We start from the raw sequence: 95,606 nt of genomic DNA, 5'->3' as shown, positions 1-95,606 counted from the left end.
GCGGATGAACCCCTACACCTCGATGTGGACCGGTGTGACACCGGGGGACGGCCCCCAGAACGTGCACGTGGTGCTCCTGGACAACGGCCGCACCGCGGTGCTCGACGACCCCGCCGGGCGCTCGGCGCTGCACTGCATCCGCTGCTCGGCGTGCCTGAACGTCTGCCCGGTCTACGAGCAGGCCGGCGGTCACGCCTACGGCTCCACCTACCCGGGGCCCATCGGGGCGATCCTCTCCCCGCAGCTGACCGGCATCACCTCCGAGCAGAACGCCTCCCTGCCCTACGCCTCCTCGCTGTGCGGGGCCTGCTACGACGTGTGCCCGGTGAAGATCAACATCCCCGAGATCCTCGTGCACCTGCGCGACGAGGACGTGCGCACCCAGCACGGCGAACGCTCCGACGACGGCGCCGCCGCGGCACCGGCCCGGACCCGGCGCCTGCCGCAGGCCCCGTCCGAGATGGACCTCATGATGAAGGGGGCGTCCTTCATGATGTCCTCCGGCAAGCGCATGGCGCTCGCCGAGAAGGCCCTCCCGCTGGGCCGGGCCGTGGCGGGCAAGGACCGGGCGATCAGCTGGCTGCCCGGCACGGCCGGCGGCTGGACCGACGAGCGGGACATCCCCGCCCCGCCGAAGGAGTCCTTCCGCAACTGGTGGGCCAAGCACGCCGACGAGACGCAGCAGCGGGTGGCCGCCGACGGCGGCCCCGTCACCGACGGTGCGGACGCCGCAGCCGGTGCTGCCGACACCACGGGCGCCGCCGCCACGGCGGGCGCCGCCAGCGGCCAGCAGGACGGATCCGCGGACGACACCCAGCACGATGGGGGAGAGCGATGACCGACGCCAGGACCGAGATCCTCAACCGGATCCGCGGGGCGCTGCACGACACGCCCGCGCCCGCAGCGGCGGAGCGCACCTACCGCCGCGCCTCGGACCGGCCGCACGAGGAGGTCGTCGAGATGCTCGAGGACCGGCTGGTCGACTACAAGGCCTCGGTGCACCACGAGACCCCCGCCACCCTGCCGGGACGGATCGCCGAGCTGCTGGGCGCCTCCGCCCGCTACGTGGTGCCCGAGGGCCTGGACCGCGCCTGGCTGCCCGAAGAATCGGGCATGCGGCGGGTCATCGTGGATCCCAACGACGCCCGGGCGGCCTCCGCGCTCGGGGTGCGGGAGCTCAACGCCGTGGACGCCGTGGTGACGTCCTCGACCGTCTCCTGCGCCGAGACCGGCACCATCTTCCTCACCGGCCGTCCCGAGGAGGGCCGGAGGGCGATCAGCCTGGTCCCCGACCACCACATCTGCGTGGTGCCGCTGCACTCGGTGGTCGAGCTGATCCCCGAGGCCCTCGCCCTGGTGGAGCCCACGGCCCCGGTCACCATGATCTCCGGGCCGTCCGCGACCTCGGACATCGAGCTGGAGCGGGTGGAGGGCGTGCACGGGCCCCGGACGCTGGACGTGATCCTGCTCGGCTGAGCTCCCGCCCGCACCGCACGAGGGTCCTCCACCGAGCGGCTGCGGCTCCGTACAGTGGACGTCGTCGGACGTCACGAGCGGCCGGTCCGGGCTCTCCCGCGGGAGGACCCGGACCGGCCGCGGCACGGGAGGGGCAGCGGTGAGACGGGTTCTGGGACGTCCTGTCGACGAGCAGACGCGGTGCGTGCACTACCGCACGCCGCTGGACGTGATCGCGATCAAGTTCTGGTGCTGCCGGGCGTACTACCCTTGTCATCTGTGCCACGAGGAGACCGCCGGCCATCCGGCGGCGCAGTGGCCGGTCGAGGAGCAGGACGCCGAGGCCGTGCTCTGCGGGGTCTGCGGCCACGAGCTCTCCGTGCGGGAGTACCTGGCGGTGGACGGCTGTCCGCGGTGCGCGGCACGGTTCAACCCGGGCTGCGCCCTGCATGCCGATCTGTACTTCGAGCCGGCACCCCGGGACTGAGACGTCCCGGGACCCAGGCGTCCCGGGTGGCGGCTGCGCTTCCGGGACGCACCGGGGCGCGGCAGCGGCCGCCCGCCGCTGACCAGGACGAGGAGAGGACGGCTTCCACGGTGTCGATCAAGCATCCGCTGCGGGACCGGTCCCGCCGGGCGGAGCACTCCGTCCCGCCGGGGCCGCCGGGGCCCGGATCCTCGGAGATCCGGCTGACGGGGGTGACGGTCACCCGGGAGGGCCAGGACGTCCTGCGCGACATCGACCTGAGCCTGGACGAACAGCGCATCGCGGTGATCGGGCTCAACGGGTCGGGCAAGTCCACCCTGGTGCGCCTGCTCAACGGCCTGCTGCTGCCCACCCGGGGCACCGTGCAGGTCGGCGGGCTGTCCACCGCGACCGACGCCAAGCGCATCCGGCGCCAGGTGGGCTTCGTGTTCCAGAACCCGGATAACCAGATCGTGATGCCGCTGGTGGCCGAGGACCTCGCCTTCGGGGCGAAGAACCTGGGCCTGCGCGGGGCCGAGCTCTCCGCCCGGGTGGACGGGGTGCTTCAGCGGCTGGGCATTCCCCACCTGGCCGAGCGGGAGTCCTACGCCCTGTCCGGGGGCGAGAAGCAGCTGGTGGCCCTGGCCTCGGTGCTGGTGATGGAGCCGTCCACGATCGTCTTCGACGAGCCGACCACCATGCTCGACCGGCGCAACCGGCGCCGGCTGCAGGCCACGATCGACGAGCTCGACCAGCGGGCCGTCGTGGTGACCCACGACCTGGAGCTGATCGGCGGCTACGACCGGGTGCTGGTGGTGCACGAGGGCCGGATCGCCTTCGACGGCGCCCCCGGGCCGGCCGTCGAGTTCTACTGCGGGATCAGCGACTGATGGGCGCGGCCCGGCAGCAGGACGCCCGGACCGGTGCCGACCGGCACCACGGCGCCCGGCCCCACGGTGCCGGTGGGTTCCACCGTGCCGGGCCCACCGGTGTGCTGGCCCGGATCCCGGCGGGACCCAAGTTCGTGTTCCTGTTCGCGGCCAGTCTCGGCATCTACGCCGTGACGCACCTGGGCGTCCAGCTCGCCGTCTTCGGCCTGGCCGTGGCCGCCGCCGGGGCGACCCGCACCCCGGTCACCCGTCTGGCGCGGCTGCTGGCCGGGCTGCTGCTCATCGTGGGGATCGTCTTCCTCACGTTGGGGTTCACCACGACCTGGGAGGCGGCGGCGGTGGCGTCCCTGCGGCTGCTGAGCCTGTGCCTGTTCGCCTGGGCGGTGAGCCTGTCCACCACGTTCGCCCAGATGCTGGCCCTGTTCGAGCGGCTGCTGGCCCCGACCCGGCACCTGAGGCTGAACCCGGCCCAGATGAGCCTGGCCCTGTCGATGACGATCCGGTTCATCCCGCAGATCCGCACCCAGTACCTCGAGGTCCGCGAGGCCCAGTTCGCCCGCGGGCTGCACAACAGCCCGGTGGCCGTGCTGGTGCCCCTGCTGGTGCGGACCCTGGAGTCGGCCCAGGAGATCGCCTCCGCCCTCGACGCCCGCTGCTACGACTCCGCACCCCCACCACGGGCCGCGCCCCGGACCACCACCGACTGACCCCTGGCCCCCCCGACCGTTCCAGACGTCTCCGCCCCGCCTGCTCGAGCCCCGCCGCTCGTCCCCGATCGAAGGACCCCATGACCGCCATGACCTCCCGGACCGCCGACAGCTCCCAGACCACCCAGAACACCGTCCTGGTGGCCGTGTTCGCCGCCCTCATCGCCGCCCTGGGCCTGGTGCCCCCGATCACGGTCGGCATCATCCCGGTGCCCATCACGCTGCAGACCCTCGGGGTGATGCTCGCCGGTGCGCTGCTCGGGCCGGTGCGCGGGATGCTCTCCGTCGTCGTCCTGCACGCCCTGGTGCTGGCCGGGCTGCCGCTGCTGGCCGGGGGCCGGGGCGGGCTCGGGGTGTTCCTCGGCCCGACCGGCGGTTACCTGGTCGGCTGGATCCCCGCGGCCCTGGTCATCGGGGCGCTGGTGCAGTACTGGGCGATCCGGCGCACCGGGCGCGCGGCCCGCTTCGCCGCGGTGATGCTGAGCGTGGTCGTGGGCGGCATCGCGGTGATCTACGCCTTCGGCATTCCGTGGACGGCCGTGGTCACCGGGCTGCCGCTGTCCACCTCCGCGCTGGGCGCTCTCGTGTTCATTCCCGGGGACCTGCTGAAGGCGGTCGTGGCGACCCTGGCCGCGATCAACGTCCACCGCAGCTACCGCCGGCTCCTGGGCGGGACGCCCACCGCCCGCTGATCACGGGGAAGCGCCACTCGCCGGCAACCGTCATGCACGACTCACGGCCGCACCCGCAGCGTGCGACCACCACCGAGGACGAGGACATGCCCTTTCTGGACCGCCTGAACCGCTGGGCCGAGGAGCGCCCGCAGGAGCTCGCCGTCGCCTGCGGGAACGACCGGCTGAGCTGGGGCGATCTGCGGGCCGAGGCCGCCGCCCTGGCCGCCTCGGGCGAGCCGACGGGGATCCTGCGGCAGGGCAACGGCACGGACTTCGCCGTCCGGTGGGCCGCCGGGGTGGCTGAGGAACGGGTGTGCGCCGTCCTGGACCCGTCCTGGCCGGAGGACCTGGCCGCGCAGGTGCGGGAGCGCTGCGCGGCGCGCCTCCCCGCCGATCCGGCCCCGGCGGAACTGCGCGACGGCGACCCCGCCTCGGCCTTCCTGATCGGCCTCACCTCGGGCACCACGGCCCTGCCGAAGGGCTTCCAGCGCAGCCGCGCCTCCTGGCGGCGCTCGTTCGAGGCCTCCGCCGCGCACTTCGGTCTGGGGCCCGAGGACCGGGTGCTGGTCCCGGGACCGCTGGCATCGAGCATGAACCTCTACGCCCTCTCCGAGTGCCTCTACGCCGGGGCAGGCTTCGTGACCCTGCCGGGCTTCGACGTCGCCGCCGCCCACGCCGCGATCACCGCGCACGGCGTCACCCGCCTGGTGCTCGTGCCCACCGTGCTGCGCGTCCTCGCCGAGCGCGGCCTGGCGGGCGGTGCCGACGCGAGCGGTGTCACGGCGATCGTGTGCGCCGGGCAGAAGCTGGACCCCACCACGTTCGCGGCGGCCCGGCGCTGGGCCCCGCAGGCCACGATCTGGGAGTACTGCGGTGCCGCCGAGCTCGGCTTCGTCGCCGCGCGCTGTCACCGCCCGGGCGAGCCCGCCGAGATGCCGGCCGAGGACCCCGGCACCGCGGTGGGGGCGGCGTTCCCCGGCGTGGACGTGGCTGTTCTGGACGAGTCCGGTCACTCCGTGCCGGAGGGGCAGGCCGGCACGATCTGCGTGCGCTCGGACCTGGTCTGCGACGGCTACCGCTGGGGCGAGGGCGGCCAGGGCTTCGGCCGGCTCGGCAGCCTGCACACGGTGCGGGACCAGGGCTTCCTCCGCAACGGGCAGCTGCACGTGCTGGGGCGGGCGGCGGAGATGATCAACACCGGCGGGCTCAACGTCTATCCGCACGAGGTCGAGGCGGCCCTGGCCCTGGTGCCCGGAGTGGCCGACGTCGTCGTCGCCGGCCTTCCCGACGACGCCCGCGGCCAGCGGATCGTGGCCGGGATCCTCCCGGCCCCCGCCGGGCCGGACCGGCGGCGGATCCGGGCCGGCCTGGCGGGGAGGCTGGCCCCGGCCAAGCACCCGCAGCAGTACTGGGAGCTCCGGGAGCTGCCGGTGACCGCGAACGGCAAGCTCAGCCGCGCGGTGTTCCGCGACTGGATCCTCGAAGGAGACGCCCGTGTCCGACCGCTCGGCTGAGGCCCCCGTGCTGGTGCTGGGCCGGCGCACGCCCCTGGCGCGCGCCGGGACCCTGCTCGAGGGCGTGCCCGTCCACCGGCTCCTGGCACCCGTGTTCCGATCCTTGCTGGAGGACGCCGGGCTGGACCCCGCCCGCGTCGCGGACGTGGTGGTGGGCAACGCCGTGGGCGCCGGCGGCAATCTCGCTCGACTGGCCGCCCTGGAGGCCGGGCTGCCGGTCTCGGTGCCGGGCCTGACCGTGGACCGACAGTGCGGGTCGGGGCTGGACGCGGTGGTGCTGGCCTGTCGGCTCGCCCAGGCCGGGGCCGGCCGGGTCTTCCTCGCCGGCGGGGCGGAGAGCATCAGCACCGCACCGCTGCGCGGACGACGACGCGAAGACGGAGAGGTCGAGTTCTACCGCCGCGCCCAGTTCGCCCCGGAGCACCTGGGCGATCCCGACATGGGCGAGGCCGCCGAGACGGTCGCCCACGAGCACGGGATCGGCCGGGAACGCCAGGACGGTTATGCCTTGCGCAGCCACCGGCGAGCGCTGGCCGCCGCGGAGGCGGGGGCCTTCGCAGACGAGCTGGTGCCGGTCACCGGACCTCGTGGTGAGGTGCGGTTCGACAACGGCCCGCGCCGGGCGCTGAACGCGAAGCTGCTGGCACGCTTCCCGGCCGTGTTCGCAGCCGGCGGGACGGTCACGGCCGGCAACTCCTGCGGGGACGCGGACGGCGCGGCCGCCGTGCTCGTCACCGACCCGGCCACGGCCCGCGCTCTGGGCCGGCGGGACGGGCTCGCCTTCCGCGGTGCGGTCACGGTCGGGGTGGACCCGGCGCGGCTGGGCATCGGCGCCGCCGTGGCCGCCCGGCAGCTGCTGGCGGAGCAGGGCGTGGCGGTGGAGGAGCTGGCGGCGGCCGAGTTCAACGAGGCCTTCGCCGGACAGGTGCTGGCCTGCACGGACCTGCTCGGCCTCGACGAGGACGTGCTCAACGCCCAGGGCGGCGCCCTGGCCCTGGGCCACGCCTACGGCGCCTCCGGGGCGGTGTCCGTGGTGCGCCTGCTGTCCCGGTCACGGGCCCTGCCCACCGGGAGCCTGCTGCTGGCGATGATCAGCTCCGCCGGCGGGATCGGCACGGCGGCCCTGTTCGAGAAGGTCGCGCTCTGACCGGAGCGGGTGCGCCGCGGACGACAGGCCGTGCCCCGGCCGAGGACTGTCCCTCCGGCGGGGACGGTGGCCGGCCCCGGGCGAGAGGCCCTGCTGACCGTGTGCCGCTCAGCGCGAGCGCTGCGCCGCCGCGAGCTCCGCGTCGTCCAGGGCGGGGTAGGACGGGCCGTGCTCGCCGAGTACGGTCACGCCGCGCCGCACGTTGTAGTACACGTCCCGCAGCGTCCAGCTGCGCAGGGCCGTGCGCTCGCGCCGCGGGACGGACTGCCGGCCCACGGTGGCGAACACGAAGAGCAGCGCCAGGAGGTAGAGTCCGCCGACCATGAGGAGCTCCTTCTCGCGACCATCGTCGCGTAAGGGTCTAAACTGTTGATGACACTCACGCTAGCCGTGGAAGGGATAAGTAGTCAAGTGCATTTTGCCTATGACACTGAAGACGTGCTCGAGTCCGACGTGGCGCTGATGAACACCGCGCCGGGGGCCTCCCGCTCCGGGGAGGACGAGCTGGTGACCACCGCGCAGCTGCGGGCCCTCCTCGAGCAGCACGGCTGGTCGGGGCGCTTCGACCGTGACGAGCACGAGCTGGCCGAGGTGCGCGAGGTCCGGGGCGAGCTGCGGCGGGTCTGGGCCCTGGACCGGGACGCCATGGTGGACGCGGTCAACGCCGTGCTCGACACCACCGAGCTCGCCCCGCACCTGGCCCGGCACGACGGGAAGGACTGGCACCTGCACGCCTCACCCTCGGACGCTCCCCTGGCCGCCCGCCTGCGCCTGGAGACGGCGTTCGCCCTCGTGGACGTGATCCGCGCCGACGAGACGGACCGGCTGCGCGAGTGCGGGGCCGAGGACTGCGGCGGGGTGCTCCTGGACCTCTCCCGCAACCGCTCCAAGCGCTTCTGCAGCCAGCGCTGCGCGAACCGCACCAACATGACCGCCTACCGTCGGCGGCAGGCCTCCGACACGGACACGGACGACCGCCCGGACTCCGGCGCCGGGGCGTGAACCGGCCCGGCTGACCGGCCGGCGCGGCGGGCGGAGCGTCGTCGTCGTTCGTCACGGACCGCGCCGCCGGACGCTCATCTCCATGATTTTCTATCGAACGCTTCCTAAGCTGAGCGAGTGAAGGAATCCTCGCTCGTCGCCGTCGTGTTCGTCGCCGCCCTCGCCCTGGGCGGCGGCACCCTCGCGGCCCAGATCACCTCCCAGTCCGACGAGGAGGTCCAGGCGGCGCCGCTGCCCTCGTGCACCGTCCTCGACCGGTCCGAGCTGGTTCCCGGGACCGGCGCCCTCTACGGCGTGAACCTCGACTGGGAGGACAAGCCGCTGGCCGACTACGCCGACCGGCTCGGCCACCGGCCCGCCGTGTCCGTGTCCTTCACGGGGTTCCCCTACGACGAGCGCGGGCACGACCACCTGCGGATGGCTGCCGACCAGGTCCGGGCCCACGGCCGGATGCTGCTGCTGACCCTCGAGCCCGAGGACGGGCTCGCCGAGGTCACCGACGACGCCGTGCGGCAGCTGACCACCGACCTCGCGGCGATCAACGACTCCGGGGTGCCGGTGGTCGTGCGCTTCGCCCACGAGATGAACGGCTCCTGGTACGCCTGGGGCCACCAGCCGACCGCCTACGTGGAGGCCTATCGGCGGGTGGCGGACGCGGTGCACGAACAGGCCCCCGGCTCGGCGATGATGTGGGCCCCGAACTACGGGGGCGGCTACCCGTTCGCCGGTGGGCAGCACGAGGCCGAGCCCGGCAGCGCCGACTTCGCGGCCCTCGACACCGACGGGGACGGCGCGCTGACCATGGCCGACGACCCGTACGCCCCCTACTACCCGGGGGACGACGCCGTGGACTGGGTGGGCATGTCCCTGTACCACTGGGGCGACCAGCACCCCTGGGGCGAGAACGAGCTGCCCGAGCCCGGCAAGTTCGCCGCCCAGCTCACCGGCGCCTACGCCGGCGCCGGCGGCGACGACCGCGCCGTCCCCGACTTCTACGCCGAGTACGGGCAGCGGCGCGGCAAGCCCGTGGGCATCCCGGAGACCGCCGCCCTGTACAACCCCGCCGCCGGCGGCGCCGACGAGCTGGCGATCAAGCAGGCGTGGTGGGGCCAGGTCTTCGACGAGTCGATGCCGGAGGACTTCCCGCAGCTGAAAATGATCAGCTGGTTCGAGTGGGACAAGCACGAGGTCGAGATCGACGGGCCGGTGGACTGGACGACCACCAACACCGCCGCCGTCCGGGACGCCTTCACCGCGGATCTGCCCGACTGGCTGCACTGGGGCCCCGAGGAGAGCTGCACCCCGGCCGGTTCCTGACCCGCCTGCGGTCGGGGACGCGGCAGGAGCACACTGGGTCCATGAGGATGATGCTGCTGACCGCGGGCACCCGCGGCGACGTGGAGCCGTTCGCCGCCCTCGCCCGCTTCGCCGCCGACCACGGCCACGAGGTCCGCCTGGGCCTCCCCGACTCCTCCGGCGTGGACCTGTCCGGGCTGGACACCGTCAGCCTGGAGGTGGACTTCCACCGGCTGGTCCAGGAGCACGGGATCTCGCCGTGGACGGCCGTGCGGCACTTCCGCACCGAGGTGGGCCCCGGGATGCGCCGGATGCTGGCCGCCGCCGTGCGGGAGACGCTCGCCTTCGCGCCGGACGTGGTGGTCCACCATCCCAAGGTGCTCACGGCGCCCGCGGTGGCGCAGGCCCTCGGCGTCCCGCACGTGGTGGTGGAGGCCGTTCCCGTGCTCACCCCCACCCGGCAGTTCCCGGCGCCCGGCGTGGTGAACCGGGACCTCGGCCGGTTCAACCGCGCCACCTACGCGGTGGCCCGCGGTGCCGAGCGGATGTTCCGCCGGGACATCGACCAGGCCTGCGCCCCGCTGCCCGGCGGCCGGCCGAGCACCGTTCCCGCCCCGGCGGCGACCCTGCTGCCCATCAGCCCGCAGCTGCTGCCGCGCCCGGCCGACTGGCCGGCCTCCGTGCACCTCACCGGGTCCTGGCACACCGACGGCCCGGTGCCGGAGCTCGAGCCCGCCGTGCGCGAGTTCCTCCGGGGCGGGGCCTACCTCGTGGCGACCTTCGGTTCCATGGCCTCCGGGGACGCGCTGGCCCGGGGGAGGGCGGTGGTGGAGAGCGCCCGCGCCCAGGGTCTGCGGACGCTGCTGCTCACCGGGTGGGGCGGTCTCGCGCTGCCGGACGACCTCCGGGGCGACGTGCTCGCCGTCCCGTCCCTGCCGCTCGACGCGGTGCTGCCCGGTGCGGAACTGGCCGTCCACCACGGCGGGGCCGGGACCGTCCACACCGTGGCCCGCGCCGGCGTCCCGCACGTGGTGGTGCCGTTCCTGGCCGACCAGCCGTTCTGGGGGCGGCAGCTCCACAGCATCGGCCTGGCCGCCGCGCCCATCCCGCAGAAGAAGCTGACGGCCGAGCGGCTCACCGCGGCGATCGGCGGCGCCCTGGGGTGCCGTCCCGCCGCCGAGCGGGTGGGTCTCGACGTGCGGAAGGAGCGCGGACTGGAGGCCGCGCTGTCCGTGCTCACCTCCTGCTGAGCCTCGGAAGCCGCCCACCCGGTGTAGTTTGCTTTTGAGAATGCACAGCTGCCCGGCACCGAGCCCGGTGCACCGAGGGGCGAGGACACGCATGGACGCCGACGAGCGGGCAGAACGCACCGCAGCAGTGGAGCGGTTGCGAGCCATGGCCCGCACCCAGGCGCGGGACGGAGCGGAGGGGGCTCAGGAGCTGGAGCATGCCCTCGCTTTCCTCGGGGAGCTCGACCTCCGGACGCTGCGGGAGATCGAACGGGAGCTCGCCCGCCCCGACAGCATCATCACCAGGCCGGACACGGGAGCCCACGGGGGTCTTGCGACTTTCCTGGGCGCCCGGTACGGTGCGGCGTTCCCCGCGTCCCGATACCACCCGAGCACACCGGTCCCGCAGATCCGGGCCCGCCTGCTGGACACCCTGGTGTTCCGGGAGATCCGGACAGCCCACGGCAGCACGATGTTCGACCGTTCCGTGCGCGGGGTCCAGGGCGCTCTGGGCCTGTCCCCGCGCGACAGTCTCGCGGAGACGGGCTTCCCCGAGTACGGAGCGGCGGCCGTGTTCCTGCTGCTCGACGTCGCGGCGTCCTTCGCGACCGTGCAGCTCAGCAAGACGTCCGCCCACATCACCGCGTCCATGGGCTATTCGGGAATGGATGCCTACGCGGACGCCCTCGACGCCTGCCACTTCATGACCGCGGCCTTCGCCAAGCACCTCCTGCGGTCCCCACCGGATCCCGACAAGCTGGTGACCATGGCGGCGCGCGGGCGGCTGGACGGCTACGGCATCTCGCCCACGGATCTCGACGGCGACCGGCTGCGCACCGAACTCTCGAAGCTCCGGGACCGACTGCCTGAGCTGAGCAGTCCGTACTCCTCCTGGGGACCCGCCGGGGACGCCGTCCGCCGTCAACCCCCGGACACCGCCGGACGGGAGGACGACGTGCGGCAGTCCTTCAGCGTCTCCCGGCGCCCGGGCCGGCCCCGGACTGCCGGCGAGGCCGAGCAGCACCACCTGTCCCGCAAGGACTGGTCCTGGTGGGTGCGCGAGCACCGGGCTCAGCTGGCACCGGTGCTGGCGATTGCCGCGATCGCGATCTTCTGGTGGTCGGCGCGGGCGGCCGCACTCGAGCTCTCGGGCAGGCTCATCGTGCTCGCAGGCCTGATGGGGGCCATCGCCGGCGCCGCACTGGCCGCTCTCCTCGGCTCCCGGGCGCAGGCCTTCTTTCGGGCGGCCGAGGGGCTCAGCGAGTACACGGTGCTGCAGGGTCGGCGCGACGCGCAGTTCCTGCGCGCCTTGCGGACGCTGCGCCCGGACCTCTTCATCGGTGCCCGCCACGCCGGCTTTCCCCGGCTCGTCACCGTGGTGGTCGAGCGCAACGGCGTGCTGTTCCTGGGCCGTGGCGCGCGTCCTTCTGTGGTCGCGGCGTTCCACTGGTTGCACGTCCCTCGGGTCACGGCCCCCGAGGTCCCACCCGGGACACCCCGCCGGCGAGCGCACCGAGTGGCCTTCGAGGTCCGCAAGGACGGGGCCGAGGTGGCGCTCAGTCTTCCGCTCGAGCGGGCGAAAGTGGCCTGGACGCAGCGCAGCTACCTCGAGAACAAACCGCTGGAGGCGGTGCTCTCGCTCCTGCAGGGCCTGCGGCACACCTGGGCGCTGCCCTCGATCGGCACACGCAGCAGCGGCGAGGACGTGGACACCTCCGCGCGCCTGCGCCTGCTGAGCGGCGCCGACGAGCTGGCCGGCACCCGTTGGGAACAGGAGGCCCTCGACTGGGAGTTCGGCCCCCGTCCGCCGCTGGAGCTCGCGGGTGCCCCCGCGGCACGCCGGAAACAGGTCGTGCTGGCAGCGGTCATCGTGCTCATGGCGCTCGGGTGCGTCCTCGTCCCGCCGGTGCTGTCATGGCTCGTCAACTGATTCGGGCAGTTCCTCCAGTAACTCCAGTTCCTGGAAAAACTGCTGCAGACGCTCAATCGCGCTGAGTCGTCAATCCCGAATTCTTGCGCACGGGAAATCCAGACGATTTCGGTCCACGAGCCTTTCACCCTGTGGGCCGCGCATTCTGAAAATGCTGACTGACGTGCTCAAACACTGAAAAGGTCATCTACTCGGTTAGTCTCTGTCCCGTACAGGGACCCCGAATGGGGGACAACTATTCATCCGGGTGTCAGTCGAAGCGCCCACAAGCCGGAGGAACACGCGCGTGGAGCCCATGTTCGGATCAGCGCCTCTTGTCTTGGTGTTGGCCGCCGGTCTCGTCGGTGCGGTCGCGGGATGGTTCTTGCCCCGTGTCGTCCTGCGGTACAGCCCTGTCACGGACGAGCCCACCTCTGCGCCGTCCCGTCCACTGCTGGCTGTCGCCACGGCGGCACTCTTCGTCATGGTGGCCTCGTTCTTCGGGCTCAGCTGGGAAGTTCCGGCCTATCTCTTCTTCGCGGCGGTCGCGGTGGTCCTCACTGTGATCGATCTGCGCCACCACCTCCTGCCCAATGCCGTGGTGCTGCCGGCACTGAGCATCGGGTTCGTGCTGCTCGCGCTCGCCGCCACAGGGGAAAGCGCCTGGGGCGCACTGCTGCGCGCCGTGCTGGGCGCTCTCGCGCTGTTCGTCCTCTACCTCGTGCTGGCACTCATCTCGCCGGCCGGACTCGGCATGGGCGACGTGAAGCTCGCCGCCGTGCTGGGGCTGTTCCTCGGCTTCCAGGGGTGGGGGGCCCTGTTCGTCGGGGCAGTCCTGGCTTCCGTGGTCGGCATGGTGGTGGGCCTCGCCGTGCTGGCGTCCCGCCGTGGCGGTCTGCGCAGCGACGTCCCGTTCGGCCCGTCGATGCTCGCCGGCGCCCTGGTGGCGGTCGTGTGGGGAGAGTCGCTGGCGCGGGAGTACCTGCTGCCGGGTTTGTACTGACGCCGTTCGGGGGACAAGTGTGCCATGGCGGCAGTAGATGCAGATCGATGCACTTTGCCACTAGGCATTACGTCTGTTTTTGACGTCCCCCAAAGTGTATGCATCCGAATGCTTGTGTCTTTGCTGGAGCAAAGTCTAATCTTCTTACAGGTCAGTAGCCCGGTACGGGGAGCCTCTCGCAGGCAGTGTCGGAAACAGCTGAAGACCCACTCCACCCTTTCTCCGCTTTGCTAAGGAGCTTTCTCATGCTGTCTCTTTTCATCACCATCCAGGCCTTCTTCACCGACACCTTCGAGCGTATCGAGCGCAACGAGAAGGGCGCCACCGCCGTGGAGTACGGCCTGCTCATCGGTCTCGTTGCCATCGCCATCGTTGTCGCGCTCGTTGCTCTCGGGCCGGCGATGGAAGAGCTCGTCAAGGACATCGCCGCCAAGCTCAACATCACCGTGTAGTCACAACGGCATCTATTGCGCCGCGGCGGCCCTCGTCCGGGCCGCCGCGGCGTTCGACTTCCAGACCTTGGGGGAGGGGCGATGAAAGAACAGAAATCGGAACGGGGCGCCGTTGCTATTGAGTTTGCACTGGTTTTGCCACTGTTACTGACGATCATCTTCGCCATCATCGAGCTCGGCCACGCCTACAACGTCCAGATCAGCGTGACGCACGCTGCCCGTGAAGCAGCACGCACCATGGCGGTCGAACAAGTCTGGTCGGACGCAGTCACGGCCGCTCGGGACTCCTCGCCATCCCTGGACCCCGCCGACCTGTCCTTGACCCCAATTCCTGCCGCATGCTCCCCCGACGCCACCATCGAGGTCAGGGCCCAGTACCCGTTGCCGGGTCTCACCGGACTTATGCCATCTGGCATCACGGTCACCGGAAAGGCGGCCATGCAATGCGGCGGGTGATGGACCGTCTGTGTCACGAGGCCAATGGTGGAATTTCCGTGATGGTAGCCCTCCTGCTCGTGATCCTGCTCGGTACCGCCGCCATCGCGGTCGATGCAGGCGCCATGTATGCCGAGCGGGCGGAACTGCAGAATGGAGCTGACGCCGCGGCTCTGGCCATAGCACAGGAGTGCGCCAAGCCTGTCGGTTGCGTGGATGCTGCGGGGATTGCCGCCCTGTATGCCAATGAGAACGCCAAGGACGGCGCGAGCAATGTCGCAGACCTGACCTTTCCCACTGCCAATGCGGTTCGTGTTCAGTTGTCCAGTCGGGATGCGGATTCAGGTGCAGGATCTCTCGCACTTTCCTTCGCGCCCATCCTTGGCATCGACGACACCACTGTGGGTGCCCGCGCTGGAGCCAGGTGGGGCGTGCCGCTTTCCGGACCGGCTACTCTGCCGATTGCCATTTCTCCGTGCGAATTCACCGAGGACGGCCAGTGGCATTTGCTCCGTATGAAAGAACCAGGCAGCACCAGCGCGTGTGCTGGACCAGCTGGCCAGAACGTGCCCGGAGGCTTTGGATGGATCGGCAACGGCAACGACAGCACTTGCACTGAGTTCGTGACAGCAGGAAATACCATTGCCAGCGACCCCGGGGGCAACGTTGCCGGCGGATGTGAACAAGTACTCGAAGACCTGAAGACCAACCCGAACAAGATCATGCTGCTTCCGGTGTACGACCAGGTGACCGGGACGGGTTCTGGAGCAACCTACCGGATCCGGGCCTGGGCGGCTTTTGAGGTGGGGGGCTGGCACCTCAGCCCGAGTGTCAAGTACAACAACACGACCGGGACCACCACCGGGGGGCTGACCTGCACGCCGAGCTGCACTGGCATCATCGGTCGATTCCTCACTTACACCACCCTGGAAGACGGGTTCCAGGCCGGAGGCTCCAGCGAATACGGCGCCTCCTTCGCCTCCCTGACCGAGTAGAAAGTTCACCCCGTGAAAGTACGTGTTATCGCCGCCGTCATGGCTGCACTCCTTGCCGTGGTCGGTGCCGTTCTCGTCTCCGGCTATGTCCGTGCCGCCGACGCACGTGCACTTGAAGGCACGGAAACCAAGGAAGTTTTCGTGGTCGAGACCGGGGTTCGAGCTGAGATGCCCGTCGAGGAGCTGACCGAGCACCTGCGCCGGCAGACCCTGCCCGTCTCCGCGCTGGCCGAGGATGCCGTGACAGATCTCGCCGAGTTCGAGGGCCGGGTCACAGCCGTCGAGCTCCGGCCCGGTGAGCAGTTGCTGGGCAGTCGGCTCGTCACCCTCAACTCACTTCAGGAGCCGGGCCGTGTGGCGGTGCCTAAGGAACTCCAGGAGGTCACCATCCAGGTGAGCGCCGATCGAGTGGTCGGTGGGCAAATCAAGGCCGGCGACTTCGTGGGTGTGTTCGCCTCCTTCGACCAAGGACCCGGGGACAAGCCCGCCACGGAGCTGGTGTTCCACCGGGTTCTGGTCACCAGCATCCAGGGCGCGCCGGTCGCTGCCGCTGAGGCGAGCGGTGAGGAAGAAGTTGCCCCGGGCGCGCCTCCCGTCCCCGAGGGAGCAATGCTCGTCACGCTCGCGCAGGACGCGGCTGACGCCGAGAAGACCGTGTTCGCGGCGGAGTTCGGCAGGATCTGGCTGTCGAACCAGCCCGTGGACGCCAAGTGGAACGACGACGGAGCCAGCATGGAGGACTTCTTCAAATGAGCAGATTCCTACTCGTCACCTCGGACGTGACCTTCGAGCAGCGCGTGCAGACGGCCATCGCCGGCCGGGTTCCCGGTTCGGTGCAGACGGTCTACAACGCGCAGGTACCGGACACTCCGGACGAGCTCTTGCGCAAGGTGGTCGGCGAGCTGCCGTCGGTCCTCCTGCTGGGGCCCGGGGTCGACCCGGGATCCGCTCTCCGTCTGGCGTCCGTGTTCGACGTGCAGCACCCTGAGATCAGCCTCGTCCTCGTCGCGGACGCGGATCCCACGCTCGCGCTGGCGGCCATGCGATCCGGAGTGCGCGACATCCTCGAACCTCAGGCGGAGGCCGACGTCATCCGGGTCCTGCTCGAGCGCGCCTGCCACAGTGCTGACAGCCGGCGGCGTGGTCTGATCCCCGACCCGTCTCTGGACGCCGCACCGTCCCGCCTCGGTGGCCGGGTGATCGCGGTGACCTCGCCCAAGGGCGGTGTCGGTAAGACCACGGTGGCCACCAATCTGGCCGTCGGTCTCGGGAAGCTCGCGCCCATGTCGACGGTCCTCGTGGACCTGGACGTGCAGTTCGGCGACGTCGCCGCGGTGCTCAACCTCACGCCCGAGCACACGCTCACCGATGCGGTGACTGGTGCTGCCGCGCAGGACACCATGGTGCTCAAGGCCTTCCTCAGCGTTCACCCCACCTCGATATACGCCCTGTGCACGCCTGACTCGCCGGCCGAGGCGGATCTCATCAACGCGAATCAGATCGGGCACATGCTGGACCAGCTGGCCAGCGAGTTTCAGTTCGTCGTCGTCGACACAGCGCCGGGCCTGGGCGAGCACACCCTCGCAGCGCTGGAGTCGGCGACCGACGTGGTGTTCCTTTCCGGCATGGACGTCCCCGGAGTCCGCGGTCTTCGCAAGGAGATCGATGTCCTCACCGAACTGCAGATGCTGCCCGGCTCCCGGCACATCGTGGTCAACATGGCGGACCGCGCAAGCGGTCTCAGCGTGCAGGACATCGAGGCCACCGTCCGGACGCCGGTGGACGTGGTGGTGCCGCGGTCGAAGGCCGTGACCTACTCCACCAACAAGGGCGAGCCGATCCTGCAAGAGGCCTCCCGGGACAAGGCCGCGAAGGCTCTCAGCCAGCTCGTGGCCCGCTTCGACCCTGCTCACTCCAAGGCACCCCGCAAGGCCCTGCACCGACGGGCGGTGCTCCAGTGAAGCTCTCGCAACGACTCGATGCCGCTCGTGGAGTGACGCCTCCGCCAGTTGCCGAGCCCGCCTCGGAAGCCAGGGCGGCACTGGAGGAGGCCGAGGACTTCGCGTCGACCTTCGTCGTGGAGGCGCCATCCGTCCCGGTCTTGGTGACCCCGGCGTCCGACGCTCTCGGCGCGCTCAAGGACCGGGTGGCCGAGGCGCTGTTCGAGCGCATCGGCAGCCGGCTCAACGACTCGGGACTGACCGAGGCTTCCCTGCAGGTCTACGCCCGCGAAGAGCTGACCCAGATCGTCGACGCCGAGCAGGTGCCGCTCACCGTCGAGGAGCGGCAGCGCCTGGTCCGCGAAATCAGTGACGATGTGCTCGGCTTCGGCCCGTTGCAGCGTTTCCTGGACGACGAATCCGTTACGGAGATCATGGTTAACGGTCCGGACCACATCTTTATCGAGCAGGGCGGTCGGGTCGGTCTCAGCAACGCGCAGTTCAAGTCAGAGGAGCACCTGCGCCAAGTCATCGAGAAGATCGTCTCGAAGGTGGGCCGGCGCATCGACGAGTCCTCACCCCTCGTGGACGCCCGACTCGAGGACGGTTCCCGCGTCAACGCCGTCATTCCACCTCTGGCGGTTAACGGGTCCTCGCTCACCATCCGCAAGTTCGCCGCCGACCCGCTCAAGGTCGCCGACCTCGTCCGTTTCGGCTCGATGTCACCGGAGATGGCGGAGCTGCTCAACGCCTGTGTCAAGGCGCACCTCAACATCCTCATCTCCGGCGGCACGGGTACGGGCAAGACGACCCTCCTCAATGTCATGTCCTCGTTCATTCCGCACGACGAGCGGATCATCACCATCGAGGACGCCGTCGAGCTGCAGCTGCAGCAGGAGCACGTGGTGCGTCTGGAGAGTCGTCCGGCGAACATCGAGGGCAAGGGCGAGATCACCATCCGCGACCTCGTCAAGAACTCGCTCCGCATGCGCCCGGACCGCATCGTCGTCGGCGAGTGCCGCGGTGGCGAGGCGCTCGACATGCTCCAGGCCATGAACACCGGTCACGACGGATCGCTGTCCACCGTCCACGCGAACTCGCCTCGGGACGTCATCGCCCGCCTGGAGACCCTCGTGCTCATGGCGGGCATGGACCTTCCCCTGCGGGCCGTCCGGGAACAGATCGCCTCGGCCATCGACGTCGTCGTCCAGCTGACGCGACTTCGCGACGGCACCCGCCGCGTTACCCACATCACCGAGGTGCAGGGTATGGAAGGCGAGATTGTGACCCTCCAGGACGCCTTTGTCTTCGACTACAGCGCGGGTGTGGACGCCAACGGGCGGTTCTTGGGCAAGGCCATCCCCACCGGGGTGCGTCCCCGGTTCGTGGACCGTTTCGAGGACCTCGGCATCCACGTCTCGCCCAGGGTCTTCGAGATGCCTGAGACAACGACACCAGGGCGGGCGCGCTGATGGTGGTCGTCCTCGGGGCCCTTCTGTGTCTGATGGCCTTCCTGCTGCTGCTGTTCATCACGTTCAGCTCCTCCACGCCCCGGCTCCCCATGGACCGGCGACGGCCGCCGCGCCTCGACGAGGCTCCGCCGTCCGTGCTCAGCCGCGTCACCGGGATCACCACCAGCGCGATTGCCGACACGCTGAACCGCCACGGTTGGACCCGGTCCATCACCGACGCCTTGGACAGGGCCGGACTACGCCTCTCCCCGGCCGACTTCCTCGTGCTGGTGGGTGCTGCGGGGCTGGTCTCCGCCATTCTCGGCTTCTTGGTCGGCGGACCGCTGCTCGGCCTGTTGCTGCTGATACTGGCGCCGCTTGGTGGGAGGGTGTTCCTGGGACTGGCCGTCGGCAAGCGCCGACGAGCCTTCGCCGACCAGCTCGATGACACCCTGCAGCTGTTGGCAGGCAGCCTGCGGGCCGGCCACAGTCTCCTGCGCGCCGTCGACGCCGTCTCACGGGAGGCCCAAGCGCCGACCAGCGAGGAATTGGCCCGTGTGGTCAACCAGACCCGTCTTGGTCGCGACCTCAACACGGCCCTTGACGAAACGGCGGAGCGGATGGCCAATGAGGACTTCAGCTGGGTCTCGCAGGCCATCGGCATCCACCGGGAGGTGGGCGGTGACCTCGCCGAAGTCCTCGACCAGGTCGGTCACACCATCCGGGAACGCAACCAGATCCGCCGCCAGGTCAAGTCCTTGAGCGCGGAGGGCAAGCTGTCCGCCTACATTCTGATGGCCTTGCCGTTTTTGGTTCCCGGAGCAATGAGCCTTTTGAATCCGTCCTTTTTCACACCGATGTTTCAGAACCCTATCGGATGGGGTTTGTTGGCCCTCGCCACCGTCATGCTCGTCATCGGTGGGCTATGGATGCGCAAAATCGTCAGCTTCAAGTTCTAGTCACTTTATTTCCCTCACAGTTCCAGGAGTGATCCCGTGGCCCCGACTCTCATGTACGCCGTTGTGGCCCTCGGCGCAGCATTGGCGCTGGCCCTATGGGCGGTGTTCAGCACCGCCGGTGCGTCTGCGCGTCAGGTGCGGGACAATTTGTCCCGTGGTTTCAGTGCCGAGATTGCCGCTGTCGGCGGATCTACCCGACCCACATTGGGCACTCTCCACCGTCTGACGACGCCTAAGGGCGTGGCCCGGCTCGATCGGCTGCACGCACTCGCTGGCCGCCCTGCTGCATGGCCCCTCTCACGGTTGCTCGCCGCCAAGCCGCTCCTGGCAGGGGTCGGTCTACTTCTTGGAGTGCTGCTGCTGGCTGGCAACGCCAGCGGTAGAATGCTCGCTCTCGTCATCGTGGTCACTGCCGTGGCCTACTTCGTGCCCGATCTTCTCCTCTACAGTCGCGGTATCGAACGCCAGCGGGCAATCGGTCTGGAGTTGCCCGACACGCTGGACCAGATGCTGATCGCGGTGGAGGCCGGGCTCGGCTTCGAGTCCGCGATGTCCCGGGCAGGGGAGAACGGTAAGGGGCCGTTGGCCGAGGAACTCCAGCGCACGCTGGGGGACATGCGGGTCGGTGTGCCCCGAAAGGACGCCTACCTCGCGATGGAGGAGCGGACCAACGTGCCGGATCTGCGCAACTTCACGCGAGCCGTGGTCCAGGCGGACGCCTACGGAATCTCCATCAGTTCGGTACTCCGAACGCAGGCGGCGGAGATGCGCATGAAGCGCAGGCAACGAGCCGAGGAGCAGGCCATGAAGATTCCAGTCAAAATTGTGGTGCCGCTCATGCTGCTCATCCTGCCCGTGCTGTTGCTCATGATCATGGGCCCCGTGGTGCTCAACGCGATGGAGCAGTTCTAGCACCGGCACATGGACGCGACCCGTGCGTCGTCGTCGCGACATGCGAAAGGCCCCGGACCGACTGGTCCGGGGCCTTTCGCTGGTGGTCGGGATGACAGGATTTGAACCTGCGACCTCGTCGTCCCGAACGACGCGCGCTACCAAGCTGCGCCACATCCCGTGAAGCATCCGGACTCAGCAGAAAAGATCTCAGCCGGAAACAACTGCTCCATCATAGCCATCTGGCCGCGCGGGTGGGAAATCGGGGTTCTGCGACGGTGTCGGCTCCGGGTGCTGTCCCCCAACTAGTGGACAAAAGTTATTGACCGGTCGGTAACCCATTTGTGAGCATGTGCAAATCCGAGTCATTCCTCGATGACTGTGAACCGCGTCACGGCCGGGCTACCTCCCGGCCGCCGCTCACCTGGAGGTTCCATGCCCGTCCGCAAGCCCAGCCACTGGATCACCGCGGCCGCCCTGGCCGGCGCCCTGACCCTCACGGCGACCAGTGCCGTCGCGGCCCCCACCCGCGACACCAGCAACAACAACACCACCCACAAGATCACCCAGGCCGTCTCCCAGCAGAAGCTCACGGAGCACCTGAACGCCTTCCAGTCGATCGCGGAGGCCAACGACGGCAACCGCGCCTCCGGCACCTCCGGCTACCAGGCCAGCGTCGACTACGTGGTCGAGAGGCTGCGCGCCGCCGGCTACACCCCGGAGGTCCAGGCGTTCGACTTCCCGTTCTTCCAGGAGCGCACCCCCGCCACGGTCGCCGCGGACGGCACGCATCTCGCCGCCGAGGACGTCGCGGTGATGACCTACTCCGGCACGGGCACCGTCACCGGCGCGGTGCAGGCGGTCGACACCACAGGGGCCCGGGTGGGCAGCACGAGCGGCTGCGAGGCGAGCGACTTCGCCGGCTTCGAAGCGGGCGACATTGCTCTGCTCCAGCGCGGCACCTGCTCCTTCGCGGTCAAGGCCGCGAACGCGGAGGCGGCCGGTGCGAGCGCCGTGCTGATCTTCAACACGGGCCTGCCGAACGCCGAGGACGCCGTCGCCGGCACCCTGGGCTCCCCGGAGGCCACGTCCCTGCCGGTGGTCGGCCTCAGCTACCAGGCGGGCGTGGACTTGCTGGACGCAGCCGAGGTCACGGTCGCCACGGACACCGTCTCGGCGACCCGCACCACCTACAACGTCCTCGCCGAGACCGGCTCGGGCGACCCCGAGAACACCGTGGTGGTCGGCGCGCACCTGGACGGCGTGCTCGAGGGCGCGGGCATCAGCGACAACGGCACCGGGTCGGCCGGCATCTTGGCCATCGCGGAGGCGATGGCCAAGACGAAGACCGAGAACACCGTGCGCTTCGCCTGGTGGGGCGCGGAGGAGCTGGGTCTGCTGGGCGCCGAGCACTACGTGACCGATCTGCGGGAGAACGACCCCGAGGCGTTCGAGGACATCGCGATGTACCTGAACTTCGACATGATCGGCTCCCCGAACTACGGGCGCTTCGTCTACGACGGGGACGCCTCCACCTTCGACCCCGGCGACACGAACGTCCCCGAGGGCTCCGCGGCGATCGAGGCGGCGTTCCACGAGCACTTCGCCTCGGTGGGGCTGGCCTCCGGGGACACCGAGTTCAGCGGCCGCAGCGACTACGGGCCGTTCATCGAGGCCGACATCCCCTCCGGCGGCCTCTTCACGGGCGCCGAGGGCGTGAAGACCGAGGAGCAGGCCGAGCTGTTCGGCGGCCAGGCCGGTGTCGCCTACGACTCCTGCTACCACTCCGCGTGCGACGACATCTCGAACGTGAACCTCCAGGGCATGGAGGAGATGTCCGACGCCGCCGCGGCGGTCGTCCTGCGCTACGCGATGTCCACCCACGACGTCAACGGCGAGGGCAAGCCCTACCGGCAGAAGGGCAAGGGCGCCGTCGGCCATCCCAAGGGCGACGACCGCGGCCACGGCCCGCACTCCGAGCACGGTCGCGGCCACGGGCACGGCCACGACAAGGCGGCCGCCTGACGGTCCCGAGGCCCAGCGAACGGCCCCGCCCCCGGCGCAAACTGCCGGGGGCGGGGCCGTTCGCTGCGCCACAATCCGCCCAACCGTTGTGCCGCTGACGAGCAGTTGAGATTCTGGGCACAGGGCTCCACCAGCACGATGGAGCCGACCCCACGGTCGAGCCCCCGATCGGCCCCTGCCCCGGGAGATCCCATGCGCCACCGCACCCACCACCACCGGACCGTGGCCGCCGCCACCCCGACCGCGACGGGGTGGTCCCGATGACCGCGGCGGGCGTGCCCGTCGGGAAGGTGCTGGAGCACCTCGAGGTGTTCCAGGCCATCGCCAACGCGAACAACGCCAACCGCGCCTCGGGCACGTCCGGCTACCGGGGCAGCGTGGACTACGTGGTCGGCCGGCTGCGGGCCGCCGGCTACGCCCCGCAGGTCCAGGAGTTCACCTTCCCCTTCTTCCAGGAGACCGCCCCGGCCACGGTCAGCGCGGGCGGACGGCAGCTTCCCCCGACCGACGTGGCGGTGATGACCTACTCCGGCTCCGGGACCGTGACGGCGTCGGTGCAGGCCGTGGGGACGACTGGCGGGAAAGCCGCGAGCACCAGCGGGTGCGAGGCCGGGGACTTCGCCGACTTCGTGCCGGGGAACATCGCGCTGCTCCAGCGGGGCACGTGCGCCTTCGGGGTGAAGGCCGCCAACGCCCAGGCCGCCGGGGCCTCCGCGGTGCTGATCTTCAACACGGGACTGGATGGCGCGGAGGACGCGGTCGCCGGCACCCTGGGCGATCCCGGCGGGGTGAGCGTCCCCGTGGTCGGCCTGAGCTACGCGGCCGGCGTGGCCCTGCTGGGCGGGGGCGAGGTGACGGTCAGCACGCAGACCGTCTCCGAGAGCCGGGAGACGTTCAACGTCCTCGCCGAGACGGGCTCCGGCGACGGGGAGCGCACGGTCATGGTCGGGGCCCACCTGGACAGCGTCCCGGAGGGCCCCGGGATCAACGACAACGCGTCCGGCTCCGCGGGCATCCTGGCCATCGCCGAGGCGCTCGCGGGCACGGAGACCGCCAACCCGGTGCGCTTCGCCTGGTGGGGCGCGGAGGAGTTCGGCCTGCTCGGGTCCCGCCACTACGTCACGGACCTGAAGACCAACGACGCCGGGACGCTCGGGAACATCGCGCTGTACCTGAACTTCGACATGATCGGCTCCCCGAACCACGGTCGCTTCGTCTACGACGGCGACGCCTCGGCCTTCGGCCCGGAGGACGGCTCGGTGCCCGCCCCGGCGGGCTCGGCCGCGATCGAGGCGGCCTTCCACGAGCACTTCGGCTCCGTGGGCCTGGCCTCGGGCGAGACGGAGTTCAGCGGCCGCAGCGACTACGGGCCGTTCATCGCCGAGGGCGTCCCCTCCGGCGGTCTGTTCACGGGGGCGGAGGGGATCAAGACCGTGGAGCAGGCGGCGCTGTTCGGCGGCCGGGCCGGCATCGGCTACGACTTCTGCTACCACGCGTCCTGCGACGACCTCAGCAACGTCGACCTCCGGACGCTGGAGGAGATGACCGGCGCGGCCTCCGCCGTCGTCCTGCGCTTCGCGAACTCCACCGAGGACCTCGAGACGGAGGGCCGGCGGCTGCTCGGCATCGTGGCGCCCGTTCCCCCCGCCGCTGTCGACCAGGGCCGCGGCCCCAGCAACGCCGCCGCGCAGAGGCAGACCGAGTGAGGCGGCCGCACTGAGACGGATGCGGTTCCCGGCGCCACAATCCGTCCGGTCATTGTGCCCCTGACCTGGAGCTGAGATCCTGTGCGCAGGACTCCACCCGTCCGATGGGGCCCATGACGGACACGGTCGAGCCCCCGATCGGCCTCAGGCCCCGGGAGGCCCCATGCCGCACCCCACACCCCGCCGATGGACCGTGGCCGCGGCCCTGGCCGGCACCCTCGCGTTCACCGTGCCGAGCGCCGTCACGGCGGCTCCGGGGGAGGCCGGCGACGCCGGAGCGCTCGCCCCGACCGCCGCGGCCGTGCCCGTGCAGCAGGTGCTGGACCACCTCGAGGTGTTCCAGGCCGTCGCCCACGCCAACGGCGGCAACCGGGCCTCGGGCACCCCGGGCTACCGGGGCAGCGCGGATTACGTGGTCGGCCGGCTGCGCGCCGCCGGCTACGCCCCGCGGGTCCAGAGCTTCTCCTTCCCGTTCTTCCAGGAGGTCGTCCCGACCACCGTGGCCGTGCCCGGCCCGGGCGGTGTGCCGCGGACCCTGACCGCGGCGGAGGCTGCCGTCATGGTCTACTCCGGGTCCGGCACGGTGACCGCCCCGGTGCAGGCCGTGGACACCACCGGCGCCCCGGCGGCGAGCACCAGCGGCTGCGAGGCCGAGGACTTCGCCGGCTTCACGGCGGGCAGCGTCGCCCTGCTCCAGCGGGGCACGTGCACCTTCGGGGTGAAGGCCGCCAACACCCAGGCCGCCGGGGCCTCCGCGGTGCTGGTCTTCAACACCGGTCTGCCCGGCGAGGAGGGCGTGGTCGCCGGCACGCTCGGGGAGCCCGGCGCCACGACCCTCCCGGTGGTCGGTCTCAGCCATGCGGCCGGGACCGCCCTGCTGGGCGGTGGCGAGGTGACCGTGACGGCGCAGACCGTCTCCGAGAACCGCGAGACCGTCAACGTCCTCGCCGAGACGGGCTCGGGCGATCCCGGGAGCACGGTGATGGTCGGCGCCCACCTGGACAGCGTCCCCGAGGGCGCGGGCATCAACGACAACGGCTCGGGCTCCGCGGGGATCCTGGCCATCGCCGAGGCGCTCGCGGGCACCGAGACCGCGAACACGGTGCGCTTCGCCTGGTGGGGCGCGGAGGAGTTCGGCCTGCGCGGCTCCCGGCACTACGTCGCGGACCTGAAGACCAACGACCCCGCCGCGCTGGAGGACATCGCGGTGTACCTGAACTTCGACATGATCGGCTCCCCGAACCACGGGCGGTTCGTCTACGACGGCGACCACTCCGCGTTCCCGCCCGTGCAGGGCCCCGACGGCCCCGTGATCGCCCCGGCGGGCTCGGCCGCGATCGAGGCGGCCTTCCACGAGCACTTCGGCTCCGTGGGCCTGGCCTCCGGTGAGACGGAGTTCAGCGGCCGCAGCGACTACGGGCCCTTCATCGCCGAGGGCGTCCCCTCCGGCGGTCTGTTCACCGGCGCCGAGGGGATCAAGACCGCGGAGCAGGCCGCGCTGTTCGGCGGCCGGGCCGGAGTCGCCTACGACTTCTGCTACCACGGCGCGTGCGACGACCTCGCCAACGTCGACGCCCGGGGACTGGGCGAGATGACCGACGCGGCGGCAGCCGTGATCCAGCGCTTCGCGGCCTCCACGCGGGACGTCGACGGCACGGGGGGGGACGAGAGCGCGCAGCAGGACGGACGCGGGCTCCCGCTCGGCCCGGCCACCGCGGACCAGGGGAGCGGCCCGCACAGCGCCGCTGAAGACGTGCCGGTGCAGTGAGCGGCGGGAGGTCGGGGCCGGGCGGCCACCGACCTTCCTCTGCACAGTCGTTGTCGGCGGGGGCGGTCGCGTTCCACGACGGCAGGACGAGTTCCTCCGAAGCACCCGCGCTGCCACCGCGGCTCCGCGCCCCATTGCTCACCCGGCCACCGGGTGGGAGGGTGAGGCCATGACTCCTCCCCGGACTCCCGACCGCTCGGCGCCGACCCGCCGCGGCGTCCTGTTCGACGTCGACGGCACCCTCATCGACTCGAGCTACCTGCACACCGTCGCCTGGTGGCACGCCTTCAACCAGGCCGGGCACGACGTCCCCATGCACCGCATCCACCGGCTCATCGGCATGGGCTCGGAGCAGCTGATCGACGAGCTGCTGCCCGCGGACCGGGACCGGGACGGGGACGACGCCATCGGCGCGGCCCACGGGGCCCTGTTCTCCGTGCACTGGCCGGGGCTCAAGCCCACCCGCGGCGCCGCCGAGCTGCTGCGCCGCTGCACCGACGCGGGGCTCGTGGTGGTGCTGGCGTCGTCGTCGAACGTCACCGAGGTGGCCGCCATGCGGGAGGCCCTCGGCTCGGACGACCTGCTCACGGCGGTCACGACCGCCACGGACGCCGAGCACAGCAAGCCCGCCCCGGACATCTTCGCCGCGGCGCTGGAGGCTGGCAACCTGCGCCCCGAGGACGCGATCGTGGTGGGGGACGCCCGCTGGGACGTCGAGTCCGCGTGGAAGCTCGGCCTCGACGCCGTGTGCCTGACCAGCGGCGGGATCAGCGAGACGGAGCTGCGCGAGGCCGGGGCCGTGGCCGTCTACGCGGACCCGCAGGCCCTCCTCGACGACTTCGAGAACAGCCCCCTGGGCCGGCTCGTCCCGGCAGGCTGAGCGCCCCCGCCGGCTCCCGCGCGGACCGTGCCGCGCACCACCGCGAACGAAAGGCCCCGGAATGACCACCGACGACAGACCCGTCCTCGTGTTCGACGTGAACGAGACCCTCTCCGACATGCGCCCCCTGCGCCACGCCTTCGAGGAGGTCGGGGTGCCGGGGGAGCTGGCGGCCACGTGGTTCGCCTCCGTCCTGCGGGAGGGCTTCGCGCTGGCGGTCCACGGCGAGGCCCAGCCGTTCTCCGTGCTGGGGCAGGAGACGGCGCGCGCGCTCTTCACCCTGCACCGGCCGGCCGGGGACGTGGCGGACGCCGTGGCCCGGGTCCTGGACGCCGTGCAGCGGCTGCCCCTGCACGCGGACGTCCCGGACGGGGTGCGTTCCCTGGCCGACGCCGGGTTCCGACTCACGGCCCTCACCAACGGCTCCGCGGCCACCGCCGAGGGCCTGCTCGAGCGCGGGGGCGTGCGGCAGCACTTCGAGCGCGTCTGCTCCGTCGAGGAGGCCCCCTGCTGGAAGCCGGCGTCCGAGGCCTACACCTGGGCGAGCGGGGCCTGGGGCGTGCCGCCGGAGCAGATGCTCATGGTCGCGGTGCACCCCTGGGACCTGCACGGCGCCGCCCGGGCGGGGCTGCGCACGGCCTGGATCGACCGGCACGGCTCGCCCTGGCCGGCGTACGCGCGCACCCCGGACCTCAGGGTGTCCGGGGTGCGGGAGCTCGCCGCGCGGCTGGCGGCCGGCGGCGCCGGGCTGACGGCCTGACGGCTCAGCTCACAGCTTGACGACCATCTTGCCGGTGTTGGCCCCGGCGAGCAGGTCGATGAACGCCTGCGGGGCGTCGTCCAGCCCCTCGCGCACGGTCTCGTCCCACCGGATCTCGCCGGCCGCGAGCCAGCCGGCCATCTTCTCGCGGAACTCCGGGCCCAGGTCCTGGTGACCGCTCACCAGGAAGCCCTGCAGGCTCAGCTGCTTGCCGATCGCCAGCGCCAGGTTCCGCGGCGCCGCCGGGGGCTCGGTCGCGTTGTACTGCGAGATCGCCCCGCACAGGCACACGCGGCCGTGGACGTTCAGCGCGGAGATCGCGGCCTCCAGGTGCTCGCCGCCCACGTTGTCGAAGTAGACGTCGATGCCCTCGGGCGCCGCGCGCCGCAGCTGGGGGAGCACCGGGCCGTCGTGGTAGTCGAAGGCGGCGTCGAAGCCGAGCTCCAGCAGCCGGGCGACCTTCTCGGGGGAGCCGGCGCTGCCGATCACGCGGGCGGCGCCGCTGAGCTTCGCGATCTGGCCGACGAGCGAGCCCACGGCCCCGGCGGCGCCGGAGACGAAGACCGTGTCCCCGGGCCGGAACCGTGCGGCCGCCATGAGGCCGGCGTACGCGGTGAGCCCCGGCATGCCGAGCACCCCCAGGTAGGCCGACTCCGGGGCGAGGGCGGGATCCACCACGGTGGCCGAGGCGGCCTCGACGAGCGCGTGCTCCCGCCACCCGGCCCCGTGCAGCACCGTGGCGCCCACGGGCAGCTCGGGCGCGGAGGAGGCGATGACCTCGCCCACGGCGCCGCCGTCGAGCGGGCGGTCCACCTGGAACGGCGGGACGTAGGACTTCACGTCGTTCATCCGGCCGCGCATGTACGGGTCCACGGACATCCAGCGGTTGGCGACCACGACCTGGCCGGGGCCGGGCGCGGGCAGCGCGGCCTCCTCGAGCCGGAAGTTCTCGGGGGTGGGGGTGCCGTCGGGGCGGGAGGCGAGCACGACCTGGCGGGTGCTGGTGGGCGGGTTCATCGGTTCTCCTGGGGGTCGAGGGAAGGGAGCGGGCGAGCGGGGATCAGTCGTCGGCGACGGTCACGCGGACGTCGACGTTGCCGCGGGTGGCGTTCGAGTACGGGCACACCTGGTGGGCCTTGTCCGCCAGGGCCTGCGCGGTGGCCCGGTCGAGGTCGGGGAGCACGACCTCGAGGTCGACCTCGAGGCCGAAGCCGCCCTGGCCGTCGCCGCCGATGCCCACGCGGGCCCCGACGCTGGAGTCGCCGAGCTTCACCTGCTCCTGCCGGGCCACCATCTGCAGCGCGGAGTGGAAGCACGCGGCGTAGCCCGCGGCGAAGAGCTGCTCGGGGTTGGCGCCGTCGCCGGAGCCGCCCATCTCCTGCGGGACGGCCAGGCCCAGGTCGATCCGGCCGTCGGTGGTGCGGGTGCGGCCGTCGCGGCCGGCGCCGGTGGCGAGGGCCTCGGCGGTGTAGACGGTGTCCATGCTGGTCACTCCTGGGTGTCGGTGGTGGTGGTTCGGGTTCCGGTGCTGTCCGCACCGGCGCGGTCCGCGGCGTCCGGATCGGCGGGGGCGCCGATCCTCCGGGCCAGGGCCCGCAGCGTCTCCATCTCGGCGGCGGTCAGCCCCGAGGCCTCCAGGACGCGCCGCTGCACGGCCGGGGCGCGCTCGCGCAGCCGGTGGCCGGACGGCGTGAGGTGGACGGTGACCCGCCGCTCGTCGTCGTGGCCCCGGCGGCGCTCGAGGAGCCCGCCGGTCTCCATCCGCTTGAGCAGCGGGGAGAGGGTGCCGCTGTCCAGGCGGAGGCGGGAGCCCAGCGCCGAGACGGTCTGGCCGTCCGCCTCCCACAGCGCGAGCAGCGCGAGGTACTGCGGGTAGGTCAGGCCGAGCTCCGCCAGCGGCTCGCGGTAGGCCGCGGTCGTGGCACGTGAGGCGGCGTAGAGCGCGAAGCACAGCTGCGCGTCGAGCCGGAGATCTGCGTCCATGACCCCATGGTGGCACAGGGGTCGGTTGAGCACAACTCAGTTGTGCACAACCGAAACTGGGGCGCGGATCAGCGGGTCGCCTCCTCCAGGTGCTCGAGCACGTGCCGGTACGGGTGGCCGGTGGCCTCCGTCATGCCCTGCTCGCACGTGCGGTTCAGGGACGCGTAGGCGTCGAAGCGGCGGCCGGTGACCTCGCGGGCCTCGGCCGCGGTGGCCGAGGCCGTGAACTCGGGGTGCAGCATCCCGCGGTCCCCGGCGTAGGCGCAGCAGCCCCAGTCCTTCGGCACGACCACGTCCTCGCTGATCGCCCGGGCCAGGGTCTCGAAGGCGCCGGTGATGCCCAGGTGCACGCTCGAGCACGTGGGGTGCAGTGCCATGGACCCGATCGGGCGGCTGACGGTCAGCCGCCCCAGCACCCGGTCCGCCACGAACTCCACCGCGTCCACGAACCGCAGCGCGTGGTACTCGCTGGACGCCGCCGCCAGCTCGGACATGGTCTCCAGGCCCTCGGTGCAGGACGCGGCGTCGCAGACGACCGGCAGCTCGCCCTGGCGGGTCGCCTCCCACAGCCCGGCCAGCGTCCGCTCCGACATCGTGGCGTACCCGGTGGGCAGGCCCTTCGACTTCCACGGCGTCCCGCAGCACAGGTTCCCGATGCCCTCGGGGACGGTGACGTGCACCCCGGCGCGGTCGCACAGCGCCAGGAACGCCTCCGAGGCGGTCAGGCCCGTGCCGCCCCCGGGGCGGGCGGCCGTGCCGAACATCGAGTTGATGCACGCCGGGAAGAACACGGCCTCCGCGGCCGGGTCCCGCCGGTGCGGCCGGGGCGGGCCGCCCGCGGGCAGCTCCGCCTTGTACTGCGGCACGTGCTCTGCGCCGAGGACGGCCCGGGCCGCGGCGGTCGCGGCGGCCGGCAGCGCGGCGGGCAGGGCCTTCGCGGCGGTCAGGCCGAGCCCGGCGCCCGTCGTCGTCGCCCCCCACGCCCGCGCGGCGGCGCCCCAGCCGGCGTCCGCGACCCGGTTGTGGTCCTCGGCGCGCAGCCGGCGCACGAGGTCCCCCGTATTGATGAGCACGGGGCAGGCCGTCACGCACATCCCGTCCACGGCGCACGTCTGCAGGCCCTCGTAGTCGTACTCGGCGCGCAGCCGGCCGGCGAGCTCCGTGTCCCCCCGCTCCTCGGCCGCCGCGATCTCCCGGCGGCCCACGATGCGCTGCCGCGGCGTGAGGGTGAGGTCCTTGGACGGGCAGACCGGCTCGCAGTAGCCGCACTCCACGCACCGGTCCACCTCCTGCTCCACCGTGGGCGCGGTCTTGAGGTCCCGCACGTACACCGTGGGGTCCTCGTTGAGCAGCACGCCCGGGTTCAGCAGCGCGCCCGGGTCGACGAGCCGCTTGAGCGCCACCATGACCTCGTAGAGCTCGTCCCCGTACTGCCGGCGCACGAACGGCGCCATGTTGCGGCCCGTGCCGTGCTCGGCCTTGAGCGAGCCGTGGTGGTCGAGGACCAGGGCGACCATGTCCTCGGTGAAGCGCTCGTAGCGGGCCAGCAGGTCCGGGCGGTCGAACTGCTCGTTGAGCATGAAGTGCACGTTGCCGTCCTTGGCGTGCCCGAAGATCACCGAGTCCCGGTAGCCGTGGGCGTCGAAGAGCCCCGTGAGCTGCTCGCAGGTCTCGCCGAGCTCCGCGACAGGGACGACGACGTCCTCGAGCAGCGCGTTGGACCCGCTCGGCCGGGCACCCGCCACGGTGGTGTAGAGGCCCTTGCGCACGGTCCACAGCGCCGCCCGGGACGCGGGGTCGTCCGTCAGGGCGGGCGGTACTGCGAGGTCCAGGGTGCGGAACAGCCCGGCGGCGCCCGCCGAGAGCTCCTGCTCCTCCTCGGGCGTGCGGCCCTGGTACTCGACGAGCAGCGCCGCGTGGTCGCGGACGTCGATGTCCAGGATCTGCGCCGGGGCCAGTCCCGTGCGCTGGGAGACCTTCAGGGACGTGGCGTCCAGCAGCTCGACCGTGGCCGAGCGGGCCGCCACCAGGGCGGGGACCGTGCGGGTGGCCGTGGCCAGGTCCGGGAACACCAGCAGTCCCGTGGAGGCGAACGGCAGGATCTCCACCGTCCGGAAGACCGCCTGGGCCACGAAGCCCAGGGTGCCCTCGCTGCCGACCATCAGGTGCTCGAGGATCCGCACCGGCTCGTCGTGGTCCAGGAAGGAGTTGAGGCCGTAGCCCATGGTGTTCTTCATCGAGAACTGCCGCTCGATCGTGCGCACCGACGCCGGGTCGCCGCGCACCCGGTCCCGCAGCCGCAGCAGACCCTCGTGCAGGGCCGGCTCGAGCTCCCGCAGCCGCCGGTCGGCGTCCGGGTCCGCGGTGTCCACCCGGGTCCCGGAGGGCAGGACGAACACCAGGGACTCCAGCGTCCGATAGGTGTTGGCCTCGGTCCCGCAGGCCATGCCCGAGGAGTTGTTGGCCACCACACCGCCGATCGTGCACGCGGCCTCGCTCGCCGGGTCCGGCCCCAGCTTGCGGCCGTACGGGGCCAGCCGGGCATTGACCTGCCGCACCGTGGCCCCGGGCTGCACACGGACCCGCCGGCCGCCGTCCAGCACCTCGACCCCCCGGAAGTTCCGCCGGACGTCGACCAGCACCTGGTCCGTCACGGACTGCCCGGACAGGGACGTCCCGCCGGAGCGGAAGGTCAGGCCCAGGCCGTGGCGGGCGACCGCGCGGAAGAGGTGGCCCATGTCCGCGGCCGAGCGCGGGCGCACCACCGCCGCGGGCTGCAGCAGGTAGTGGGAGGCGTCGTGGGCCAGCGCGCGGTGCTCGAGCTCCGAGGTCACCACCGCGTCGCGGCCGCACCCGGCCCGCAGCTCCTCCAGCAGGGCCTCGGGGGCGGGGACGGGATGCGTGGTGGGGGCGGTCATGGGATCTCCTGACGGGGAGGCGGGGCAACCGGGGTGGTCCACGCCACATCCTATGGTGTGACCACAGGCGCCGCAGCGGTCCGTCCGGCGGGGGCCGCCGGGACCCGGCAGACCGGGCCCGTGCGCGCGCCCATGCGCCCGCGTCCGTCCGGTCCGCCGGCCCCGGGCGGTGCGGGGGGATTGTGGGCGGCGTCGTTTTGGGGGAAGCTCGGGCCACGGGCCCGCCGGCCCGGGAGCCGACCCCTGGAGGAGATCACCATGGACCCCATCTGCCCGTCCTGCGGCGGGCCCCTGCGCCAGATCCCCGAGGACCAGTGGCCCGAGGGCGGCCCGGTGCCGGAGGGCACGGTCGAGATGTACCTGTGCGACAAGACCAACCACCGGATCATCGTGGCGGTCCCCGAGATCTCCGGGTGAGCGAGCCCGAGCCGGAGGTCCGCCGGGTGGTGGTGGTGCACGGCTACGACGCCGCCCCCGACCAGCACTGGTTCCCGTGGCTGCGCGAACGGCTCGCCGCCGAGGGCGTGCGGACCGAGGTCGTGGAGCTGCCGGAGCCGTCCTTCCCGGAAGCCGGGGCGTGGCTGGCCGCCGTGGCACGGGCGGTCGGCGAGCCGGACCCGCACGCCCACCTGGTGGGCCACAGCCTGGGCTGCATCACCCTCCTGCGCCACCTCGCCGGTCTGCCCCAGCCGTGGACGCTGGGCGGGCTGGTGCTCGTGGCCGGGTTCACGGGACGGCTCGAGGCCGTGCCGCTCCTCGACGAGTTCCTCGCCGAGGACGTGGACGTCTCCGCCGTGCGCGCCAACGCCCGGCGTCGCCTGGTGCTGCGCTCGGACGACGACCCGACCGTGCCGGCGGCCGCCACCGAGGCGCTCGCCGCGCGGCTCGACGCCCCCGTGCGGGTGGTGCCGCGGGCGGGACACTTCTGCGGCTCCGACGGCGTCACCCGCCTGCCCGCGGTGCTCGAGGCCCTGGTGCCGCGCGGCGGCTGAAGGCGCCCGCGCGGGCGGCCGGCGTGCGGGCGGTCGGGGGCGGCCCGCTCAGTCCGTGAGCGTCAGCAGCACGGCCTCGGGCGGGCAGAACAGCCGGATCGGGGCGAAGCGGGACGTCCCCAGGCCCGCCGACACGTTGACCGGCACCCCGCCCTGGGTGATGAGCCCCTTGCAGCGCTCCGGCTCGAGGTCGCAGTTGCTGACCAGCGCCCGCCCGCCCGGCAAGCAGACCTGCCCGCCGTGCGTGTGCCCGGCCAGCACCAGCTGCGCGCCGTCCGCCGCGAAGCGGTCGAGGGTCCGCAGGTAGGGGGCGTGGGCCACCCCGAGGCGCAGGTCCGCCGTCGCGGGGTCGCCGAAGCCGGGGTGCCGGTCGTAGCCCAGGTGCGGGTCGTCCACCCCGGACAGGTCCAGGGCGAGGCCCGCGACCTCCATCCGGGCGGAGCGGTTGATCAGCGGCGTCCAGCCCGCGGCGTCGAACGCGTCGTGCATGTCCTGGGTGGGCAGCCGGGGCGCCTCGTCCCGGCCCTCCCCGGAGGTGTCCCGCCACAGGTAGCGGAACGGGTTCTTGGGCCGCGGCGCGAAGTAGCAGTTGGACCCCGGGACGTAGGCCCCGGGGAAGCGGAACAGCGGCTCCAGGATCTCCAGCAGCCACGGCAGCGCCCCGGGGTGGGAGAGGTTGTCCCCGGTGTCCACCACGAGGTCCGGCTCCAGCGCCGCGAGCGAGTGCACGAACTCCCGCACGGCGCGCTGGCCGGGCCAGACGTGCAGGTCCGACAGGTGCAGGATCCGCAGCGGCGCGCTGCCCTCGGGCAGCAGCCGGAGCCGTTCCGTGCGCAGCTGGAACCGGCGGCGCTCGACGACGACGCCCCACGCGCCGAGGCCCGCCGCCGCCCCGGCACCGGCCGCCGTCACGGCGGCGGCGGTCCGCAGGACGGGCGCGACGGCGCCCCGGCCCCGGGGGGTGTGCACGCGATCCACTCCCGCTCCCGGCCTCAGCCGGGCTCCGAGGTGCCGTTGCGGCCCTTGAGCACACGGTCGGAGGGCTCCTCGAACTCGTCCGTGTCGTAGTCCCGGGCCACCTCCTCCATGAACCGCTGCCACTGGCCGCCGGCGTAGGTGGAGCCGTCCACCCAGTCGTCGCCCTCGGTGCGCTCCCCGCCGATCGACAGCCCGTTCAGGGACCGGGAGCCGAACTCGTAGTTGCCGACCCAGGACGCGGTGGCCAGGCCGCGGGTGTAGCCGATCATCCACGTCTGGGTGGAGTTGTCGGTGGTGCCGGTCTTGGCGGCGGAGGCGCCCGGCAGGCCGATCTCCCGCTGCCAGCCGGAGCCGCGGATCAGGGTCTGGTTGAGCGCGAAGTTCACGCCGTCGGCCACGTCCTCGCTGATCACGCGCTCGCAGGACGTCTCGGGGATGTCGTACTCCTTGCCGGTGTAGTCCACGACCCGCTCGAGGGCGCGGGGCTCGCACATCTCGCCGCGGTTGGCGAACGCCGAGTAGGCCCGGGCCATGGTCATGGGGGAGATGTCCACGGAGCCGCCCAGCAGGGACGCGAGGACCGTGGTGTCCACGGGCTCGCCGTCCTTGCCGTTGACGATGCCCAGGGACTCGGAGATCTCCCCGATGTCGCACAGGTCGAGGTCCTCGGCCATCGCGTAGATCGCGGTGTTGATGGAGTTGTACAGGCCGAAGTCGGCCTCCATCTCCCGGGTGTAGCCGGACTCGGCGTTCTGGATCTCGAAGCCCTCGCCGTTGTTGCCGGGCTCGATCTTGTACCCGCGCTCCAGGCACGAGGCCTTCCACCGGTGGTCGGCGGGCCACCGGGTGCGGGTCGCGTCGATCTCATCCTCCGCGCCGTTGCCGGCGTCGATCCACGCGGCGTACGTCAGCGGCTTGTAGGTCGAGCCGACCTGGAAGCCGCCGGCCCCGCCCATCCACGAGTCCACGTTGAAGTTGTACGTGGTGTTGGAGGCGCCCTCGCCGGTGGAGTAGTACGTGTTCTGCGCCATCGCCACGATGTCGCCGTTGGTGGGCTCGAGAGAGACGAGCGCGGTGGAGACGTTGTCCGGGTTGTCGTCCCGCGGCTGGGTCTCGTTGACCGACTCCTCGGCCACCCGCTGGGCCTCGACGTCGAGCGTGGTGGTGATGGTGAGCCCGCCGAGCTGCAGGGTCTTGAGCCGCTCCTCGGGGGTCTCGCCGAACGCCGAGTCCTGGAGGATGGAGTTCTCCACGTAGTCGCAGAAGTAGGGGGCGACCTCGGCGGCCGTGCACCCGGAGTTCGTGGGGTTGGGGTCCACCTCGATGGGCTCGGCGGCCGCGGCCGCGTGCTCCTCCTGGGTGATGGCCCCGGTGGTGAGCATCGTGTCCAGCACGATGTTGCGCCGCTCGGTGGCCGCCTCCGGGTTCGCGGCCGGGTCGTAGTAGTTGGGGGACTGCACCATCCCGGCCAGGACGGCGGACTGGGAGACGCTCAGGTCGGACGCCGGGATGCCCCAGTAGTACTGGGCCGCCGCCTCCACGCCGTAGTTCTGCCCGCCGAAGAGCACCATGTTGAGGTAGCCCTCGAGGATCTCGTCCTTGCTCAGCTCCTGCTCCATGGACAGGGCGAGCTTGATCTCCTTGATCTTGTCCGTGTAGCCCTTGTCGGCGCCGATGGTGGTGGCCTCCTCGCCGGCGCGGACCTGGGAGTCGATGAGCAGGTTGTTCACGTACTGCTGCGTGATGGTCGACGCGCCCTGGCGGGCGTCCGGGCGGATGATGTTGTTGCCCAGGGCGCGCAGGATGCCGCCGAGGTCCACGCCGCCGTGCTCGTAGAAGTCGCGGTCCTCGATCGCGAGGATCGCGGCACTCATGTGCGGGGACATCTCGTCCAGGGACACAGGGGTGCGGTTCTGCGCGTAGAACGTGGCGATCTCGGTCCCGTCCCGCGCCACCACGGTGGAGGCGCGCGACATCGGCCCCGCCTCCATCTGGGCCGGGAGGTCCTTGAACCACCCGATGGAGGCGTTGGCGGCGAGACCGGTTGCGGCTGCGGGGGGGACCAGGAGACCGGCGGCCACGATGCCGGCAACGACGCTCGTGGCGATGAACGCCACGACGTTGCCCAGGGCTGACGGTGCCTGCGCGGCAGGGTTCTTGCGGGAAGCCATTCGGACAGTCTACAAGCGCGAACCTGGCCGCAGCCGGTGTGCGGCCCGTCACGGCGGAGCGCGTCCCCGTGTTCGTGGCTACGCTGGGGCCATGACTACCTGGGAATACGCCACCGTGCCGCTCATGATCCACGCCACCAAGCAGATCCTCGACAACTGGGGCGACGACGGGTGGGAGCTCGTCACCGTGCTCCCCGGCAGCACCCCCGCCGACGTCCCGGCGGGCAACGTGAACGCCCCCGTCCAGACCAACCCCATCGCCTACTTCAAGCGACCCAAGGGCTGACGCCCGGACACCGCAGCCCTACCACACCGGAGGACTTCCATGAGCAACGGCTCCGCCGTCGAATCCCGCATCGCCGAGCTCGGCCTCGAGCTCCCGGCGGTCGCGGCCCCCGTGGCCGCCTACGTGCCCGCCGTGGTCACCGGCTCGTGGGTGCACACCTCGGGCCAGCTGCCCTTCGTGGACGGGCAGCTGCCCGCCACCGGCAAGGTGTCCGCGTCCGGGGCGGCGGGCACCGTCTCCCCCGAGGACGCCCACGAGCTCGCGGCCCGCGCCGCCCTCAACGCCGTGGCCGCGGTCAAGGAGGCCGTCGGGGACCTGGACCGGGTGGTCCGGGTCGTGAAGGTCGTCGGCTTCGTGGCCTCCGACCCCGGCTTCACCGGCCAGCCCGGGGTGATCAACGGCGCCTCCGAGCTGCTGGGCCGGATCTTCGGCGACGCCGGGGTGCACGCCCGCTCCGCGGTGGGCGTCGCGGTCCTGCCGCTCGACGCGCCGGTCGAGGTGGAGCTCGTTGCCGAGTTCCGCTGAGCCGCAGCCCCCGCGGCAGGGCCGCCCGCCGGCCGTGCGCTGGTTCGAGATCCCGGAGGGCCAGCGCGGGGCCGCGCAGGCCTGGCTCGAGCGGGGCGCCGGCATCCCCGGCAGCGCCCCCTCACCCGCCGCCGCGGTGGTCTTCGTGCGGGACGGCGAGCACGGCGTGGAGACCTACCTCAAGTACCGCCCGGGCAACTCACCGCTCGGCACCGTCGGATTCCCCGGCGGGACCCTCGAGCCCCACGACGACGAGCCCCTCGACTGGGCCGGGCCCAGCCCCGCGGACTGGGCGCGCAGGCTCGGCGTCGAGGACGACCTCGGCCGGGCGCGGCGCACCGTGGTCGCCGCGGTCCGCAAGGCGTTCGAGGAGGCCGGCGTCCTGCTGGCCGGGTCGGACACGATGAGCACCATCGAGTCCGTGGAGGGCGCCGAGTGGATGCGCTCCCGGGAGGCGCTCGCCGTGGGGGACGTGTCCCTCGCCCAGGTCCTCGGCCGGCGCCGGCTCGTGCTGCGCTCCGACCTGCTCAAGCCCCTCGCGCACTGGATCACCTCCGACTTCGCCCACCGCCGGTACGACATCCACTACTTCACCGCGGTGGTCCCCGATGGGCAGGCCCCGTCCGTGCTCGAGTCGAAGGGCGTCTGGGGCCGCTGGGTGGACGCCGCGCAGGCCGTGGCCGACCCGGCGGGCAGCTGGCTCGGGGACCTCGTGGGGCAGGAGGACACCGTGGGCCGCACGATCGACGACCTCTCCTCGCCCGGCGTGCAGTGCGTGCTCGAGTCGGTCGCCGAGTGCACCTCGGCGATCGCCTTCCTGGCCAAGAAGCGGGCCGTGGTGGCCCGCAACCCGGTGCTCGAGGTGCACGACGGCCGGCCCGTGCTGCGCCTCGACCTGACCTGAGCCGCCTCCGTGCCCGCACACGCGGACGGCCCGGTCACCCGCGAGGGTGACCGGGCCGTCCCGGTGCCGGGGCAGGACTCAGCGGCTGCGCTGCTTGAGCCGCTGCAGGTCGAGGATCACCACGGCGCGCGCCTCGAGCCGGATCCAGCCGCGCTGGACGAACTCGGCCAGCGCCTTGTTCACGGTCTCGCGGGACGCGCCGACGAGCTGGGCCAGCTCCTCCTGGGTGAGCTCGTGCGCCACGAGGATGCCGTCGGTGGCGGGCCGGCCGAACCGGTCGGCCAGGTCCAGCAGCGCCTTCGCCACCCGGCCGGGCACGTCGGAGAAGACCAGGTCGGCGAGGCTCTCGTTGGTGCGCCGCAGCCGGCGGGCCAGGGCCTGCAGCAGCTGCGCGGAGACGTCGGGGGAGCGCTCGATGACCTTCTTGAGGTTCTCGTGCTTGAGCCCGGCCAGGCGCGTCTCGGACACGGCGGTCGCGGACGTGGAGCGCGGGCTCGGGTCGAACAGCGCCATCTCGCCGAACAGCTCACCCGGGCCCATGATCGCCACGAGGCTCTCGCGGCCGTCCGGGGCGGTGCGGCCGAGCTTGATCTTGCCCGAGATGATGAAGTACAGCTGGTCGCCCGGATCGCCCTCGTGGAACAGCGTGGAGCCGCGCGAGAGGTCGACCTCGGTGAGCTCCTCGGTGAGGGCGGCGAAGGCCTGGTCGTCCAGGGACGCGAACAGGGGAGCGCGGCGGAGGACGTCGATATCCATGGTTCTCCTCAAGATGTGCCGCCGGGCCGTTGCCCGTGGCGGCCGATGTCAGCGGGAGTCGCCCGCACCGGTGTGTGAGCGACCTAACGTACCTGACGTTCACTGTAGTGTCTCCGGCCCGCGAATCCCAAGGACGGGCGCGGCGGGCCAGGGCGGAGCGGCAGGCCCGCTCCACGGATCTCCCAGCCGCGCTCCCTATGCTGGTGGCTCGCTCCCCGGCCCCCGGCCCCGAAGAAACCGCAGAGGAACCCGATGTCTCCGTCCTTCAACCTGCTCGACGTCCTCCTGGCCGTCGTGCTCCTGGGCTACCTCTTCTACGGGTTCAGCCGCGGCTTCTTCAACTCCCTGTTCTCCCTGGCCGGGCTCGTGCTCGGCGGGGTGGCGGCGTTCTCGGCCGCCCCGTGGGTGAGTGCGCAGGTGGACCCGCAGTACCGCGTGGGCGCCGTGCTCGCCACGGTCCTGGTCCTGCTGGTGGCGGGGCAGATGCTGGGCGGGCTGCTGGGCCGCGCCCTGTCCGCCGTGACCGAGCGCATGCGCCTGGGCGCGCTCAACCGGATCGCCGGGGCGGCCCTCGACGTGGCCGTCGCCGCGCTCGTGCTCTCGCTGCTCGCCTCGCTCGTCGGCCAGCTGGGCATCCCGGCCGTGTCCCAGCAGGTGGCGTCCTCGACCGTGCTGCGCACGATCGACGAGCACACCCCGGGACCGGTGCGCGCCGCGGTGACCGAGGCCCGGGACGCCGTGGGCGGGGCCACCGGCATCCGTCAGCTCGACGAGCTGCTCTTCCCCGCCGAGGAGGCCCCCGACGAGAGCACGAGCACGCCCGCGCTGCAGGCGGCCGGGCAGTCCGTGGTGCAGGTCTACGGCATGGCGGTGGAGTGCCGCCAGAACCAGACCGGCTCGGGCTTCGTGACCGGCGCCGGGCAGGTGGTGACCAACGCGCACGTGGTGGCCGGGGTGGACGAGCCGGTGGTGCAGACCCGGGACGGGCAGGTGCACGCCGCCGCCGTCGTCCACTACGACCCGGGCTCCGACCTCGCCGTCCTCTCCGCGCCGTCCCTGCCGCTGGCCGCGCTGCCGCTCGGGGCGGACCCCGCGGCCGGGGACTCGGTCGCCTTCATGGGCTACCCCCTGGGCGGGCCGTTCGCCGCCGGGCCCGCCACCGTGCAGGGCACCGCGCTCGCGCCCGTGGAGGGGACCGGTGGGACGATGGAGATCATCCAGCTGGCCGGTCAGGTGCAGCAGGGCAACTCCGGCGGCCCGCTCGTGGCGCAGGACGGCTCCGTCGTCGGCGTCGTCTTCGCCAAGGCCCTCGAGGGGCAGGTCGGCTACGCCCTCACCCTGGACGAACTGCGCGGGGCGCTGGGCGCCGCCGCGGGCGCCACCCAGGCCGTGGACTCCGGCTCCTGCGCCGCCTGAGCGGCTACCCCTCCAGGGTCCGCAGCAGGTGCTCGACCGCCATCTCGTAGCCGAAGGCCCCCGCCCCGGCGATCACCACGTCCGCCTGCAGGGACACGTAGGACGTGTGCCGGAACGCCTCGCGCCGGTGCACGTTGGACAGGTGCACCTCCACCACGGGCAGCTCCGCCGCCTCGAGCGCGTCGTGGATCGCGATCGAGTAGTGCGTGAAGGCCGCGGGGTTGATCACGATCGCCGCGCCCTCCGTGCGGGCCTCCTGGATCCGGTCCACCAGGACGCCCTCGTGGTTGGACTGGTGGAACTCGACGTCCCACCCGCCCGCGGCGGCCCGGGCGCGCACGGCCTCCTCGATGTCCGCGAGCGTCGTGGTGCCGTACACCTCCGGGCGCCGGACGCCGAGCAGGTTGAGGTTGGGGCCGTTGAGGACGTAGATCGGTCTGCGCGTGCTGGTCATGCCCGCATCCTCTCACTCCGGCGCCCGCCGGTCCGGGCGCGGCCCCCGGACGCCGCAGCGCCCCCTCGCACGGCAGGGGCGAGGGGGCGCTGCGGAGCTGGGGCGCGGACTACTTGGCGAGCGAGTCCACGATCTGCTGCATCACGGTCTGGTCCGCGAGGGTCGAGACGTCGCCGACCTCCCGGTCCTCCGCCACGTCCTTGAGCAGCCGGCGCATGATCTTCCCGGACCGGGTCTTGGGCAGCTCGGGGACGATGAGCACCTTCTTGGGCTTGGCGATCGGGGAGATCTCCTTGCCCACGTGGGCCCGCATCTCCTCGGCCAGCTCGGCCTTGTCCCGGCCTTCGGCGTCGGCCTGGTCGGAGAGGATGACGAACGCGATCACGGCCTGGCCGGTGGTCTCGTCCGTGGCGCCCACCACCGCGGCCTCGGCCACGGACGGGTGGGACACGAGCGCGGACTCGATCTCCGGGGTGGACAGGCGGTGGCCGGAGACGTTCATGACGTCGTCGACGCGGCCGAGGATCCACACGTCCCCGTCGGCGTCGCGCTTGGCGCCGTCGCCGGCGAAGTACATCTCGCCGAACCGGGACCAGTACGTGTCCACGTAGCGGTCGTCGTCGCCCCAGATGGTCCGCAGCATCGCGGGCCACGGCTCGCGCAGCACCAGGAAGCCCGAGGTCTCGTTGGGCACGGACTGCCCGGTGTCGTCCACGACGTCGACCTTGATGCCGGGGATCGGCACCTGCGCGGAGCCCGGCTTGGCGGTCGTCACGCCCGGCAGCTGGGAGATCATGATGGCGCCGGTCTCGGTCTGCCACCAGGTGTCGACGATCGGGCAGCGGCCGCCGCCGATGACCCGGTGGAACCAGGTCCACGCCTCGGGGTTGATGGCCTCGCCCACGGTGCCGAGCACCCGCAGGGACGAGAGGTCGTACTCCGCCGGGATCTCCTCGCCCCACTTCATCATGGTGCGGATCGCGGTGGGGGAGGTGTACATGATCGTCACACCGTACTTCTGCACGATCTCCCAGAACCGGCCGCGGTGCGGGGAGTCCGGGGTGCCCTCGTAGATCACCTGGGTGGAGCCGTTGACGAGGGGGGCGTAGGCGACGTAGGAGTGGCCGGTGACCCACCCGACGTCGGCGGTGCACCAGTAGACGTCCGTCTCCGGCTTGAGGTCGAAGACGTTCTTGTGGGTGAAGGCACCCTGGGTGAGGTAGCCGCCCGTGGTGTGCATGATGCCCTTGGGCTTGCCGGTGGTCCCGGAGGTGTAGAGGATGAACAGCGGGTCCTCGGCGCCCTGCTCGGACGGGGTGTGCTCCGGGGAGGCGGCCTCGACGGCGTCGTGCCACCACACGTCCCGGCCCTCGGTCATCTCGATGTCGGCCTCGTTGCGGCGGACCACGAGGACGTGCTCCACGGTGGCGCCGCCGCGGGAGAGGGCGTCGTCGACGGCCGGCTTGAGCATGGAGGGCTTGCCGCGGCGGAAGGTCCCGTCCGCGGTGACCACGAGCTTCGCCTCGCCGTCCTCGACGCGCGAGCGCAGCGCGTCGGCGGAGAACCCGCCGAAGACCACGGAGTGGATCGCGCCGATGCGGGCGCAGGCCAGCATCGCGATGACCGCCTCGGCGATCATCGGCAGGTAGAGGGCCACGCGGTCGCCCTTGGTCACGCCGAGGCTCTCCATGGCGTTGGCGGCCTTCGACACCTCGTCCTTGAGCTGGGCGTAGGTGTAGCTGCGGCTGTCGCCGGGCTCACCCTCGAAGTGGATGGCGACCCGGTCCCCGTTGCCGGCCTCCACGTGGCGGTCCACGGCGTTGTAGCACGCGTTGAGGGTGCCGTCCTGGAACCACTTGGCGAACGGGGGGTTCGACCAGTCGAGGACCTCGGTGAACTCCTTGTTCCAGGTCAGCAGCTCCCGTGCCTGGCGGCCCCAGAAGTCGACGCCCTCCTCCTCCGCCTGGCGGTAGAGCTCGGCGGTGGCATTGGCCTGGGCCGCGAACTCCGGGCTCGGGGCGAAGGTCCTGCCCTCGGCGGACGTGGTCTCTGAAGCCATGTGGTCTTCCCTTCTCGTCGCACACCGCGCACGGACCCCCGGCGGCACCGGACGTCCGTGTCACAGCTCACATAGTGTCGTTTTCACCCTAGACGATCGGTGCACCCGGTTCCACAGGGGCCACGCCGCACCGAGTCACGGAACCCCTCCGGGCGCGCCGCCTAGAATCGGGGCATGGTCCCGACTGCCGTGCCCCGCCCGCCCGCCCACCTGCGCGTCGTGGACCCCGCGAAGGCGCGCGCCGGCGCCGCACGGCGCCGCCGGACGGGCTCCCCCGAGTCCCCGCTGGCGCTCAAGCGGCGGGCCCGCCGGATCAACGCGGTGCTCGCGGAGGCCTACCCGTACGCGGTCGCCGAGCTGGACTTCCGCTCCCCGTACGAGCTGCTCGTGGCCACGGTGCTCTCCGCCCAGACCACCGACGTGCGCGTGAACGCGACCACGCCGCGGCTCTTCGCCGCCTGTCCCACGCCGCGGGCGCTCGCCGAGGCGGACGAGGCCGAGATCCAGGAGATCATCCGCCCGCTCGGCTTCTACCGGGCCAAGACCCGGGCCATCCGGACCCTGGCCCAGAAGATCGTGGACGACCACGACGGCGAGGTGCCCGGGCGGCTGGAGGACCTCGTCACCCTGCCCGGCGTGGGCCGCAAGACCGCCAACGTGGTGCTCGGCAACGCCTTCGGGATCCCCGGGATCACCGTGGACACCCACTTCGGCCGGCTCGCCCGCCGCTTCGGCTGGACCGCGGAGGAGGACCCGGTCAAGGTCGAGCGGGACGTCGCCGCCCTGTTCGCGCCCCGCGACTGGACCGACCTGTCCCAGCGGCTCGTCTACCACGGGCGGCGCATCTGCCACTCCCGGCGGCCCGCGTGCGGGGTGTGCCCCGTCGCGGACCTGTGCCCGTCCTACGGCGAGGGCCCCACGGACACCGCCCAGGCGGCGGCCCTGCTCAAGTACGAGTTCGCCCCGGGCCGGGAGGAGCTGCTGGAGCTGTTCCTCGCCGGGCGCAGCCGGGCCCAGCTGCAGGCCGACGGCTGGCCCCTGAGCTCGTGAGCGGCACCGACCACCGACGACGCGACCACCGAGGAGGACGACCCGTGGGCGACGCCTACCAGGACCTGCTGCGCGTGGCCCGCAGCGGCCGGCAGCTGCGGATGGAGGACCGCGAGCCGTGGCGGATCGGGCAGATCGACGAGAACTACCGCCGCTCGGCCGTGCTCATCCTCTTCGGCGCGCTCGACGACCTGCCCTCGCGCGCCGCCGAGCACGCGGAGGGCGTGGGCCGGGACCTCGACGTCCTCCTGGTCCAGCGGGCCGCGACGCTGCGCTCCCACCCCGGCCAGGTCGCCTTCCCGGGCGGGCGCCTGGACCCCGAGGACGGGGACCTGCACGAGGTGCTGTCCGTGCCCGGCGGCGAGGTCAGCGCCGCCCACGTGCGCGCGGCCGTCCGCGAGGCAGAGGAGGAGACCGGGCTGGACCCGCACGGGGTGGAGGTGCTCGGCGCCCTGGCCCCGGTGCCCCTGCCGGTCTCCAACCACCTCGTCACCCCGGTGCTGGGCTGGTGGCGGGACGTCTCGCCGGTGGACGTCGTGGACCACGCCGAGTCCTCCCTCGTGTTCCGCGTCCCCGTGCTGGACCTCATCGACCCGGCCAACCGGCACACCGCGACCGTCACGCGCGGCCGGCAGACCTACCGCTCGCCCGCCTTCACGGTCCCCGTGCCCGGCACCGCGTCCACCGTGACCGTCTGGGGGTTCACCGGAGTGCTCCTGGACCGGGTGCTCACGGCGCTGGGCTGGGCCGTGCCCTGGGACACCGGCCGGGACCTGCCCGCACCGCTGTAGCACGCCCGGGGGCATGACGCCGCCCCGGACGCAACATTGCCGGCGCCGCGGCAAGCGGACTTACCATTCCAGGGTCCCCCGTGCCCACGACCCCCCGAGGAGGCTCCCGGTGGCCTCGCCCCCGCCCGGCCCCGAGCGGCCCCGGCTCGCCGAGCAGCTCAGCGCCGCGCGCCGCCGCCGCGGCCTGTCGGTCCGGGCGCTCGCGGCCTCCTGCCGGCTGCCGGCCAGCACCATCCAGGGCTGGCTCAGCGGGGCGCACCTGCCCGGCCCGGCCCTGCGCGAGGAGTTCACGGCCCTGCTGGACGCCCTCGGGCTCACGGACGAGCGCCCCGCGGAGCTGTGGTGGGAGGACGTCAACCGTTCCCGCACCCCGGTCAGGCCGGACTCCACCCCGTACGTGGGCCTGCGCTCCTACCGCCCCGAGGACGAGACGCACTTCTTCGGCCGGACCGCCGAGGTCGCCGTGCTCGGCGAGCGGGTGGTGCGGCTGGCGGACGCCGGCGGACCCCGCATCCTGGCCGTGGTGGGAGCCTCCGGCGCGGGCAAGTCCTCGCTGCTGGGCGCCGGGCTCCTCGGCCGGCTGCGGGCCGAGGGCGGGCCCCTGCACGGGTGGAGCGCCGTGGCCACGACCCCGGGCCTCGACCCGGTGCGCCGGCTCGAGGACGCCGTCGCGGCGGCTCCGGACCTGCTCGTCGTCGACCAGCTGGAGGAGCTCTGGACGGGCGCCCGGGAGGCCGAGGAGCCCGGGCGGTTCCTGGACCGGCTCGCCGCGGCGAGCCGGGACCGGGTGGTCGTCGTCGGCCTCCGGGCGGACTTCTTCGGCACCGCGAGCCGGCACGCCGAGCTGCGCACCGCCCTGGAGCGCCCGGTGCTGCTGGGCGCGCTGACCCGCGAGCAGCTGGAACGGATCGTGGTGGGCCCCGCCGAGGCCGTCGGCGCCCGCGTCTCCCCGGACCTGGTCGGGGTGATCCTGCGGGATGTCGCCCCCCGCGGCACGGAGGCCGGCGTGGGCCTGCTGCCGATGCTCTCCCAGGCGATGCTCGGCACCTGGGAGCACGCCCGCACCCGCGAGCTGACGGTGGCCGACTACCACGCGGCGGGCGGCATCACGGAGGCCGTGGAGCGGCGGGCCGAGAAGGTGCACGCCCGGCTGGGCCCGCGCGAGCGGGAGGTGGCCCGCGCGGTGTTCCTGCGGCTCGTGCGCGTGGTCGGCACCGGGACCTCCGCCACGGTCGTGCGCACCCCGGTGCTCCGGGAGGAGCTGCCGGAGGGCGGGGCGGCCGTGGTCGAGGAGTTCGCCCGCGCCCGGCTGCTGACCATCGACCGGGACGAGATCCAGCTCAGCCACGAGGCCCTGCTGGACCACTGGTCCCGGCTCAGCCGCTGGATCGAGGACAGCCGCCGCGACCTCTACGTCCGCCAGCAGCTGCAGCGGGCCACCCAGATGTGGCTCGCCAACGACCGCGACCCCCTCGCCCTGATCCCGCTGGGCCAGCTCGCCTCCTTCCGGGACTGGACCGGGGACCCGCGCCAGCAGGCGCTCCTGAGCCCGGCCGAGCGCGAGTACCTGGCGGAGAGCGAGCGCCACTACGAGGACGCGCTGGAGCGGCAGAAGCGCAGTGCCCGGGAGATCGAGCGGCGCGGCCACGTGGCCCTCGTCCTGCTCGCCCTGGCCGTCTGCGCGGCCGTGGTGGCCGGGGCGCTGGGCGTCCGTGCGGAGCGCTTCCAGACCGTCGCGGAGACCGCCCGCGACGAGGCGCTCTCCCGCCAGACCGCGCTGGAGGCCTCCCGGATCCGGGGCGAGTCGCCCAACCTCGCCTCGCAGCTGAGCCTCGCGGCCTACCGGATGGCCCCCACCCGGGAGGGCACCTCGGCCCTGATCGACGCCACCGCGGTGAACGCCCCGGAGCGGTGGCTCGGCCCGGACGGCGCGTCCCGGCTCGCGGCGCTGGACGACGGCTCCGTCGTCGCGCGCGCCGCCGGGGACGGCCTGCTGTCCGTGTGGCGGGACAGCGACCGGCTCGCCGAGAACCGGGAGGACCTCGCCGTGGTCGACGGCGCCCCCGGACTGAGCGACGTGGACCTCCTGGCGGTGGACGGGCGGGTGCTCGCGGCGGTGGGCGGGCTCGGGCACGTGAGCCTGTGGGACGTCACCGGGGCGCCGGCCCGGCGGCTGGCCGGGCTCGACGTGGGGGCGGGGACCCCGGTCAACGCGGTCGTCCTCTCGCCCGACGGCCGGCAGCTGCTGGCCGGGGGGCGGGGCGAGGTGCTGCGCTGGTCGATCGAGGACCCCGGCGCCCCGGCGCAGCTGCCGGCCCTGGCGCTGGGGGAGGACGCAGACGTCCTGGCCCTGGCGGCCGCCCCCGACGGAACGGTCTACGCGGGCGGGACGTCCGGGGAGATCACCCGGTACGCCACCGACGGCGCCCGCGCGCAGCGCCTCGACCCGGTGCCGACCGGGCGGGTCGTCCGGGCCCTGGACCTCGCCGACGACGGCGCGCGCCTCGCCGCCGGGCTGAGCGCCCGCGAGCTGCGCCTCTACGACGTCGAGGGGGAGCGGGTCTCCCGCTCCGGGACGCTCACGGACTTCGGCAGCTGGATCAGCGACGTCTCCTTCACCCCGGACGGCGAGGCCGTCGTGGTCGCCAGCTTCGACCAGAACGCCTACGTACACCGGCTCTCCGACCTTACCCGGGTCGACTCCTTCCCGACCGCCGCCCGGGTCACCAGCGCGCTGCGCGTGGGCGAGCGGGTGCTCACCACCTCCCAGGACGGCACCACCCGCTCGTGGGACCGGCGCGGGCCCGTCATCCACCGGCAGGGCGAGCCCGTGTACCAGCTCTCGGTGGACCGGCAGCACACCGTGCTGAGCGCCGTCGGCGTCGGCCCCGACGTCGTGTCCCTCTTCGACCTCTCGGGCGAGGACCCCCGGCCGCTGCCGTCCCCGGAGGCCCCGCCCGGGGAGACCCTCTGGTACGCGGGGGCCGTGGCCCCCGACGCGTCGCTCGTCGCGGGGGGCACCGAGGACGGGGACGTCCTCGTGTGGCCCCTGGACGGGGGCCGCCCGGAGGAGCCGGAGCGCGCCGCGGCCATCGAGGCGGGCATCACGGGCGCGGACGTCACGACGGACGCCGGCACGATCGCGGCGTGGTCCGAGGTGGGCTCCGAGATCGCCCTCCTGCGCCGCGGCCCCGATGCGCCGCTCCGGCGGGTGGCCACGATCCCCGTCCCCGGCACGGAGGCGGCCCGGTTCGACGCGGACGGCACCCTGTTCGCCGCCGCGGACGACACCAACGGCGTGGAGCTGTGGGACGTGTCCGACCCCGCCGCCCCGCGGTGGGCCGCGGGGCTGGCCCTCGACTCCGTGGCCACCTCGATCGCGTTCTCCCCGGTGGCCGACCTCCTGGCCGTGGGCACGGAGGCGGGCCGGGTGCGGCTCTGGGACGTCGCGGACCCGTCCGACCCCCACCCCGTGGGCGAGACCTCGGACGCCCTGTCCTCCGTCAAGGGCCTGCAGTTCTCCGCGGACGGCACCCTGCTGGCCGGGGCCTCCGGCGACAAGTTCGTGTGGATGTGGACCGTGGGCGCCGCGGACCTCGACGTCTACGCGGCCCTGTCCGCCTCCGGCGACCGGATGAACGACGTGCGGTTCGTGGGGGACCGGCTGGTCGCCACCGGCGACGACGGCGTGGTGCGCAGCTGGCTGGTCCGGGCCGAGGACGCGGTCGAGGCGGTCTGCGCCAACCGGGGCGACCCGATCACGGAGGACGAGTGGCGCCGGCACGTGACCGGCGCCCCCTACCGGGACCTGTGCTGAGGCCCCTGCTGCGACCTGGGCCGGGGCGGCCTACTTGGCGTCCGCGTAGGACTCCACCACGGCCACGCTGACGGGGAACTCCACCGGGATCCGCCCGAACACCAGCCGGGCCGCCCGCTCCGCGCACTCGCGGACCAGCCCGGCGGCCCGCTCGGCGTCCTCCCGCGCGCAGTGCAGCACGACCTCGTCGTGCAGGAAGAACACGAGCTCGGCGTCGACCGCCTCCCGCGCCAGCGCCGAGCGGATGGCGCCCATCCAGCACACGGCCCACTCGGCGGCCGTGCCCTGGACCACGAAGTTGCGGGTGAACCGGCCCTGCCCTCGGGCCATCGCCCCGGCGCGCCGCTCGGCCTCCTCGGTGGCGGTGTCCCGCTGCGTCGCGTCCCACGCCGGGCCCGGCAGCGGGGACCAGCGGCCCAGGTGCGTGCGGACCTGTCCGCCCGTCTCGCCCACCCGGGCGGCCTGCTCCACGTAGTCCACGGCGCGGGGGAACATCCGCGCGAGGTGCGGCATGAGCCGGCCCGACTGGCCCGTGGTGGCCCCGTACATCGCGCCCAGCATGGCCACCTTCGCCTGGGGGCGCTCGGTCAGCTCCGAGCCCCGCTCCTCGCCGAGGTCGGCGATGGCCTGGTAGAGGTCCCTGCCGCGGGACGCGGCGGCCAGGGCGTCGTCGTGGGCCAGCGCCGCCAGCACGCGCGGCTCGAGCTGGGCCGCGTCCGCCACCACGAGCACGCGCCCGGGATCCGCCCGCACGGCGTCCCGCACCACGTGCGGGATCTGCAGGGCGCCCCCGCCGCGGGCCGACCAGCGGCCGGTGACCACCCCGCCCACCACGTACTCCGGGCGGAAGCGGCCGTCCCGCACCCACGTGGCCAGCCAGTGCCACCCGTTGGCGCTGAGCAGCCGCGCCTGCTTCTTGTGCTCCAGGACGGGCTCGATCAGGGCCTGGCGCCGGGCCGCCAGGCCGGGCACGGCCCGCGCCCACTCGACGAGCTCCCACTGCCGGGTGCTCGTCACGTCGATCCCCGCCGCCCGCATCGCCTTGAGCAGCTCCTGCGGGGAGTCCGGGTTCAGCCCCGGCGCGTGCAGCGTCTCCCGCAGCCGGGCCACGGTCTCCTCCATCCGCGGGGGGCGCTCCCCGGGCGCCGGCTCGGGGCCCAGGGCGTCCTCCAGCAGGGCCCGGTGGACGTCCTCCCGCCAGGGCACCCCGGCGTGCTGCATCTCCGCGGCGATCAGCGCGCCCTGGGACTCCGCGGCCAGCAGCAGGGTCAGCCGGCGGGCGTCCACCGCGCCGGCCACCGCGGCGAGCTGTGCCCGCAGCTCGGCGACCAGCACGGCCGCGTCGGGACCCGTGGCGCGGGGGAGGTCGAACAGGCTCGACTGGTCCTCGGCGGGGGACGGCGGCGGGAGCAGCCCGGGCGCCTCGTCGGCGGGCAGCGGCGGCAGCACCGGTTCGTAGGGCAGCGGGCCGTCGACGCCGGACCCGTGGGCGGTGGCGGCCGTGGCGAGGATCGCCTGGCACAGCCGCAGGTCGTGGCAGCGCTCCACCCGGACGCCGGCGGCCAGCAGCTGCGGGTAGACGGCGCCCGTGCGCTCCCAGGTCCAGCGCGGCGGCGTGGACCCGGCGCGCCGGGCGGCCTCCTCGCGGTCGGCGACGAACGCGGCCAGCTCCCCGGCGGGCACGTCGACGCCGGGCCCGTCCGGGTCCCCGGAGCCCGTCAGGTCCTGGACCCGGTGCCCGCCCCGGCCGTCCTGTGCTGGTCCCACCACGATGTGCATCCGGCCATTGTCCTGCACGGGTCCGTCACGCTACGCCGGTGCCCGGACTGCACACGCCCGCGGGGCCGCCGGAAGCCCGCCGCCCGTCCACACCGGCGCCCCCGCCGGGCCGGACCGGTGCCGCCCGCCGGGACAGTGGGGCCATGAGCACCGCCGCCCACCTCTCCGCCCCGGCCCCGCCGCATCCGGGCACCGCGGTCCGCGCGCGCACCGTGCGCCTCGTCAGCGAGGACGCCGGGCTGCGCGCCACGGTCGAGCGCGTCTGCGCGGCCGCCGGCGCCGACCTGCTGGCCGATCCGCCCGGCGCGGCGGCGGCCACCGCGCCGGGCACGCTCGCGGACACCGAGCTCGTGGACGTGCGCCACGCCGTGCGGGGGCGGGTCCGTCCGGGCACGGTGCTCGTGGGCCGGCCCGAGGACCCCGGGATCTGGGACCGGGCGGCCGACCTCGGCGGCTGCGCCGTGGCCGTGCTGCCCGACGCCGCCGGATGGCTCGCCGACCTGCTCACCGCCCGGCCCGGCGGCCCCGCCGGTCCCGGCGGCACGGGCCGGGTGCTGGGCGTGCTGGGCGCCGTGGGCGGGGCCGGCACGTCCACGCTGGCGTGCTGGCTCGCCGACCGCGCCGCGCACGAGGACCGGCCGGCCGTCCTCGTGGACGCGGACCGCGCCGGCTGCGGCATCGACGTCCTGCTGGGCCTCGAGGACCAGGACGGTCTGCGCTGGCCGGACCTGCTCCGGATCGCCGGGACGGTGCACGCCGAGCAGCTGTGGCCGGCCATGGCCCGGACCGGACAGCTGCGCTGGCTCTCCTGGGACCGCTCCCAGCCGGACGGAGCCGCCGCGCCGTACGCCGGCGTGCTCGAGGCGCTGCGCCGGGCGGCCGCCCTCGTCGTCGTGGACCTGGGCCGGGCGGGGGCGGGCACGGCGGACACCGCGGCCCTGTGCGACGAGGTCCTCGTGCTCACGCCCCGGACGGTGCGCGGCGTGCTGGCCGCGCGGTGGGCCGCCGGTTCCCTGGCGGGCGCCAGTGCCCGCCTGGTGCCGGCCGGGCTCAACGTGGCCGACGTGGACGACGCCCTCGCCGCCGCCACGACCGGTCTGCCCGTCGCCGGCTCCCTGCGCTTCTCCGGCGCGGTGCCGGAGGCCGCCGAGACGGGCCGGCTGCTCGAGGCGGGCCGCTCCCGGCGGCTCGCCCGGGACGTGGCGGGCCTGCTCGAGGCCGTGGGGGCCGCCCCGTGAGCGCCGCGCTGCCGGCCGCCCTGCTCGACGACGTGCGGGACCGGCTGCTGGCCGCCCCCGGGCCGGTCACGGACACCGACATCGCCGCGGCCGTGCGCGCGAGCGGCCGGGTGCTCGGGGCCGCCGGCACCCTGCGGGCGGTGCAGGCCGTGCGCGCCGAGCTGACCGGTCTCGGTCCGCTCGAGCCGCTGCTGCCGCACCGGGGTCTCACCGACGTCTACGTCAACGGGCCGGACCAGGTCTGGCTCGAGACCGAGGCCGGGGTGCGCCGCGTCCCGTCCCCCTTCCGCACCGACGCCGAGGTGCGCGCCCTGGCCGTGCGCCTGGTCACCGCCGCAGGACGCCGCCTCGACGCCGCCCACCCGTGCGTGGACGTCCAGACGGCCGCCGGCTACCGGGTGCACGCCGTCCTCCCGCCGATCTCCACGGGCGGGACCCTGCTCTCCGTCCGCTTCCGCAGCACGAGGACCCTGTCCCTGCAGGACCTCGTGGCGGCGGGGACCGTCCACCCCGGCACCGCCGAGCTCCTCGTGGGCGCCGTGCGCTCGGGCGCCAACTTCCTGGTCAGCGGCGCCACCGGGGCGGGGAAGACGACCGTCCTCAACGCCCTGCTCTCCTGCTCCCCGGCGCACGAGCGGATCGTGCTCATCGAGGACGCCGCCGAGCTTCGGCCCGAGCACCCCCACGTGGTCGGTCTCCAGGCGCGGCACGCCAACACCGAGGGCGCGGGCAGCATCGACCTGGCGGAGCTCGTCCGGCAGGCCCTGCGGATGCGGCCCGACCGGCTCGTGGTGGGCGAGTGCCGCGGCGCCGAGGTGCGCGAGCTCCTCACGGCCCTGAACACCGGCCACGCGGGGGCGGGCACCGTGCACGCCAACTCCGCCGAGGCGGTCCCCGCCCGGCTCTCGGCCCTGGGCGCCCTGGCCGGGATGAGCCGGGAGGCCGTGACGCTGCAGGCCGCGAGCGCCCTGGACCTGGTCGTCCACGTGGCCCGGGCGGGCGGGCGCCGAGAGATCCGGGCGGTGTCCCTGCTCGAGGACCGGGCCGGCGCCCTCGTCTCCGTGCCCGCGGCGGTCCGGTCCCACGACGGCGTGCGCCGCGGCCCGGGCTGGGACGGGCTGTGCGCCCTGCTCGACCACCGGCCCGACCGAACGCCCGGCGACGCGTCCGACCGCTCGCCCGACCGTTCGCCCCACCCCGGCGGGGACCTCGCGGGAGGCCGGCCGTGAGCACGGTCCTCGTCCTCTGCCTCGCCCTCTGCCTGTGCCTCGCCGGGGGCGCCGCGGTGCTGGTCGCGGGTCCGGGCCACCGCGTCCGGTCGGCCGCGAGGGCGGGCGCCGGCACCGTCGTCCCGGTCCGGTGGTGGGCCCGGTTCGCCCGGGACGCCGAGACGGAGGCCGCCGAGTGGATCGCGCTGCTGCGCCGGCTCGCGGCGCTGCTGGAGGCGGGCCGGTCCCCGGCGGCCGCGTTCGAGGGAGCGGGGCCCGGGGGCCGCGCCGCCCGCACGGGCACCGGCCGGCACCTCGAACTGCTGTGCACGTCCGTGGCGGCCGCCGCCCGCCTGGGGCTGAGCGTCTCGACCGCCCTGGCGGGGGTGCCGGCCCCGGAGCTGGGCCACCGCGCGCTGGAGCGGCGGGCCGTCGCCACCACCGCCGAGCTCTCCCTGTGCTGGGAGGTCTCCGAGCGCACCGGCGCGCCCCTCGCCGCCCTGCTCGGCGGCCTCGCCGACGCCCTCGAGGCGGAGCTCGACGCCGAGGCCGCACGCGGCACCGCCCTGGCCGGCCCCCGCTCCACCGTCCGGATCCTGACCTGGCTCCCGGTGCTCGGCATCGGACTGGGCATGCTCATGGGCGTCGACCCGCTGCGCACGCTGCTCACCACCCCGTGGGGGCTGGCCGCCCTCGTGGCCGGCGCTGCGCTCACGGGCCTCGGCCGGGTGTGGACGCGCACCCTGATCAGCCGCGCCGAGGCGGTGGGTGCGCGATGACCGCCCTCGCAGCGCCCGCCGCCGGGCTGCTCCTGGTGGCGGCCGTGGCGCTGGCGGCGCTCCCGTCCCGAGCCCGGCTGCCGGGAACGCCCCGTCCGGCCGCGGCCCGCCGCCGCCCGCCGGGACCGCACGTCTCCGCCGGCGTCCTCGTGGAGCTCACCGCCGCCATGCTGGACGCCGGTCTGCCGCTCGCGGAGGCCGTGGCGGTGCTGGGCGGGTGCCGGACGGACGCCACCGGCGCCGCCCTCGAAGGCGTGGGCTCCCGGATGCGGCTCGGGCTGCCCTGGCACACGGCGTGGACCTCGGCGGGCGAGCTGCCCACGCACCTGGCCGACTACCGCGAGGCGCTCACGTTCACCGCGACGTCCGGGGCGCCGTCGGCCCGGAGCCTGCGCTCGCAGGCCGCCCAGGTCCGGCGTGCCGCCTACCGGCGGGCCGAGCGCGCCGCGGAGTCGCTGTCCGTCCAGCTCGTGCTGCCCCTGGGCCTGTGCTCCCTGCCGGCCTTCGTCTGCTGGGGCGTCCTGCCGGTCGTGATGGGGCTCGTGCCCGAGGTGTTCGGATGACCCGCCGCGCCCGGAGCCGCGGGCCCCCGGCCGCCGGGGCGTTCCCCGTCCGCCCCTGCGCCCTCGAGGACCGGCCCGGCGCCGCTGCGCTGCGCCGTCCGCCGTCCTCCGGCGGGCCCTGCCGCCCGTCCGGCACCGGCTCGGCGAGTGCTGCTCGCCCAGTGCTGCCCGGCCCGTGCTGCCCGGCCAGTGCCGGCCGTCCGGCACCTGCTCACCCCGCACCAGTTCGCTCCGCACCGAAAGGAACCATCATGTCCCAGCACCAGATCACCGCCTCCCGTCCCGCCCGGAAGCGCCGCAGCCCCTCCGGGCCCGGCCTGGAGGTCGCCGCCGGGGGCCGCCCGGTCGCACCGTCCGCCCGCCGGGCCACCGGCGCCCCGCCCCGCCCGCTCGTCCGGGCCGGGGACCCGGACCTCGGTGCGACCACCGTGGAGTACGCCATGGTCGTGCTCGCCGCGGCGGCCTTCGGCGGGGTCATGGCCGCGGTCCTCTCCTCCGGCCAGGTGCGCGAGCTCCTGACCGCGATCATCGAGAAGGCGCTCGGCGTCTGAGCGGCTGCTCCCGCGGGGTCCGTGGTGCCGTCCCCGGCGCCGCGGACCCCGCGGGAGCGTCCTCCCCGTCCGTCCTGGCCGCCGGTCCCAGCAACCCGAGCCGCCGTGCGCCCTGCCCGTGAGGAGTCCACCATGCCCGCCCACCGCCCCCGATGCTCATCCCGTGGTCGGTCTCGTCCGCCGTCCCGACCCCGTTCCCGTGCTTCCCGGTGGCGTGTCGGTTCCCGCCTCCGTCCGTGGTCGCCGCGCGGCCCCAGGTCCCGGTCCGCGCCGCGGCCGGTGCCGCCGGACCGCGGCGCCGTCACCGCCGAGACGGCCGTGCTGCTGCCCGCCCTCGTGCTGCTCCTGGCCGTGCTCCTCGCGGCCGCCGCGGCCGGGATGACCCTGATCCGCTACGAGGAGGCCGCGCGGGCCTCGGCCCGGGCCGCCGCCCGCGGCGAGAGCGCCGCCGTGGTCCGCTCCACGGCGCTGCGCGTGGCCGGGGAGGACGCCGCGATCCGCCTGGGCGGGAACGCGGGGACGGCCACGGTCACCGTCACCGGCCCCGCCCCCGGCATCCTCGGGACCTGGGGCGGCTGGGAGCTGCGCGCGGACGCCTCCGCCGAGACGGAGGGGGCCGGAGCGGCCGATGGGCACGGTGGCTGAGCCCGCGGTGCCGGGCATCCCGGGGCGGCCCGACCGCTGTCCGGACCGCGACGGCGACCGGGGGAGCGGCACCGTGCACGCGCTGACGCTCACCCTGGTGCTCGGCGTGCTGCTGGTGGCCGTGCTGCTGCTGGCCCAGGCGGGGATCGCGACCCACCGTGCCGGCAAGGCCGCCGACCTCGCGGCGCTCGCCGCCGCCGACACCGCCCGGGGCCTCGTGGCCGGCGACCCGTGCGGCGCCGCCGAGCGCGTGGCCCGGGACAACGGGGCACGGCTCGAGCGGTGCGCGCTCGTGGAGCCGGAGCGGGTCGTCGTGGACGTGCGCACCGCCGTGGCCCTGGACGGGCCGCTCGCCCGCTTCGGGGCCGCCCGCGGCGTGTCCCAGGCCGGGCCCCCGGAGGCCGCCCGTGCGCCGTGAGGACTCAGGCGCGGGGGGCGTCGTGCAGCACCGCGTCGATCAGCCGCACGGCGCCGGCCTTGTCCAGCGGGTTGTTGCGGTTGCCGCACTTCGGCGACTGCACGCAGGACGGGCACCCATGCTCGCACTCGCACGAGGAGATCGCCTCCCGGGTGGCGCCCAGCCACGCGACGGCCGTGGCGTAGCCGCGCTCCGCGAACCCCGCCCCGCCCGGGTGGCCGTCGTAGACGAACACCGTGGGCAGCTCCGTGTCGGCGTGCAGCGCGGTCGAGAGCCCGCCCACGTCCCAGCGGTCGCACGAGGCCACGAGCGGCAGCAGGCCGATCGCGGCGTGCTCGGCCGCGTGCAGCGCCCCGGGGACGTCGGGCTCCTCGATCCCCGCGCCGGTCAGCACGGGGCCCGGCACGGTGAACCACACGGACTTCGTGAACAGGTCGCGGGCCGCGAGGTCCAGGGGCTCCTCGCCCAGCACCTCGTTGGAGATCACGGCCTTGCGCTGGAACGAGACCACTTTCGTGGTGACCTGCACCTGGCCGAAGTGGACGGTCACCGGCCCCCAGCGCTCCGAGCGCTCCTCGGCGACCACGCTCACCTGCGTGATGTCCCGCGCGGTGGTGTAGAAGTCGGGGTTCGCCCGCGTCACGGCGGCCACCGAGCCCGCCTCGTCGAGCTCGTCCACGATGTAGGTCCGGCCCTGGTGCACGTACACGGCCCCCGGGTGGGCCTGGTAGTGGGACTGGGGGGAGTCCATCGTGCCGAGCACCGCGCCGGTGTCCGTCTCGATGATCCGGATCGGCCCGCCGCCGTCCGAGCGCAGCGACACCATCCCGGCCGCGGACTGGGGGTGCGTCCAGAACCAGCCGTTCGGCCGGCGGCGCAGGTGCCCGCTGGCCACGAGCGAGCCGAGCACCTCCGGCGCGGTGGGCCCGAAGCTGTCGATCTCCTCCGCGCGCAGCGGCTGCTCGGCCGCGGCCGCGCACAGGTGCGGGGCCAGCACGTAGGGGTTGGAGGGGTCGAACACCGTGGCCTCGACGTCGACGTCGAAGATCGCCTCCGGATGGTTCACGAGGTACGTGTCGAGGGGGTCGTCGCCCGCCACGAAGGCGGCCAGGGCCTCCTGCCCGGCCCGGCCCGCCCGGCCGATCTGCTGGAAGAAGGACGCCCGGGTGCCGGGCCATCCGGCCACGACCACGGCGTCCAGCCCGGCCACGTCGATGCCGAGCTCGAGCGCGGACGTGCTCGCGATCCCGAGCAGCCGCCCGTCCCGCAGCGCCTCCTCGAGCTCCCGGCGCTCCTCGGGGAGGAACCCGGAGCGGTAGGCCGCCACCCGGTGGGCCAGCGAGGGGTCGACCTCCTCCAGCTGCCGGTGGGCGATCTGGGCGATCGTCTCCGCGCCGCGGCGGGACTTGATGAACGCGATGGTGCGGACCTGGCGGAGCACCAGGTCGGTGAGCATGTCGGCGGTCTCGGCCAGGGCGGTGCGGCGCACCGGGGCGTCGTTCTCGCCGCCGCCGTCGGTCTGCTCCGGCTCCCAGAGCACCACGGTGACCGGTCCGTGCGGGGAGAAGTCCGTGGTCACCGGCGTCACCTCGGCCTCGGGGACGCCGACGAGGCGGGCGAAGGAGGCGTGCGGCTCGAAGGAGGTCGCGGACGCCCCGATGAAGACGGGGTCCGCGCCGTAGAGACGGCAGATCCGGCGCAGCCGCCGCATGAGGTTGGCCACGTGCGAGCCGAAGACACCCCGGTAGGAGTGGGCCTCGTCCACCACGACGTACTTCAGGCGGCGGAAGAACCGGGACCAGCGCGCGTGGTTGGGCAGCACCCCGTAGTGCAGCATGTCCGGGTTGCACAGCACCACGTCGGCGTGGTCCCGGACCCACCGGCGCTCCGCTGGGTCGGTGTCGCCGTCGTAGGTCGCGGCGCGCAGGGTCGGCAGGCCGAGGGCGTCCAGGCCCTTGAGCTGGTCGGCGGCCAGGGCCTTGGTGGGGGACAGGTAGAGGGCCGTGGCCTCGTCCGGGTGGTGGATCATGCCCGGGTTCGCCAGCGCCGCGAGCCGGCCGCGGTGCACGGCGTCGGCCACGGGCGCCTGGTAGGCGAGGGACTTCCCGGACGCGGTCCCCGTGGCGACCACCACGTGTCGGGGGGCCAGCACCGCCTGGACCTGGTGCAGGTACGGCGCGTGCACGCCGAGCCGTTCCCAGGCCGCGACCACGTCCGGGTGCAGGTGCTCGGGCCACGGGACCGTCACGGCGTCCCGGTCGGGCATCTCCCGGACGTGCCGCACCTGCTCCGGCGCGTCGCCGCGGCCGAGCAGGGGGATCAGGGAGACGTGGTCGGAGGACGGCACCGGTTCATTGTGCCACCGCCGCCCCGGCGGCCCCACCGGCGGGGCGGCCGCCGGGAGCCGCCAGGGCAAAGGCGCTCGGTGCTGTCCCGGCGGCTCCGTGCGGCGCCGCGGCGCGGTGGCGCCCTGCCGCTGCGGCGCGTCTCAGCCCTGCGTGTCCGCGCCCCGGGTCCGCCGGTGCACGCGGGCCTCCCACGGCCGCAGCAGCCCCTCGTCGCCGGGGACCACGCCGTCGGGGCGGTTGCCGATCAGCAGCTCGGCGCCGGCCCAGCCCTCGGGCAGTTCGGTGCGGACCTCCTCGCCCGAGACGTTGGCGAGCACCAGCAGCTCGACGTCCCCGAGCCGCCGGGTGAAGGCGTAGAGCTGCTCGTGGTGGGGGGCCAGCATGGTGAAGTCGCCCAGGGCGACCACGGGCTCGGTGTGCCGCAGCTCGATGAGTCGCCGGTAGTGGTGGAACACCGAGTGCGGCTCGGCCCGGGCGGCCTCGGCGTTGACCTCGTCGTGGTTCGGGTTGACCGCGATCCACGGGGTGCCGGTGGTGAACCCGGCGTTCGCGCCCGCGGTCCACTGGACCGGGGTGCGGGCGTTGTCCCGGCTCGACCAGCGCAGTCCGCGCAGCACCCCGGCGGGGTCCGCGCCGGCGGCCACGGCGTGGCGGTAGTGGTTGACCGACTCGATGTCGCGGAAGTCCTCGATCGTCTCGAACGGTGCGTTGGTCATGCCCAGCTCCTCGCCCTGGTACACGTAGGGCGTGCCGCGGTGCAGGTGCAGCAGGGTGGCCAGGCAGGTCGCGGAGGCCACCCGGTGCTCGGGGCTGTCGTCGCCGAAGCGGGAGACCGCGCGGGGCTGGTCGTGGTTGTTCCAGTACAGGGAGTTCCAGCCGACCTCCTCCAGGCCCTCCTGCCAGCGGCCCAGCGAGGCCTTCAGGTCCGTCAGGCGCAGCGGCTCGGGGTCGAACTTCCCGCCGGGCCCGTGGTCGAGGCCCACGTGCTCGAACTGGAAGACCATGTCCACCTCGGCGCGGGCCGGATCGGTGAAGAGCTGGGCCTGCTCCACGGTGACGCCGGGCATCTCGCCCACCGTGATGAGCTCGGCGTCCCGGCCGGCGAAGACCTCGCGGTGCATCTCCTGGAGGAACTCGTGGATCCGGGGACCGCACAGGTAGGACGCGGAGCCGTCGCCCCAGGGCGTCCCGTCCACCGGGGGCCCGTCGTGCAGGTGGCCGTCCTCGGCGACGTCCTTGCTGATCATGTTGATGACGTCCATGCGGAAGCCGTCCACGCCGCGGTCCAGCCACCAGCGCATCATGGCGTGGACGGCCTGCCGCACCTCGGGGTTCTCCCAGTTCAGGTCCGGCTGCTTGCGGGAGAACAGGTGCAGGTAGTACTCCCCGGAGGCCTCGTCCAGCTCCCAGGTGGAACCCGAGAAGAAGCTCTGCCAGTTCGTCGGCTCCGCGCCCGGCGCGCCGGCCTCCATCCCCCGGCGGGGAGCGCGCCACCAGTACCAGTCCCGTTTCGGCGAGTCCGGCGAGGAGCGGGACTCGACGAACCACGGGTGCTCGTCGGAGGTGTGGTTGACCACGAGGTCCATCACCAGTTTCATGCCGCGGGCGTGCACCGCCCCGAGCAGCTCGTCGAACTGCTCGAGGGTGCCGAAGACCGGGTCGATGTCCTGGTAGTCGCTGATGTCGTAGCCGTTGTCGTCCTGCGGGGAGGAGTAGATCGGGGACAGCCAGACGACGTCCACGCCCAGGTCCTGCAGGTGGTCGAGGTGGGCGATGATGCCCCCGAGGTCGCCGATCCCGTCGCCGTCGGAGTCCGCGAAGGAGCGGGGGTAAATCTGGTAGACGACCGCGTCGGTCCACCACGCGGGGGTCTCCCCGGCGCCGCTGCCGGTGCCGGGCCGCTGCGCGGTGATGTCCTGCTGCTGGGTGCGGGTGCTCATTCGGCTGCTCCTCGGGTGACGCCGCTGACGACCGCCCGTCGGCAGGCAACGGCCCCCGGCGTGGCGGCGTCGTCGTGCAGCCGCGAGCGGTCTCGATACCCGACCAGTCTGCTCGAACGGAGTGCGCCGGCAACACCGCCGAGCCCGAACCGGAAGCAACATAAATACACGCGTGATATGTTCGAATCAACACCCCGAGGGTGGCGTCGGTCCGCGTGCCGCACTGCACTCCACCGCACGGACGGCTCGACGAACCCGGAGAACGGATGACCGAGATGCTCCCCGACCGCCGACGGCGGGAGATCCTCGACCGCGTGCGCGCCTCCGGTGCGGTGCGGGTCGCGGACCTGGTCGCCGAGCTGGGCGTGTCCGACATGACGGTGCGCCGGGACCTGGACCGGCTGGCTCGGGACGGGGAGCTGCAGAAGGTCCACGGCGGGGCGAAGCTGCCGGCGGGATCCTCCGCGGCCGAGCCCGGATTCACGCACAAGTCCGAGCTGCAGCTGCCGGAGAAGGCGGCCATCGCCGCCGCCGCCGAGGCGATGGTGCGACCGGGCATGTCCGTCTCGCTGAACTCCGGGACCACCACCTTCGCGCTGGCCCGGGCCCTGCGCCGCGTCAGCGACATCACGGTGGTGACGAACTCCCCGCGGATCGCGGACGTGCTCCAGGACGCGCCCGCCACGGGGCAGACGGTGGTCCTGCTGGGCGGGGTGCGGACGCCCTCGGACGCCCTGGTGGGCCCGCTGGCCACCGCGGCCCTGCGCACCCTGCACGTGGACCTGGCCTTCCTGGGCGTGCACGGGCTGTCCGAGCGCGACGGGCTGACCACTCCGAACATGATGGAGGCCGAGATCAACCGCCTCTTCCTGGAGCGCTGCGACCGCAGCGTGGTGCTGGCCGACTCCACGAAGTGGGGCCTGTCCGGCCTGTACCGCATCGCCGGTCTCGAGGAGGTCGACACGGTCGTGACCGACGACGGTCTGGGCGCCGCCGACCGCGAGACCCTGAGCCAGCACGTCCCCGACCTGCGACTGGAGCCCGTCCGATGACCTCTCCCGCCCCCGCCGAGCGCGCCGCCGCACTGCTGATCGCGCACTGGACCCACCACCTCGCCGACGGGCGGGAGGCCGTGTTCTTCTCCGACCGCGGCACCCCGCCCGTGGAGCACGTGGTGGACCGCCGGCCCCTGGACGCCCGGTCCGGTGGCGGTGAGGTGCGCTTCGACCGGCTGACGGGGGAGTGGGTGGCGGTGGCCGCCCACCGGCAGGCGCGCACCTACCTGCCCCCGGCCGACCAGTGCCCGCTGTGCCCGTCCGTGGGCGGTCGGGAGTCGGAGATCCCCGTCGAGGACTTCGACGTGGTCGTCTTCGAGAACCGCTTCCCCTCGCTGGGCCCGGAGCTGGCCGAGCTGCCGGACCCGCGACAGGTGGGGGAGCGGTCCCTGTGGGGAGTCCCGTCCCCGGCCGTGGGGCGGTGCGAGGTGGTGGTGTTCACCCCGGAGCACCAGGGCTCCTTCGCGTCCCTGTCCTCCGAGCGGGCGCGCACCGTGGTGGAGGCCTGGGCCCAGCGCACCGAGGAGCTCTCGGCCATGGCCGGGGTCCGGCACGTGTTCCCGTTCGAGAACCGGGGTGAGCAGATCGGGGTGACCCTGCACCACCCGCACGGGCAGATCTACGGCTATCCCTATCCGGCCCCGCACGCGGCCCGGCTCGCGGCCCGCTCCCGGGCGCACCTCGAGGCCACGGGGCGGACGCTGATGGGCGAGGTCCTGGCCGACGAGACCGCCGCCGGGGACCGGATGGTGCTGGCGGGCGAGCACTTCTCGGCCTATGTGCCCTACGCCGCGCGGTGGCCGCTGGAGGTCCACCTCGTCCCGCACCGGCAGGTCCCCGACCTGGCGGCGCTGACCGGGGCCGAGCGGGACGAGCTGGCGGTCCTCTACCGCGATCTGGTGCAACGGGTGGACCGGCTCTACGACACGCCGACCCCCTACATCGCCGCCTGGCACCAGACCCCCGTGAACACGGCGGACCGGGAGGCCGGGCGGCTGCACCTGCAGCTCACCAGCCCGCGCCGGGCCGAGGACAAGCTGAAGTTCCTGGCCGGCTCCGAGGCCGCCATGGGGGCGTTCATCAACGACGTCACCGCCGAGCAGACCGCCGCACGCCTGAGGGAGGCCGCACGATGACCGGACAGCACACCCCCCAGCCGGCCGCTCGGCAGGCAGGCCAGGACGACGCCGCCCGGGCGGAGGAGCTCTCCCGCCGCTTCACCGAGGTCTACGGCCACGCCCCGGACGGGGTGTGGCGTGCCCCGGGGCGGGTGAACCTCATCGGGGAGCACACCGACTACAACGACGGCTTCGTGCTGCCCTTCGCCATCGACCGCTCGGCGATGGTCGCCGTCCGGCTGCGCCGGGACGCGGAGCAGGGGCGGCGGACCGGGCAGGGCGAGGACGCGATCCGGCACGACGTCGTCGACCTGGCCTCCACGTACGCCCCCGACGGCGGGGGGCTGTCCCGGGCCCGGTTCCGGATCCCCGGGCTCGCCCCCGGGGCGGTCGGCGGCTGGGGGGCGTACCCGGCCGGCGTGGTGCACGTGCTCGCCGGCCTCGACGGGGTGGAGGTGCCCGGGTTCGAGCTGCTGCTGGACTCGACCGTCCCCGTGGGCGCGGGCCTGTCCTCCTCGCACGCCGTGGAGGTCGCCACGATCGTGGCCCTGAACGACCTGCTCGGACTGGATCTGGACCGGCCGGCGATGGCGCGGCTGACGCAGCGGGCGGAGAACGAGTTCGTCGGCGCCCCGACCGGGATCATGGACCAGTCGGCCTCCCTGCGCGGCCGGGCCGGCGCGGCGCTGTTCCTGGACTGCCGCACCCAGGAGGCCGAGCTCGTGCCGCTGCCGGTGGCCCGGCACGGGCTCGCCGTCCTGGTGGTCGACACGAAGGTCGCCCACTCCCACGCCGACGGCGGCTACGCCGCCCGGCGCGCCTCCTGCGAGCGCGGGGCCGCCGCCCTCGGAGCGGTCTCCCTGCGCGACGTCCCGGACGGGACCGACCTGAGCGGACTGGACGAGGAGACCGCCCGCCGGGTCCGGCACGTGCTCAGCGAGAACCGCCGGGTCCTGGAGGCGGTCCGGCGGCTGCGGGCCGGGGACGTCCGGGGCATCGGGGAGCTGCTGGTCGCCTCCCACGCCTCGATGCGGGACGACTACGAGATCTCCTGCCCCGAGCTCGACCTCGCCGTCGACGCGGCCCTGGCCGCCGGGGCCGCCGGCGCACGGATGACCGGCGGGGGCTTCGGCGGCTCCGCGATCGCCCTCGTGCCCGCGGCGCGGGCGGAGCAGGTCGGGAACGCGGTCGCCGAGGCCTTCGCGGACCGGGGTCACCGGGCGCCGGACGTCTTCGTCGTCGTGCCGGGGGAGGGTGCCGGCCGGGTGCGGTGAGGCGCGGATCCTCCGCAGGACGACGTCGGTGGCACCGCGCCACTGCTCCTCGGCCCCGGGCCCACTGGGCCCGGGGCCGGCGTCATCGCAGGGCGCACTCTTGACGTGCAGTGTGATCTGGATCATCCTTGTGTTCAAGATATAAACACAGTTGCCAGCATATGGCAACGGTCCGGCCGGCCGGGCTCCTCGCGAACCCGTCCACCCGCCGGTGCACCTCTCTCCAGCTCCGCTCACGTCCCGTGCCCCCGCCGTCCGGGGTGCCCTCAGCGAAGGACCTCCCATGCACAACGCTCCTCCACCGGCCGCGGCCGCGACCCACGGCAAGACCCCGAAGAAGGCGGCCCTGGCCAGCTGGATCGGCTCCGCCCTGGAGTACTACGACTTCGCCGTCTACGGGACGGCCGCCGCCCTGGTGCTCAACCACCTGTTCTTCCCGGCCGACACGTCCCCCGGGGTGGCGATCCTGCTGTCGATGGGCACCGTGGGCGTCGCCTATGTCGTCCGGCCCCTGGGGGCCCTCATCATGGGTCCCCTCGGCGACCGGTTCGGGCGCAAGTTCGTGCTGATGCTGACCCTGTTCATGATGGGCGCCGGCACCTTCGCCGTCGGCTGCCTGCCGACCTACGACCAGGCCGGGCTGCTGGCCCCGGCCCTGCTCGTGACCTGCCGTGTCATCCAGGGGCTGTCGGCCTCCGGCGAGCAGGCCAGCGCGATCTCGGTCTCGCTGGAGCACTCCGAGGAGCACCGGCGGGCCTTCACCACGAGCTGGACGCTGCAGGGCACCCAGTTCGGCACCCTCCTCGCCACCGCCGTCTTCATCCCCTTCACGCTCGTGCTCACCGAGGAGCAGCTGTTCAGCTGGGGCTGGCGGGTCCCGTTCTGGCTCTCCGCCGTCGTGGTGGTCGTGGCCTATCTGATCCGCCGCCACCTGGAGGAGCCGCCCGCCTTCGAGCAGGCCCGGGCCGTGCTGCCCGGCGAGAAGCCGGCCACCCCCCTCGCCCTGATGTTCAAGCACCACAAGACCGCGGTGCTGCGCGTGGCCGCGGCCGCGATGATCAACACCGTCAACGTGGTCTTCCTGGTGTGGTCGCTGTCCTTCGCCACCTCCGTGGTGGGCCTGGACCGCTCGACCATGCTCTGGGTCTCCGTCATCGCCAACGCCGTGGCCCTGCTCGTGATCCCCGTGGCGGCCACGGTCGCCGACCGGGTCGGGCGCAAGCCGGTGTTCATCACCGGGGCGGCCGGCGCGGCCGCGATGATGTATCCCTACCTGGCCGCCGTCCACGCCGGGAACTGGACGCTGATCTTCCTCCTCGGCGCCGTCATGTCCGGCTTCTTCTACTCCATGTCCAACGGCATCTGGCCCTCCTTCTACGCGGAGATGTTCCCCACCCGGGTGCGCGTGACGGGGCTGGCCCTGGGCACCCAGATCGGCTTCGCGATCTCCGGCGGCTTCGCCCCCGTCCTGGCCAGCTCCCTGGCTGGGGCCGAGGGGGACAACTGGCTGGGCGTGGCGGGGTTCGTCACCGGCGCCTGCCTGGTCGCCGTGGCCGCCGCCCTGACGGCCAAGGAGACCAAGGACAGGACCCTGGGCCAGATCGACGACCTGCACACCACCCGCACCGAGGCGGCCGAGCTGGAGCGGCTGCAGGGGGCGGGCACCGCCTCCGGCCGCTGAACGCTCCGGAAGCGCTGACGATGGCGGACGCCCCGGCCGGTCACCCCGGCCGGGGCGTCCGCCCGTCCCGGACCGGGCCCCGGTCACGAACATGACACGGGTCACGCCCGCGGAGGCCCCGTGCCAGAATGACCGCATGAGCAACCCCATGAACATCTCCGGGCACAATCCCGACAAGGAGGCCCGGGCGCACCGGCCGCCGGTCACGGAGCTGACCCCGGAGCAGTGCTGGGAGCACCTCTACAGCGCACGCTTCGGCCGGATCGCCACCATGGACGGCGACGAGATCGAGATCACCCCCATCAACCTCGTGGCCGACGACGGGAAGATCTACTTCCGCACCGCCAAGGGCACCAAGCTGCTGCACCTGGTGCTCAACGAGCACGTCGCCGTGCAGGTCGACCAGGCACAGGGCGGGGAGGCCTGGTCCGTGATCGTGCGCGGCACGGCCCGCCAGCTGACCGACCCGGAGGAGACCGACCGGGTGGACGAGCTGCCGCTGCGGCCGTGGGTCGGGACCACCAAGCTCGAGTACGTGGAGGTGGCCCCCACGAAGGTCACCGGCCGCGTGTTCCACCTGGGCCACTGACCCGGCGCCCGGACCGCTCGGCGCCGGACGCCCCGCCGCGCTTGTAGCCTGGACCCGTGGCACAGCACCGGATCGTCCTGCACTACGTCTTCACCCCGCTCCCCGACCCCACGGCCGTGATGCTCTGGCAGCGCGCCCTGTGCGAGAGGCTGGGCCTGCGCGGGCGGATCATCGTCTCCCCGCACGGGCTCAACGCCACCGTGGGCGGTGAGGTCGGGGCGCTCAAGCAGTACGCCCGCACCACCCGCTCCCACCCCGGTCTCCGGGACACGGTGTTCAAGTGGTCGGACGGCTCGGCCGAGGACTTCCCGCGGCTGTCGGTCAAGGTCCGGGACGAGCTCGTGTCCTTCGGCGCGCCCGGCGAGCTCGCGGTCGACGAGCACGGCGTGGTCGGCGGCGGCACCCGCCTGGCGCCCGACGCCGTGGACGAGCTCGTGGCCCGCCGCGGCGAGGACGTCGTGTTCTTCGACGGGCGCAACGCCCACGAGGCCCGGATCGGGCGCTTCCGCGGGGCCGTGGTCCCGGACGTGGCGCACACCCGCGACTTCGTGGCCGAGCTGGACTCCGGGAAGTACGACCACCTCAAGACCCGGCCCGTGGTCACCTACTGCACCGGCGGGATCCGGTGCGAGGTGCTCTCCGCACTGATGCGCAACCGCGGCTTCCAGGAGGTCTACCAGCTCGACGGCGGCATCGCCGAGTACGGCCGCGAGCGCGGGGACCGTGGGCTGTGGGAGGGGTCCCTGTACGTCTTCGACCGGCGCATGCACGTGCGGTTCACCCCGGCCGCGGTCACGATCGGGCGCTGCGACCGGTGCGCCGGCCCCGCGAACCGCTTCGTCAACTGCGCGGACGGCACCTGCCGCGCCCTCGTGCTCGCGTGCCCGGCCTGCCTCGAGGAGCGGCCGCGGCTCACCTGCCCGGCCGGGTGCGGCACCGCCACGGCACCGGGGGCCGGCGACGGCGCCCCGGTCGCCGTCGCACCCGCCCCCGCCCCCGTGCCCGTGCCCGTGCCGACGGGCGCCGCATGAGCCCCGCCGCCCCCGGCCCCTCCGCGGCGCCGGCCTTCTCCCGGGTCCCGGGGACCCCCGCCTCCGACGACCCGCGGGCGCCGGCCGAGCTGCACGACGCCCTCCGCCGGACGGGCTTCACCCACGACCGCGTGGCGGAGCTGCTGGGGGAGGCCGCCATGGACGCGCTCGCACGGGACCAGGCGGTGCCCGCCCTGCGGGTCCTCGAGCCGGCCCTCCGCACGCCCGGGCACCCGGACCGGTGCCTCGCCGGGGTCGTCTCGCTCTTCCTGCTCGGCCGCACCGTCCCCGTGGAGACGCTCGCGCCCGCCCCGGTGCGCCCGGAGCAGCTCGTGGGCCTGGGCCTCGCCGAGGAGACGGAGGGCGGGCTGCGCTCCACCGTGGACCTGCGCCCCCACGCCTCCGACGACGGGACGGAGCTGTACGTGGCGAGCGACCTGGGGGAGTCCCAGCGCCCCGGCGTGCTGCGCCGCGACCACGTGCTGGGCATCGGCCAGGCCTCCCTGACGCTGGCCCAGACGACCGACCGCCGCCGGGTGGACCGGGCGCTGGACCTGGGGACCGGGTGCGGCATCCAGACGTTCCACCTGCTCGCGCACGCGGGGCACGTGACCGCCACCGACGTCTCGGACCGGGCCCTGGGCTTCACCCGGTTCAACCTGCTGCTCAACGCGCAGGCGCTCGGGATCGACCCCGACCGGCTCGAGGACCGCGTGAGCCTGCGGGCGGGATCCCTCCTGGAGCCCGTGCGCGGTGAGCGGTTCGACCTCGTGGTGTCCAACCCGCCGTTCGTCATCACCCCGCGCCCCGCCGGGGAGACCCCTCTCGACCGCTACACCTACCGGGACGGCGGTCTGCCGGGGGACCGGATCGTGGCCGACCTGGTGCGGGGGCTGCCCGGGGTCATGGCCCCCGGGGCCACTGCCCACCTGCTCGGCAACTGGGAGGTCCTCGCCCCGCCGCCCGGGGACGCGCGGCCGGCCGCCGAGCGCTGGGCGCAGCGGCCCGAGCAGTGGGTGCCCGAGGGCGTCGACGCCTGGTTCGTCCAGCGGGAGCTGGCCGGCCCGGAGGAGTACGCCGAGACGTGGCTGCGGGACGCGGCGGAGTCCCGCGACCTCGAGCACTACGAACGCGCCTACCGCGCCTATCTCGACGACTTCGCCGCCCGCGGCGTCGAGGCCGTTGGCTTCGGGATGATCCGCCTCCGCCGCCCGTCCCGGGCCCGGCCCGGGGGCGCGCTCCGCCGCTTCGAGCACGTCCCCCACCCGGTCCAGCAGCCGCTCGCCCCCGCGCTCGCCGCCGCGTGGGAACGGGCCGACTGGCTCGCCGCGCACCCCCAGGACTGGCTGGACGCCCACCTCGTGGCCGCCGAGGACGTCACCGAGGAGCGCCACCAGCGCCCCGGCGCGGAGCACCCCGGCGTGATCCTGCTCCGGCAGGGGGCCGGGCTGCGCCGGACCGTGGTGCTCTCGAGCGAGGCCGCGGGCTTCGCCGGGGCCTGCGACGGCGAGCTGAGCGCCCGGCAGATCTTCGGGGCGCTCGCCGCCCTGCTGGACTGGGCGGGCGAGGAGCGGCAGCGGCTGACCGAGGAGGTCCGGCACCTCGTGCTCGACGGCTTCCTCGTGCCGCACGAGCCGGTGCCGCCCGCCGCCTGAGCGACGTTGTGGGCGGATGAGCAGGCGGCGCCGCGACGGTGGGGGTGGGAGGATGGGAGCATGAGCATCGGAGACAACCTGAACCCCATCAAGACCCTCGACAAGGACACCGTCTGGCAGCTCCTCGAGCAGCACCCCTTCGGCCGGCTGGCCGTCGAGGCCGCCGGTCTCGTGGACATCTTCCCGGTGAACTACGTGGTCCACCAGCGCAAGCTGTACTTCCGCACGGCCCAGGGCTCCAAGCTCTCGAGCCTCATCGTCAACGACCAGGTGGCGTTCGAGATCGACGAGGTCTCGGAGGAGCACGTCGTGCGCTCCGTGGTGGTCCACGGCCGGGCCCGCCGGCTCGAGACGCGCGCCGAGATCGACGCCGCGGAGGAGCTGCCGCTCAGGCCGTGGGCGCCCACGCTGAAGTACAACTTCGTGGTCATCGACGTGGAGCACGCCACGGGCCGCGAGTTCACGATCGGCGACGAGCCCGAGCGCTACCCCTCCTGAGACCGGTCCGGGCCGCCCGGGCCGGGCGGCCCGTGCGACCCGCCCGGGGACGCCGATGTCCTCCGGGTCCCCGCCGCGCCGGGGTTGACGGCGGTGAGGCGTTATGGTGGAGCGCAACGGCGGGCCGACGCCCGCCCGTTCGACCCGACGTCCAGCAGCGCCGCGGCCCGCGGCACCGCGGACCGCAGCAAGGAGTACCGTGCCAACGAAGGCCACCCAGAGCCCGGGAACGGGCAAGAGCCTGCTCATCGTGGAGTCCCCCTCCAAGGTCAAGACCATCGCCGGGTACCTCGGCGACGCCTACGAGGTCGAGTCCTCGATGGGGCACATCCGCGACCTCCCGCAGCCCTCGGAGCTGCCGGCGGAGCTCAAGAAGGGTCCCTACGGCAAGTTCGCGGTGGACGTGGAGCACGGCTTCGAGCCGTACTACGTGGTGAACCCGGACAAGAAGAAGAAGGTCACCGAGCTCCGGCGCAAGCTCAAGGACGCGGACGCCCTCTACCTCGCCACCGACGGCGACCGCGAGGGGGAGGCCATCGCGTGGCACCTCCTGGAGGTGCTCAAGCCCAAGATCCCCGTCTACCGGCTGACCTTCTCCGAGATCACCCGCGAGGCCATCGAGCGGGCCTTCGGGGAGCTGCGCGAGCTCGACCAGGACCTGGTCGACGCGCAGGAGACCCGGCGCATCCTCGACCGGCTCTACGGCTACGAGATCTCCCCGGTGCTGTGGCGCAAGATCGCCTCGGGCCTGTCCGCCGGGCGCGTGCAGTCCGTGGCCACCCGCCTGGTCGTGGAGCGGGAGCGCAAGCGCATGGCGTTCGTGCCCGCCGACTACTGGGACCTCAGCGGGACGTTCGCGCGCACCGACGGCGAGGACGCCGGCACCGCCTTCAGCGCCCGGCTCTCCTCCGTGGACGGCAAGCGGGTGGCGGGCGGCCGCGACTTCGGCGACGACGGCGTGCTCAAGGGCGCCGCGGACAAGCTCGCGCACCTGGACGAGCAGGCCGCCCGCGAACTGGCCGCCGGTCTCGAGGACGCGGCGTTCACGGTCCGGTCGCTGGAGACCAAGCCCTACACACGCCGCCCGGCCGCCCCGTTCACCACCTCCACGCTGCAGCAGGAGGCGGCGCGCAAGCTGCGCTTCACCTCCCGCACCACCATGCAGGTGGCGCAGAAGCTGTACGAGAACGGCTACATCACCTACATGCGCACCGACTCCGTGGCGCTGTCCGACCAGGCGGTCACGGCCGCCCGGCGCCAGGCCACGGAGCTCTACGGCGCCGACTTCGTGCCCGGCTCCCCGCGGCTCTACAGCTCCAAGTCGAAGAACGCGCAGGAGGCGCACGAGGCCGTGCGCCCCGCGGGGGACTCCTTCCGCGCCCCGAACCAGGTCCGCGGCGAGCTCTCCGCGGACGCGTTCCGGCTCTACGAGCTGATCTGGAAGCGCACCGTGGCCTCCCAGATGGCCGACGCCAAGGGGTCGACGGCGACCGTGCGGCTCGGGGCGACGTCCTCGGCCGGCCGGGACGCCGAGTTCTCCGCGTCCGGCACCGTCATCACGTTCCGCGGCTTCCTGGCCGCCTACGAGGAGGGCCGGGACGAGGACCCCGCCACGGACAAGGACGGCGCCAAGGACGGCGACAAGCGGCTCCCGCGCATGGCGGAGGGCGACCGCCTGGACGCCACCGAGGTCGAGGCGGACGGGCACCGCACCTCGCCGCCGCCGCGCTACACCGAGGCGTCCCTCGTGAAGGTCCTCGACGAGCTCGGCATCGGCCGGCCCTCGACCTACGCGGCGACCATCTCCACGATCATGGACCGCGGCTACGTCCGCGTGCGGGGCTCCGCGCTCATCCCCTCGTGGACCGCGTTCTCCGTGGTGCGCCTGCTCGAGGAGCACTTCTCCGACTACGTGGACTACGACTTCACGGCGGAGATGGAGGAGGGCCTCGACCGGATCGCCCGCGGCGAGGAGGACAGCACCGACTGGCTGCAGGACTTCTACTTCGGCTCCCAGGGCCACGAGAACGGGCTCAAGCCCATCGTCGACGACCTCGGCGAGATCGACGCCCGCGCCGTGAACTCCATCCCCGTGACCGAGGACATCACCCTGCGGGTCGGCAAGTTCGGCCCCTACCTGGAGGTGGCCGGCGCCGTCGACCCGGAGACCGGGGAGATCACCGACCCGATCCGGGCCAACGTGCCGGAGGACCTCGCCCCCGACGAGCTCACGCCCGACAAGGCGCGCGAGCTCATCGAGACGGGCAAGGCCGACGGCCGGGAGCTCGGCCGCGACCCCGTGACCGGGCGCGCCATCGTGGCCAAGGACGGCCGCTACGGGCCCTACGTCACCGAGGTGATCCCCGAGCCCACCGCCGAGGAGCTCGCGGCCCAGCCCGTCGAGTACTACAAGAACGGCAAGCCCAAGCCCCCGAAGAAGCCGGTCAAGGAGAAGCCCCGCACGGGCTCCCTGCTCTCCACGATGACGCTGCAGGACGTGACCCTCGAGGACGCGCTCAAGATCCTGTCCCTGCCGCGCACGCTGGGCACGGACGCCGAGGGCAACGAGATCACGGTGCAGAACGGCCGCTTCGGCCCCTACCTGAAGAAGGGCGGCGACTCGCGCTCCCTGCAGTCCGAGGAGCAGCTGTTCACGGTCACCCTCGAGGAGGCCCTGGCGATCTACGCCCAGCCCAAGCAGCGCGGCCGCGGCGCCGCCAAGCCTCCGCTCGCGGACCTCGGCACCGACCAGATCACGGAACGGCCCATGGTCATCAAGGACGGGCGCTTCGGCCCCTACATCACCGACGGCGAGACCAACGTGACGGTCCCGCGCGGCGAGACCGTGGAGCAGATCACGCCGGCGCGCGCCAGCCAGCTGCTCGCGGAGAAGCGCGCCCAGGGCCCCGCCCCGAAGAAGGCGGCCCGGTCCACGGCCAAGGGGACGACGACCAAGGGGACGACGGCCAGGAGCAGCACGGCGAAGAAGAGCACGGCCAAGAAGCCCGCGGCGGCCAAGCCCGCCCGCGCCGGGTCCAAGGGCTGATCCGCTCCGCACGCGCGGGACGGACACGGAACTCGAAGGAGCACCACGGCATGCGTCTCGGAGTCCTCGACGTGGGGTCGAACACCGTCCACCTCCTCCTGCTCGACGTCTACCCGGGCTCCCGGCCCGAGCCGTACGCGTCCCACAAGCTCGCCCTGCGGCTGGTGCAGTACCTCGACGCCGACGGCAACATCTCCGACGCCGGCCGGGACGCCCTCACCGCGTTCGTGGTCGAGGCCCGGGACTTCGCCGTGGACAACCGGGCCGAGGACTTCCTCGCCTTCGCGACCTCCGCGATCCGCGAGGCCGGCAACGGGGCGCAGGTGCTGGACCACGTGCAGTCCCGCTCCGGCGTGACCCTCACGGAGCTGGCCGGGGACCAGGAGGCGGCCGTGACGTTCTTCGCGGTGCGCCGCTGGTTCGGCTGGGGCGCGGGGACCGTTCTCGACCTCGACATCGGCGGCGGGTCCTTCGAGATGGCCCTGGGGGACAACGCGCTGCCCACCGTGGCGACCTCGGTCCCGCTCGGCGCGGGGCGGCTCACCCGCACCTTCGTCGCCGGGGACGTCGCGACCCCGAAGGAGATGAAGGCCCTGCGCAAGCACGTGCGCCAGGAGCTCCGGCCCGCGGTCGACCGGGTCCGCGCGGCCGGGGAGCCCACCTGCGTGGCCGGCACCTCCAAGACGTTCCGCTCCCTGGCCCGGATCTGCGGCGCGGCGCCGTACGAGATGGGCCCGTACGTGCCCCGCACCCTTCACCTCGAGGACCTGCGGCTGTGGACCCGCCGGATGGAGGCCATGTCCCCGGAGGAGCGCGCCGAGCTGCCGGGGGTCTCCGCCGCGCGGGCCCGGCAGATCCTCGCCGGCGCCGTGGTGGCGGAGTCGGCGATGGACGCCTACGGCGTCGAGTCGATCCGGATCTGCCCGTGGGCGCTCCGCGAGGGACTGATCCTGCGCCGCCTGGACCAGCTGAGCAGCCACTCCGACGTCCGCACCGTGGACCCCCGGCACCTGGTGGGTGCGGCATGAGCGAGCAGCAGGGCGCCGCCCCGGAGCCGTACCGTCCGCACGTGGCGCTGTCCACCAGCTCCCTCTATCCGCTCGGGGTGCCGGAGACCTTCGAGGCGGCCGTGGAGCTGGGCTACGACAGCGTGGAGGTGCTCGTCACGCACGAGCGGATGAGCCAGCTCACCCACCAGCTGCAGGACCTCGTGCAGCGCCACCAGCTCCCCATCTCGACCATCCACGCCCCGACCCTGCTGCTGACCCAGCAGGTGTGGGGCAAGTCGTGGACCAAGATCCAGATGGCGGCCGCGCTCACCGAACAGGTGGGCGCGGAGGTCGTCGTGGTCCACCCGCCCTTCCGGTGGCAGCGCCGGTACGCCGCGAACTTCGTGGAGGGGGTGCGGGTGGTCTCCCAGGCCACCGGCGTGAAGATCTCCGTGGAGAACATGTACCCCTGGCGGGTCCGCGGCCGCGACACCGTGGTCTACGCCCCGCACTACAGCCCGCTGGGCCTGGACTACGACTGGGTGACGTGGGACTTCTCGCACGCCGCCACCGCCCGGATGGACTCCCTGGCCGCCATCCGGGAACTGGGCCCCCGGCTGGGCCACGTCCACCTGACCGACGGGTCGGGGGAGACCACGGCGGACGAGCACCTGCTGCCCGGCCACGGGGTGCAGCCGGTGGCCGAGTCCCTCGAGTTCCTCGCCTCCACCCGGTGGCAGGGCATCATCGGGGTCGAGGTCTCGACCCGCCGCTCGAAGAACGCCGACGAGCGCACCCAGTGGCTCGCGGAGTCCCTCGAGTTCGCCCGCCGGCACACGAGCCGCTCCGACGGCGCCCCGAGCGCCGGCGGCCCCGACGGCACGGAGGGCGCGGACGGCAGCCGGGGCTGAGGCCCGGGCGCACCCGGCCCGCCGGCGCCGTTCCCACCGTCCTGTTCCCACCGTTCCGATTCCACCTTTCCGATCCCACCGATGAGAGGACCTCACCGACCATGACCCCTGTGCTCGCCTTCCTGGGCTGCGGCTCCATGAACGGATCCATCCTGCGGGGGGTGCTGGCCTCCGGCGTGCCCGTCGAGCAGGTCCGGGCCACCGTCCGCTCCGCGGAGAGCGCCCGCCGGCTCGAGGACGAGACGGGCGTGCGGCCCTACGTCACCGGGGACGATCCCGAGGCCAACCGGCGGGCCGCCCGTGAGGCGGACGTCGTGCTGCTCGGCGTCAAGCCCGTCGGCATCCTCGACCTCGCCCGCGAGATCGCCCCCGCCCTGCGCCCCGGCACGGTCGTGGCCTCGGTAGCGGCGGGGATCTCCGTCGGCGCCCTCGAGCGCGCCCTCCCCGCCGGCCAGCCGGTCGTGCGCACGATGCCGAACACACCCTCCAGCGTGGGCCGCGGGGTGGTCTCGGTGACCCCGGGGGCCGCCACCGGCCCCGAGCAGACGGAGGCCGTGCGCCAGGTGCTCGAGGCCGTGGGCACCGTGGTCGAGGTCCCCGAGGAGCAGGTGGACGCCGTGACCGGCGTCTCGGGCTCCGGGCCCGCCTACGTGTTCCTGCTGGCCGAGGCCATGCAGCAGGCGGGGGAGCGGATGGGGCTGCCGGCGGACGTCGCGCGGGTCCTCGCGAAGGAGACCGTCTCCGGCGCCGGGGAGCTGCTGCGCCCGGCGGAGGCCGACCCCGCGGCCCTGCGCAGGGCCGTCACGAGCCCCAAGGGCACCACGGACCGGGCCATCACGACCTTCCAGGACAACGGCTTCGAGGCTCTCGTGGCCTCCGCGGCCCGCGCCTCGGCGGACCGCTCCGCGGAGCTCACGCGCGAGTTCAGCGGCGACTGAGCCGCGGACCGGCCGGTCCCCGGGTCAGGGGCGGGCCGCGAAGCGCTCGAGCAGGTCCACGTGCCCCGAGACGATCAGCAGGTCGCGGGAGGTGACCTTGGTGTCGGGGCGGGCGTACGTGAAGTCCTCGCCCGGGGACTTCACGCCCACCACGGTCACGCCGTACTTGGAGCGGACGTTGGAGTCGCCCAGCGTGAAGCCCTGCACCTCCCGCGGCGGATACATCTTGACGATCGCGAAGTCGTCGTCGAACTCGATGTAGTCCAGCAGCCGGCCCGAGACCAGGTGCGCGGTGCGCCGCCCGGCGTCCGCCTCGGGGAAGATCACGTGGTGCGCCCCGATGCGGGAGAGGATCTTGCCGTGCGAGGGCGTGATGGCCTTCGCCCAGATCCGGCTCACGCCGAGGTCCACGAGGTTCGCCGTGATGAGCACGCTCGACTCGATGGACGTGCCGACGCCCACCACGGCGGAGTCGAACTCGGCCGCTCCCAGCTGGCGCAGGGCGTCGATGTCCGTGGCCTCGGCCTCGACCACGTGGGTGAGCTGCCCGGAGAGCTTCTGGACCAGCTGGGCGTCCCGCTCCACGCCCAGGACCTCCCGGCCCTGGCGGGCGAGCTGGAGCGCGGTGGCGGTGCCGAAGCGGCCGAGGCCGATCACCAGGACGGGGACGCTGTGGGACGAACGGTCAGCCAATGATGGGCCTTTCCTCGGGGTACCGGTAGAGGCGCCGGCGTGAGCGCAGCGCCAGGGCGGCGGCCACGGTGGTCGTGCCGATGCGCCCGATGAGCATGATCAGGACCAGGACGTACTTGCCGGCGGGGGGCAGCTCGCCGGAGAGCCCCACGCTGAGACCGCACGTCGCGTACGCGGAGATCACCTCGAACAGAACCCGGTCCAGCGGCTCCTCGGAGATCTCCACGAGGATCCCGCAGCCCACCAGGACGACGGTCGCCCCCATCATGATCACCGAGATCGCGATGCGGAGGGCGTCCTCGGGGATGGTCCGGTAGAACGCGATCACGGACCGGTCGCCCCGGGCCTCGGCCAGGATCGCCAGGAAGACCACGGCGAGGGTGGTGACCTTGATGCCGCCGGCCACGGAGGCCGGGCCGCCGCCCGCGAACATCAGCGCGTCGGTCATCAGCAGGGTCACCGGCTCCAGACTGTTCATGTCCACGAGGTTGAAGCCCCCGGAGCGGACCATGACGGAGTGGAAGAAGCCCTCGAAGATCTTCTCGTGCACGGGCCGGTCCCGCAGGGTGTCCGGATTGGACCATTCGAAGGCCAGGAACAGGGCCCACCCCACGAACAGCAGGATCGTGGTGGTCACGATCACCAGCTTCGTGTTGAGGTTCCACCGCGAGAAGCGCAGCCCGGTCTGCCGCAGCACGAGGACCACGGGGAAGCCGAGGGAGCCCAGGAGGACCCCCAGGGCGATCGGCAGGAGGATCAGCACCGCGTCCGTGTACGGGACGAGGCCGTCCGAGTGCGGGGTGAACCCCCCGTTGTTGAACGCGGAGACCGCGTAGAACACCCCGTGCCAGAGCGCCGTGAGGAACGGCTCCCCGACCACCAGGAAGCCGATCGTCAGCACCGTGGCCAGGATCGCCTCGATCGTCACGGACATCAGCACGATGATCTGCAGGAGCGAGCCCACCTCGCCCAGGCGCCCGATGTTCAGGGCCTCCTGGGTGATCAGCCGGGACTTCAGGCCGAGCTTGCGACCGATGGCCAGGGCCAGGATCGAGGTCATGGTGAGGGTGCCCAGACCGCCGATCTGCATCGCGACCAGGATCACGAACTGGCCGAAGAACGACCAGTTGGCCGCCGTCGACACCGTGGTCAGGCCCGTCACGGTGACCGCGGAGGTGGCCGTGAACACGGCGTCCTCGACCGGTGTCACGACGCCGGGGGCCGAGGCCACGGGCAGCCACAGCAGGAAGGAGAACACGGACACGACCGCGGCGAAGGAGATGACGGCGAGCCGGGCGGGGGAGCCCGCCGCGATCCGGTCCACGAGGTCGCGCAGCGAGGTGAGCAGCCAGAACCGGCCGCGCTCCTCCGGACGGGCCCAGGGCGCGCGCTGCAGGTGGCTCACGGGCTCTCCTCCTGGTGTCCTGACCGCCCGGGCGGGGCGGCGGCCGCGGCGTTCGCCTCGACCCGAGACAGTATTCCACCCGAGCCCGTCCGCGGCGGGCAGCCGCGGGTGTAGGTTGTCGCCCATGCCCCTGGAAGAGGCCCTGCTGCGCGCCCGGGTCCGTCGACTGACCCGACGGCACGGGATCCGCTCCCCCCACGGTCGCCGGCCGGGACAACGGCGGAGCACCGATCCGCGGGAGGTGACCACGGCGCGCACGGCGCAGCTGATCATCGGTGCGTTCGCGACCGCCCTGGCCGTCGGCACCGTCCTGCTGATGCTCCCGGTCGCGAGGTCGGGCCCCGGCGGGGCGTCGTTCATGGAGGCGTTCTTCACCGCGACCTCGGCGATCTGCGTGACCGGGCTGGTCGTGGTGGACACGCCGACCTACTGGACGCCGTTCGGGCAGGCGGTGATCCTGGCCCTGATCCAGATCGGCGGGTTCGGGGTGATGTCCTTCGCCACCGTGCTCGGGATCCTCCTGGCCCGCCGGCTGGGCCTGACGGCCCGGATCATGAGCTCGACTGAGACGAAGAACCCCGGCTACGGGGACATGCGCCGGGTGCTGCTGCGCATCCTCGCCACCACGCTGCTGATCGAGACGGTCGTGGCCGCGGCGCTCGCCCTCCGCTTCTTCGCCGGCTACGGGTACGGACCGGGGCAGGCGGCGTGGCACGGCGTGTTCCACGCGGTCTCGGCGTTCAACAACGCCGGCTTCGCCCTGTACACCCTGTCGATCATGGACTTCGCCGCCGACCCCTGGGTCAACCTGCCGATCGTCGTCGCCGTGGTCCTGGGCGGGCTGGGGTTCCCGGTGCTCTACCAGCTGCGCCGGGAGTGGCGCCGGCCCCGGCGGTGGAGCTTGAACACCCGGATCGTGCTGTTCGCCACCGTGGCCCTGCTCGGCGCCGGCACGGTGTTCCTGTGCGCGGTGGAGTGGTCCAACCCCGCCACCCTCGGGCCGATGCGGGCCGACGAGAAGCTGCTGGCCGGGTTCTTCCAGTCCACCATCGCCCGTACGGCCGGGTTCAACAGCATCGACATCACGGCGATGCACCCGGTGTCCTGGCTGGGGCTGGACCTCCTGATGCTCATCGGCGGCGGCCCCGCCGGGACGGCCGGCGGGCTGAAGGTCACCACCGTCGCCGTCCTCGGCTTCATCGCCTGGACCGAGATCACCGGGGGAACGGCCGTGCACGTCCTCGGCAAGCGCCTGTCCCGGTCGGTGCAGCGCCAGGCGATCACGGTGGTCGTCCTGGCGCTGGGCGCGGTGACCACCGCCACGATGGTGTTGATGCTGCTGCACGAGGACATCGGCCTGGACCGGATCCTGTTCGAGACGATCTCCGCGTTCGCCACCGTGGGCCTGTCCACGGGCATCACCGCGGATCTCTCGCCGGCGGCCCAGGGCGTGCTCATCGCCCTGATGTTCCTGGGCCGGCTGGGGCCCATCACCGTGGCCACCGCCATGGCGGCCCGTCCCCGGAAGGCCCTGTACGAACTGCCCAAGGAACGCCCGCTGATCGGCTGAGTCCACCGCGCTCGCCCGGCACACCACCCCACGGGGCCCTGCGGCCCACCCCGACACCTCTTGGAGGTCCCCACATGTTCCCCTCCCGCCCCGGCACCGCCCCGTACCACCACTCCGGCCGCCGCCGGCCACCGGGCACGGTGGCCGTGATCGGCCTGGGCCGCTTCGGCGCCGCCCTGGCCCTCGAGCTGATGCGCAACGGCGCGGAGGTGCTGGGCATCGACGTCGACGAGGACGTCGTCCAGGAGCTCAACGGGCAGCTGACCACCGTGGTGCGCGCCGACGCCACCCAGGAACAGGTGCTGCGCCAGCTCGGCGTCGACGAGTTCGACAAGGTGGTGGTCGGCATCGGCTCCGACGTCCAGGCCAGCATCCTGGTCGCCTCCCGGCTGCTGAAGTTCGCCCACCCCGAGATCTGGGCGAAGGCCATCACCACACCCCACGCCGAGATCCTCGAGCAGCTCGGGGTCCACCACGTCATCAGCCCCGAGCACGACATGGGCGTGCGCTCCGCCCACCTGATCCAGGGCCGGGCCCTCGACTTCGTGACGATCGACGAAGGATTCGCCCTCATCCGCTGCCCGGCCCCGGAGGCCGTCCAGCAGCGGCCGCTGGACACCCTCAGCATCCGGCGCACCCACGGGGTCTCGATCGTCGCGGTCCGCCGCCTGGGCCAGGGGTGGGAGGCCACCGAGCCCGGCACGGTCCTCTACGAGAACGACCAGATCCTCGTGACGGGACCCACCCGTGCGGTCGAGGCCTTCAGCGACCTCGACTGAGCCGCGCCGGGGTGACACAAAGGGCGCCGGCGCCACGCCCGCGACGGCGGGCCCCGGCCCCGAGTGGTCTAATGGCGGTGTGACCCCTGCTACGTCCGGGCCCGGCGCCCCGTACCCCACGCGACTGTTCTGGGACCCCGCCCTGCTCGAGTACAACTTCGGGGACCACCACCCCATGCACCCGTCCCGGCTCGAGGCCACCTACCGGCTGGTCCAGGAGTTCGGCCTGGACCGCCGGGACAACGTCACGGTGGAGGCGCCCGAGGTGGCCCCGGACGAGGTGCTCAACCTCGTCCACCCGCAGCACTACGTGGACTCGGTCCGGGCCGTCAGCGCCGACCCCACCGTGGAGGTCCCCGAGTGCGGTCTCGGCACCGAGGACACCCCCGGGTACCCGGGGGTGCACGAGGCGAGCGCCCGGCTCGTGGGCGGCACCTACCAGGGCGCCGTGGCCGTTCTCGCGGGGGACGCGGTGCACGCCGTGAACTTCGGGGGCGGGATGCACCACGCCCACGCGGAGAAGGCCAGCGGATTCTGCATCTACAACGACTGCGCCGTGGCGGTCCAGCACCTGCTGGACCAGGGTGTCCGGCGCGTGGCCTACGTGGACGTCGACGGCCACCACGGCGACGGCACCCAGTCGATCTTCTACGACGACCCCCGCGTGCTCACCGTCTCGCTGCACGAGACGGGCCTGACGCTGTTCCCGGGCACGGGCTTCGCCAACGAGACCGGCCGCGGGGAGGCCGAGGGGCACTCCGTGAACGTGGCGATGCCCACGGCCTCCGACGACTCCATGTGGCTGCGCGCGTTCGACGCCGTGGTCCCGCCCCTGCTGCGCCAGTTCCGGCCCGAGGTGATCGTGAGCCAGCACGGCTGCGACTCGCACTTCGCCGACGAGCTCACCCACCTGCGCGTCAGCGTCGACGCGCAGCGGCAGACCGCCGTGGCCCTGGCAGGGCTGGCCCACGAGCTGTGCGAGGGCCGGTGGATCGCCACGGGCGGGGGCGGGTACAACTGCTACGACGTGGTGCCCCGCTCCTGGACGCACCTGGTGGGAGTCGCCGCCGGCCACCCCATCGACGTGGGCACCGCGGTGCCGCAGCCGTGGCGCGACTACGTGCAAGAGCGCTACGGCGCCGACGCGCCGCGGGTCATGGGCGACGAGGTGGACCTGTGGTGGCGCTCCTGGGAGGTGGGCTTCGACCCCAACGACGAGACGGACCGCACGATCATGGCCACCCGCAAGGAGGTCTTCCCCCAGTGGGGGCTGGACCCGTGGTTCGACTGAGCCCGCCGCCCGCGGGCTCCGGCAGCGGCGGGGGCAGCCACGGGGGCGGCACGGACGTGCCGGTGCCGGGAGCCGCACGGCAACCCGTTTACAGTGATCGGATGGGCAACAACGACGTGTTCGCGGTGATCGCCGACAAGACCCGGCGGGGGATCCTCGCCGCGCTCAAGGACGGCGAACGACCCGTGGGCGACCTCGTGGCAGAGCTGGGGGTCTCCCAGCCGACCGTCTCGAAGCATCTGAAGATCCTGCGCGAGGCCGGTATGGTGTCCATGGAGGCACAGGGGCAACGACGTCTCTACGCCGTGCAGCCGGAGCCGCTGGCCGAGGTCACCGCTTGGGTCCACGAGGTCGTGGGCGGTGCGGCGCACCAGCCGGCCGCCCCGACGCGCGCCCCCGGGGACGCCGCGGACAGCGGCACTGCCGGGGCCGGCGTCGCCGGACCCGACGTGGTCGTGACCGCGGGGGCCGATGGGACCGGGACGGCTCCGGAGGCGACGCCCGGGACGGACGTGCTGGACGCCGCGGCGGTGGCCGTTCCGGAGCCGGCCGTCGTCCCCAGCCCTGAGCCGGCGGTCGAGACCGGCCCGGCGCCGGCGGTCGGCGGCACCCCCGCGCGCCCGGGCAGGGGCGCGGGGGCTCGTGCGGTGGACATCCTGTCCAGCCTCTCCGGCCTGCGCCGCCGCACCAGGAACCCGCGGCGGTGACCGGCCGGGCCCAATCGATCCGAACGAGGAGCACCATGCACGAGGACCTGTACCCGATCCGCCAGGCCGTACTCGCCCGCAACCCCGGAGAGGTGGAGTTCCACCAGGCCGTGGACGAGGTCTTCGACTCCCTGGGCCCCGTGGTCGCACGCCACCCCGAGCTGCTCGACGCCGCCGTGCTCGAGCGGATCTGCGAGCCGGAGCGGCAGATCATCTTCCGCGTGCCGTGGACCGACGACGAGGGCCGCGTGCACATCAACCGCGGCTTCCGCGTGGAGTTCAACTCCGCGCTCGGGCCCTACAAGGGCGGGCTGCGCTTCCACCCCTCCGTGTACCTGGGCATCGTGAAGTTCCTGGGCTTCGAGCAGATCTTCAAGAACGCCCTCACGGGCATGCCGATCGGCGGGGGCAAGGGCGGGTCGGACTTCGACCCGAGCGGGCGCTCCGACGGCGAGATCATGCGCTTCTGCCAGTCCTTCATGACCGAGCTCTACCGCCACATCGGCGAGTACACGGACGTCCCCGCCGGTGACATCGGGGTGGGCGGACGCGAGATCGGCTACCTGTTCGGCCAGTACAAGCGGATCACCAACCGCTACGAGTCCAGCGTGCTCACCGGCAAGGGCCTCAGCTGGGGCGGTTCCCTGGTGCGCACCGAGGCCACCGGCTTCGGCACCGTGATGTTCGCCGAGGAGATGCTGCAGACCCGCGGGCAGTCCTTCGACGGCCAGACCGTGCTGGTCTCCGGCTCGGGCAACGTGGCGACCTTCGCGATCCACCGGGCGCAGCAGCTCGGGGCCACCGTGGTCACCGCCTCGGACTCCAGCGGCTACGTGGTGGACCCGGACGGCATCGAGCTGGACCTGCTCCGCGAGGTCAAGGAGGTGGAGCGCGGCCGGATCTCCGAGTACGCCGAGCGCCGCGGCGGACGCGCCCGGTTCATCGCCAAGGGCTCCGTCTGGGACGTCCCCGGCACCGTGGCCCTGCCGTGCGCCACCCAGAACGAGCTGGACGGCTCCCACGCCAAGAAGCTGCTCGGCCACGGCGTGCTCGCCGTGGCGGAGGGCGCGAACATGCCCACCACGGGCGAGGCCACCCGCCTGTTCCAGGAGGCGGACGTGCTCTTCGGCCCGGGCAAGGCGGCCAACGCCGGGGGCGTGGCCACGTCCGCGCTCGAGATGCAGCAGAACGCCTCCCGCGACTCGTGGACCTTCGAGTACACGGAGGAGCGGCTCGGCCAGATCATGAAGTCGATCCACGACACCTGCGCCGAGACCGCCGAGGACTACGGCATGCCCGGCAACTACGTGGCCGGCGCGAACATCGCCGGGTTCATGAAGGTCGCCGGCGCCATGATGGCGCAGGGCCTCATCTGACCCGTGCCGGGTCCGGTCCGCCGGGCCCGGCAGGGGTTCCCCGTCCGCACTTCCGACACGTCCGGACCCGCGTTCGTCCCACGGAGGGCCGCGGTGGTCCTACCCTGGAGACTATGGCAACGCATCGGCAGGTCCTGCAGTGGCTGGAGAACGAGCTGTTCGACGGCCACCTCGTGCTGGGCCAACAACTGCCCTCGGACCGCGACCTCGCGGCCATCCACCGCGTGTCCCGCAACACCATGCGGGAGGCGCTCAAGACCCTGGAGGCCCAGGGCATCGTGCGGCTGTTCGACGGGCCGCGCAAGTCGATCCTGCCCATGCTGGTGCGGGAGCCCGCCGCGTCCGCGGGGCCCGCGCTGCAGCTGCACATGGCCACCTCGGACTACCCCCTGCGGGACATCGTCCAGACCCGGGTGCTGCTCGAGACGTGGGCCCTGGAGCGCTCGGACCCGGAGCACCCGGCGATGGCCGAGCTGCGGGCGCTGCTCGAGCAGATGGCCCGGGACGACCTGTCGCTCAAGGAGTTCCACCACCTCGAGGTGAGCTTCCACATCGCCCTGTGCAAGACCGCCGGCAACTCGGTGGTCTCCGCCCTGATGTCCTCCCTGCGGGACTCGATCTACGAGTACACGATGGCCCTGGTGGGCCACGTGCCCCTGTGGAGCACCACCGCGGACCGGCTGCGCGCGGAGCACCACGCCATCTACTCCGCCGTGGCGGCCGGTGACCGCCGGCTGGCGTCCCGGCTGGTGGCGGAGCACATCGAGTACCAGTACCGCGAGGCCGGCGTGGACCCGGACCAGGAGCAGCGCACCCCCGGTCCGGCCCCGGACGCGCCCGCCGAGCTCAACCCGCCCGGCGCCGCGGCGCAGCCGGACACCGGCCCGCACGAGCTCGCGGACGCCTTCGAGGAGGAGCCCGGGGACGGGCCCGCACCGGTGTCCCGCAGCGCCTGAGCCGGCCGCGGCCGGACCGAGTACAGCAATCTCCCCACAAGACGGTAGGGTGTCAGTGAACGTTTGCCCGGCCGTCACCGTCCGCAGGCCGGCACCCCTGGTTCCCGCCTGTCGCGCGGAGTCCCCGGGGGCACACCACCGAGACATGAAGATGCGAGGGATCCTATGGGTTCAGTGATCAAGAAGCGCCGCAAGCGGATGTCCAAGAAGAAGCACCGCAAGCTGCTCCGCAAGACCCGTCACCAGCGCCGCAACAAGAAGTGACCCTGCGCTGAGCGCCACCGGGGGCCGCCGTCCGATCCAGGACGGCGGCCCCCGGTGCGTTCCCGGGCCCGTCCGCACCGCGCGGCGGGCCCGTAGCATGGGCTCCATGACTCCTCCTCCGCGGCCCGCCGTGACCCTCCTCACCCGCCCGGGGTGCCACCTCTGCGAGGCCGCCCGGGAGTCCGTGGACCGGGTCGCCTCCGCGCTGGGGCTGGAGTGGGAGGACGTCGACGTCGACACCGACCCCGAGCTGGCCCGCCGGCACGCCGAGGAGATCCCCGTGGTCCTCGTGGACGGCGTCCCGCGCGACTTCTGGCAGATCGACGAGCGCCGCCTCGCCCGGCTGCTGCGCGAGCGCCTGGCCGGCTGAACCGCCCCCCGTTTTGGGGCCGGTGCGCCCGGTCTGGGACCATGGGGGCATGCCCTCCTCGACCGTCCACCTGCTGCGCCACGGCCAGGTCCTCAACCCGGACCGCATCGTCTACGGGAGGATGCCCAGCTACGGCCTCACCGAGCTCGGTGCGCGGATGGCGGAGGCCGCCGCCGCGGAGCTCGCCCGCCGCGTGAACACCGGCTCGCGCATCGTCCACCTCGTCTCCTCGCCGCTGCAGCGCGCCCGGGAGACGGCCGCGCCCGTGGCCCGGGAGCTGCACCTGCCGGTGCACCCGGACGAGCGGATCATCGAGGCGCACAACCACTTCGAGGGCCTGCACGTGGACCTCCCCGAGCTGCTGAGGCCCCGGCACTGGCCGCACCTGCGCAACCCGCTGCGGCCCTCCTGGGGCGAGCCCTACCGGCACCAGGTCGCGCGCATGGCGGAGGCGGTGCTGGACGCCGGGCGCGCCGCCGTGGAGCGCGGCGGGGACGGCGCCGAGGCCGTGCTCGTGTCCCACCAGCTGCCGATCTGGCTCACCCGGCTCTCCGCCGAGGGGCGCCCCCTGCCGCACGACCCGCGGCGGCGGCAGTGCAACCTCGCCTCCATCACCTCGCTGGTCTTCGACGACCTCGACTCCGGGCGCCCGCCCCGGGTCGTCTACAGCGAGCCCGCCGCCGACCTCTACCCAGGGGTCAACCAGCTTCCCGGTTCATAATGGCCGGGCGCCGCCGCCCTCCCCGTCCCGTCCAGAACACCAGGTGATCCGTCCGTGACCTCCCGCCCCTCGCCCGCCCCCCGTCCGTCCCGCCGCCGCGTGCTCTCGCTCGCGGGCCTCGGCGTCCTCGGACTCGCCCTCGCCGGGTGCACGGAGGAGGACTCCCTCGCCCAGCAGGCGAACTCGGGGGACCAGAAGGGCTACATCGCCGGGGACGGCACGGTCTCCGAGTACCCGGCCGCCGAGCGCGGGGAGCCGGTGCAGTTCGCCGGCACGCTGTTCGACGGCACGCCCCTCGCCGCCGAGGACCTGCGCGGGCGGCCCGCGCTGCTGAACTTCTGGTACGCGGGCTGCGCCCCGTGCCGCGTGGAGGCCCCCGACCTCCGCGAGCTCGCCGAGCGGTTCGAGGGGCAGGCCGCCTTCTACGGTGTGAACCTGCGCGACGAGCGGGCCACCGCCGAGGCGTTCGAGCGCACCTTCGAGATCCCGTACCCCTCCGTCGCGGACAAGGACGGGGGCGTGCTCATGGCGCTGAGCGCGTACGTGCCGCCGCAGGCCGTGCCGACCACGCTCGTGCTCGACGCCCAGGGGCGGGTGGCCGCCCGCATCCTCGGCATCGCGGACCGCTCCGTGCTCGAGACCCTCCTCGAGGACACGGTGGCCGAAGCGGCATGACGGCTGGCAACCCCTTCGCCGAGATCGTCCTCGACGGCTCCCTCCTCGTCGCGCTGCCCGTGGCGCTGCTCGCCGGCCTCGTCTCCTTCGCCTCCCCGTGCGTGCTGCCCCTCGTGCCCGGCTACCTCGGCTACGTCACCGGCCTGACCGGCGCGGACCTGCAGGAGCAGCGGCGCGGCCGCGTGCTCGCGGGGATCACGCTGTTCGTCCTCGGCTTCTCCGCCGTGTTCCTGCTGATGTCCGTGCTGCTGGCCCAGCTGGGCGCCTACGCCTGGTTCCTGGGCCAGAACTGGATCACCGTGGTCCTCGGCGGGCTCGTGGTGCTCATGGGCGTCGTGTTCCTCGGCGGGGTGTCCTTCTTCCAGCGGGACCGCAAGATCGAGCACCGCCCACCGCCCGGGCTCTGGGGCGCCCCGCTGCTCGGCGTGACCTTCGGCCTCGGCTGGGCCCCCTGCATCGGCCCCACCTTCGCGGCCGTGCAGGCGCTCGTCTACGTGGACGGCGCCTCGACCGGGAAGGCGGCCGTCCTCACGGTCGCCTACTGCCTGGGCCTGGGCGTGCCGTTCCTGCTGCTCGCCCTCGCCCTGCGCCGGGGCATGGGCGCCATGGGCTTCTTCCGCCGGCACCGCCTCGGCATCCAGCGCGCCGGCGGCGGCCTGCTCGTGCTCGTCGGCCTGCTCATGATGACGGGCGCGTGGACCGCGTTCGTCTCCTGGGTGCAGGCCGAGCTCGTCACCGACTGGGTGATGCCGATCTGAGCACCTCCGACCCGCGAGCCCGCACCGACAGCAGAAAGGCCGTCATGAGCACCGCAGCGCCCCCGTCGTCGTCGGGCCCCGCGTCCCCGGACCCGTCCGGACAGCGCACCCCGGACGTCGAGCTCCCCGCCCTGGGGCCCCTCGGCATGGCCCGGTGGGCCTGGACGCAGCTGACCAAGATGAACACCGCCCTGTTCCTGCTGCTGCTCCTGGCGGTCGCCGCGGTGCCGGGATCGATCTTCCCGCAGCGGATCCAGGACCCGGCGGCGGTCCAGGACTACATCGACAACAACCCCGTCCTGGGGGAGTGGCTGGACCGGGTGCAGCTGTTCGACGTCTTCTCGTCGGCGTGGTTCTCCGCGATCTACATCCTGCTGTTCGTCTCCCTCGTGGGGTGCGTCCTGCCGCGCGCGGCCAAGCACTGGCGGGCGTGGCGGGCCGAGCCCCCGCGCACCCCGCGCCGGCTCGAGCGGCTGCCGGAGCACCGCTCCCTGGCCCTGGGCGGCCGTGACGGGGCCGGGGCGCCGGCCCCGGACGACGTCGTGGCCGACGCCGCCCGGCTGCTGAAGAAGCGCGGCTACCGGGTGGCGGTCCGGGACGCCGGCACGGCCGCCCCGTCGGTGGCCGCCGAGCGCGGCATGTGGAAGGAGGTCGGCAACATCGTCTTCCACCTGGCCCTGCTGGGCGTGCTGGTGTCCGTGGCCGTCGGCTCCCTCTTCGGCTACAAGGGCCAGCGGGTGGTCGTGGAGGGCGAGTCCTTCGTCAACACCCTCATCGGCTACGACTCCTTCACCCCCGGCCCCAACTACGACGCCGACTGGCTCGACCCCTTCTCGGTGCGGCTGGACAGCTTCGAGGCCGTGTTCAACCGGGACACCACGAACCCGCGCAGCTACGGGGCGCCGCTCGACTTCACCGCGGAGGTCACCGTGCAGGACGAGCCCGGCGCCGAGCCGCGGCAGGAGGTCCTGAAGGTGAACCAGCCGCTCAACGTGAACGGCGTGAAGAGCTACCTCGTGGGCAACGGCTACGCCCCGGTGGTGCGGGTGACCGACGGCAACGGGGACGTCGCCTTCGAGGGGCCGGTCGTGACCATCCCCTCCGACGGCGTCTACACGTCCTCGCTCGTGCTCAAGGTCCCGGACGCCCGTCCCGACCAGCTCGGCCTCGTGGGGCTGCTGCTGCCCACCGCCGTGGGCGGCGAGGGCGAGATGCCCCGCTCCGTGGACCCCGGCCTCGCCAATCCCCGGCTGATCCTCTCCGCGTACCACGGGGACCTCGGCCTGGACAGCGGCGAACCGCAGAACGTGTACGTGCTCGACGTCGAGCCGCTCACCGAGCTCAACGCCATGACCAACGAGAACGGCGCCATCACGCTCGACGCCGCGAACCCCGTGCACGAGCTGCCCGACGGCAAGGGCACCGTGGAGTTCCTGGACGTCAAGCGCTACGTGGGTCTGGACGTCCACTACGACCCCGGCAAGACGGGCGCCTTCGTCTCCTTCGTCGCGGCCTTCGCCGGCCTGCTCATGTCCCTGTTCATCGCCCGCCGCCGCGTCTGGGTGCGCGCGGCGGAGGGCGTCGACGCGGACGGACGGCCCTGCACGGTGCTGGAGTACGGGCTGCTGGCCCGCGGCGAGGACCCCCGGCTCGCCGCGGAGGCCGAGCGGCTGGACCGGCTCTGGACCGAGCAGTGGCAGGACGCCGGCGTGCGGGACAACGACACCACGACCACGACCACGTCCGGGACGGCGACCACGCCGACGCCGGCACCAGCGACAGCAACAGCGACCGCGGCGACGGCCGGGAGCACCGGGCACGCCGCCGGCCGGCCGGACGGCCGGACGGACTCCGTGCCGGACGCCCGGCCGGACCACGAGTGAGAGGATGGGCGGCATGACCGTCAACGAGACACTGGGCGCCTGGAGCGAGCTCTTCATGCTCCTGGCGGCCATGACCTACCTGGTCGCCTTCGTGGCCTTCGCGTGGGACGTGGCGTCCCACTCCAAGACCCTGCGCGGGGCCGAGGGCAGCGGCGAGCGCGAGCTCGTGGGCGCCGCCGCGGGAGCCTCCGCGGCGACCTCGGGGGACGCCGCCGAGCCCGCGGACTCCCGGGCCGGCCACGGCGCGGGCCACCGCGGGCGCGGCTACCGCACGAGCGCGCGCTCCGCCCTGTCCGGCCACGTGGCGGACGAGGAGATGCGCTACACCGGCGAGCGCCGGCCCGCCGCCCGCGTGGCCGTGGCCGTCATGGTCCTGGGCTTCGCCGTGCACGCCGCCGCCGTGCTCAGCCGGGCCTTCGCGGCCGGGCGGGTGCCGTGGGGCAACATGTACGAGTTCTGCACCACGGGCGCCCTGGTCGTCGCGGGCGTGTTCCTGCTGGCCCTGCTGGCCCGGGACCTGCGCTTCGTGGGCTCCCTGGTGTCCGGGCTCGTGGTGATCATGCTCTGCGCGGCCACCATCGGCTTCCCCACCCCGGTGGGACCGCTGCAGCCCGCCCTGCAGTCCTGGTGGCTGGTGATCCACGTGTCCATCGCCGTGGCCGCCTCCGGGATCTTCACCATCACGTTCGCCATGGCCGTCCTGCAGCTGCTGCAGGCCCGGCGGGAGCAGATCATCCTGTCCGGCGAGCGGCCCGGCGCGGAGTTCCTGGCGATGGTCCCGTCCTCCCAGGCGCTCGAGAACCTGTCCTTCCGGCTCAACGCGGTCGGGTTCGCGTTCTGGACCTTCACCCTCGCCGCCGGCGCCATCTGGGCGGAGCAGGCCTGGGGCCGCTACTGGGGCTGGGACACCAAGGAGGTCTGGACCTTCGTGATCTGGGTGGTCTACGCCGCCTACATGCACGCCCGCGCCACCCGGGGCTGGACCGGCAACCGGTCGGCCTGGCTGTCGATCGTCGGCTACCTCTGCGTGATCTTCAACTTCACCGTGGTCAACACCGTCTTCCCCGGCCTGCACTCCTACTCCGGGGTCTGACCCGGCCGCCCCGCCGGGCGACGACACCGGAACGGCCCGCACCGGCAGGTGCGGGCCGTTCGTCGTGATCGGGACGGACGTGGTCGGGGCGGTCGTGGCCGGGGCGTCCGGCCCGGTCGGGTCCGCGGCGGGGCGGCTCCGGCGCGTGGTCCCGCTCTGAGCGGTCCTGCCGTGGGGCCCTGCCGGGGGGTCCCGCCGTGCGGTCCTGCCGGGCGGATCAGCCGCGCGGGGGCCGGCTGCCGGGGGAGCCGTCCGTCGGTCCGTCGCTGCGGCCGGCGGACGAGCCGCCGGAGGGCCCGTCGTCGGGGCGCTCGCCGGGAGCCCCGTCCGGCCCGGTGCCGCCGGACGCTCCCGGTCCGCCGTTGCGTCGCAGCTCCTCCTCCCACTGCCGGAGCTTCTCGGCCTTCTCCTGCTGCCGGCGGCGCTCCTCGAGGTTGCGCAGGAACTGGGGGTCGTCGTCGGGCCCCCTGCCGCGCGCGGGACGCGAGGACTCCGCGGTGCCCTTGGGCCGCCCGAGGAACAGCCACAGGAGGGCGCCGAGGAGGGGGAGGAGGAGGATCACCGCGATCCAGCCTCCCTTGCGGAGACCGCGCATGTCGGTGCTGTCGGTCCGGGCGCACTCGATGAGGGAGTAGACGATCACGCCCACCGCCAAAGCGGCCGCGCCGATGATGAGGATGGCTCTGCCCATGCCGACAATCGTAGGGGAGTTGCCTGGACGCCAGCTCAGCGCTCCGGAGGCCCTGTCCGCCGCTCCGCCGGCCCGGGGAACCTGTCAGGAGCTCCGGCTAGACTGGGCGCGTGAATTTCCTGAAGTACTCCCTGCTCCGGTTCGCGCTGCTCGTGCTGGCCTTCCTGCTCAGCATGTGGCTGGGCGTGGGGCTGGTCCTGTCCGGGGTCGCCGCGGTGGTCATCTCCTTCGCGGTCTCCTACCTGTTCTTCCCGCGCCTGCACAGCGCCGCGGGGGAGGAGTTCCACCGGTGGTTCGCGCGGGCGCCGAAGCCCCGCAACCGGGTGGCGCTCGAGGACCAGGAGGTCGAGGACGCCTACGTGGACCGGCGGCTGCGCGAGGACGGCCGCGAGGTCTGAGCCGCCCGCCGTCACCTCCTCACCGGGTGCTCACCACCACTGCCGCAGCAGCACCGCCAGCAGGAAGAGCACGGCCCAGCCCACGTTGAGCACCCCGCACTGCCGGAGCACGGGGATGAGCTGGCGCCGGTCCTGCACCCGCAGCACCGTGGCCACGGGCGCCCACGCCAGGGGCAGGAGCAGCAGCACGAGCAGCATCCACGGGTTGTCGGGCACCAGGAACAGCACGAGCGCGAACGCCACGGCGATCTCCGCGGTGAACACCACCCGCGCCAGCGGGTCGCCCAGCCGCACGGCCAGGGTCCGCTTGCCGACCTCCCGGTCCCCGGGCAGGTCCCGGATGTTGTTGGCCATCAGCAGGGCGGTGGCGATCAGACCGGTGGACAGGGCCGCGACGAAGGCCTCGAGGTTGAGGGTGCCCGCCTGGGTGAGCGTGGTGCCGAGCACGGCCACGAGCCCGAAGTACACGAACACGAACACGTCCCCGAGCCCGCGGTACCCGTACGGGCTGCGCCCGCCGGTGTACCCCCACGCGGCGAGCACGGCCGAGAGGCCCACGGGGATGAACCACCACTGACGGCTCAGCATCACCAGGGCCGCGCCGGCGAGCGCGGCGAGGCCGAAGCACAGCAGCGCCGCCGCCCGCACCTGCCCCGGCGCGGCGGCCCCGGAACCCGTGAGGCGCAGGGGGCCCACGCGGTCGTCGTCGGTGCCCCGGATGCCGTCGGAGTAGTCGTTGGCGTAGTTCACGCCGATCTGCAGGAGGAGGGCGACCAGCAGCGCGAGCAGCGCGCGGACGGGGTCGAACGAGTGCAGGGCCTGGGCCGCGGCGGAGCCGGCCACCACGGGGGCGAGGGCCATCGGCAGCGTCCGGAGCCGGGCCCCCTCGATCCACTGTGCTGGCGTGGCCACGGGCTACCTCCGTCGGGAACGACCCGCGCGGGTGCGGGGTGCGGGATGCGGGCCGCGGTGGGGGTCCGTGGCCGCGAACCATTGTGTCACGGCCCGGCCCCGGACCCGGCTCGGGCGGGGGCTCAGCCCAGCAGACGGCCCACGGCGGCGCGGTCCGGCTTCCCGGTGGGCAGCAGGGGCAGCTCGTCCGGCCAGGCCCAGCGCCGGGGCACCGCGGCGGCGCCGTGCCGGGCGCGCACCGACTCCTCGAGCTCGGCGCGCAGCCGCCGGCGGTCCGCGCCGGGGGCCGCGACGACCGCCGCCCCGACCGCCTGCCCCCACTCGGGGTCGGGCACGCCGAGCACCAGGGCCTGGCGCACCCCCGGGTGCTCCGTGAGCGCGGCGCTCACGAGCCCCGCGGCGACCTTGACCCCGCCGGTGTTCACCACGTCGTCGACCCGCCCGTGCACCGTGAGCACGCCGTCGGCGGAGATCTCGCCGAGGTCGTCCGTGCGGTACCAGCGGGTCCCGGCGGCCTCCCGGAAGTGCCGTGCGGTCTGCTCCGGGTCCCCGGCGTAGCCGGCGGCGACGACGTCCCCGCCGAGCCAGATGCGGCCCGGCCCGGACCCGCCGGTGACCCCGGGTCGCGGGGCGTCGTCCTCGGCCCCCTCCGTCCCCACGTGCACGGAGACGCCGTCCAGGGGCACGCCGTCGTAGACGCAGCCCCCGCACGTCTCCGACATCCCGTAGGTGACGACCACCCGGACGTCGGCGGCCCGGGCGGCCGCCAGCAGCCGCGGGGGAGCGGCCGAGCCGCCGAGCAGGACCGCGGAGAAGCTCTTCAGCGCGGAGACCGCGTCCCCGTTGCGCACCCCGGAGGCCGGTTCCAGGATCCGCTGCAGCTGGGTGGGCACGAGCGAGGTGAAGCGCACGGGGTCCTCCAGCTCCTCGGCCGCCGCCGCGAAGGCCTCGGGGGTGAAGCGGGCCGCGGGGTCGAGGACCACGGGGTCCGTCCCGGCGTAGAGGGAGCGCACGAGCACCTGGAGCCCGGCCACGTAGTGGACGGGCAGCGCGAGCAGCCACTGGCCCACCCCGCCGGTGCGCACCGCGGTGGCCATCGAGGACGCCGCGAGCGCGTCCCGGGTGAGGACCGTGCGCTTGGCCCGGCCCGTGGAGCCGGAGGTCCGCACGACGACGGCGGGGCCCTCCCGGCCCAGCGCGCGGGTCAGAGGGGACAGCAGCCGCAGGGGGTCGCCGGGCACGGGCCCGTCGAGGACCACGGCGTCGCCGGGGACGATCAGTTCGGCCATCGCGGGTCTCCTCCTCGCGCCGCCGGTCGGCTCCCGACCCGGGGACGGGTCGTGCACCGGCGGCAGCCGGATCAGAAGTAGTAGGGGAAGCCGGACCAGTCCGGGTCGCGCTTGCCCAGGAACGCGTCCCGGCCCTCGACGGCCTCGTCGGTCATGTACGCCATGCGGGTCGCCTCGCCGGCGAAGACCTGCTGGCCCACCATCCCGTCGTCGGGCAGGTTGAAGGCGAACTTCAGCATCCGGATCGCCTGCGGGGACTGGGCCGCCACGTCCCGGGCGGCGGCGATCGCCGCGTCCTCCAGCTCCGCGTGCGGGACGACCTCGTTGACCGCGCCCATCTCGAGCATCCGCTGCGCGTCGTACTCCCGGGCGAGGAAGAAGATCTCGCGGGCCGCCTTCTGCCCCACCTGCCGGGCGAGCAGCGCGGAGCCGTAGCCGGCGTCGAAAGAGCCGACGGTGGCGTCCGTCTGCTTGAACCGCCCGTGCTCCCGGGACGCGATCGTGAGGTCGCAGACCACGTGCAGGGAGTGCCCGCCGCCCGCGGCCCACCCGGGGACGGCGGCGATGACCACCTTGGGCATGGTGCGGATCAGGCGCTGCACCTCGAGGATGTGCAGCCGCCCGGCGCGGGCCGGGTCGATGCTCTCGGCGGTCTCGCCCCCGGCGTAGCGGTAGCCGTCGCGGCCGCGGATGCGCTGGTCCCCGCCGGAGCAGAACGCCCAGCCGCCGTCCTTGGCGGAGGGCCCGTTGCCGGTGAGGACCACGGCGCCCACGTCCGAGCTCATCCGCGCGTGGTCGAGCGCGCGGTAGAGCTCGTCGACGGTGCCCGGCCGGAAGGCGTTGCGCACCTCCGGGCGGTCGAAGGCGATCCGCACCCACGGCAGGTCCCGGAGCACCGCGCCGTCCGCGTCCCGCTCCACACCGCGGTGGTAGGTGAGGTCCTGCAGGTCCTGGAAGCCCTCGACCGTCCGCCACTGCACGGGGTCGAAGAGCTCCGAGACCTGCTCGGGGAGGTGGTTGCTGGCGGGGGTCGGGGTCGCGTCGGTCACGGGTCCGAGTCTACGGGGACTTCTCCGCCGGCCTCGAGACCGCCCCCCGGACCGTCAGCGACGGTGCGGTGGAGGGCGGGAGGAGAACGCCCCACGACAGCCACCGGCCGTCAGGCCGGGATCGCGCCAGCGGCGCCCGCCAGCAGCGCCCGCACCTCCGCGGCGGACCCGCACGCCAGGGCCCGCCGCGCGAGGTCCTGCGCACCGGCCAGCGTCACGTCCCGCAGGCGCGCCTTGACGAGGGCCACCCGGGTGGGCACCACGCTGAGCTCCTCGACGCCCAGCCCGGCGAGCACCACCGCCGCGGCCGGGTCACCGGCGAGGTCGCCGCACACCGCGACGTGCGTGCCCTCGGGCACCTCGGCGCACACCCGGGACACCAGGTCGAGCACGGCGGGCTGCCGGGCGTCCGCCAGCGCCGAGACCGCGGTGTTGCCCCGCTCGGCGGCCATCGTGTACTGCGCGAGGTCGTTGGTGCCGATGCTCACGAAGTCGAGCCCCTGCGCCACGCGGCGGACGGCCAGGGCCGCGGCCGGGACCTCGATCATGACACCGACCCTCATGCCCGCCGGGCGGCCGCCGATCGCCGAGGAGGCCTCGTCGAGCCGCTCCAGCGCCCACGCCACCTCCTCGGCGGTGCTGACCATGGGGAACATGACGTGCACCGGGTGGTCCCGGGCCACCAGACAGATCGCGGTCAGCTGGTCGCGGAGCACCTCCGGTGCCCGCCGCATGAGCCGGAGCCCGCGCTCGCCGAGGAACGGGTTCGCCTCGTCGGGCGCCGGCAGGAAGGACAGCGGCTTGTCGCCGCCGACGTCCCAGGTGCGGACGGTCACCGGCCGCCCGGCGAAAGCCTCGGCGATCCCGGCGAACGCGGCCGCCTGCGCCTCGACCGACGGGGCGTCGTCCAGGTGGCCGAACAGGACCTCGGTGCGCAGCAGCCCGCACCCCTGCGCGCCGAACGCGACGGCCCGGCCGGCGTCGGCGGGCGTCGTGACGTTGGCGAGCACCGGCACCGGGTGGCCGTCCGCCGTCGCGCCCGGTTCGCGGGCGGTGGCCAGGACGCGCTCGGCCTCGACGGCCCGGGCGGCCGACAGCTCGCGGAGGGAGCGCCGGGTGCTCTCGTCGGGGTCGACGACGAACCGCCGGGCCCGCGCGTCGAAGCCGACGACGGTGCCGGGTGCCACAGCGGCCGCGGCCGGCCCGGCGTCGTGGTACACCGGGATGCCGCGCGAGCGGGCGACGAGGACGCCGTGGCCGGTGTCCCCGCCCGCCAGCGTGACCACGCCCGCGACCCGGTGCGGGTCCAGCGTCGCCGCTGTTGCGGCGTCGAGCTCCCGCACGACGAGGACCGCGGGCGGACCCTCGGCCGGGACGGCGTCCTCGGGCGCGCCGGCTCCGGCCAGTGCGGCGAGCACCCGCTGCCGCACGCTGCGGACGTCCTCGGCGCGCGCCCGCAGGTAGGGGTCGTCCATCGCCTCGAGCTCTCCGCCCAGCGCGGAGAGCCGGTCCTCCCACGCCGTGGGCGCGGGCGCGCCGGCGGCGATGCCGGCGGAGACCGCCTCGATCAGGCCGGGGTCGACGAGCAGGGCCTCGTGGGCCTCGAGGACGGCGCCCACCGGGCCGGGGCCCCCGGTGGCGGAACGGCGCAGTGCGGCCAGCTCGGCGAGTGCGCGGGCGACGGCCGCGTCCGAGCGCCGCTGCTCCTCGGCAGGCCCGCCCGGCCGGTAGCCGGAGAGGTCGATCGCGCCGCCCCGCACCACCGCCGGGCCGAGGGCGACGTCGCCGCCCGGTCCGGCGGCGGGCGGCACGGGCACG

Annotated in this window: 88 protein-coding genes and 1 tRNA gene; 68 read left to right on the top strand and 21 right to left on the bottom strand. The window is 73.5% G+C overall.

The annotated features are described in order from the left end of the window. The 8 genes from CK505_RS11855 to CK505_RS11820 form a co-directional block, all read left to right on the top strand. On the top strand, positions 1-838 hold an 838-nt coding region (locus tag CK505_RS11855; RefSeq protein ID WP_141246816.1), incomplete at its 5' end, for a 4Fe-4S dicluster domain-containing protein. Continuing rightward, positions 835-1,476, top strand: coding sequence for an LUD domain-containing protein (locus CK505_RS11850; protein WP_095651181.1), 642 nt, complete (start codon positions 835-837; stop codon positions 1,474-1,476). The genes CK505_RS11855 and CK505_RS11850, both read left to right, overlap by 4 nt. A gap of 184 nt (positions 1,477-1,660) precedes the next feature. Beyond that, positions 1,661-1,942 (top strand): CHY zinc finger protein, encoded by a 282-nt coding sequence (locus tag CK505_RS11845; protein WP_095651180.1) that lies wholly within the window; start codon positions 1,661-1,663, stop codon positions 1,940-1,942. A 110-nt stretch (positions 1,943-2,052) separates the two neighbouring features. Next, positions 2,053-2,811, top strand: a complete 759-nt coding sequence (locus CK505_RS11840) for an energy-coupling factor ABC transporter ATP-binding protein (RefSeq protein ID WP_095651179.1) — start codon at positions 2,053-2,055, stop codon at positions 2,809-2,811. Then, positions 2,811-3,518 carry an energy-coupling factor transporter transmembrane protein EcfT gene (locus tag CK505_RS11835; protein WP_095651178.1) on the top strand — a complete coding sequence of 236 codons (708 nt, stop codon included), beginning with the start codon at positions 2,811-2,813 and terminating at the stop codon, positions 3,516-3,518. The genes CK505_RS11840 and CK505_RS11835 overlap by 1 nt, the downstream gene beginning before the upstream one ends. A gap of 80 nt (positions 3,519-3,598) precedes the next feature. Continuing rightward, positions 3,599-4,210 (top strand): biotin transporter BioY, encoded by a 612-nt coding sequence (locus CK505_RS11830; RefSeq protein WP_095651177.1) that lies wholly within the window; start codon positions 3,599-3,601, stop codon positions 4,208-4,210. Positions 4,211-4,296: 86 nt separating this feature from the next. Continuing rightward, positions 4,297-5,706: a class I adenylate-forming enzyme family protein gene (locus CK505_RS11825; RefSeq protein WP_095651189.1), complete on the top strand. Its 1,410-nt coding sequence runs from the start codon at positions 4,297-4,299 to the stop codon at positions 5,704-5,706. Continuing rightward, the gene (locus CK505_RS11820) at positions 5,687-6,853 is read left to right on the top strand and encodes a thiolase family protein (protein WP_095651176.1); all 1,167 of its coding nucleotides are present in this window, start codon (positions 5,687-5,689) and stop codon (positions 6,851-6,853) included. The genes CK505_RS11825 and CK505_RS11820 overlap by 20 nt, the downstream gene beginning before the upstream one ends. Before the next feature lie 108 nt (positions 6,854-6,961). Here the strand turns inward: CK505_RS11820 and CK505_RS11815 are convergent, their stop codons facing one another. After that, positions 6,962-7,177 carry a hypothetical protein gene (locus CK505_RS11815; protein WP_095651175.1) on the bottom strand — a complete coding sequence of 72 codons (216 nt, stop codon included), beginning with the start codon at positions 7,175-7,177 and terminating at the stop codon, positions 6,962-6,964. A gap of 114 nt (positions 7,178-7,291) precedes the next feature. Between CK505_RS11815 and CK505_RS11810 the strand changes: the two genes are divergently transcribed. The 13 genes from CK505_RS11810 (at position 7,292) to CK505_RS11750 (ending at position 20,436) form a co-directional block, all read left to right on the top strand. Further along, entirely contained in the window at positions 7,292-7,855 is a 564-nt protein-coding gene (locus tag CK505_RS11810; protein WP_229587051.1) for a CGNR zinc finger domain-containing protein, read from the top strand. 117 nt (positions 7,856-7,972) lie between these two features. Continuing rightward, on the top strand, positions 7,973-9,172 hold the full coding sequence (locus CK505_RS11805) for a glycoside hydrolase family 26 protein (protein WP_095651174.1): 1,200 nt from the start codon (positions 7,973-7,975) through the stop codon (positions 9,170-9,172). Between the two features lie 41 nt (positions 9,173-9,213). Next, positions 9,214-10,401 (top strand): glycosyltransferase, encoded by a 1,188-nt coding sequence (locus CK505_RS11800; RefSeq protein ID WP_255250946.1) that lies wholly within the window; start codon positions 9,214-9,216, stop codon positions 10,399-10,401. A 91-nt stretch (positions 10,402-10,492) separates the two neighbouring features. Beyond that, positions 10,493-12,310, top strand: coding sequence for a hypothetical protein (locus CK505_RS11795; RefSeq protein WP_141246815.1), 1,818 nt, complete (start codon positions 10,493-10,495; stop codon positions 12,308-12,310). Between the two features lie 463 nt (positions 12,311-12,773). Beyond that, complete coding sequence (locus tag CK505_RS11790) at positions 12,774-13,292, top strand: A24 family peptidase (protein WP_255250945.1); 519 nt, start codon at positions 12,774-12,776, stop codon at positions 13,290-13,292. Positions 13,293-13,537: 245 nt separating this feature from the next. After that, positions 13,538-13,744 carry a Flp family type IVb pilin gene (locus CK505_RS11785; protein ID WP_095651170.1) on the top strand — a complete coding sequence of 69 codons (207 nt, stop codon included), beginning with the start codon at positions 13,538-13,540 and terminating at the stop codon, positions 13,742-13,744. Positions 13,745-13,825: 81 nt separating this feature from the next. Further along, positions 13,826-14,200: a TadE/TadG family type IV pilus assembly protein gene (locus CK505_RS11780; RefSeq protein WP_095651169.1), complete on the top strand. Its 375-nt coding sequence runs from the start codon at positions 13,826-13,828 to the stop codon at positions 14,198-14,200. Beyond that, the gene (locus CK505_RS11775) at positions 14,200-15,174 is read left to right on the top strand and encodes a pilus assembly protein TadG-related protein (protein WP_255250948.1); all 975 of its coding nucleotides are present in this window, start codon (positions 14,200-14,202) and stop codon (positions 15,172-15,174) included. Before CK505_RS11780 ends, CK505_RS11775 begins: the two co-directional genes overlap by 1 nt. Before the next feature lie 12 nt (positions 15,175-15,186). Continuing rightward, the gene (locus tag CK505_RS11770; protein WP_095651167.1) at positions 15,187-15,927 is read left to right on the top strand and encodes a Flp pilus assembly protein CpaB; all 741 of its coding nucleotides are present in this window, start codon (positions 15,187-15,189) and stop codon (positions 15,925-15,927) included. Beyond that, on the top strand, positions 15,924-17,135 hold the full coding sequence (locus tag CK505_RS11765) for an AAA family ATPase (protein WP_095651166.1): 1,212 nt from the start codon (positions 15,924-15,926) through the stop codon (positions 17,133-17,135). Before CK505_RS11770 ends, CK505_RS11765 begins: the two co-directional genes overlap by 4 nt. Then, entirely contained in the window at positions 17,132-18,586 is a 1,455-nt protein-coding gene (locus CK505_RS11760) for a CpaF family protein (protein ID WP_095651165.1), read from the top strand. Before CK505_RS11765 ends, CK505_RS11760 begins: the two co-directional genes overlap by 4 nt. Positions 18,587-18,618: 32 nt before the next feature. Then, entirely contained in the window at positions 18,619-19,524 is a 906-nt protein-coding gene (locus CK505_RS11755; RefSeq protein ID WP_255250944.1) for a type II secretion system F family protein, read from the top strand. Between the two features lie 36 nt (positions 19,525-19,560). Further along, on the top strand, positions 19,561-20,436 hold the full coding sequence (locus CK505_RS11750) for a type II secretion system F family protein (protein WP_255250943.1): 876 nt from the start codon (positions 19,561-19,563) through the stop codon (positions 20,434-20,436). 83 nt (positions 20,437-20,519) lie between these two features. Here the strand turns inward: CK505_RS11750 and CK505_RS11745 are convergent. After that, positions 20,520-20,596: transfer RNA gene (locus CK505_RS11745), tRNA-Pro, on the bottom strand. A 254-nt stretch (positions 20,597-20,850) separates the two neighbouring features. Here CK505_RS11745 and CK505_RS11740 point away from each other — a divergent pair. From CK505_RS11740 to CK505_RS11720, 5 genes are all read left to right on the top strand, one after another. Beyond that, the gene (locus tag CK505_RS11740; protein WP_095651163.1) at positions 20,851-22,440 is read left to right on the top strand and encodes a M20/M25/M40 family metallo-hydrolase; all 1,590 of its coding nucleotides are present in this window, start codon (positions 20,851-20,853) and stop codon (positions 22,438-22,440) included. Between the two features lie 260 nt (positions 22,441-22,700). After that, positions 22,701-24,146 carry a M28 family peptidase gene (locus CK505_RS11735; RefSeq protein WP_095651162.1) on the top strand — a complete coding sequence of 482 codons (1,446 nt, stop codon included), beginning with the start codon at positions 22,701-22,703 and terminating at the stop codon, positions 24,144-24,146. Between the two features lie 163 nt (positions 24,147-24,309). Further along, positions 24,310-25,914, top strand: a complete 1,605-nt coding sequence (locus tag CK505_RS11730; RefSeq protein ID WP_095651161.1) for a M28 family peptidase — start codon at positions 24,310-24,312, stop codon at positions 25,912-25,914. Positions 25,915-26,083: 169 nt separating this feature from the next. Next, a complete protein-coding gene (locus CK505_RS11725; protein ID WP_095651160.1) occupies positions 26,084-26,794 on the top strand; it encodes an HAD family hydrolase in 711 nt (236 codons plus the stop codon). 61 nt (positions 26,795-26,855) lie between these two features. After that, positions 26,856-27,554: a haloacid dehalogenase type II gene (locus CK505_RS11720; protein ID WP_095651159.1), complete on the top strand. Its 699-nt coding sequence runs from the start codon at positions 26,856-26,858 to the stop codon at positions 27,552-27,554. 9 nt (positions 27,555-27,563) lie between these two features. Here CK505_RS11720 and CK505_RS11715 read toward each other — a convergent pair whose 3' ends face one another. The 4 genes from CK505_RS11715 to CK505_RS11700 all read right to left on the bottom strand — a co-directional run bounded on the left by CK505_RS11715 (position 27,564) and on the right by CK505_RS11700 (position 32,455). Then, positions 27,564-28,571 carry an NADP-dependent oxidoreductase gene (locus CK505_RS11715; protein WP_095651158.1) on the bottom strand — a complete coding sequence of 336 codons (1,008 nt, stop codon included), beginning with the start codon at positions 28,569-28,571 and terminating at the stop codon, positions 27,564-27,566. A gap of 43 nt (positions 28,572-28,614) precedes the next feature. Then, positions 28,615-29,037 (bottom strand): organic hydroperoxide resistance protein, encoded by a 423-nt coding sequence (locus CK505_RS11710; RefSeq protein WP_095651157.1) that lies wholly within the window; start codon positions 29,035-29,037, stop codon positions 28,615-28,617. 5 nt (positions 29,038-29,042) lie between these two features. Next, positions 29,043-29,537, bottom strand: coding sequence for a MarR family winged helix-turn-helix transcriptional regulator (locus CK505_RS11705; RefSeq protein ID WP_095651156.1), 495 nt, complete (start codon positions 29,535-29,537; stop codon positions 29,043-29,045). 68 nt (positions 29,538-29,605) lie between these two features. After that, positions 29,606-32,455, bottom strand: a complete 2,850-nt coding sequence (locus CK505_RS11700) for an FAD-binding and (Fe-S)-binding domain-containing protein (protein ID WP_095651155.1) — start codon at positions 32,453-32,455, stop codon at positions 29,606-29,608. Positions 32,456-32,713: 258 nt separating this feature from the next. Between CK505_RS11700 and CK505_RS18475 the strand changes: the two genes are divergently transcribed. Beyond that, positions 32,714-32,872, top strand: coding sequence for a hypothetical protein (locus tag CK505_RS18475; RefSeq protein WP_165979625.1), 159 nt, complete (start codon positions 32,714-32,716; stop codon positions 32,870-32,872). Continuing rightward, complete coding sequence (locus CK505_RS11695; RefSeq protein WP_176475330.1) at positions 32,869-33,447, top strand: alpha/beta hydrolase; 579 nt, start codon at positions 32,869-32,871, stop codon at positions 33,445-33,447. The genes CK505_RS18475 and CK505_RS11695 overlap by 4 nt, the downstream gene beginning before the upstream one ends. Before the next feature lie 48 nt (positions 33,448-33,495). On the opposite strand, the gene CK505_RS11690 is transcribed toward CK505_RS11695, so the two are convergent. Together CK505_RS11690 and CK505_RS11685 are read right to left on the bottom strand one after the other, a co-directional pair. Further along, positions 33,496-34,416, bottom strand: a complete 921-nt coding sequence (locus CK505_RS11690; RefSeq protein ID WP_095651185.1) for a metallophosphoesterase — start codon at positions 34,414-34,416, stop codon at positions 33,496-33,498. 23 nt (positions 34,417-34,439) lie between these two features. Then, positions 34,440-36,596: a transglycosylase domain-containing protein gene (locus CK505_RS11685; protein WP_095651154.1), complete on the bottom strand. Its 2,157-nt coding sequence runs from the start codon at positions 36,594-36,596 to the stop codon at positions 34,440-34,442. A gap of 91 nt (positions 36,597-36,687) precedes the next feature. Between CK505_RS11685 and CK505_RS11680 the strand changes: the two genes are divergently transcribed. From CK505_RS11680 to CK505_RS11670, 3 genes are read left to right on the top strand one after another with little or no spacing between them, the layout of a single operon-like run. Then, the gene (locus CK505_RS11680; protein ID WP_031282517.1) at positions 36,688-36,882 is read left to right on the top strand and encodes a hypothetical protein; all 195 of its coding nucleotides are present in this window, start codon (positions 36,688-36,690) and stop codon (positions 36,880-36,882) included. Positions 36,883-36,921: 39 nt separating this feature from the next. After that, positions 36,922-37,407 (top strand): RidA family protein, encoded by a 486-nt coding sequence (locus tag CK505_RS11675; protein WP_095651153.1) that lies wholly within the window; start codon positions 36,922-36,924, stop codon positions 37,405-37,407. Beyond that, a complete protein-coding gene (locus CK505_RS11670; protein ID WP_255250942.1) occupies positions 37,391-38,311 on the top strand; it encodes an NUDIX hydrolase in 921 nt (306 codons plus the stop codon). Before CK505_RS11675 ends, CK505_RS11670 begins: the two co-directional genes overlap by 17 nt. Before the next feature lie 78 nt (positions 38,312-38,389). Here CK505_RS11670 and CK505_RS11665 read toward each other — a convergent pair whose 3' ends face one another. Then, complete coding sequence (locus CK505_RS11665) at positions 38,390-39,067, bottom strand: Crp/Fnr family transcriptional regulator (protein WP_017832519.1); 678 nt, start codon at positions 39,065-39,067, stop codon at positions 38,390-38,392. A gap of 252 nt (positions 39,068-39,319) precedes the next feature. Here CK505_RS11665 and CK505_RS11660 point away from each other — a divergent pair, with 252 nt between their 5' ends. Next, positions 39,320-40,483 carry a MarP family serine protease gene (locus tag CK505_RS11660; protein ID WP_095651151.1) on the top strand — a complete coding sequence of 388 codons (1,164 nt, stop codon included), beginning with the start codon at positions 39,320-39,322 and terminating at the stop codon, positions 40,481-40,483. A 4-nt stretch (positions 40,484-40,487) separates the two neighbouring features. Here the strand turns inward: CK505_RS11660 and aroQ are convergent, their stop codons facing one another. Beyond that, positions 40,488-40,937, bottom strand: coding sequence for a type II 3-dehydroquinate dehydratase (gene aroQ / locus CK505_RS11655; protein WP_017832517.1), 450 nt, complete (start codon positions 40,935-40,937; stop codon positions 40,488-40,490). 109 nt (positions 40,938-41,046) lie between these two features. Next, on the bottom strand, positions 41,047-42,996 hold the full coding sequence (gene acs / locus CK505_RS11650) for an acetate--CoA ligase (RefSeq protein WP_017832516.1): 1,950 nt from the start codon (positions 42,994-42,996) through the stop codon (positions 41,047-41,049). A 174-nt stretch (positions 42,997-43,170) separates the two neighbouring features. Between acs and nth the strand changes: the two genes are divergently transcribed. The 3 genes from nth (at position 43,171) to CK505_RS11635 (ending at position 48,654) form a co-directional block, all read left to right on the top strand. Further along, on the top strand, positions 43,171-44,046 hold the full coding sequence (gene nth, locus CK505_RS11645) for an endonuclease III (protein ID WP_017832515.1): 876 nt from the start codon (positions 43,171-43,173) through the stop codon (positions 44,044-44,046). Positions 44,047-44,147: 101 nt separating this feature from the next. Further along, positions 44,148-44,837, top strand: coding sequence for a CoA pyrophosphatase (locus CK505_RS11640; protein ID WP_241482833.1), 690 nt, complete (start codon positions 44,148-44,150; stop codon positions 44,835-44,837). A 109-nt stretch (positions 44,838-44,946) separates the two neighbouring features. Next, complete coding sequence (locus CK505_RS11635) at positions 44,947-48,654, top strand: helix-turn-helix domain-containing protein (RefSeq protein WP_176475329.1); 3,708 nt, start codon at positions 44,947-44,949, stop codon at positions 48,652-48,654. Between the two features lie 30 nt (positions 48,655-48,684). On the opposite strand, the gene CK505_RS11630 is transcribed toward CK505_RS11635, so the two are convergent. Continuing rightward, on the bottom strand, positions 48,685-50,433 hold the full coding sequence (locus CK505_RS11630) for a bifunctional 3'-5' exonuclease/DNA polymerase (RefSeq protein ID WP_095651149.1): 1,749 nt from the start codon (positions 50,431-50,433) through the stop codon (positions 48,685-48,687). A gap of 143 nt (positions 50,434-50,576) precedes the next feature. Here CK505_RS11630 and ssd point away from each other — a divergent pair, with 143 nt between their 5' ends. From ssd to CK505_RS11595, 7 genes are all read left to right on the top strand, one after another. Next, complete coding sequence (gene ssd, locus CK505_RS11625; protein WP_017832511.1) at positions 50,577-51,671, top strand: septum site-determining protein Ssd; 1,095 nt, start codon at positions 50,577-50,579, stop codon at positions 51,669-51,671. Then, on the top strand, positions 51,668-52,900 hold the full coding sequence (locus CK505_RS11620) for a TadA family conjugal transfer-associated ATPase (RefSeq protein WP_017832510.1): 1,233 nt from the start codon (positions 51,668-51,670) through the stop codon (positions 52,898-52,900). Before ssd ends, CK505_RS11620 begins: the two co-directional genes overlap by 4 nt. Next, positions 52,897-53,658: a type II secretion system F family protein gene (locus CK505_RS11615; RefSeq protein WP_017832509.1), complete on the top strand. Its 762-nt coding sequence runs from the start codon at positions 52,897-52,899 to the stop codon at positions 53,656-53,658. The genes CK505_RS11620 and CK505_RS11615 overlap by 4 nt, the downstream gene beginning before the upstream one ends. Beyond that, complete coding sequence (locus CK505_RS11610; RefSeq protein ID WP_095651148.1) at positions 53,655-54,221, top strand: type II secretion system F family protein; 567 nt, start codon at positions 53,655-53,657, stop codon at positions 54,219-54,221. The genes CK505_RS11615 and CK505_RS11610 overlap by 4 nt, the downstream gene beginning before the upstream one ends. A 251-nt stretch (positions 54,222-54,472) precedes the next feature. Beyond that, on the top strand, positions 54,473-54,772 hold the full coding sequence (locus CK505_RS18685; protein ID WP_017832507.1) for a DUF4244 domain-containing protein: 300 nt from the start codon (positions 54,473-54,475) through the stop codon (positions 54,770-54,772). A 279-nt stretch (positions 54,773-55,051) separates the two neighbouring features. After that, positions 55,052-55,417, top strand: a complete 366-nt coding sequence (locus CK505_RS11600; RefSeq protein WP_017832506.1) for a TadE family type IV pilus minor pilin — start codon at positions 55,052-55,054, stop codon at positions 55,415-55,417. After that, positions 55,410-55,835 (top strand): Rv3654c family TadE-like protein, encoded by a 426-nt coding sequence (locus CK505_RS11595; RefSeq protein WP_369680088.1) that lies wholly within the window; start codon positions 55,410-55,412, stop codon positions 55,833-55,835. Before CK505_RS11600 ends, CK505_RS11595 begins: the two co-directional genes overlap by 8 nt. Before the next feature lie 4 nt (positions 55,836-55,839). Here CK505_RS11595 and CK505_RS11590 read toward each other — a convergent pair whose 3' ends face one another. Then, a complete protein-coding gene (locus tag CK505_RS11590) occupies positions 55,840-58,182 on the bottom strand; it encodes a DEAD/DEAH box helicase (protein WP_095651147.1) in 2,343 nt (780 codons plus the stop codon). A 141-nt stretch (positions 58,183-58,323) separates the two neighbouring features. Further along, the gene (locus CK505_RS11585) at positions 58,324-60,123 is read right to left on the bottom strand and encodes an alpha-glucosidase (RefSeq protein WP_017832503.1); all 1,800 of its coding nucleotides are present in this window, start codon (positions 60,121-60,123) and stop codon (positions 58,324-58,326) included. Between the two features lie 266 nt (positions 60,124-60,389). Here CK505_RS11585 and CK505_RS11580 point away from each other — a divergent pair, with 266 nt between their 5' ends. From CK505_RS11580 to proC, 12 genes are all read left to right on the top strand, one after another. Continuing rightward, a complete protein-coding gene (locus tag CK505_RS11580; RefSeq protein WP_095651146.1) occupies positions 60,390-61,175 on the top strand; it encodes a DeoR/GlpR family DNA-binding transcription regulator in 786 nt (261 codons plus the stop codon). Continuing rightward, positions 61,172-62,314: a galactose-1-phosphate uridylyltransferase gene (gene galT / locus CK505_RS11575; RefSeq protein ID WP_095651145.1), complete on the top strand. Its 1,143-nt coding sequence runs from the start codon at positions 61,172-61,174 to the stop codon at positions 62,312-62,314. Before CK505_RS11580 ends, galT begins: the two co-directional genes overlap by 4 nt. Continuing rightward, positions 62,311-63,570, top strand: coding sequence for a galactokinase (galK, locus tag CK505_RS11570; RefSeq protein WP_095651144.1), 1,260 nt, complete (start codon positions 62,311-62,313; stop codon positions 63,568-63,570). Before galT ends, galK begins: the two co-directional genes overlap by 4 nt. Before the next feature lie 283 nt (positions 63,571-63,853). Beyond that, positions 63,854-65,251 carry an MFS transporter gene (locus CK505_RS11565; protein ID WP_095651143.1) on the top strand — a complete coding sequence of 466 codons (1,398 nt, stop codon included), beginning with the start codon at positions 63,854-63,856 and terminating at the stop codon, positions 65,249-65,251. Positions 65,252-65,387: 136 nt separating this feature from the next. Next, positions 65,388-65,840, top strand: a complete 453-nt coding sequence (locus tag CK505_RS11560) for a pyridoxamine 5'-phosphate oxidase family protein (RefSeq protein ID WP_232035265.1) — start codon at positions 65,388-65,390, stop codon at positions 65,838-65,840. A 56-nt stretch (positions 65,841-65,896) separates the two neighbouring features. Continuing rightward, positions 65,897-66,871 carry a rhodanese-related sulfurtransferase gene (locus tag CK505_RS11555; protein WP_095651142.1) on the top strand — a complete coding sequence of 325 codons (975 nt, stop codon included), beginning with the start codon at positions 65,897-65,899 and terminating at the stop codon, positions 66,869-66,871. After that, positions 66,868-68,526, top strand: a complete 1,659-nt coding sequence (locus tag CK505_RS11550; RefSeq protein WP_255250941.1) for a methyltransferase — start codon at positions 66,868-66,870, stop codon at positions 68,524-68,526. Before CK505_RS11555 ends, CK505_RS11550 begins: the two co-directional genes overlap by 4 nt. Before the next feature lie 60 nt (positions 68,527-68,586). Further along, on the top strand, positions 68,587-69,024 hold the full coding sequence (locus tag CK505_RS11545; protein WP_017832495.1) for a pyridoxamine 5'-phosphate oxidase family protein: 438 nt from the start codon (positions 68,587-68,589) through the stop codon (positions 69,022-69,024). Between the two features lie 199 nt (positions 69,025-69,223). Further along, on the top strand, positions 69,224-72,070 hold the full coding sequence (gene topA / locus CK505_RS11540; RefSeq protein WP_035925040.1) for a type I DNA topoisomerase: 2,847 nt from the start codon (positions 69,224-69,226) through the stop codon (positions 72,068-72,070). Between the two features lie 50 nt (positions 72,071-72,120). Next, positions 72,121-73,098 (top strand): Ppx/GppA phosphatase family protein, encoded by a 978-nt coding sequence (locus tag CK505_RS11535; RefSeq protein ID WP_035925036.1) that lies wholly within the window; start codon positions 72,121-72,123, stop codon positions 73,096-73,098. Then, positions 73,095-73,970, top strand: a complete 876-nt coding sequence (locus CK505_RS11530; RefSeq protein WP_095651140.1) for a sugar phosphate isomerase/epimerase — start codon at positions 73,095-73,097, stop codon at positions 73,968-73,970. Before CK505_RS11535 ends, CK505_RS11530 begins: the two co-directional genes overlap by 4 nt. Positions 73,971-74,071: 101 nt before the next feature. After that, positions 74,072-74,908: a pyrroline-5-carboxylate reductase gene (gene proC, locus CK505_RS11525; protein WP_095651139.1), complete on the top strand. Its 837-nt coding sequence runs from the start codon at positions 74,072-74,074 to the stop codon at positions 74,906-74,908. Between the two features lie 24 nt (positions 74,909-74,932). Here the strand turns inward: proC and CK505_RS11520 are convergent, their stop codons facing one another. Together CK505_RS11520 and CK505_RS11515 are read right to left on the bottom strand one after the other, a co-directional pair. After that, positions 74,933-75,601 carry a TrkA family potassium uptake protein gene (locus CK505_RS11520; protein WP_017832491.1) on the bottom strand — a complete coding sequence of 223 codons (669 nt, stop codon included), beginning with the start codon at positions 75,599-75,601 and terminating at the stop codon, positions 74,933-74,935. After that, on the bottom strand, positions 75,594-76,997 hold the full coding sequence (locus tag CK505_RS11515) for a TrkH family potassium uptake protein (RefSeq protein ID WP_232035380.1): 1,404 nt from the start codon (positions 76,995-76,997) through the stop codon (positions 75,594-75,596). Before CK505_RS11515 ends, CK505_RS11520 begins: the two co-directional genes overlap by 8 nt. Positions 76,998-77,130: 133 nt before the next feature. Here CK505_RS11515 and CK505_RS11510 point away from each other — a divergent pair, with 133 nt between their 5' ends. The 13 genes from CK505_RS11510 to ccsB all read left to right on the top strand — a co-directional run bounded on the left by CK505_RS11510 (position 77,131) and on the right by ccsB (position 89,449). Next, the gene (locus CK505_RS11510; RefSeq protein ID WP_241975598.1) at positions 77,131-78,576 is read left to right on the top strand and encodes a TrkH family potassium uptake protein; all 1,446 of its coding nucleotides are present in this window, start codon (positions 77,131-77,133) and stop codon (positions 78,574-78,576) included. A 74-nt stretch (positions 78,577-78,650) separates the two neighbouring features. Next, positions 78,651-79,355, top strand: a complete 705-nt coding sequence (locus tag CK505_RS11505; RefSeq protein WP_241975597.1) for a TrkA family potassium uptake protein — start codon at positions 78,651-78,653, stop codon at positions 79,353-79,355. Between the two features lie 79 nt (positions 79,356-79,434). Next, positions 79,435-80,646 (top strand): acetoin utilization protein AcuC, encoded by a 1,212-nt coding sequence (locus tag CK505_RS11500; RefSeq protein ID WP_035925024.1) that lies wholly within the window; start codon positions 79,435-79,437, stop codon positions 80,644-80,646. A 101-nt stretch (positions 80,647-80,747) separates the two neighbouring features. Continuing rightward, a complete protein-coding gene (locus CK505_RS18680) occupies positions 80,748-81,353 on the top strand; it encodes a helix-turn-helix transcriptional regulator (protein WP_017832486.1) in 606 nt (201 codons plus the stop codon). A gap of 35 nt (positions 81,354-81,388) precedes the next feature. Continuing rightward, positions 81,389-82,729, top strand: coding sequence for an NADP-specific glutamate dehydrogenase (gdhA, locus tag CK505_RS11490; RefSeq protein WP_017832485.1), 1,341 nt, complete (start codon positions 81,389-81,391; stop codon positions 82,727-82,729). A 113-nt stretch (positions 82,730-82,842) separates the two neighbouring features. Beyond that, positions 82,843-83,685 (top strand): FadR/GntR family transcriptional regulator, encoded by an 843-nt coding sequence (locus CK505_RS11485; RefSeq protein ID WP_095651136.1) that lies wholly within the window; start codon positions 82,843-82,845, stop codon positions 83,683-83,685. Positions 83,686-83,850: 165 nt separating this feature from the next. Then, the gene (locus tag CK505_RS11480) at positions 83,851-83,949 is read left to right on the top strand and encodes an AURKAIP1/COX24 domain-containing protein (RefSeq protein ID WP_005504750.1); all 99 of its coding nucleotides are present in this window, start codon (positions 83,851-83,853) and stop codon (positions 83,947-83,949) included. Positions 83,950-84,055: 106 nt separating this feature from the next. After that, the gene (locus CK505_RS11475) at positions 84,056-84,319 is read left to right on the top strand and encodes a glutaredoxin family protein (protein ID WP_095651135.1); all 264 of its coding nucleotides are present in this window, start codon (positions 84,056-84,058) and stop codon (positions 84,317-84,319) included. A gap of 49 nt (positions 84,320-84,368) precedes the next feature. Next, positions 84,369-85,040, top strand: a complete 672-nt coding sequence (locus tag CK505_RS11470) for a histidine phosphatase family protein (RefSeq protein ID WP_095651134.1) — start codon at positions 84,369-84,371, stop codon at positions 85,038-85,040. Between the two features lie 54 nt (positions 85,041-85,094). Next, entirely contained in the window at positions 85,095-85,715 is a 621-nt protein-coding gene (locus CK505_RS11465) for a TlpA disulfide reductase family protein (protein ID WP_035925018.1), read from the top strand. Continuing rightward, positions 85,712-86,473 (top strand): cytochrome c biogenesis CcdA family protein, encoded by a 762-nt coding sequence (locus CK505_RS11460; protein ID WP_017832479.1) that lies wholly within the window; start codon positions 85,712-85,714, stop codon positions 86,471-86,473. Before CK505_RS11465 ends, CK505_RS11460 begins: the two co-directional genes overlap by 4 nt. A gap of 44 nt (positions 86,474-86,517) precedes the next feature. Then, positions 86,518-88,356 carry a cytochrome c biogenesis protein ResB gene (locus tag CK505_RS11455; RefSeq protein ID WP_095651133.1) on the top strand — a complete coding sequence of 613 codons (1,839 nt, stop codon included), beginning with the start codon at positions 86,518-86,520 and terminating at the stop codon, positions 88,354-88,356. A gap of 13 nt (positions 88,357-88,369) precedes the next feature. Next, positions 88,370-89,449: a c-type cytochrome biogenesis protein CcsB gene (gene ccsB / locus CK505_RS11450; RefSeq protein ID WP_017832477.1), complete on the top strand. Its 1,080-nt coding sequence runs from the start codon at positions 88,370-88,372 to the stop codon at positions 89,447-89,449. Positions 89,450-89,666: 217 nt separating this feature from the next. On the opposite strand, the gene CK505_RS11445 is transcribed toward ccsB, so the two are convergent. Beyond that, complete coding sequence (locus tag CK505_RS11445) at positions 89,667-90,140, bottom strand: PLDc N-terminal domain-containing protein (RefSeq protein WP_017832476.1); 474 nt, start codon at positions 90,138-90,140, stop codon at positions 89,667-89,669. A gap of 110 nt (positions 90,141-90,250) precedes the next feature. On the opposite strand from CK505_RS11445, the gene CK505_RS11440 reads away from it, so the two are divergent. Beyond that, positions 90,251-90,538, top strand: coding sequence for a DUF4229 domain-containing protein (locus tag CK505_RS11440; protein WP_017832475.1), 288 nt, complete (start codon positions 90,251-90,253; stop codon positions 90,536-90,538). Between the two features lie 30 nt (positions 90,539-90,568). Here CK505_RS11440 and CK505_RS11435 read toward each other — a convergent pair whose 3' ends face one another. The 4 genes from CK505_RS11435 to ptsP all read right to left on the bottom strand — a co-directional run. Beyond that, positions 90,569-91,450 (bottom strand): 1,4-dihydroxy-2-naphthoate polyprenyltransferase, encoded by an 882-nt coding sequence (locus CK505_RS11435; protein ID WP_095651132.1) that lies wholly within the window; start codon positions 91,448-91,450, stop codon positions 90,569-90,571. A gap of 122 nt (positions 91,451-91,572) precedes the next feature. Beyond that, the gene (locus CK505_RS11430; RefSeq protein WP_095651131.1) at positions 91,573-92,739 is read right to left on the bottom strand and encodes an AMP-binding protein; all 1,167 of its coding nucleotides are present in this window, start codon (positions 92,737-92,739) and stop codon (positions 91,573-91,575) included. A 71-nt stretch (positions 92,740-92,810) separates the two neighbouring features. Further along, positions 92,811-93,788, bottom strand: coding sequence for a 1,4-dihydroxy-2-naphthoyl-CoA synthase (locus CK505_RS11425; protein WP_017832472.1), 978 nt, complete (start codon positions 93,786-93,788; stop codon positions 92,811-92,813). 110 nt (positions 93,789-93,898) lie between these two features. Next, positions 93,899-95,606, bottom strand: a 1,708-nt coding sequence (gene ptsP, locus CK505_RS11420; protein WP_141246813.1) for a phosphoenolpyruvate--protein phosphotransferase, incomplete at its 5' end; no start/stop codon positions are given.

This window comes from Kocuria sp. WN036 (assembly GCF_002287015.1).
Classification (GTDB): domain Bacteria; phylum Actinomycetota; class Actinomycetes; order Actinomycetales; family Micrococcaceae; genus Kocuria; species Kocuria rosea.
This window is presented reverse-complemented; position numbering and strand designations above follow the sequence as displayed.

Bases quoted from the DNA above. Each gene is read 5' to 3' on its own strand.
- CK505_RS11705 (WP_095651156.1), bottom strand. From the start codon at position 29,537: ATGGACGCAGATCTCCGGCTCGACGCGCAGCTGTGCTTCGCGCTCTAC.
- CK505_RS11680 (WP_031282517.1), top strand. From the start codon at position 36,688: ATGACTACCTGGGAATACGCCACCGTGCCGCTCATGATCCACGCCACC.
- CK505_RS11455 (WP_095651133.1), top strand. From the start codon at position 86,518: ATGAGCACCGCAGCGCCCCCGTCGTCGTCGGGCCCCGCGTCCCCGGAC.
- CK505_RS11665 (WP_017832519.1), bottom strand. From the start codon at position 39,067: ATGGATATCGACGTCCTCCGCCGCGCTCCCCTGTTCGCGTCCCTGGAC.
- CK505_RS11475 (WP_095651135.1), top strand. From the start codon at position 84,056: ATGACTCCTCCTCCGCGGCCCGCCGTGACCCTCCTCACCCGCCCGGGG.
- CK505_RS11730 (WP_095651161.1), top strand. From the start codon at position 24,310: ATGCCGCACCCCACACCCCGCCGATGGACCGTGGCCGCGGCCCTGGCC.
- CK505_RS11560 (WP_232035265.1), top strand. From the start codon at position 65,388: ATGAGCAACCCCATGAACATCTCCGGGCACAATCCCGACAAGGAGGCC.
- CK505_RS11725 (WP_095651160.1), top strand. From the start codon at position 26,084: ATGACTCCTCCCCGGACTCCCGACCGCTCGGCGCCGACCCGCCGCGGC.
- galK (WP_095651144.1), top strand. From the start codon at position 62,311: ATGACCGGACAGCACACCCCCCAGCCGGCCGCTCGGCAGGCAGGCCAG.
- CK505_RS11470 (WP_095651134.1), top strand. From the start codon at position 84,369: ATGCCCTCCTCGACCGTCCACCTGCTGCGCCACGGCCAGGTCCTCAAC.
- CK505_RS11755 (WP_255250944.1), top strand. From the start codon at position 18,619: ATGGCCTTCCTGCTGCTGCTGTTCATCACGTTCAGCTCCTCCACGCCC.
- CK505_RS11825 (WP_095651189.1), top strand. From the start codon at position 4,297: ATGCCCTTTCTGGACCGCCTGAACCGCTGGGCCGAGGAGCGCCCGCAG.
- CK505_RS11510 (WP_241975598.1), top strand. From the start codon at position 77,131: ATGCCCCTGGAAGAGGCCCTGCTGCGCGCCCGGGTCCGTCGACTGACC.
- CK505_RS11460 (WP_017832479.1), top strand. From the start codon at position 85,712: ATGACGGCTGGCAACCCCTTCGCCGAGATCGTCCTCGACGGCTCCCTC.
- gdhA (WP_017832485.1), top strand. From the start codon at position 81,389: ATGCACGAGGACCTGTACCCGATCCGCCAGGCCGTACTCGCCCGCAAC.
- CK505_RS11530 (WP_095651140.1), top strand. From the start codon at position 73,095: ATGAGCGAGCAGCAGGGCGCCGCCCCGGAGCCGTACCGTCCGCACGTG.
- CK505_RS11535 (WP_035925036.1), top strand. From the start codon at position 72,121: ATGCGTCTCGGAGTCCTCGACGTGGGGTCGAACACCGTCCACCTCCTC.
- CK505_RS11550 (WP_255250941.1), top strand. From the start codon at position 66,868: ATGAGCCCCGCCGCCCCCGGCCCCTCCGCGGCGCCGGCCTTCTCCCGG.
- nth (WP_017832515.1), top strand. From the start codon at position 43,171: ATGGTCCCGACTGCCGTGCCCCGCCCGCCCGCCCACCTGCGCGTCGTG.
- CK505_RS18475 (WP_165979625.1), top strand. From the start codon at position 32,714: ATGGACCCCATCTGCCCGTCCTGCGGCGGGCCCCTGCGCCAGATCCCC.
- CK505_RS11505 (WP_241975597.1), top strand. From the start codon at position 78,651: ATGTTCCCCTCCCGCCCCGGCACCGCCCCGTACCACCACTCCGGCCGC.
- galT (WP_095651145.1), top strand. From the start codon at position 61,172: ATGACCTCTCCCGCCCCCGCCGAGCGCGCCGCCGCACTGCTGATCGCG.
- CK505_RS11630 (WP_095651149.1), bottom strand. From the start codon at position 50,433: ATGCACATCGTGGTGGGACCAGCACAGGACGGCCGGGGCGGGCACCGG.
- CK505_RS11835 (WP_095651178.1), top strand. From the start codon at position 2,811: ATGGGCGCGGCCCGGCAGCAGGACGCCCGGACCGGTGCCGACCGGCAC.
- CK505_RS11785 (WP_095651170.1), top strand. From the start codon at position 13,538: ATGCTGTCTCTTTTCATCACCATCCAGGCCTTCTTCACCGACACCTTC.
- proC (WP_095651139.1), top strand. From the start codon at position 74,072: ATGACCCCTGTGCTCGCCTTCCTGGGCTGCGGCTCCATGAACGGATCC.
- CK505_RS11675 (WP_095651153.1), top strand. From the start codon at position 36,922: ATGAGCAACGGCTCCGCCGTCGAATCCCGCATCGCCGAGCTCGGCCTC.
- CK505_RS11445 (WP_017832476.1), bottom strand. From the start codon at position 90,140: ATGGGCAGAGCCATCCTCATCATCGGCGCGGCCGCTTTGGCGGTGGGC.
- CK505_RS11685 (WP_095651154.1), bottom strand. From the start codon at position 36,596: ATGGCTTCCCGCAAGAACCCTGCCGCGCAGGCACCGTCAGCCCTGGGC.
- CK505_RS11580 (WP_095651146.1), top strand. From the start codon at position 60,390: ATGACCGAGATGCTCCCCGACCGCCGACGGCGGGAGATCCTCGACCGC.
- CK505_RS11700 (WP_095651155.1), bottom strand. From the start codon at position 32,455: ATGACCGCCCCCACCACGCATCCCGTCCCCGCCCCCGAGGCCCTGCTG.
- CK505_RS11430 (WP_095651131.1), bottom strand. From the start codon at position 92,739: ATGGCCGAACTGATCGTCCCCGGCGACGCCGTGGTCCTCGACGGGCCC.
- CK505_RS11640 (WP_241482833.1), top strand. From the start codon at position 44,148: ATGGAGGACCGCGAGCCGTGGCGGATCGGGCAGATCGACGAGAACTAC.
- CK505_RS11485 (WP_095651136.1), top strand. From the start codon at position 82,843: ATGGCAACGCATCGGCAGGTCCTGCAGTGGCTGGAGAACGAGCTGTTC.
- CK505_RS11790 (WP_255250945.1), top strand. From the start codon at position 12,774: ATGGTGGCCTCGTTCTTCGGGCTCAGCTGGGAAGTTCCGGCCTATCTC.
- CK505_RS11830 (WP_095651177.1), top strand. From the start codon at position 3,599: ATGACCGCCATGACCTCCCGGACCGCCGACAGCTCCCAGACCACCCAG.
- CK505_RS11610 (WP_095651148.1), top strand. From the start codon at position 53,655: ATGACCGCCCTCGCAGCGCCCGCCGCCGGGCTGCTCCTGGTGGCGGCC.
- CK505_RS11800 (WP_255250946.1), top strand. From the start codon at position 9,214: ATGAGGATGATGCTGCTGACCGCGGGCACCCGCGGCGACGTGGAGCCG.
- CK505_RS11565 (WP_095651143.1), top strand. From the start codon at position 63,854: ATGCACAACGCTCCTCCACCGGCCGCGGCCGCGACCCACGGCAAGACC.
- CK505_RS11775 (WP_255250948.1), top strand. From the start codon at position 14,200: ATGGACCGTCTGTGTCACGAGGCCAATGGTGGAATTTCCGTGATGGTA.
- CK505_RS11735 (WP_095651162.1), top strand. From the start codon at position 22,701: ATGACCGCGGCGGGCGTGCCCGTCGGGAAGGTGCTGGAGCACCTCGAG.
- CK505_RS11795 (WP_141246815.1), top strand. From the start codon at position 10,493: ATGGACGCCGACGAGCGGGCAGAACGCACCGCAGCAGTGGAGCGGTTG.
- CK505_RS11740 (WP_095651163.1), top strand. From the start codon at position 20,851: ATGCCCGTCCGCAAGCCCAGCCACTGGATCACCGCGGCCGCCCTGGCC.
- ssd (WP_017832511.1), top strand. From the start codon at position 50,577: ATGAGCACCGCCGCCCACCTCTCCGCCCCGGCCCCGCCGCATCCGGGC.
- CK505_RS11715 (WP_095651158.1), bottom strand. From the start codon at position 28,571: ATGAACCCGCCCACCAGCACCCGCCAGGTCGTGCTCGCCTCCCGCCCC.
- CK505_RS18685 (WP_017832507.1), top strand. From the start codon at position 54,473: ATGTCCCAGCACCAGATCACCGCCTCCCGTCCCGCCCGGAAGCGCCGC.
- CK505_RS11585 (WP_017832503.1), bottom strand. From the start codon at position 60,123: ATGAGCACCCGCACCCAGCAGCAGGACATCACCGCGCAGCGGCCCGGC.
- CK505_RS11545 (WP_017832495.1), top strand. From the start codon at position 68,587: ATGAGCATCGGAGACAACCTGAACCCCATCAAGACCCTCGACAAGGAC.
- CK505_RS11765 (WP_095651166.1), top strand. From the start codon at position 15,924: ATGAGCAGATTCCTACTCGTCACCTCGGACGTGACCTTCGAGCAGCGC.
- CK505_RS11660 (WP_095651151.1), top strand. From the start codon at position 39,320: ATGTCTCCGTCCTTCAACCTGCTCGACGTCCTCCTGGCCGTCGTGCTC.
- CK505_RS11815 (WP_095651175.1), bottom strand. From the start codon at position 7,177: ATGGTCGGCGGACTCTACCTCCTGGCGCTGCTCTTCGTGTTCGCCACC.
- aroQ (WP_017832517.1), bottom strand. From the start codon at position 40,937: ATGACCAGCACGCGCAGACCGATCTACGTCCTCAACGGCCCCAACCTC.
- CK505_RS11480 (WP_005504750.1), top strand. From the start codon at position 83,851: ATGGGTTCAGTGATCAAGAAGCGCCGCAAGCGGATGTCCAAGAAGAAG.
- CK505_RS11720 (WP_095651159.1), top strand. From the start codon at position 26,856: ATGACCACCGACGACAGACCCGTCCTCGTGTTCGACGTGAACGAGACC.
- CK505_RS11780 (WP_095651169.1), top strand. From the start codon at position 13,826: ATGAAAGAACAGAAATCGGAACGGGGCGCCGTTGCTATTGAGTTTGCA.
- ccsB (WP_017832477.1), top strand. From the start codon at position 88,370: ATGACCGTCAACGAGACACTGGGCGCCTGGAGCGAGCTCTTCATGCTC.
- CK505_RS18680 (WP_017832486.1), top strand. From the start codon at position 80,748: ATGGGCAACAACGACGTGTTCGCGGTGATCGCCGACAAGACCCGGCGG.
- acs (WP_017832516.1), bottom strand. From the start codon at position 42,996: ATGGCTTCAGAGACCACGTCCGCCGAGGGCAGGACCTTCGCCCCGAGC.
- CK505_RS11710 (WP_095651157.1), bottom strand. From the start codon at position 29,037: ATGGACACCGTCTACACCGCCGAGGCCCTCGCCACCGGCGCCGGCCGC.
- CK505_RS11850 (WP_095651181.1), top strand. From the start codon at position 835: ATGACCGACGCCAGGACCGAGATCCTCAACCGGATCCGCGGGGCGCTG.